Source organism: Secundilactobacillus muriivasis, from assembly GCF_054785195.1.
This window is the reverse complement of the sequence record NZ_BAABMI010000031.1, coordinates 1-86,138: the sequence shown is the minus strand read 5'-3', so window position 1 is coordinate 86,138 and position 86,138 is coordinate 1. Positions and strand designations below refer to the sequence as shown.

Here is an 86,138-nt window from a genome sequence, read left to right as displayed (position 1 = left end):
GGAGCGTTGGTGGAATGAGTTTAAATTACGGTGGATGGAACGACACCCAATGCCTAAGACCTACGAAGAACTCGTGAGGCTCGTTGAAGACGGTATTGACTACTTCAATTCTAAAAATCGTTCGGTTCAAAGAAACGGCCTCACCCCAGATGAATACTGGAACGAAGCCATTTGAGTACAAAGAAAATTTTATATTATTTCATCTGTCAACTTGACAGGGCTGTCTACACACGTTTTTTGGCGAGGCTTCAATTCGAGGCCTGAGACCGCCCTTCGGCTCAGACCGGCCCTATAGCAGGAACCTAGCCGCTGACCGGAATCGTCAGTTCACGCAAAGCGTATTTTACAAACTGAACAGCAGAATGCTTATGCTGGACAAAAAAAGAGACCACCCAAAAGTGATCTCATCAATGTACTATTCAAAATGCTTATACCGGAAATACTTATACCCAATATTTCGATCAAAGACCGCCCGTGACAGTCCTAATCGATTGGCAACACTGAGGTAAGCGCCCAAGGCCACTAGCCCGAAAACAGCAGCGTAAATCAACGCACCAAGCTTCGTCGTTGGCAAGAAGATTCGGTGTAGCCCTTCAGCAATCCCAACGACGACGATGAAGAAACCAACGTTCACGCCAATCAGTTTACTCAACTGCCCATAATGAACGTGGAACTCATGGCCGACTTTTCGAAGACACAGGAAGGCGATGAAGCCAAACGAGATCGACGTTGCTAAAATTGCGCCGAAGCCTTGCAACCAAGCCACCAACGGGTACTGCAACACGGCTTTAACCAGTAACCCAATTAACAAGTAGTTCATGGCCTTCTTGCTATAGTGCAGCGCCTGCAAAATCGTCAAACTGTTGATGGCCATCCCCAATACCAAACTCTGCAGTAAGTTCCAGAACAGGTACCGGCCGCCGAGTTGACTGAACGAGAAGAAGATACCGTTGGTTTCATAAGCTAACGCGTCTAAAATGGTCACCGCTGGCAGTAACGCAAAGGTCAACAACTTCAAGTTTTGCAATACCAGTTCACCGATTCGTTCTCGCGGCGCACCCTTACTGCTAGCCAAAATTGGCAAAGTGGTTTCTGCCATGGCAATGGCCAAAGATACCACCACCGTCGTGATTTTGGTTGGATTTGCCGAAAACAGCGTGTAGAGGTACTGAATTGCGTTGGCCGAATAATGCGTGGTTGATTGCACGATCTGTTTGAAGAACAGTTGGTCGACCAGCTGACTCAGCGTGATACCTGAACCCACGATGACGAACGGCACTGATTCGTACACGATGGTCATCAAGATGTGCTTTAAACTTTCCGGTGCTAGTGGTTCACTCTCCTGAGCCGCTTGCCGGTAAGCGCCACGCTGTTTGCGGTAATACAGTGCCAAATATAGATAGCTGGCAACTGCCCCAATGACGGCACCCAGAACACTGTAGTAAACGGCGACCACGTAACTCACGTGCCACACTTCGATGACTAAGTAGGTCATCACCAGAATGAAAATCACCCGAATGAACTGCTCCCACAGTTGTGAGATGCCAAACGGCTTGAGATCCTGATTACCTTGGAACCAACCGCGAATGATACTCATTGACGGTAGGATAATAATCGCCGGCACCAGCACTCGAATCGCATTTGTCGCGTGTTGTAGCGAAACCACGGGACTATTACGTGCAATCACTGGCGCCAATGCGTACAGTAAGATCCCGCAGACTAACCCCGATGCCAACATCACCATAAACCCGACTTTAGTTAGGCGTTTCGCATTTAAAAAGCGGTTCTCGCCGTTATAAAAGGCCACCCGCCGCGCAACTGCGGACGGAAACCCTGCTGTTCCCAGCGAGATAAATAACGCATATGGCGTATACGCCGTGTTAAACAGCGCTTGCGCCACACTCTGTTGGTGCGGATTACCAATCATGTACAACCATGGAATCAGGTATAAGATCCCCAACACCCGTGAAAAAATGCTCCCAAATGATAGCCAGAACGACCCTGACATTAGTTTTTTATTCACAAAATTTCTCCTAAATCTAACTGAACTTCAATCCATCACTTTTAGGACGCCCGTCTTGTTTCAGGCCGCCATTGACGACTCACTGACGATTTGTCCGTTAACGTTTTCTACGAACCTTAAGCATAGCACGTTTTTTAGCGCACGCCTACACCGTTTTGTTCGGAAAGCGTTGGTTAGGCGTTATAACAGCTCAATAAATCGCTACGGGGCTAGTAGATTATTGCCCAGTTTAACTGTATTAACGGTTTACCCACTCCTTTTTCATTGAAACCCAACGACTCAAATGTTATTATTCCATCTAAGATATTACTTAAAGGAGCAGTGCATGCATAAGTTATTAGTTACCATTGGGGTCTTCGTTGCTGCGGTCGGGGGAATCATTGCCGCACCAGTCAAGAGCTCAGCCGCAACATTACCAGCCGTTAAAGTCGCTCACGTTGGCTACCAAGCTGATCACAAGCAGTTAAGCTTTACAGCAACTGCGCCAAAATCAGCGAAGAAATTGGCCGTTAGTTATCATGGTCAGGTCAAAACCTATACGCTTAAGCATCAGCAAGCCAACGTTAACTATCAATTTAGCGGCTACCGTAACTTTAAAGTTTACGGCGTTAACGCCAAGGCTCATCGTGTCACGCGGATCAAGTCGCTGACATCCGCCAACTACACCACCACTGAAATCATTAACTATGACGAACAACTTACAACCAAAACTTACCAAGTGACGATTCAAACCCTGGCACCACACCGAACCGTCGCCCTTTATCACGGTACCAAGCGGCTTCAATTGAAATCAACCGGTACCGGTCAAGCCGTCACGTTTACCATGAGTGCGGCAAACTATGCCAAATACGGTGCTAACTTAAACTACACCGTTAAGGCTACTAATAAGAAAGCCTCGCTTCCTTTCGAGCTTCACTTACTGAAGAAACCGGGAAACCTGGCAGCGATTGCTTAGGTATTGCTAAATAAAAGCGCCACAAGTCGTTCCTTTTAGAGAAGGAATTACTTGTGGCGCTTTTACTGTAATTGGCATCAATTGTTGGTGCTAGATCAATTAACATTTTCAAGAGGCTGAGAAAAAGGCCATATTGGTAAGTATCGAACTAATTCTTCGCTCAAAATGAATTAAAAATTTGAGTTAAGCTCAAGACTGTTATCTAGTCGAAACGTGTTCAGCAAGCCAGAAGACTATGTGTAAGAAGGACTAGGCAACTCCCCAGACCCGGGGGCTTTACCTAGTCCTTCTTACACGCCGTCTCCTAACCGGCTCGCTTCACACTCTTCTTGGCAATAATCCGATTCAACAAAATCATTAATCCCAACGAAATCGCCGCGTACACCGCTGCGCCCCAGCTAATGTGGGCAACGCCAACGGGAGCGACCAGCATCGAAGCAGTGGCTGATCCAAGTGAAATCCCGAAGTTAAAGAAGATCGAATTTAACGATGACGCCAGGACTAACGCTTGTGGGTAGTCCTTTTCCGCCACGTTCAAGAAGTGAATTTGAGCTGGCGAGTTCAGCAACGTCACAATCAGACTCAAAATCAGCAACATCCCGTAACCCGTAAGCTTATTCATTAAGCCAAATGGCAACAGGGCTAAAATCACAATGTCCAACACGTAAAATTTTGGCATCCGCTTCAAACCGTCACGTTCCGCCAACATCCCCGAGAACCGGTTGCTGACAATGCTGATCAGCCCGATGCCAAATAACAACCAGTTCAAACTCTGGTTACTAAAGCCTAGCACCGTGGTCAACATTGGCCGGATATAGGTATAGTAGGCGTAGAACGTTGCGGCAGTGAAGAGAACCAGAATCACGGCCACGTAGATTCGCGGATCTTTCAACAACACCAACTGATTGCGAATCGATCCCTGAACCTGATCAACGTGTTTGGGTAAAATCACGACTAATAACGCAAACGTGATAATCGAGACCACGGAGACCATAAAGAAGGCGTAACGCCAACTGTAGTTCGTACTAATCGTTGTCCCAATCGGCACCCCGAAGACTGAGGCAATACTGAACCCAGCGTAGATCCAAGACACCAGACTCGCCCGCTTTTCCCGCGGCGCAATTGAGCTGGCGAAGGTCATGATCAGTGAAATAATGGCGCCGGAAACACTGGCTGAGATGATCCGCGAACCCATCATGAACCAGTAATTGGTTGCTAAGCCACTCAACGTGTTCCCAATTAAGAAGATCAACATGAGTACTAGCAGCGTTTTATACCGACTGTATTTACTCGTTAACACGGTAATGAACGGTGTGCTGATGGCATAGGTCGTGGCGAAAATGGTCACGAGGTAACCCGCCAAAGCCAATGACACGTGCAAGTGACCCGCGATGTCGGACAGAATTCCGACCACCATAAACTCGTTACACCCTAACATGAAGGCCACGAGCACAAATACGATAGCTTGTATGCGATACTTATTCAAAAAAATTCCCCTTTGCTATTTTTTCTCTCCTAACAGCCTACACCATCTCCGCACCAATTTTAAGCCGTTCGTGTCAGATTCCCGTTAAAAAGCGCTCCCAATTCAAAATTTCTCATCTAACTCACAGGTATACCAATTGTGAAAGTTGTCGCAATCACGAAGTCGGAGACGCTTAACTATCCATTACCGTTAAAATGTGCTACATTGCGGTTAATTACTTCGAAACGCGAGGTCCTCAGCATGTCCAACTCACCATCCCTCTTAGCCATGTTCAAATTTGTATTCGGTAAAGTTCTCACCCGCCGCTGGCTCCTGATTCTTAACGTGCTGGCGTTAACGGTGATCACTTTGCTGCAATTTGTCGTACCCCAAATCGAACAGTATATCATTGATAAAATCATTCCCCAGCAAAACTACACCGGGCTCCTCTGGGCCATTGGCGGCCTGTTGTTGACGGCGCTAGTATTGGGGCTATTCAACTATCTTTCTACCTATTACATGAGCGTGATGAGTCAAAACGCCATTACCGCACTGCGGAACCAGCTTTATCAGTATTTACTCAAACTCGATACGACCTTCTTTGAGTCCAGCAAAACCGGCGACCTGATGACTCGCCTGACCAGTGACATCAATAACCTCCAGAGCCTCATCTCCGCCAATATGCTCAACATGGTCGGCAACCTGTTCACCTTCGTTGGCGTACTAGCGCTCATCGTCTACATCAACTGGCAGATGGCATTGGCCGTCAGCCTCACCTTTCCACTGATGTTTCTGGTCTACCGCGTGTTCCGGTTCCGCATCCGTAGCGCCTTCCTTCACGCCCGTCAGTCACAAGCCCGAATGTCGAATCAAATGCAGCAGACGCTCACCCAAATCGATCTAATCAAGAGTTTCAACAGTGAACAAACCGAAGCCGGTCGCTTTGAGAAACTAGCTGATACGAACCGAAACGACATGATCACTGCCGGTCGCAACCAAGCCATTTTCTCGCCGTTGATCGATAGTTTGAACTATTTAGGCATCGCCATTGTCCTATTGTTGGGCGCCTACTTCATTATGAAGGGCCACCTCACCGTTGGGGCGTTAGTAGCGTATTTAAGCTACGTCGGCATGGTTCAGTCCCCGATTCAATCCTTCACCCGTTTGTTGAACCAACTGCAACAGGCCTCCGTTTCTTACGGCCGGATCCAATCGGTGTTGGACGTGACGCCAACCATCGTTAACGTTGCGGAACCAAAACCTTTCCCAACGCTTAAAACGGGCATCCAACTCGACAACGTCACCTTCACCTACCCAACGACTCGTGGCAAAGACGACCCTGCTGTCACGCTAAACGATGTTAGTTTTCAAATACCTTACGGCCAGACTACCGCACTGGTCGGCCAATCCGGTTCCGGCAAAACCACCATTACTCGCTTGATTGACCGATTCTACGATCTCGACAGCGGTCAAATCACCTTTGACGGCGTCCCGGTGACGCAAATCGACCTGTCAGACCTGCGACAACACATCGCCATCGTTTCTCAAGACATCTTCATCCTGGATGGTTCAATTCGGGATAACGTCTTGTATGGGCGGCCAGAGGCAACTGACGATGATATTTGGCAGGTCCTAACGCTTGCCGACCTCGCAGAATTTGTTCGTCAACTGCCTGATCAACTGGATACGCAGGTTGGCGAACGGGGCGTTAAACTCTCCGGTGGCCAAAAGCAACGATTGTCGATTGCGCGGGCGTTACTGAAGGATGCGCCGGTCATTATCTTAGATGAGGCCACCGCCAGCCTTGATAACCAGTCCGAAAAAGCAATTCAGCACGCCCTGAATAACCTGTTGCAGTCGCGCACCTCGTTGGTGATTGCCCACCGACTTTCGACGATTCATGATGCTGATCAGATTATCGTGATGGCGGATGGACGTGTGGTGGAACGTGGGAACCATGAGACATTGCTGGCGAAGAATGGGACTTATACGGCGTTGTATAATGCGCAGTTTGAATAATACTAAGAGAATGCACCTCAGGATTTTTTGCTGTCGCTTGTGTCCAGCGACAGCATTCTTCTGTTTAGCTTGTGAAGTGCGGTGATCTGCGTAAACTGACGATTCCGGTAGCCGGCCAGGTTCCTGCTGTGGGGCCGGCCTGAGCCAAAGAGCGGTCTCAGCCCTCGAATTAAAGCCTCGCCAAAATCCGTGCGAGTCTTTAATTCGTCCCCGATAATTGGCGGTTGTTGGAAAGTCGCCAACAACCACCAATTATCGCGACACAGCATCCACCTGGCCGGCTACCTCCATCTCACGTTGACGCAATTCGGTACGCTTAGCTGAACGACTTTCGACAGTATTACAACGACTGACGTTGAGTCGACAAACACTAAAATTGATTAACAGCTGATGTTTCATCATCATGGCGGGCAAGAAATCAATCTGTTCTGAACATTGACCTAATGCGCTTGAACCAACTGTGGACGTAATACTGTTACGTTGCTGTTCAACTTTTACTGAGTTGTTCACGATTGTCATTGTGCGACAGTTTGGCCCTTCATGATAAATTTTCGGGAGTGCGGTCCTGCTGCCGATAATCCGCAAACAAGAGGTCGGTCAGAAAATTGGGCTCAGCCGTGAAATTTCACTTAGCTGGTGAACTTCCAGCTTAGTGAAAGGCCGAATTCTGAGACGTGTTTTTCCGGCTCAGAATCGTGCCCACGGCGTTCCAGCCCAAATTTTCTGACCGATCGGTTGTGCCCACAATATCACCCATGAGTAACGCGCCAACGAAGCCAAATTTCACAAGCTCCGCACACTTACGCTGGACACAAACGATAGCAACTATCGATAAAACATATCAGAATACAAACTGATAACCCTTATACGCTAAAAAAACGTTATTGCATCAGCGCCAATTCGCTTTATGCAATAACGTTTTTGTCATTCTAAGTAAGCGCGTTTCAGTTCCCCAATCATGCTATCCGTAATGCCTACAACGGTGTGTAAATACGCCTGTACGCCCCCGTATTCTTCATTGATCAACGACATCGCCCGCTGGTAATAATCCAGCTTAACGGTCGATAAATCACACACTGAGTTAATAAACGCCGGTGACATATTCGCCTGTCGCGCCTCGGCTACCCGCCATTGAACACGTTTTACCGACAATGGATTGGTCATTAAATAATCCGCTTCAATGTACTCTGGACTAACGCCTAACGCAAACAACAATAGGATGCTACACATTCCAGTCCGATCCTTACCGGCTGAGCAGTGAAACAACACCGTTTCATCCTTTCCATGAGCCGCTAAATAGGCTAAAAAGCGATGGTAGGTCCGCTGAGCTTGCGGGTTGATCACTAAATCGCGGTAAACGTCCAGCATCCGTAAATAACCACCCTCTGGATTCGTCGCGTACACCTGCTGTAATCGTTCGCTAATTTCAGTACTTTCAGTTTCATCATCATCTAGAACGGGTAAGTGAATATAGCGGGTTCCCGTCATCATCCGATCCGGATATTGCCGAAGCTCAGCCGACGACCGTAGATCAACGTTCACCGTAATTCCGTAATCTGCTAACTTCACCTCGTCAGCAATCGTTAACTCTGCCAAGGTTCCGGCTCGGACCAGCTTATGCCACTTTGTTTGACGGCCATCTCGCGTCAAATACCCGCCGAGGTCGCGAAAGTTAACGCCACCCGTTAATGAAATTGCCTGCGTTGTCATCTCACAACCTCCCATCTTATTTAGTCGTTCAATAACCGTTGTGCCCACGTTGGTTCACTGACGATTGGAGTCGCGATCCCAATTAAATCGGCGTTGCTAGTCACAACATCTGTTTTAGTGCGGATATGGCCAGCAATCATCACTGGTACCTGACTGGTTGACTTCACAATATCCGCAACCGTCCAAGTTGCCAGTCGTGAACTCGTTTGTGGCCGTTGGTCATAGTGGTGCAACGATAAACTCAGATAATCAATGCCCAACCGTTCAAGAATTTGCATCAAAAACAGGTTGTCCTCTAGGGTTAGACCACCTGGTTCAGCCTCCTCGGGCGAGATTCGGTAACCAACCGCAAAGGGCCGATTAGCAGCGTTCGCTTCTTGGACGACTAACCGAGTCAACATCGCCGGAAACTGAATGCGATTGACTAACGGACCGCCAAATTCATCGTCACGCTGATTAGAGGCTGGTGACATAAATTGCTGGCATAAAAACGTATTGGCACCGTGAATTTCAACGCCATCAAATCCAGCCTGAATCGCTCGCCGAGTTGCGTCAACGAAGTCCTGCATGATCTGAATAATTTCATCACGCGTCAGTTCTCTTGGAATATCGACTTGACCGTGCTTCGCTTGAATCGCACTTGGCGCAACAACGTCATGTCCAGCCGTCACAAACCGATTGGTCATCCGACCAGCGTGAACTAACTGTAAGATAGCCCGACTGCCACCCGAATGAATGGCCTGAGCCAACTGACTTAACCCCTCGATGGCGTCATCCGATGCACAACTAACCGCTCCAAAGCCTGAATTGCCAGAAGGTGAGACATATCCCGACCCAATAATCGATAAGCCAACCGATTGACTCCGCTCACGATAGAATTCAACGTCCTTTTCAGTCACTCGGCCACCAGCTGATAACTGAGCATTCATTGGTGCCATCACCAAATGATTACGTAAAATGATCCCTGATTTCAGGGTATAACTCTGCCTTAACTGATCCATACGGCATTCCTCCATGGCATTTAGTTGACCCAACATCGACGTCGGGGACTCACCCATTTCTCTCAGATAAACCAATAAACCAACTGGCTTATTCGCTTATCTGAGGGGATAAACCACTGGCTTATCCCACCCAAGAATGTTAAACCACGTTACCGTGCGCGGGCTTTCGTCCTACCGACACCATTAACTATCAAATCGGTCAATGATCCCGACAATTGCAGCGTCCATCACATCAGCGTGCGGATCACCTTGAGGACTACTATTTCGAGCACCAGCCCCCCGAACATAGAGGACGTACTCACCAATCCCGGCACCTACTGTATCAGCAGCCACCTCTTCGTGACGCACCGTTTGACCATCCGCATTAATTGGTTGAATAATCATTAACTTTCGACCAACTAGTGACGGATCCTTCTGCGTTGAAACAACGCTGCCAACGACTTTTCCCATATACATGGCATCTGCCCGCTTCCTTTAACTATTCTGGTTCATGATCGTACATTGCAATACCTAGTGGTGTCACGAATTGTGGAAAATCCGGTTTATAGGCGGGTAACGTTAGCGTTTTACTGAAAGTTGGAATGAACTGTTTGAAATTGATCGCCCCACCAACAACGATAACGGGTTGCTTAACTTCCGTTGTCACTGCAGTTTTAGTGATCATGGCCATTTTTTCGACAACTGGCCGAATGACCGCAAACACTTCGCCTTCCTTGCTTTCATCACGCTTCATTAACTCCGCTTCTGCCGAATCAACGTGGTGGTAACCCGCTAACACTAAGGTCATATGGGACCCACCAGTTGCTTCATCCAGCACTTCGTTGAGGTGACCGTGCTCAAAGACACTGATCCCCGTTGTCCCACCACCAATATCAACTACGGTGCCATCCTGCATGTGCAGGAACTGCGCAGCAGCAGTTGGTTCATCAACTATTTCGCGACACTCAAACTCAGCTGATTCAATTACGTTCGTCACGATTTTAGCACTGCCATGTCCCGTTCCCGGTGGCACAGCACCACAGGCCGTGGTTAGGGTGACCCCTAACACGTCTTCCGCCTTTTGCTTCAACCGCTTTAAAATCTGCACTGATTCGATAAAGTTGACCACGATACCATCGCGGACGGCGTTATCGTATTCAAATGCACCATATAGCGGCTGATTCTGTTCATCTAATACCGTCAACACAATTGACGAGGTCCCAAGATCCACGCCGACTCGTAGCTGTTCGTCAGCCGTTACTTCCCGGATTGGGTGGTCACCGTTCACAACGGTCGCAAATGCTTGGAGTTGCTGATTGACTTGTTTAAGATCAACTTGCGTTTTAATCGTCATCATCTTTCGCCTCACTGATTGTAGTTTCCCTAGGTTCGGGTAATGGTCGAAACTGAGAAATCAAGAATATCCTGCAACTTAGTCACGACTTCGCGTAGAGCAGCATCAACTTCCGACACTTCTCCACACACGACAACGGAACCACTGAAGCGATCAATGAATCCTAGACTGACACTACTGGCCTTCGTCGCGATATCACTAGCAATAATTGACGCCTCGCTGGGCGTAATGGTTAGAATCCCCAATGCAGTGTTCGTATCACTTAACCCTAATTTTTCGAAAATATCCTTATCCGGATTAGCGATAATGTGCGCTAGGGTGATCTGTTTGCCGGGAACGTACTCTTGAATCATCCGTTCCGGTTCAGTTCGATGTTCTTGTGATGAATCTGTTACCATTATTCATACCCCCTCAACAACCTGATGCCGTCACTCACCTGCGTTAACAGTTGTCGCACCACTCGTTGGTCGCACACTACGTTAACCCCTGATTGTCACTAAGCTTGGTTTGCCCAGTCGGCAGGATAAGTGATATAGATAAACCGCGCTTCCTTTGGTGCAGAGAATTTGATTTGACTGCCCTTAGGAATCAAGATGATTTGGCCAGGTCCCGCCGTAGCAGTCCCGTTCTTTCCAATCACACTAAGTTCACCAGAAACAACGTAATCCACTTCGTCGTAGTTAAGGGTCCAATCAAAGGTACTTTCCTTCATGGTCATTAACCCGGCACCAAGACGTGGGCTTTCGTTCAGGTCAAAGAAATCCTTGGTGTAAACTTGATCACTTGGATTTCCCGTATCCATTCTGTCGGCTTCCGACACACTCCAGTTAGGCAGGTCAATGCTGATCAGCCCATCCGGGGTCGTTGTTTTATTGGTCCCTAACTTTTCCAACACAATTTTCCGAATAATGGCTTCAACCTGTTCACGCTCAATGTTCATCTGCAATCACGTCTCCTTCTTCGGCTTTCTTATCTTCTTTACCTAACACCCGGTTAGCCATAAACATTGCGACTGCAATAGCTGTAATCCCGGCAACTAACTTGCTGACGATCATTGGGAAGATCATTTCTTTGGCCACCCCAGCGGTAAACCCTAAGTGATCCCCAAAGACGAAGGCTGCAGAAACGGCAAAGGCAACGTTGATGATCTTACCGCGGTCATCCATATCCTTCATCATTTCAAACATTGGAATGTTGTTGGCCAACGTAGCAACCAAACCGGCAGCCGCCGTTTCGTTCATCCCAAGCGCCTTCCCTAAGCCCATCAATGGCTTGCGGAAGACCTTAGTAATCACGTAAACCAGCGTAAATGCACCGGCTAAGGTCATCGCGATCCCACCAACAACTTGGATACCTTCACGAACGTTCCCCATACCAGGAATAACTTTAACGCCAACCATTGATTGAATGGCACCAATGGCTAACCCTAAGGTCCCGATAATCACGATCAATTGACCGAAAATGGAGAATCCTTTGATCATGCCTTCTGGTTTGAACCAAAGCCCTAATGCAATCAAAGCGGCAAACAGGATAATTGGCACAAGGTTCTTCAAAATCATCATCAATGGCATGCCCATCAGCAGGCCACCAACGAAACAACCAATTGGAATGGTGATCATCCCTGACAACACGCCGGTTGCCAAGAAACGGTGATCCTTCTTATCAATAATCCCTAACGCAACTGGAATTGAGAACACGATGGTTGGTCCCATCATTGAGCCGAGGATAACGGCTGCGAACATCCCAGCTTGTGGATCAACGGCCATTTGTTGGGCTAATTGGAAGCCACCCATATCAAGCGCAATCAAACTCGTTGCAAACATTGATGGGTCAGCACCTAACGCCGTGTAAACTGGCACAACAACTGGTGATAAAATCTTGGCCAAGATGGGCGCCAAGATGATGATCCCGACCATGGAGAGCGCCAAAGCCCCCATGGAGTTGATCCCTTCTTCGAACTTTTCACCTAAGCCGAATTTGTTACCGAGCATCTTATCAACGGCGCCTAAAATCATGAAGAGCACCATGACATACATAATTATTTCATTAATTCCCATAATCTAAACTGCCCCCTTCCAAACACGCGTTACAAACGTTAAAATCAATAATTGCTGTTTGGCTCACCAAGCTGTCAGCCAAACAAATTCGGTTAAACTTTGAGCCGATGATCACGGGCCCATTCAGCAGCTAAGTCCGTTAACACCTCACCCTCGTTCAACAGCGGTTGCTTATTTTGCCACCGCTGTTGGAGCGTAAGTTGGGTGATAAACTGGCGTTTGATTGGTGCTGACGCCATGACTTGTGACTGCTTCGGCAATGTTTTCAGTCGTTGCGTTAGTGCGACATCATCCTTGATAAAGTGAATGTTAAACTTGGCCACTTTTTGGAGTGCCAGTTGTAATTCATGCCACACCGCGTACTTTGCCTGCTTTCGGTACGGTCCCAGTTGTGGTGCCGCTGCCAAAATCCAAACTGGCTTGCCTTTCAACAAAAAGTCGATGACCTGGGTCGTTTCTGGATCAATTGCAGTCAGACTCGCCACGGCGAGTAACTGCTGTAATGTCATCTGACTAAGACAAAGCAGGATAGCATCGCTATCCTGCTTTTGTCCAAACTCGAAATGGAAGTCAGCTGAAAGTTTTTCGACATACGGTGCAGGATACGCTTCAATTTTGTCCTGAAACAGAATACTGTCTTGGGTAACGACTTCAAGTTGCGCTAAAACCCGGTCCGTGACGATTTGAATGATTCTTTCTATTTCAGCAGACTGCATTTTTAAAACCTACTTTTTATAAAGTGTTCCCCGCGTTCCCTTGGTTAAGCCACAAGCGTTGGCTTCATCAAAGTCGATGTGCATCCGGGTAGCAAACCGATCACTCACCCGAATGACCACGTTATCAAACGTTAAACCGCGATCGCCGCCAATTTTGACGCTGACGATATCGCTATTCTTAACCCCAAATAACTGGGCGTCAGCTGGCGTCATATGAATGTGACGTTGCGCGATCATCACCCCAAGTGGAATGGTGACCTGTTGGTTATCGTGAATCAACGTGACACCTGGCGTCTGGTCAAGATGACCACTTTCGCGTAATGGTGCTTTCACACCTAACGTCATGGCATCCGTCAATGACAGTTCAACTTGTGATTGTTCCCGGGCAGGACCAAGAATCGCAACGTTCTCGATTTGGCCTGCGGGTCCCTGAATCGTTAAGCGTTCTTCACTGACGAACTGGCCCGGTTGGGATAGTGGTCGTTTAGGCGTTAATTGATAACCCTTCCCAAACAACCCATCGATTGTCGCCTGATCCAAGTGGATGTGGCGGGCCGAAGCCTCAACTTCAAACGAGGTCTTCTTACGTAATTCGGTTACAATGTCTTCAACTAATTCATTTAAATTCTGCGTTGTCTTCACCTACTCTCTATTAGTGACTGTGTCCAGTCCTGAATCATGGTTTGCCATGTAATCACTGCTTGGTAGTAAGCCGATTGTTTTAAGTCCGGCTGAACGGTTAAGTAGTTTGCTAACGTATCGGCAACCAGCCCTAAGCTGAGCTGCAGATTCGAAATACTGAAGGTTGAAACTTCAGGAAGTTTCACCTCTGCCAGTTTCAAATTATCTACCGCATACTCCTCGTTAGTGAGGATCTCTTCAAACGTCGTCGTCGTGAGTGAATTAACAAAGGTGGTAATATCGGTGACGATCGTTTGATTCAATTCCCCGGTTGTTTCGCCGAGAATCGTTAGCCATCGCAATAACTGATCTCTTAAAGCGGACTGTAAGTGAACTAACGGAGTGCCATAATAGGTTAATTGATTAAAATCAATTGGCTGATGAGTCACCTGAATCGTTTGAAGCCACGGGTTCGGTTTCGGCTTTTCAGCTTCTTGAATTCTAACCTCACTGGTTTCCGTGCCGGATAAGTTGACCTTAATCTGGTGTTCGGTCAAAAATCCGCGGGCCGCTGGGGTCAGAATAGTACCTCTTGGCAAGGTCAGTTGATCTTGGTCGGTCAATTTGTTGACCCGCATCAACTGTCTCACTGAGCTTTCAGTTAGTAATTTACCCAAGAGGCACCTCCTTTCATGGACGACTTACCGTGATCACTGATTAATCTAAGGTTTCACCAGCAGCATCGGATAAGTGAGGTAAGATCCCTTCAACTTCGTTGTGTGGACGTGGGATAACGTGGACAGAAATCAATTCGCCAACTTTTTCACTAGCAGCAGCACCGGCATCAGTAGCAGCCTTAACGGCACCAACATCACCACGAACCATAACAGTTACCAACCCTGAACCAATTTGTTCCTTACCGATCAAAGTAACGTTAGCAGCTTTAACCATGGCATCGGCAGCTTCAATTGCACCAACTAAACCTTTAGTTTCGATCATTCCGAGAGCGTTTTCGTTTGACATAATAATGTCCTCCTTTTAAATGTAAGCTATTGAATTTGAGCTAAAACCTGACGCACTAATTCATCAACCAGTTGTTTTTGATCAACTGGGGTGGTACTTGGCGCTGCAGTAACACCAGCTGGTGCTACCTCAGCAACTTCGCGCTTAACTTCTTCGATTTCCCGAACGCCGGTTGCAACGTGCTTCACATCCAGCAAGTTCAACGGGCTAACGTTTTCTGAAGTTGCGCTACCACCAACGGCCCCACAACCTAACGTTAAGGCTGGGTTGAGGTTCGTTGAGGCCCCGATACCACCCAAGGTTCCTGGTGTGTTGATCAGGATTCGAGAAGCTGGTACCTTAGCTGCGTACTGACGAATCACCTTTTGGTTCTCCGAATGTAAGATGGCCGTGTGACCGGCACCTTCATTTGTCAATAATTTGACAGTCAAATCAGCAGCTGCAGCACAATCTGCAACTTCAAAATAGGCCACGATTGGGGTCAACTTTTCACGTGAGAATGGATCTTGTGGGCCAACGTTTTCGGGTTGGTCTTCAACAATCAAGACACGTGCTTCCATTGGAACGTTCAAACCGGCTAAGTCAGCAAGTTGTTGAACGGACTTCCCAACGATTTGCGGGTTCATCGTGTTGTCACCGCGAAGGATGAACTTCGATAACTTCGCAATTTCATCAGGGTTTAAGAAGTAACCACCTTGCTTTTTCAGTTCGGCACGAACTTCAACCTTGTTGGCATCTTCAGCAATGATCGATTGTTCTGATGCGCAAATCGTCCCATTGTCAAAGGTTTCAGAATCCATGATCCGTTTAACAGCTTGGGCCACATTGGCACTCTTTTCGATAAAGGCTGAGCCGTTACCTGGGCCAACCCCCAACGCTGGGGTTCCTGATGAGTATGCGGCGTGAACCATCGCACCCCCACCAGTTGCCAAGATCAACTTGGTTTCCTTATGTTTCATCAATTCATCGGTTGCTTCTAACGTTGGGCGGGTAATGCCTGAAATCAAACCTTCAGGTGCCCCAGCCGCAGTAGCAGCGTCGGAAACGACTTTAACGGCTTCCAAAATACAGTTCTTAGCATTTGGATGTGGCGAGAAGACAATGGCGTTCCCCGCTTTAACCGCAATCAGTGCTTTATAAAACACTGATGAGGTTGGATTAGTTGATGGAATCAACCCGGCGATAACACCGACTGGCACGGCCATATCGATTGTCTTTAATTCTGGGTGTTCTTCAACGATACCGACCGTCTTTAAATCACGGTACTTTTCGTAGATTGTTTTGGAACCAAAGACGTTTTTGATCACCTTGTCTTGCCAAATCCCAAAACCAGTTTCCTTTTGTGCCATTTTGGCTAGTCGTTCACTAGCCGCAACACCTGCATCGGCAATGGCTTTGCAGACAGAGTCAACTTGTTCTTGTGAGAACCGGCCAAATTGTTGTTGTGCCTTGGTAGCAGCGTGTAACAGCGTCCGTACTTCCTGGATGGAAGCTAAATCGTTATCAACTAGATTCAAGTGTTATCCCTCCTTTGCAAATCATCTAAGATAGCCTGGACTAGCGTCTTCTTGTTGCCCATCTTAATTTGCTTTTTAGTTAAGGTCTTGATGTTCATGCGGTAAGCTTGCCGACGAAGATCGACGACCCGCATCTTTTCAAGTTCTTGTTTATCAGTTACCCAGGTCTTCTCATCACCGGTAATTGGCTTTTGAGGGGTACTGCTGGTCTGAGTAGCTGGTTGTTTGGCTTCAGGTTTTGCTGAAACCGTTGGCTTACTTACTTGTGGTTTCTCTGGTACTGCTTCGGGTTGTGCAGATGCGTTTTCAGTTTTCGGTGCGTCTGCTTGTGCGTCCGAATCAGTGACCGAACTTGGCTCATCGATTTGAGGTTCAGCTAGTGGTGCTGGTTGATCGACGACCGGTTTTGGCGCTTCCGGCTTCGGATCTGGATCATCTGGCAATGGTGGCCGCGCCATCACTGCCGTTTGATTATCCATTCGTGCGATCACGTGTTGTGAAATTAAGCAGTTGAAGTCTTCGATACTGGCAACCCCAGCATCCACACTCGCATTGACTGCAGCAACGTCTCCCGTTAATAACACGGTGACCAATCCGCCGCGCGTAATCGGCATATCACTTAACTGAACGTTTGCGGCCTTAAGTGCCGCATCGGCTGCAACGACAGCGCCAAGGAAACCCCGTACTTCAATCATGCCAAGGCTTTCCACTGCCATTTTCAGTCACATCCTTAATCGATTCCGGTTGGGTCAGCAGCAATTTGTTTAACGGCTGTGGCAAATGCGTCACAGGCTGCCTTACATGCTGATTGAGACCCCGTCAATAAGCCCCCACCAAAGTTGGTTTCCGAAGGAGGACCGTAGAGAACGCCCATTTGGACGTCGGCTGCTTTCATCGCAGCATCTAATCCGTAAATGGATTCCAATGGTGGTGCGATCAAGTAAGCAATTGCGCCACCCTCTTGAGCACCGGCAACCTCTGATAGGTAACTCCCAGTTCTTGAGATTGTGTGTGCAAAGTAGACGATACTATCGTCTTCGTTAGCGCTTACAAAATGGGCTTCTTCTTCAATCACCCGAACGCAAGCATCCAACCCGCTTCTAACTTCAGCGGGGTTAGGCCCGCCAAGAATCCCGATAACTTCACCGGCTAACTTAGTCGAGGCGTTGCCGGCACCAGCGTACATACTCTTACCGTAAACAACTTCAACGGCAGCGGTTTTCGTCGCTTCGTCCAAGGCAACGTAGGTAACATCATCACAGTCTGATGTGATGAGACCCAGACTCTTGATGTGACTTGGTAAATCTAGGGCTTTGGCCAATGCGGCATCCACGTTAGGAATCAACCGGGTACTCAGGACATTAGCTTTAAGTAAATCGTTCTTCACTTTGTAATTCCTCCTTCCGTTATCCGATAACGGGGTTAAGCACCAGCGTTTTCAGCGGTCTTCAAGTCGATTCCGGACTTCTTCAAGCGAAGCATCTTGTCTAAGAGTTCAGCAATGTAAGCCCCTGCTTCAACAGCTGGTAACCCACCGTCATGGATATTGGAAACAACGGTCCGGTTTGCTTCAGGCATGCCGACAGTTGGTTTGTAGGCAATGTAAGCACTCATTGACTTAGCGGTAACTAACCCTGGCCGTTCGCCGACGAGCATGCAGACAACGTCTGCGCCAGTTAAATCACCGATATGATCTTCGGCGCCAACCCGAGCGTATTTGACGAAGATGACGTCCTTGTTTTCAAAGCCCAGACCGTAAACTTTTAATCCTTGTTGAATGGCTGGAATAATTTCACGAACGTTAGCTTCAATTGCGGCTGAACTTAGGCCGTCACCAACAACGATTTGAATCTTAGCGTTTTGCTTAACGCCACTCTTGATCTTAGCCGCCATTTCATCAGAGAACTTCCGGCCGTGATCAGGACGAGTTAAGTATTCATCCTTTGATTCACAGGTTGTTTGGGTTTCAAGGAAGCCCATTTCCTTTGGCAATTCTGGATCAACGTCGCTGAAGACAGCGTCTTGAGCAGCGGCATGGTCAGCTCTAAAGCGAAGGACTGAAGCGGTCTTGTAACGAGACCCGGCACGCCACATCCCTAAACGAGCTGGTGTAAATGACTTGATTTTAAGATAACCATCACGATCAGCAGCATTTGGTACTAAGAATTGCTTCTTTAAGTCGATCTTGGTGATATCGTCCAATACTTCTCCGGAAACTTCCGAACTCGTATCCGTCGTTGTTGCCGTTGCTTGTGATGACGTGTTGTTGTCTGAAGTGTTACCCGCAGTTACGTCTGACAAAATGTTCTCAATCATTGCTTTTAAATCTTGTTCATTCATGTCATATCACCTTCTTTTTTAGTTTAAGAAAATTGAAGCGTCGCCGGCGCGGTCAGTTAACTTACCGTTGTGGCTAATACCCATTGATTCCATCCAGTCTTCGAATTCCTTGATTGGGTGGTAACCGAAGATATCACGAACCGTTGCGGTTTCTTGGAAGCCAGTTGATTGATAGTTCAACATGATATCATCTGCATGAGGGATACCCATGATGTAGTTGCAACCTGCGGCAGCTAACAGAACCGTTAAGTCTTCGCCGTCGTTTTGATCGGCCTTCATATGGTTGGTGTAGCAAACGTCACACCCCATTGAGATGCCTTGTAACTTGCCCATGAAGTGATCTTCAAGACCGGCACGGGTAACTTCCTTTGAATCGTAGAGGTATTCAGGTCCGATAAACCCAACCACCGTGTTGACCAAGAATGGATCGTAGCGCTTAGCTAAGCCGTAGCAACGAGATTCCATGGTTAATTCATCGGCATCGTAGTTGGCTTCGGCTGATAATTCAGAACCTTCACCAGTTTCGAAGTACATGACATTAGGACCTGGGCATTGACCTTCATGTAAGGCTAAGTCGTAAGCTTCGTCCAACATGTCAATCGTGACACCAAAAGCCGTATTCCCCTTTTCAGAACCAGCGATTGATTGGAAGATCAAGCCAGAAGGTGCACCACGACGAATGGCTTCCATTTGAGTGGTAACATGGGCTAAAACAGAACATTGAGTAGGCACGTTCCATTGGGCACGGAATTCTTCGAACTTGTTCAAAATCTTAACGACGTTATCAACGGAATCATCGTTAGGGTTCAAGCCGATAACGGCATCCCCAACCCCCATACTCAAACCTTCCATAACCGTTGCCATCACACCGTCGATGTTGTCGGTTGGGTGGTTCGGTTGAAGCCGTGAGCTAAAGGTTCCTGGACGACCAATAGTTGTGTTGGCAGTCTTTTCAACGTGAATCTTCTTAGCCGCAACGATCAAGTCCATGTTGGTCATTAACTTAGTAACGGCTGCAACCATTTCTGAGGTTAAGCCTTGGCGAATCCGACGAATTTCGTGGTCGGTGGTTGAATCTGATAATAACCATTCGCGTAGGTCTGAAACCGTCCAGTTCTTGATTTCGTTGAAAATTCGCTTGTTGATGCCATCGGTGATGATCCGAGTAACGGCATCAATGTCATATGGCACTGCTGGGTTGTTGTAAATGTCGTTTAAGGTTAATTGTGCTAAAACAATTTTGGCAGCAACTCGTTCTGTTGAATCGGCTGCGGCAACGCCGGCTAATTTATCACCAGACTTTTCTTCGTTGGCTTTTGCCATAACTTCTTTAACGGATTTAAAACTGAATAATTGATCAGATAACATTGTTTGTAAAATCATTATTGTGTTGCCTCCCTTACAGGTTAGATGGTTTACAGTTAGCCAAAGACCAAGGTTTTCACGATGACAGGTAGCACTTCGCCGCCCGCAACGGGTTCCCCAATATCGATGTAATCCCCATTTTCAACCTTCACGCTGTCAATGCAGACAAACGGATAACGGTCTGGTAACTGTGCAAACAAGCTATGACCTAGCGCTTTGGCCATATCTTCATGAACCATGATGATGAGCGGTTCATGTTTATCAATTAAAACTTGAGCACCTTTGACAATGCCGGCTGCATAACGTTGAATATCTGAGAAGGTTGGGCTGCGCTTGCCAACCAAGGCTAAAACAACGTTGTTCAGTTCATTTTGAACTTGATACCACTTAATCTTTTCGGATATCCGGGTTGCTAAATCATCCGCTTCAAGCCCCTCATCGCCCTTCGCAATCTTAAGGATCGGTAAGTTACGTAGGGGAAGGATGCCGTCAGTATAGGCAATCGTGCTCCCGGTCACGTCCGTTGTGTGTGATCCCGCACCCACGACTGTTGCACGAATCGTTTCGACGGAAGGATAGACAGTCTTTTGTTTGAAAATTTCAGACTGCGCAACGGCGTGACCCAGCAAGACGCCAATGTCACCATAGCGGAATTCATCAGCTGGTAAAATTTCATTCAGACAATCGGCAACGCCACCGGAGAAGGTAACGCCGTCAACCAAGTACTCTGGATGTAAGGCGTGGTTCGTTACGAACAGGTCGAAGTAGGGGCTCTTATTCCCTAAACCAATACTGTTTTCGAGGACTTGCGTCAACACGTCAATGATTGGTTGTAACCGTTCCTTAGTCGCCACTGTTTTTTCGTGGATATCCAAGTGAAGTTCTTGAATTAATTGCTTAACTTTAGGTGAAATATAGGTAATTTCGTGAGTCTCTGGTGTGACTTTAATCAGACGACCACCAATATCGAAACAAGCGGTATCGAGCACATCATCATCGTTGAAGAGTCCTAGGTTACTAGTTCCCCCACCGATATCCATGTTGACCACGTTCTTGCGAATCTTCTTGGCAATCACGTTGGTACCAGCACCCTTACCAGCGATGATACTTTCTAGGTCGGGGCCGGCCGTCGCAACCACGAAGTCGCCGGCGTAACCACTCAAGGCGTGGGTCACGGCACTGGAATTTTGCTTCCGCGCCGTTTCCCCCGTGATGATCACGGCACCCATTTGGATGTCTTGCTTGGAGATACCTGCTTTTTGATATTGATCAGCAACAAACTTCTTAATCGCCTCGGCGTCAATTTCAGTTTGGGTGGCCAGAGGCGTGAAGATAATATCACTCTGGAAAATAACCTCTTTCTTAGCAATATTAATTCTGGGCACTGAAAATGCTGACGCGAAGTTTTTAATCGTGAGTCGCGATAGAATCAACTGAGTTGTGGATGTCCCTAAGTCGATCCCAACACTCAGTATCGTGTCGTCTTTCATAAAACCTCCCTCCTTCCGAAAAAAAATGGGGCTCAAGGTCAAACCAGCTTCAAAACACGATCCAATTCAAAAATTGGTTCATGCTAGAAAATGGTTTGATCTTGAGCCCCATTGCTACTTCCACAACGTCAATGTTGTGGTTTTTGATCAAACGAGAAACTAACTTCAGTTCCTTGTGTTGTCGATTCAATTTTCAATTTACCCAACAACTTATCCTTAACGTAACTCCGAATGATGGTTAACCCTAAACTGCCAGGACGAGTATTATCGAGGTCAAAGCCCACGCCATTGTCTTTGATGCGCATCGTAATGATCTCATCGTTAACCTTTCCTTCAACCAACACGTTGTTAGGCGGTGTGGTTTGTTCTTCTGGAAAAGCGTGTGACACGGCGTTTTGCAATAATTCGTTAACAATTATTGAAATGGTCACGACCTGATCACTGTCCACGGTGATCTTAGGATCAATGTCAGTCGTAATATCCAACTTCCGGTTTTCATCGTTAAGCTGGACAAAGTGAGAAACTAATAGTTGAATCGTGGCTTGCAGATTCGTCTCATCACCCAACTGCTTCGACATTAATTCGTAAGTCGAGGCAATCGCCATGATGCGACTGACGCTCTCAGTTAAGACTTTTTTCGCTTCCGCACTCTTTAATCGGCGTTGTTGGATCCGTAGTAATGAGATCACCGACTGCAAGTTATTCTTAACCCGGTGATTGATCTCGCGAATCGCAACCGATTTGGAAATGATCTCAGCTTCTTTCATCTTTACATCCGTCTTATCCTGAATCAGAATGACAACTTGCTGATTCTTGCGATTCCAGAACTTTCTGGTAGTAAAGTAGTAGTTCAGATAACTAAAGTTATAAGTTAATGGCTGCTCGTCCTCTGAAACGCCTTGTAACTGTTTCAACACTGTTTTGAATTCCGACCCGTCTAACGACAAATTATCGTAAACTTGGCCAACGATGTTACCGATATAACCGACCTGTTTGTACAAGTTCAACGCTGTATGGTTGGCAAGCACTAACCGGCCGCTCTTGTCAAAACACAGAATGGCGTCTGCCAACTGGTCCGTAATCGTTGTGTCCAGACGTCCCAACATCTGAATCGTTGCTGACACGTTACTGTACTTAAGTTCGAGGTTTTGAACTTTAAAATCATCCAAAACGTCCGATTCAACGATCGTAACCCCAATCGTCCTATTATTTCGGGAGATAGGATAGATTTTCTGCTGGATCAAACGGTGTTCCTGCGTCTCTGCTAATAACCCGACGGAATCAAGCTTGGTCTCTAGCGTATGAAACACGCCAGGTTCGTTAGTTCTAAGTGCATCCTGGCCGACGACCTTCTTGCGATAAAGCGAAGGCACATTAGTAGGAGGCTTATGATAAATCACAATGGCTTGATTGTTTAATTCGTTACGCGCGTCGATAAAAACGTCAAAGTCACGATACGCTGGATTAAGTTCAATCAGCTTCGTCTCGGCCACTAAGGTTGCAATATCAGTATCCGTTAGACTCGTATACTTATGGCAAAGATCTGCTAGTTCAGTCATCAGGCATCAGTCACGATCAGTTCGGCAATGTCGTTCATTGGGCAACGCTTGGTCATACTCAGATCACGAAGCATCTTGTAAGCGGCGTTTTCGGTCATGTTGTTTTCTGCCATTAAAACACCCTTGGCGCGTTCGATCACTTTACGTTGTTCCAACTTCACTGACAATTTTTCAACCTTCTCGGCAAGCTGCCGGTTGTGCTCAACTCGCGCTAAGCCAACGTGAATGGTTGTGAGCAAGGACCGCTCTGATAATGGTTTTACTAAATACCCAACTGCCCCAATTCGCCCAGCCGTGTCCGTATCCGCCTCATCACTGTAAGCAGATAGATAAATAATCGACTGAGTCAACTGATCTTCAACAATTCGTTTACCGGCCTTTAATCCGTCTAACAACGGCATCCGGATATCCATGATGACCAGATCTGGTTTCTGTCGTTGGCACACATCGATGGCTTCAAAACCATCACCCGCTTCGCCAACAACTTCATACCCTGCCTGTTCCAAAATATCCCGAATGTCTAACCGAGTAATCGGTTCATCATCAACAATTACAATTCGTTCATTCACGATAACCACCCCTTATCGCCATAGTTAAAATCAACTTTTCAGTTACTATCAGAAGCACATGGTTAATTATTGAAGCGTTTCCATTTATTCTGCCATGTTAGCTGACATTCTTGTTCCTATCAAGTAATAAAAAAATTACAATTCATCAACATTTCTCATTTAAGCGATTTTCACAATGGCGTTAGTTTTAAGAGTAGCTTGTCTCCAAAATCTTGATCACATCATCAACGCTTGGTACCCGAGGGTTAGCAGCCGTTGTACCATCCTTGAGGGCAGCTTCAGCAATTTCGTGCTTCGTTTGTTCGAAGAGGTCATGGCTGATACCGTAGTCTTGGAAAGTTGCTGGCATGTTCAGCTTCTTGCGGAATTGGATAATGTGGTTGATCAAACTGCGAACCGCAATCTTGGGGTTGGATCCGCGAATGCCAAGGAAGAGTGCTAACTTTGCATACTTGATGGCAGCCTGGTTTGGTGTTTCCATGATACCCTTTTCCATTTCAGCGTTGAATTCAATGATATGTGGCATGAGAATTGTGTTCAATCGACCATGTGGGATATGGTACTGGGCACCAGCTGCGTGCGCGATACCGTGATTCAGTCCCAGGTTAACGAGGTTGAAGGCCATCCCAGCAATACATGACGCATCATGCATCTTCTGGCGAGCCTCCAAGTCAGAACCGTCATCGCTTACCCGTTGTAGGTATTCGAACACCATCCGGAACCCCTTTTCTGCTAACGCGTCCGAGAAATCGTTGGCGTTAATTGAAACGTAAGCTTCCAAACAGTGCGTTAGGACGTCCATCCCCGTATCAACTGTGATATGTTGCGGTGCTGAAACGACCAAATTGGCGTCTAGCAAGGCAACCTTTGGTAAAATCTCATCAGTTACCAGCGGGTATTTGATCCCCTTTTCGCTGTCGGTAATGACTGCGAAGTTGGTCACTTCCGATCCGGTCCCACTCGTTGTTGGCACCGCAATCAAGTCGAGGTCGACTTCACCGTGTGATGCTTGTTTGGCGAAATACTTCATCGCCTTCGTTGCATCAATCGCTGAACCACCGCCAACAGCAACCAACAACGTTGCTTTGAATTCCTGAAGTGCGGTAATTCCTTTGGTAATCTTGGTAATTGGCGGATCAGGTTGGATGTCTGAGAAGATCGACAACTCATTCTTAGCTTCAAGATGATCGGTAATCTTACTCAAACTGCCTGATTCAACCATAAATGGATCAGTTACAACAAAGATCCGCTGATCATGGATGTCTTCCAAGCCGGATAACGCCCCGTCACCAGACCAGATCTGTGTTTTAAACTGTATTTTCTCCAATCGCATAACCTCCTTTACACTTTCGATTAATAAATAAAAATGAAAAAAGGCGCTTTAGGCCATACTAAATAGTATGAACTAAAGCACCATCGCTTTTTTGTGTACGCCATTGTACGAATTATCAATTTTATTTACGTATTAAATATAGCGCTTACACGAATTGGTGTCAACGTTTTTTTAGTGCATTAATATATAACTCACTAAATGATTGGGAAAGCTATCACAAGCAAAATTAAAGCAATTGCCGTCACTACGCGGTTAACACCTGTTCGCTAAAAAAATGAGCCTCAGGGGCTAACCCCAGCCTCGTTTGCCAACTTTTTCAATTAAAAAAGAGCCGCATCGCTGCGACCCCACCATAAACGCCATTGTTTACGTTACCCGCACCCCATTGTGCAGGTTGAATTGACATGAAAAACATTTCGCCTTTTCCACGAGGCAAAATGTCACTTCTCATAAGTAGATTACTAAAAAGATCTGACTGATAGTAGTATACCACTACTAATCACAGTGGCGGGACCGTACCGGAATCACACCGGTTTCCGTTTAGTAAGCCTTTTCATTCAATTGTTGTTCTTAGAATACCATTTTTATACAAATCTGTCCACTAACACTATTTTGCGCTACGATTACTTTTAGTACTTCAACTGGCGTTATTTGTTGATATGATAAGTTTTGCACAATTCACTAATTTACTAAATTAATAATTGGTCTAGTTATTAATGAAAAACCTGACCACCATGTTCATAGAAAACTTCAGGTGTCCCCTGTCGATAGTTAACTACCCGCGCCAGTGCGTAAAAATAGTCGGATAATCGGTTAATAAACTTCAACATCTCGCTTGGTAAGGTTACTGACCAATTCAGTGACACAATCTGCCGTTCCGCTCGCCGCGTGATCGTCCGGCATACCTGGAACAAGGCCGATTGTTCACTCCCACCAGGCAAGATAAACCGTTGAATAGCCGGTGGCTCGTCCTGATACTGATCAATCTTACTTTCTAACCAACCAACGTACTTTGGGTTAAAGCGCATCGTGTCATCATTGAGATTCGGATTTGCAAGATCACTCCCAAAATCAAATAAACAGTGTTGCAGCTGCAGTAGTTCTGCTTGAATATCTTGTTCCTTTGAATCAAGTTTGGTGGCAGCCAACCCAATGAAGGTATTTAATTCATCAATCGTGCCGTAAGCCCACACGCGGTCTGAATCCTTGCTGACGGTCCCGCCGCCAACCAGTTTCGTGGTGCCCTTGTCGCCAACTTTCGTATAGAGTTGCATCTCAAGTCCTCCTTTACAACTAAAAAAGGGGCACCAAATAACGACTCAACCCTGAGTCATCATTTGGCGCCCTTGCCAACTTATTACCGTCAGTATAGCGCTTACATCATTACTATTCAACCATCGTTATGAACCAAGGCTGACAAATTAAGCACTTAATTATAGGAAAACAATTTTTAAATTCAAATTATTTTTCTTCAGGATGCCGCTTCACATCCAACCGATACGTGATCTCCAACACCACCAGCGCGGCCAGCGTTACCCCGGCGGCCATGACCAGCTTAGTCACCCAACTCGTCCACTGCCAGCCAACAATTCCCGCGACACCCAACGCCACCACTAATAAAACGCCAGTCGTCAACATCAGCCACAGACGACGCGTAGACCATCGATTCACCCAACGTTCCCCAGTAACCGCCTCTTGAAACCGCTGAATGCGCTGTAAGACCGCAATGTTCAGCAAGCCCATCAGCATCACCAAACCACCAGCGATACCGTGCACCGGAATGACCAATAAAATCGCAATAAAAATCAAGTCGATCACCGTTGTCAATTTCACGATGGGTTTAATTTCGTCCATCACTTCTTGTTTCTTCAAATACTCCTTCATCCCAGAGTCCTCCTTTAATAGCACATCCAACGAAATCTGGTAGGCGTCACTTAGCCGAATTAAGCTATCGATATCCGGGTAACTATTGCCCGTTTCCCAGCTCGAAATGGTTTGTCGCGAGACGTTTAGTTGGCCTGCCATTTCGCGTTGAGTTAGTTGCTGAGCCATCCGCTCTCGTTTAAGTCGTTCGCCAAATTTCATTTTTTTCTCCCCCTTGCTGATTTTAGAATACGACAGTCGACTGAATTTGCCTAGCTAAGCTTCTAAGCATGGGTGACTCCCCACATTTTTGTGGTTATTTCCCGGGTTACAGGCAACGCAAAAATGGCGTCATCACGGGAACTTTCGCCTGTAACAACACCATTCACGCTTATTTTATAATTCCGTAGATTTCGGATTTCGTTGCAACAATAATCCCGCACCAATTGCCCCAATCAGGACAATAACCGCCGCCGCAATCGTCAGTGCCGTCATGCCGTGATCGTAAGCCCGAATCACAACTTGCTGAAACGCATGCGCGAACGGTGCGTGTTGCACCCGATCGGCAAAGGCAATCGTGTGTCCCGAAAACGGTCCAGCATCGACCAACGCTTTTTTAAGGCCATCAACGGCCGCAGTTGGCATGCCGAGATGACCGAGGTGCCCGTTCAGGTAAGTTTCGTACTGGCTATCCTGAATCAAGCCCAAACCAACCACACCGACTGTTGTTCCCAACTGTCGGAAAACGTTCAGCAAGCCAGACGCCATCCCCATTTCATGCGGTTGGACGCCTTCCATACCAGCGGTATTTAGCAGCGGGTTGACCATCCCGTTGGTGATCCCCATCAGGACCATACCGGGCCACAATCCAGCGAAAGTGACTGCAGGACCGATTGCCCGGGCCATCAGAACAAACCCGATGCTCCCAATCAGCAAACTGATGGTAATCATCCACTTCTTGGAGTACCGCGCACTCAGGATCCCCACGATGGGACCTAGAATCAGCGACCAGATACTGATAGTCAGTTGTCGAACCCCAGTCTGGGTGGCTGAGTAACCAATGTAGTTTTGCATCAACGCCGTCAGAAACGTGTTGAACGAGTAGATTCCCGCACCCAACGCAAATGCTACGATAACCACCCCAACAAAGTGCGGTTTCTTGAACATTTGCAAGTTAACCATTGGCTCTTTGATGTGCGCTTCTGCCACGATAAAAATAATCAGTACCACAACACCGCCCAATAGCCAGCCACTCACACGTAAATCTAACCAGCCCCAGTGCGTATGCCCTTCTTTGACGATTAAACCGTAGATGACCGCAAACAGGCCAACGGCCGAGAGGAACATGCCCACCAAGTCAACTTTTTGATTTTTACCATAGCTTGGCGTTTCCTTCACGTAAATCACGGTCAAGATTACCGCAATGATCCCAAATGGCACGTTCACGTAGAAAATCGATGGCCAGCCGAAGTGTTCAACTAGGTAACCACCAATTAACGGCCCTGATGCTGACGACATGCCGATGATAGAGCCCAGAATACCCAGCGCTAAGCCCCGGTCACGGCCCTCAAAATTCGACGCCACTAAGGCCATTGAGAGCGACATCATCCCGGAGCCACCGACGGCTTGAACGCCTCGGCCAATATCTAGAATTAATAAATTGCTGGCCATCCCATTAACAGCTGATGCCAGCACGAATAAGATCAGTGACCCTAAGAAAATTTTCTTCCGGCCGTACATATCCCCCAGTTTTGACATGATCATCAAACTGACGGCGTAGACCAACGTGTAGGCATTTAACACCCACTGCAGGTCTGTACAAGTGGTTTTAAAATCCGTGACCATTGTTGGCAGCGCCACGTTAACGACCGTGACGTCCAGTAGGCCCATGAAGACCCCCAAGCCCATTGCGGCTAGAGCGATCCACTGCTTCGTTGATTTAGTTGTTGCCATGTTTGCCCCCTTGACTCATTTCTACTCGACACTGGTCGATCCACGCCTGCTTTGCATCACAGATGGCGATTCCTAGTTCGAGTGACCGACAGCCCCACGTTAACGCATCGTGGCGCGCATCGGATTGGTGTAACTTATCTTGCAAATGTTCCCAAACTTCTTGATAAACGTTGCGATCAGTTTGATTGCTAGCTTCGTAATCAGCTAAAATGCGTTCCTGAGTTGCCACATCAACGGCTGACATCCCCCGAAACTTGAATCGGTAAATCGATTCGCGTTTACCATCTTCGGCAACGGGTTGACGCATCAATTCCTGTACCCGGTCCATTCCCGCTTCGGTAATGTGCGCTAATCGCTTCCCCCGCGGGTCATTGGGCTGATCCACAAAGATGATGAATCCCTGTTCTGCCAGTTTTTTAAGTACTGGATACATCACACCGTTAGAAACCGGCCGCCGCGGTACTAACGCATTTTCCAGCACACACCGCAGTTTATAACCGGACATATCCCGGGACGTTAATACCCCTAAAATTAATAATTCGTACATTCGCACCTCCATAGGTCGTAACGACTGATTAAGTATAGGTCGTTTTGACCTATTGTGCAAGTTTTTTAGAGTGCGGAGCAAAACGGGTTGAGAACGGCGTGTAAGGGGACTAAGGTGAAACCCCCGGGCTTGGGGGTTTACCTTAGTCCTCTTACACATAGTTCTCAGTTTTGCGGAGCACGTTTCGGCGCAGCTGCCTAAAACAACTTCCGTCACCAAACATCACATCAAAACCGATTCTCCTAAATCGCCAATCCAAATAGCGCCGAAAATCACGTAACAGCAATGCACGTCGCCATCACCACTTAATATCGCCAGTAAAAAAAGTGATCCCAATCTAGTCCTCCAAAAGAGCACTCAACCCGAGACCACTTTTTATTAATCAACAAAATAAATCCCCGCGTGCACCGCACACCGCGGATTAAACCCATGCCCACACGCCGGACAATGCCCCACCGCATAAACCGCATACGTCATCCGCTGCCCACAGGCCCCACAAATCGCAACCTGTTCCGTTTTCGGACACGGCACAAACGCATGATCCGTTAATTCATCATGGCACTGATAGCAGGCAAAATACGTCTGACACCGCGCGCACTTCAGTCCCACAACATCCGTTTTCAAGTGATAATGCTGGCACCGACCAGCGTCATCCGTCAGCCGTCCCGCAATCAACACTGACTTAGGCACCCAGATTCACCTTGGTCACTTCACCGCTCCCATAGGCCTTCACTTGCCCAGCGTCATCGGCTAACACAAGCTGACCTTGATCATCGATAGTTTGCACGATACCGGTCACCGTTCGAGACCCGACCTTCAACGTGACCGGTTTGCCAATCACGCCAGACCACTCCCGGTAAACCGGCATCAACGCCCCAGTCATGTAAGTACCACAATCCGCTTGAATCTGACTGATCAACGCCGCTGCCAACCGATTACGATCAACTTGACCATCTGGCGCAATGCCCCGCGCTTTTTGCTTGATTTCATCCGGGAAGGACGCCGTACTTAAATTGAGTCCAACGCCAATCACAAACGCCATCGATGACGTCGATTCGAGTTCAAGGCTAGTTTCGGTTAAAATACCGCACACCTTCTGCCCCTCTAGATAGATGTCGTTAACCCATTTTAACTGAAACGGTTTTTCAGGAAAAAACTGTGACAATACGCGAACCACCGATACAGCTACGCCGGTCGTCAATAATCCCGGCTGCGGCATATCCGTGTATGGATTTGGCAAAACTAAACTCATATATAACCCAGTTTCTTTCGGCGAATAAAACGCCCGGCCACGTCGGCCATACCCTTGCGTTTGCTGTTCCGCAAAGAACGCCGTTGTGCCTAATTCAGGTGTTTCACTCAACACCTGCTTTGCCCAACTTTGAGTGGAGTTGATTTCATCCATCACTCGTAAGTCACCCGAAAAGTGACCGTCAGCGTAATGCTGAATGGCATCCGCATCCAGCCGATCACTGCCAAGATAGCGATACCCTAAACTCCGCCGACTCTCAATTTGATGTCCCTGCTTCCGAAGACCATTGATCGCCTTCCAAACACTTTCCCGGGAAATATTGGCGTCACTTGCGAGTTGATCACCAGATTGCCAGTCACCGGGATGACTTAATAATTCGGCTAAAATTTGCTGCTTGGTTGTCTGTATCATTGATTCATCCTCCGCTACTTAAGCCAATTTTAGCACTGGCCGTAATCGCCGAGCTAGTAAAACTGCAATTATCGCTTTTAAGATATCGCCCGGTAAAAAGGCGGCATTTGACAACAACGCCGTCGAAAGCGCCATGTGCGACTGTCCCGCCAGCCATAACGACCCAATCAGGTCAACCAGTCCAACGCCAATTAACAGTATGATCACCAATTCACGCCACCACCCGTGGGTTTCACGGGCGTGCCAAAGTGTCGATAAACCGCTGATCAAAGCCGGTGCCAGCAACCAGCCAATTAAATAACCACCCGTTGGACCGAAAAAGACCGCCGCACCACCACGACCACCAGAGAGGACTGGCAAACCGATGAACGCCATCAGCAATAACAACCCCACTGAAATCGTGCCAAATCGCGCACGGAGCAAGGCCCCCACTAACATGATGCCTAAATTTTGCAACACGATGGGGACTGGAATGAGTCCCAGCGGAATGCCAGGAAATAGCCCCAGTACCACTAGTAATGCCGTCATCATTGCCGTTGTCGCAAGTTGACGAACCGAAATCGTCGTTGTCATTTTTGATAACCCCCGTTAATCAGTTTGAATTAGGGTTAGTATACGCGTTAGTAACCCAATCGTCAACGTTAGGGTTACTAAGAAACATGCTGACGCTTGTGTCCAGCGTAAGTGTGCGGAGCGAGACAGGTTGAGAGCAGTGTGCAAGGCGACATCGGTGAAGGCGCCCGGGCCTGGCGGGTTTACCGATGTCGCCTTGCATGCAGCTCTCAGTCTCGCGCAGCACCATTCGGCGTGGTGGCCAGAAAGCGCGTGGTTGACAAGTTCCTGCAATGTCAGGAACCCTGGAAATGACAGTTTAAGTGGCGCCGAATTTTGTAGCCTGAACGAGCGCTTTTCAATGCGGCTTTGGCGAGCAAAGCGACGACAAACAGCCTGCACCCAAATCGCACTCAACACTTACGCTGGACACAAGCGACAATAAAAAACGGTCGACCATAACAGTCGACCGCTCAAAATTATTTATTCAATTCCAAAATCGGATCAAAGTAAGCCAACTTCGTGTAGTCCACGTTCCCACCATCAGTAATGGCAAGATCCGGAATCGCAGTAATTGGTAAGAAGGACAGGTAGAACAACGGATCAGGCAGTTCACTACCAAGTTGTTCCGCAGCCGTCTTCAATTCGATTTCCTTAGCCGCTAATTCATCCGGTGTTAAATCAGTGGTGATGCCACCAATTGGTAATTCCAGCAAGGCCACAACCTTCCCGTCAACCACGACGACTTGACCACCGCCGCATTCAATCAGAGTATTGGCCGCTAACGCCATGTCATCGGTGTTCACACCGGCAACAACCAGGTTATTATCATCCGGTGACGCCGAAGTTGCGATGGCGCCGCGTTTAATTGACCAGCCGTGTAAGAATCCGCGAGATTGATTGCCGTTAATACCGTAACGTTCGATTACCGAAACCAGTGCCGTATCCTTAGCGACGTCTGGTTGAACGACGCCGTTCTTAACTGCTAGCTCAACGTCTTGGCGTTTTCTGACAAATGGGCCAACACTATGGATGGCTTCAACGGTTGCGGTGCCGTCGGCTAAATCAACTTGGTAGTCAAAGTCAGCCGGCTTCAGTAACTCATGCTGCAACTTACCTTGAAGCGTTGCGCTCCGCTTTGGTGGTTGGAAACTAGCGACCACTTCATTATTTTCAGACACTAACTGGCCCTTACTGATGACCGTTTCAACGTTGAAGGTGCCGGGTTGGTCAACTAACAGAATGTCGGCGTCTTTGCCTGGCGCAATGGAACCCACCGTATCATCAATGTGGTAAGCTTCAGCACTGTTCAACGACGCCATTTGAATGGCAGTCATTGGTGATACGCCAGCTTTAATCGCAAGCCGAACCATGTGATCCAAATGCCCGTAATCTAAGATGTCACGGGCGTTCACGTCATCGGTACAAAAACTCGTGTGCCGGGCAACGCCAGCCGCGCCTTCAGTGATGGCCCGGATATTTTCCTTTAAGAATTTGGTTACGGATGATTCACGAATAACCACGTGAACCCCCTTACGCGCTTTTTCTAAGAATTCTTCGTGAGAATAGCTTTCGTGGTCGACGTGAACGCCACTCATGAGGAATTCGTTCAAGTCAATACCGGTTGCCATTGGTGAACAACCGAACACGGGCTTATGGTATTTTTGCGCCGTTAAAATTGCTTTTAAGGTATCTTCATCCTTCATCTGGATGGCTTCGCGCACCGTTTCCCAGACGCCGTAACAGTTTTCTTGGGGTTGGATCCGCTCATGATCCGCTGCTGAGACGTTGTAGGAAATTGTTGACGTTGGGATGGTGTACGGCGTTTTGTATGGGAGCCCCCAGAACACCTTCATGGCGCTCTGGTCGATTTCGGTAAAGAGTTCGTCTAGCCCGGCAACCCCAACAACTGAAATATACTCGTCTAGTCCAGACACGATGCTGGTCGTCCCGTGAGGCACAACGGCCTGCGCAAACCGAGTCAGGCTCAGCTTACTGCATTCCACGTGAATATGACCGTCGATCAAACCGGGTACCAAATACTTCCCGGTAGCGTCCACGTGCCGGGTTTCAGGCCCCACGTAAGCACTCACGTCAGCGTCCACTGCCACGATTTTACCTTGGTAAACCGCAACATCGGCCAAGTAATACTCTGCCGTGTTCACGTTCACCAACGTGCCGTTTTCGATCACTAAGTCTGCGGGGAGCTTGGCTGCCCCGGCATCAATGTAGCGTCCTAGTTGTTCAACTGTTGTCAATTTAAAAACCTCTCATTTCTTTTTTGTGGCGATGTCGTCACGTTAAAGTAGTGTCATCAAGGTATTTTGGGCGGCTTACCGAGCCGTATTTGAACCCAAATGAGTCGTTTGACGGCGCCTCATTCGGTTAAAAAACAAGTTATGACTTTGGAATCACGTTCAAGACGTACAGCAAGAGTACGAATACGAAGAGCATGATCCACATGATGTAGTTGACTTCCTTGCGCCGACCAGCAACGGTCATCAAGATTGGGTAAGTTAAGAACCCAAAGGCAATCCCGTAAGAAATGTTGTAGGTCAACGGCATCCCGATCACTGTCAGGAAGGCAGGCAAGGCAATTTCAAATTGGTTCCAGTGAATTTCACTTAAAGCAGAAACCATCAGCACTCCAACCACGATCAACGCTGGTGCGGTCACTTGATCCGTCACAACAGTCAACAGTGGTGAGAATAACATACTGAAGGCAAACAAGATCCCCGTCGTCAACGACGTTAAGCCAGTCCGGCCACCAACGGCGATCCCGGCAGATGATTCAACGTAAGCGGCAGTTGGCGTTGTCCCCATGACGGAGCCGGCCAACATCGAGATTGAGTCCGCCATCAAAGCGCGGCCGATCCGAGGCATCTTGTTGTTCTTCATGATGCCCGCTTGTTGGGCCAAACCGATCAACGTCCCAGCCGTATCAAAGAAGGCCACCAACAAGAAGATCAGCACAACCGCCCACATTTGCGGATCAGCGATACTTGGTAAGTTTTCGACCCCAACGCCAAAGGTTGGTTTCAAGCTAGGTGCCAGTGAAATGATGCTGCTTGGTGCTTTGATCAAGCCAGTGACTAAGCCTAAAACGGCCGTTGCCACTAACCCGATAAAGATGGAACCTGGCACTTTTTTGGCCATTAAGATGGCAATCACGAAAATCCCGAAAATGGTTAACCAAGTCGTTGGCACCGTAAATGAGCCAATCGCAACGAGGGATGACTTATCCGCAACGATTAAGCCACCGCCTTGCATCCCAACGAACGCGATAAAGATCCCGATCCCGGCAGCCATCGCCAGTTTCAAATCCTTTGGAATCGCATCGATCACGATTTCCCGAACTTTCAGGAAGGATAGAATCGTAAATAATACTGACGCAACGAACACGCCGGCCATTGCCTTTTCCCAAGGAATCCCCATCCCTAAAACAACGGAAAAGGTAAAGAACGCGTTATCGCCAAGGCCTGGTGCAATGGCGATCGGGTAGTTGGCAAGAAACGCCATCAATAAACAACCAATAATTGCTGAAAGTGCGGTGGCCGTGAAGACGGCCCCTTTGTCCATTCCGGCAGCCCCTAAGATACTTGGGTTAACGAATAAAATGTAAGCCATAGACACGAACGTGGTGAGGCCAGCTAAGAGTTCGCGACCGACCGTGGTGTTTTGTTCGGTAAGATGGAAGGTCCGGTCAAGATAACTCCCATTACCAGAAGTGCTGTTACTTAAATTTTGCATGAGCGTGATGATCCCCTTCGTCTGTTTGTTAAGTACAGTTCGTATTATGCCATATATTTTTAATTAGCACAACATCAATATTCGTGTTTTATTGGATTGACTAGTTTAATTTACGTGTTACACTGAATATGTAATTTAAAAAACGAACAATATCATTGGAGGTATTCAGTATGAGCACCGAAGTGACGCCGGCCTTTACCCAGGGATTACCAAAAGCCGAATTGCATTTACACATTGAAGGCACCCTTGAACCCGAACTTAAGTTGAAGTTAGCTAAACGCAACCACGTTGACATTGGCCAATCGACCATCGAAGACGTGCGGGCAACCTATCAATATGATGACTTAGCTTCCTTCTTAGCGGTCTATTACCCCGCAATGAACGTCCTGCAACACGAACAGGACTTCTACGACTTAGCCTTTGATTATCTAAAACGAGCCGCTAAGAACCACATCCGCCACGTCGAAATTTTCTTTGACCCACAAGCCCATACCAGCCGCGGCATTGCATTTGAAACGGTGATCAACGGCTTGTACCGCGCGACGGTGGACGCTCGGGCGCTCAACATCGATGCCACGCTGATCATGTGCTTCCTGCGCGACTTTTCTAAAGAGTCCGCACGCAAGACGCTTGAAGAAGCCCTTCCTTATAAGGATAAATTCGTGGGCATCGGTCTCGACTCTGATGAACACAACAACCCACCTCTGAAATTCGCTCGTCAGTACGAAGACGCTGCCGCAGCCGGCTTACACTTAACCGCCCACTGTGACATCGACCAAAAAGACTCCATCGAACACATCCGCCAAGCCCTTGAAATCATGGGCGTTGAACGACTCGATCACGGTACCAACATCGTTGAAGATCCAGATCTGGTCGACTTTGTTGCTAACCACAACATCGGCATGACCTCTTGCCCACTTTCTAACGCCTTTGTGTCACCCGAAATGAAGGGCAAAGAAGTCCTCGAACTCTTGGCTAAGGACGTCAAGGTTTCGATTCACTCCGATGATCCGGCCTACTTCGGCGGCTACATCAGTGATAACTACTACGCCATTGCTGATAAGTTCAACCTCACTAAGGACCAAGTTGTCCGTCTTGCTAAGAACTCGTTTGAGACTTCTTGGATCAGTGATGAAGCTAAGGCGCTTTACTTGGCTGAAATTGATGATTATGTTGCGGCGAACTAACACTAATTTAAACTAAAAACTGGCCGAGAGTGAGACAAAACTCGTTTAGGTCCCAGAATATAAGAGAACGGACCCGTGGATTCCTGATTTTGGAATCTACGGGTCCGTTCTCTTATATGGCCGAGGCCTGAGTTTTGGCGCACGTTTAGACTAGATAATAGTCTTGAAATTAATTAGAATTTTTAACTAACTTTGAGTTAAGAAAGTAGTTCGATGCTTACCAATATGAACTTCCCTCCAGCCCTGCCTGTCTTTTTCGTTAAAACTCCTATTTTTCTGTCGCCAACGCCTGCTCCAAATACTGCAGCACACCCTGCTCATTCGCAGCCGGTGCTGTATCATCGCTCACTGCTTGAACAGCTGGCACGGCGTTCGCAACCGCAATCCCGCGGCCCACTTCAGCCAACATTGGCACATCGTTACGGTCATCGCCAAACGCCCACATTTCAGCGGTGCTGATGCCTAACTTATCCCCCAACGTTTGGAGGCCAGTTGCCTTATTCACGCCGGGATAAACGAGATCAATACTCGTGTGCCCACTCGTCATCGGTGCCACCAACGGGCCTAACAGTTGCTTAACATCATCGTACAGGGCCGCTAACTCATCTGCGGGCGCATTTAGCGTGAACTTCACGATGTGATGTGCTGAGTCTTGAAGATCATCCACCAACGTCAACCGGTCGCAGAACTTGCGAGCAGTTGCCAAAACTGGTTCCGGCTCCGTTTTGCGGATAAAGGCCATTTCAGGATTACACATTGAAAAATGGTACTTCGAATCAGCCGTTAACCGCGAAATCACTTCACTAGCCACGTCATCACTAAACGTGGTCAACGCGTACGCCTGCGTTCGATCAGACACGTACGCACCATTTTCCGCCACGTAAATCAAATCCGGATAGTCCGGAAATAAATTCGTTAGGTGGTACTTCTGGTTCCCACTCGCGATCACAAATCGAATGTTTCGGTCAGCTAACTGCTGGTAAATCTTGGTGAACCGTTGATGATCGTAGTGGCCCGCATCCGTTAAGAAGGTGTGGTCAATGTCTGTCGCAATGAGTTTGGGTAGCATGGTTGAAGACTCCTTTTTTGGTCGTTGGGTTTAGTGTAACACATTGTGGGTGGTGGCTTAGGATCGATGAATGGTGTACTGTGTCGTGCGGTTCATTTGGTTATCCAGTGTATATTGATTGCAGTTATTGGTGGATTGTGGTGCTGGCGACGCGCTTTTCGACTACGTTGTTTTCGGCTTGATTTGAGCTGATAATTCTTGGGATTCTGGTTACCTAAGTGAAGTTTGGTTGCTTAACTCCCTTCTGGCCACCACGCCGAAACGCGCAAAACGAAGCTGAGCGTTGCATATAAGAAGAGCCAAGCAGTATTGCCCCAAACCCGGGCAATACTGCTTGGCTCTTCTTATACTCCACGCTCAAAGCGCTTCGTTTTGCGCTCTAGTCACTTAATTCCATAAACTTAGCCACAGTCGCTTCACAGATCGCTTGGTCTTCTTCAACCAACCCACCGCTGACACCGATTGCACCAACGATTTGTTCGCCGAATACCAATGGAATCCCACCAGCGAAGGATACTAAGTCGCCATCCAACATGGTTTCCATTGCGTACAATGGGGCGCCTGGTTGAATCTCTGAGCTAACTTCTTTGGTTGGTTGCTTCATTGAGATAGCTGACCAAGCCTTTTTAGGTGCCAATTGAACACTTACCAAGTTAGCGTTTGGTAAATGGTATGACATTTGAACCACGCGGTCGGCGTTCATAATGCAGAACGTTACCCCAACGCCAAGTTCGTTGGCCTTAGCGATTCCGGCATCGATTGCACTCAACATCTTGTGTGGTTCAAACAATTCAGTCATGGCATCATAGTGCTTCTGGGCAATTTCGGTAAAATCTTGTTTGTTCATTTTGGTCTCCTCCAAGTTCGTATTAAAGAATATGCTCATATTATCACGAGATGTTTGCTAAATCAATTAATTTTTGATTAAATTTGAACTTTGTTTCACAATAATACTTATTTGACCCCCGCTTAACCAGTCTCATATACTAGCATTAACAAAGCCCTTATACGTTGATGCATCAACATTTATGAACCCATCATTATTTCTTACTTTTTTAACAACGATTATTCGAGTAACACTAATCATCGCATCCTCACTGATTGTGATTTCAGTAACATCTATAAATCAAAAAAAGCGCCCTGTTTAAACCATCCAACGGTCTAAGTAGCGCATTTTTCAATCAAATTCGTTTAATTAAAAGCCCCGTTTTTAAACAGCACATAGATGCCCAACAACACAAAAATCAGCGGAATCAACCAGCGCCGGTAACGCTCAATTCGCACCTGCAACGCTGGCAGGCTGGCCAACCGATAACCAAAGTAACACCAAACCAAGGTCATCACGCCATAAACCGCAATGATCACTCCAAGTTCCCAGTTGCTATACTGCGTGAATAACGGCACATAGATGCCAATATTATCCGCGCCGTTTGAGATAGTAAGCAAGCAGATGCCCAGCACGTTGCCAATCATTGAATGCTGGGCAACCACCGTTTCGGGCATGTTTTCGTTATCGGATTTGCTTTGGTAGTAGTAATCGTACCAGTATTTAACCCCTAAAATAATCGGCAGAATCCCAATCCACTTCAGGATGGACGTTGCCACTAACCCTAGGCCGTAGTTGATCAGCAAGCTAATCAGCACTAAACTGCCAATCCCTAATAGCTGACCCGCTATAATATGTCCCGTTCGGTACTTCCGGCGCTGCGTAAACAGCAACGTAAACACAATAATGTCATCCAAATCCGAACTCACAAACGATAAGATTCCCGTCAAAATTACCTGCAGCACCGTCTCCACCTCTTTGTGCTAAGTGTAACTTGTGACTCTTAAAATGCAAAGTCCTCCCGCCGAGTTTGCCAAAATGACACTAAAACTGCACAAATATTCGCCGTTTTCGTCACTAATATTTGACTTGTCTATCAGCATTATTTTGACTTTTAAGCCCTTAGCTTTTCTAATAGTGCTCCCGGCTACTATTTTCGGCTCGGATTTAACTGTACCCCCTTGAGGTTCCGATTTCCTTCTAAAAACCCATATCTCAGTGCCTTCTAACTACCACGCCGAAACGCGCGGAACAAGACAGAGATCTACACATAAGCCCCTCTCACCACAAACCCCAAAAATCGGGGTTTCTGGCAAGAGGGGCTTATGCTCCGATCTCTAACCGTCTTGTTCCACGTTCTATTTGATTAACTTATCCCACAACACAACGTCACCTGTTGCTAACGACGCTGGGACATTAATGATTCGTTGATTACTGCTCCCACGGAATTGAAGCGTCAGGTCCATCTTAGCTTGTAAGAACCGACCATCAACCAAGATATCCAATAACTGCAAGAGTTCTTGTTTATCCTCAGACTCCTGCTTGAGCTCGTCCCACGTGTAGCCGGTCCAGCTCCAGATATCCTTGGTATTACCGAACTCTTTGCGAACTCGGCGACACAGTTTCAAGCAAACCTGGGTATTTAAAAACGGTTCGCCACCCAATAAAGTCAGCCCTTGGACGTAAGACTGACTCAAGTCAGCAATAATCTGATCTTCCAGTTCCTGCGTGTAGGGTTGGCCAAAGTGGAAGTTTTGCGCCACTTTGTTGTAACACCCCGGGCAGTTGAACTTGCAGCCACTCACATAAAGGCTGCACCGAACCCCTTCGCCATCCACGAAGTTAAACGGCTTATAGCTCGCAATCCGTTGGTCGCTCAACTCACTGGCCAGCCACTCCTTGGGTTCCGGATTCCGTGGTAACTTAACTGATTCCGTTGTCATCTCATCACCCCTGGTTACTGCCGGGCAATATCGTTTTGGTCATTGCCCAACGTCATGTGCTTGACCCGACTGGCAATTTCAACGTGGCGGCCGTGAACCATTGGCCGTTGGTTTGGATTGCCTAAATAGCCACAGGTCCGCTTTACAACATCACAGGTTGCGGGATCGTGATTGCCACACTGTGGGCATTCAAAGCCCCGGGCAGTTGGTTTAAATTCACCCTTAAAGCCACATTCAAAACACTGATCGATTGGCGTGTTAGTCCCAAGGTAGCCAATTCGGTCGTAGGCGTAATCCCACACGGCTTCTAGCGCCTTAGGGTTTTGTTTCAGGTTCGGGTATTCGCAGTAGTGAATGAACCCACCCGAACTGTATGGCGGATAAACCTTTTCAAAATCAATTTTTTCAAACGGCGTTGGCGCTTTCCGAACATCGTAGTGGAAACTGTTCGTATAGTATTCCTTATCCGTCACGTCTTTGATCCGACCAAACTTCTTAATATCGGCTTGGCAGAAGGTGTTCGTCAAACTTTCAGCTGGCGTTGCGTAAACGCTGAAGTGGTAATCGTACTCGTCACTCCACTGTTCACAGTTATCGTAGAGCGCTTTGACAACTGCCAACGTAAAGGCCTTTGCCTCAGCATTATGCTCCCAGTTAGGACCAAAGAACACCGTCCCGACTTCGTACAGGCCAATGTAACCCAACGAAACCGTTGCCCGTTTATTCTTGAAGAGTTCGTCAACCGACTGTTCCCGAGTCAAGCGCTTGCCAAAGGCCCCGTATTGATACAAAATCGGTGCATTTTCAGGCGTCGCTTGCTTGGCGCGGTTCACTTTAAAGACCAGCGCTTCCTTACAGATGGCCAAGCGTTCATTTAAAATTGACCAGAACCGATCCTGATTACCTTTCGATTCAAGCGCAATTCGTGGCAAATTCAGCGTCACAACGCCCAAGTTCATCCGCCCAGCGTTGACTTCGTTACCTTGTTCATCTTGCCAACCCTGTAGAAAACTCCGGCAACCCATTGGCGCTTTAAAGGAGCCGGTCAGTTCAACCAACTTGTCGTACATCAATACATCGGGGTACATCCGCTTCGTCGCGCATTCCACCGCCAACTGTTTGATGTCGTAATTGGGATCTTGAGGATCGAGGTTCAACCCCCGCTTAATTGAAAAGACCAACTTAGGGAAAATGGCTGTCCGCTTTTCTTGACCCAAGCCACCGATTCGCACCTTCAAAATCGACTTTTGAATCTCACGTTCGATCCAGTTTGAACCTAGCCCAAAACCAAGAGTAGTAAATGGCGTTTGGCCTTGAGATGAATAAAGCGTGTTGATCTCATACTCCAACGCCTGCATCGCATCGTAGATATCTTTTCTAGTCTTTTCCTTCGCAAATTCAGCTTGGCGCTCGGCACCATCGATCCATTCCTTAGCATCCGCTAAGTGTTTCTCGTAGTTCTTCATCGCAAATGGTGCCAACAATTCGTCGACCCGGTCAGCTGAACAGCCACCATACTGGCTAGAGGCAACGTTAGCGATAATTTGAGACATTTGGGCCGTAGCCGTTTGAATCGAATGTGGTGGTTCAACCTCGGCGTTGCCAATCTTGAAACCATGATTCAGCATTTCCTTAAAGTCGATCAAGCAACAGTTGGTCATTGGACTATATGGTTGGTAGTCCAAGTCGTGCCAGTGAATGTCGCCCTTTAAGTGCGCGTTGGCAACCTTTGGCGGCAACATCTTCAGCCCCATCGCCTTGGCAACCGTCCCCGCTGTCAGGTCGCGTTGCGTGTTGAACACGTTGCTGTCCTTATTGGCGTTTTCGTTGACCACCGTTGAATCCTTTTTTAATAGCTTTTGAATCGTGAAGTTGATATCGGTCGCTTGATTACGCTTTAAGTCCTTTTGCGTCCGGTAGTTAATGTAAGCTTTCGCCCAATCAAACTGTTGCCGTTCAATCAGCTCGTGCTCCACAATGTTTTGGAGTTCGTAAATCTTAACATCGGTCTGAAACCGGTTCGTTACTTCAGTTAAAACGGCCCCCAACACGTCATCAATATCGTGCTGATCATCCGGCGTCAACGCCGCGGTCGTCGACTTGGCCGCCCGTTCAATGGCCCGTTCAATTTTCGCTAAATCAAATTCCACGTGCCGACCATCGCGCTTCACAACGCTCAAAGTCGCAATTCCCCTAGTCTTTGGTTCTTGCATGGTATCCACTCCCATCTCTCATCTCAATTAACAGTTACGACCATCATAGCGACTTTTACAGTTGGGTTCAACTACATATTGTGGTCAACTCAGTCGAAATACTCGCCATAAATACAAGATGTAGAATTATTCTGGATTGAAACTAGAATTTCGTCCAGCAATCGAGTGGGTGGTATTCTGAAATTAGATGAGATTGTTGAAAATATTCTTTAGCGGCCGATATATGGGATGCCTCTTGAGTTTTGGCTGTTTGTCGACGCTTCGTTTGCCAAAGCCACATGAAAACTGGCGCGCTCAGACTACGAAATTCGGCGTCGCTTAAACTGTTATTTCCGGGGTTCCTTAAGTGACTGGAGCTTGTCAACCACGCGCTTTCTGGCCACCACGCCGAATCGTGCTGCGCGAGGCAGAAGGTTGCATATAAGGCGGCCCAAGCTAAACTACCAAAAACCGGTAGTTCAACTTGGGCCGCCTTATATTTCACCTTCTAACCGCCTCGCTCCGCACACTAACCTTCCATCATCGTCCCCTGAATCGTAATCGCATCACGACCATTTTCCTTCGAATGATAGAGGTTCTTATCCGCTCGGCGATAAATTTCCAAACAGCCTTCATCTTTAAGACTGCTATAATCACAACCAATCGAAATCGTCCAGTTGATCGTTGTTTTCGGTAGCATCAACCGCTGTTGCCGAATCTTCGTTTGAATCTGTTGACACAATCGTCGTGTCCAGAGTTCATCATCGGGTTTAACTGGTAGCAAAATCCCGAATTCTTCACCACCAACTCGATAGGCATAGGCATCCGGATCGGCTTCTTTGGCCAACTCATTAAGCGCCGTGGCAGTTTGCTTGAGGACAGAATTGCCGACCAAGTGACCATAAGTGTCATTGATGGCTTTAAAGTGGTCAATATCCATCATTACTAGAATAAATTGATTCTTGGTTTCCTTGAACTCATCGTACTGTTGACTCAAATCATTATTGAAGGCCCGAAAGTTCTTAATTCCGGTTAAATCATCAAAATTAGCTTGCTTGGTCAGCATCAGTTCGCGATTATAGTCTCGCCGCAACCGAACGTTAAAGGCGTTGACTAAAATAAACTGGCCACTAAAGATGGCGAAGTTAACGGCCCAGTCACCAAGCTGATCACCGTCAGTTGCGGTCCCAACCGCGATCCAAACAGGGATGCACATGACCACTGCACTCAAGTAAATTTGCCAAACATGCTTAAGCAACTGCTCACCAAAGTGCGAAATCACCATTGCAATGGCCAAGGCCGCAATCAATGTCGGCCATGAATACCAATACGTAAAGAAGCCCCGCTCCCAGTAAAATAGCAACCCCACGCCAATCAAGAATCCTCGACCGACACCTGATCGAACTGTGACCGCCATGAAAATGTAGAGCACCAATTGAATGTTCAAAAACGTCCAATCAAACGAATAGGCGCCCGACCCAATATTTTTAAAGGTCACGACTTCAGTGTGCAAAAAGAGCAGCATCGCAAAGAGAAAGCTTGCCAATACTGTATCCGTTAGCCACTGACGGGTGTGTTGCGATATTAACTTATCTTCCAGCCACTTTGAAAGGGCAATGACGCCCAGTATCAGGAAGAGATTACCAAATTGAAATTCATAGTACATCTCGTGTGCTCCTTAGCGGTAACGCCTATCCGGTCGTCATCCCGACTAAACCGGTCGTATATATCATGTCTACCCTTTAATATACGCTACTGATTATATATTTCAAGCGATTTCAAAAATTCGTTTAACCGTGACGTGACGCGAAATTAAGCCTAAAAAAAACACCCACCGGTTCGATAAGAATTCAGTGGGTGTTTTCAAAATAAAATCCTTAACTAGCTGTCTTAACCAATTGGTCAATAAAGTACTGGTGGAACCGGTGATCCGCCGTCAGTTCTGGGTGGAACGCGGTCACTAAGATATTACCCTGAACCGCGGCAACAATCCGACCATCCGGCAACGTTGCCAATGGTTTGGCAGCATCACCAACAGTTTCAAAGTATGGTGCTCTTATGAAAACGCCATGAAATGGTTTTGACCAACCCGCCACGTTAATGTCGGCTTCAAAACTTTCTCGTTGGCGACCAAACCCGTTGCGGATCATGGTGCCTTTAATTCCATTTAACGATTCTGGTTGGGCCAATAAAACTAGTCCGGCACAGGTCCCGAAAATCGGGAACCCCTGCTTAACGAGTTCTTGTAGTGGGGCCAACAGGTTTTCGCGCACCAGTAACTTCCGAATCGTAGTGCTTTCGCCACCTGGCAACACTAGCCCGTCTAACCCGGCCAAATCAGCCGGCGTTTTTACTGGTCGGCCCGTTACGCCACACTGTTGCAGTTGCGCCAGGTGCTCACTAACAGCGCCCTGTAACGCTAATACGCCTATTTCCATGTTGTCATCCCCTTACTAGATCCCGCGATCGGCCATCTTTTGGTCATCCGTCAACGTTGAGATTTCGATCCCCTTCATTGGGTTACCGAGATTCTCCGATACTTTCGCAATCAACGCATAATCGGTTGGGTGCGCCGTTGCGGTCACAATGGCCTTCGCAAACTTCGCTGGGTTCTCAGACTTAAAGATCCCTGACCCAACGAAGATACCATCGGCGCCCAAGTTCATCATCAACGCGGCATCCGCTGGGGTTGAAACGCCACCGGCCGCAAAGTTAACCACGGGCAACTTTCCAGTGTCATGAACTTCCTTTACCAAGTCGTAAGGCGCCCGCAAATCCCGCGCAATCGTCATCAACTGGGCATCCGTAGCCCCAACCACGTGGCTGATTTGTTGATTGACCTTTTCCATGTGCCGAACCGCTTCAATGATGTTGCCGGTCCCGGGTTCCCCCTTCGTCCGTAACATTGAGGCACCCTCACCGATTCGCCGAAGGGCTTCACCAAGGTTGCGGCAGCCGCAAACAAACGGCACCGTGTAATCGTCTTTTTTAATGTGGTACTGGTCATCGGCTGGGGTCAAAACTTCACTTTCGTCGATGTAATCAACGCCGATGGCCTCCAAGATGCGGGCTTCAGCAATGTGACCGATCCGAACCTTAGCCATCACGGGAATCGTCACAGCATCCATGATCGACTTGATCATCGCTGGATCAGACATTCTGGCAACCCCGCCAGCGGCGCGAATATCTGATGGCACCCGTTCAAGGGCCATCACGGCAACGGCGCCGGCTGCTTCCGCCACCTTGGCCTGTTCAACATTGGCAACGTCCATAATGACGCCACCCTTTTGCATTTGTGCCATACCACGTTTTACAGTTGTTGTTCCAGTTTCTGTCATAATTGAATCCCTCCAGCGCTTAAATTTTAAGTTTATGTTAGGCTGGAAGACAGATAATAAAAACCACCAATTGGTTGGTATTTTTACCACCCAATTTTAGAAAGGATGGCCGGCATGAACTGGCAATTACCCGCAACCCACCAATCACTCTACTTACGCGTCATCGCGCTGATCACCCACGCCATTGAAACCGGCGCCCTGCTTCCCGGCGAAAAGCTTCCCGCTGAACGGCAATTGGCCGAAAAACTCGTGGTGAACCGCTCAACGATTCAGCACGCCCTCAACGAACTGGTCAGTAACGGGCTCCTCGTTCGCAAGGTCGGTAGCGGCACCTGGGTCAGCACCGACAAGTGGGGCGTGCTCCCCGAAAACGTGAACTGGCAGAACTACCTATCCACGAACCGGTTCGGCGATCCCGCTAATTACCTAACTCGCTTACGGGCAATGGAAACCGAACCTGACGTCATCAATCTGGCCCACTTTAACATCTCCCCAGAGCTGGCTTTGCCAATTTCACTCAATCACGTTTCCGCTGAACAGCTGATCGACCAAGAAACCAGCGTTAATTTAAGTGGCGCAACAGTCCTCAAACAGCAACTCGTTCAGCACCTAACTCCCCTGCTCCAGCAAGCTATTCAACCCGATCAAATTCTCATCACTTCAGGCGCCCAACAAGCCTTTTACCTCATCACGCAAGGCCTCCTATCTTACGGGGACGCAATTGCGATTGAAAAGCCCTCCTACTTCTACCAACTGGCGCTCTTTCAAGTGGCCGGCATCCGGGTATTTGGCATTCCACTCCAACCAGACGGTAGCCTTGACCTCGTGGCGTTGCAAAAGGCCTACTATAAACACCACTTTCGCTTTTTATTCGTGAACCCCAATGGTCAAAATCCAACCGGGATGGCGATGCCCCTTGCTAAGCGCCGGGCACTGATCAAAGTCTGTCAGCAACTAAAACTGCCAATCGTGGAGGACGACCCCTTTGGTATTAGCAACGCGCTTAACCCAACGTCGTCGATCGTGCCACTGAAGGCGCTGGACCCTAATAATGTGCTTTACGTTGGTTCGCTATCGTCCCTTGTTGGCAGTCATACTCGGATCGGCTGGTTGCTGGCGCCTGCTTCCTTGGTAACGCGCTTAGCCGATATTCGCCAGCAAATGGAGGCCGGCATGAGTATTTTTCCTCAAATTATCGCCACTCAGTTCCTCGCCCAACCCGACCTCGCCGATCAGGTCAACCGGCAGACCGCGCAGTTGCGTCAACGCGCGCAGTGGCTCCATACAGCGCTCCAACCACTAGCCGATAATGGTCGCTTAACGTACCAGCAGCCAACCGTTGATGGCAGCAGCTTTTGGGTGCAGTTAAACGTTAATCGGTCGCTCACCGCCGCAGACTACGACCAGTTTTTAACGCACCAAGTGCTCGTTCGCCCCGACTTCTTGTTTGGGGCCCACCAGAATCACATCCGACTGGGGGTTGCCTACTTCACGAAGGCTCAAATTTCGGAACTTCGGAACCGGTTAACGCAGCTTTTGATACATTTCAACACGCAATCTGAAAATCCGCTGTGAGTTAGGACTAGTTTCTCGCTGTAATCTTTGTTATCATGTTAGCCGCATGGTCAGTTAAGGGCCTTGACGGCTACGCCCGTTTTAAGCTCACTTTAAGTTACCATTGGTAGCCTTGATAGGTTATCGTTTCAGCAATTTTTAAATCATTAACACATTATTGATAGTCAACTAAAGATCGGAGTGACACACGTTGCAAGCTCAAGCTGTTCAAGCGCAAAAAAAGAAGCGTCGACACCTTTATGAGGTCGACTTTATGCGGATCTTCTTCATTTTCGGGGTGTTATTAAACCATTCCACCACCGTTTTTCTTCACGAGATGAGTTCGACCGGCTGGGAACATCTGGCCCTGCTGTCGACCCACTTGATGTTGCACTTTACCCGAATGGGCTTCATGTTCATGACCGGCCTCGTGCTGACGTTGAGTTACTACAACCGAAACGACTGGCCAACCTTCTTCAAAAAGCGGTTCGCCGGTTCCGGTTGGCCGTACCTGTTGTGGAACTTCTTTCTATTATTAGCCATGATGGTCTTCTCTGATCCCCACTTGGCCAATATCTCGGTTTTCAGCCAAACCTACTTCGATGCCATCATCCACGGTGATCGCTTCTACCTCTACTATATCCTGATCACCCTGCAGTTATACATCATCTATCCGTTGATCGTCACGCTATTCAAACGGCTGTATAACTACCACAACTGGATTCTTGGCATTAGTTTTGCGATTCAGATGATCTTGATGTTTGTGATCAAATACGTCTATCCGCACATCGACAAAACCCACTGGCTCTGGTGGTTCCAATCCTACGGGGTCAACGTCTTCACCTACCAGTTCTTCTTCATCTTCGGGACGTACACCATGTTGCACTACAACGACATGTGGGCGTTTATCCAGCGCCACATTAAACTCATCGCCACGTTCACCATTGCGATGGGGCTGGGAACGGTGCTCTACTACACTTGGGACACCAAGGTCATGGGCTTCAGCAGCGCCGCAGCCTTATCGCCTCACCAACCCTACATGCTGGTTTACGATACGTTGATGATCATCTTCGTCTTTTGGATTGGTAAATGCTATGCGTACTGGCGTGAACACGGCATCTGGTCGTGGTTTGAAGCCTTCATCAAAACTGGCGCAACTATCAGTTTCGGGATCTACCTGGACCAAACGCTGGGGCTCAACATTTTGACCCGAATCGTCAGCCACTTCAGCCTGCCTGATTGGGGCTTTCTACTACTCATTCCCGTTGGCTACGCCTTCGCGCTAGCGATTTCGTTCCTCATCGCACTCTTCTGTTATAAAGTCCCACCATTTGGCATCTTCATTGGCCGACCACAGTGGCACGTTTTGAAGAAGAACCGGGATGCGGCGAAAGCGAGAGCGGCACGCAAAGCATTGGAATCTAAATAATTAATTGAAAAAAATGTTGAAAACCAAACATGCTTAAGAAGGAACACCTAACCCAACACCAATAAAGGCACCACGGACCGTAAACGTCCGTGGTGCCTTTATTAGTATTTAAGCTTAATTTTCGTTACTCGGTTGCCGCATCCCCCTGCGCCCGCACACAGTTACGTCCGCTCTGCTTGGCGGCGTACAGGTTACGGTCGGCCTTCTTGTACACGTCATTGGCGCTGTAATCGCCAGCCTCCACACGCGCCTGCCCAATCGAGCACGTGATGGTCAGGTTCGGATCAGCATCCGGGAATCGTACCAACGTAAGCAAATACAGAAACCGTTCACCAATCGCCATTGCCTGTTCATAGGTCAACTGCGTGTGGGCGATAATAGCAAACTCCTCGCCGCCCAGCCGGTATGCGGTCGCGGGAAACGGTAAGGTCACAGCGAATGAATCGAGTTCCAGAGCCAGTTGCCGCAAGACCACGTTCCCCGCCGGATGGCCGTACGTGTCGTTGATGTGTTTGAAGTGATCAAGGTCGCCTTCAAAAACGGAATACTGTTTACCGTCCTTTTGAAATTGAGCAAATAGTTGGTCAAGTTCCTTATTGAACGTGCCGAAGTTGTGCACGCCGGTTAGCTCGTCAATCGTACTCAGCGAGTGCAGCTTATCCGTCCGTTGCCGAGTTGCGCGCATGAGCTCATCGAAGGTCAAAGACAAAGTGCCAAGCACCACCAGTGTAACCAGTTGTTGTACCCAGAACAGCGAGTCGGTTTCAGCCACATTGAGATAACTAACCAGCACCGCCATACCAAATACAACCAGCGCAATGATAGTCACAATGAGGTGTTGCGTCATTTGCCGTGCGAACCGCTGCGTTAAAAAGAGCAGCACGACCGCAAGCACCAGACCAACCGCAGAAAAAACCGACACCCGCGCGCCGAGCCAAAGATAAAGCACCACGATCAACACTGCGTCGAACAGCGCCGGCCAACGAATCCCCTGCTGCAGATTGACCATGTACAGCGTGACGATCAACATGACCAGATATGGTCCTGCGCCCGGGTCGCGCCAAATCTGCGCGATTAGAAAGGCCAGAAACACGCACCCAGCGATGTACGTCAGCATTCGGTTATGCGCGACAACAAACGGGGTTGCCGTACTGGAATTCAACCAGTAAAGAAACGAAATTGCGCCGACCATCACCAACAAGCTGCTGCTCAGCGTCAATAAATATGTCATAATATTCCCGGTTACAACCATAAACTGCTTCACTCCAGTACATCTACAAGTCAGAATGCAGGTTTGAATTACGCCCGCACCACAGACTCCGTTTTTTCAAAAACGTTTTTCACAAACTGTCACTTATAGTTTATATATTAGCACAAAGCGCGGGGACGAGTAACTAGTCCCCACGCCGGATGTGGTATTGGTGTCAAAAGTGAAACTAACGCAAATCATTCATGGGTCATCCGGCCTAAGTCGTTGGCAACCTGCTGCAGATTACCGTCGCGGTACGCACCGCCAAGTACTGCCTTGACTATTGCCATTACAAATCAGCAAGACGCTCGAACTTTCAGGCAACGAAATTCGGCGCCACCTAAACTTATTCTTTCTAGGGTTCCTGAGGTTTCAGGTATTTGTCAACCACGTCCTTTCTGGCCACCACGCCGAATAGTGCTCCGCGAGACTGAGAGCTGCATGCAAGGCACCATTGGTAAACCCGCCAGACCCAGGCGCCTTCACCAATGGTGCCTTGCACACTGCTCTCAACCCGTCTCACTCCGCACACTACCCCGAACACCACATCACTAAAAAATGATAATCAGTAACATATTTAATATAGTACGATACACTTTTACCCATAATTAACCGTTTTCGATAGTGCTATCAACCACTTTCTCCGGTTTTAGACCTGAATTTGGCAATGTTACAAAAATTACAGGATTTTGAAATATTGTCATAGTCTGACGCACGTTCTTAAGGTCACTGACATTCGAGGGTAACACCCCGCCTGTAGACTGTGTCGTGTTGATTGATATTGATCGACACATTGAAGAGACCGATTTGGTTCTAAATAATAGGAGTGTATATTCTTGAATAAATTAGTAACGACTATCTTAGCCACTTCCGCAGCAGCTTTAGGCTTGTACTTTGCCGGCACTAGCGCAAGTGCATCTACGACCTACACTGTTAAGTCAGGCGACTCAGTTTGGGCGATTTCGCAAAACTTCAACACCACGATCAACGCTATCGAAACTGCTAACAACATCAACAACCACTTGATCATCGCTGGCGAAAAGTTGACGATTCCTGATGGCTCAACGACTAGCACAACTAGTACGACTACCGCTACTAACAATGCGGCAGCCACTACGTCATCAAACCAGGCTGCAACTTCAACTTACAGCCAACCAGCAACGTCAACGCAATCAAACACCACTAGCAACACGACCACTTCAAACAGCTCAAGCTACGGCAGCAGCTCACAAAGTGCCGTATTAAGCCAAATGGCTGCTAGAACCGGCGTTTCTGCTTCAACTTGGAACGCCATCATCACCCGTGAATCAAACTGGCAATCTGGTGTTGTGAACAGCACTAGTGGCGCCTACGGGTTATTCCAAAACATGCACATCAGCGGCGGCGATGTTCAAACTCAAATTGACGCAGCCGTTAGCTTGTACAACACTCAAGGTTTAAGCGCCTGGGGTTACTAAACAAACTTTAAATTCGACTCAAAAAAACGCCTCTCGAGTAATCGAGAAGCGTTTTTTTACGAGAGCGGACCAAAAAGCGGTTAGCCTCCAGAATATAAGCAACGTAAAGCAGGTACGACTGGTTTCTGGTCGTACCTGTTTTACGTTGCTTATATGGCCGGAGGCTGCTTTTGAGGTCGCGTTTAGGCTAGATAACAGTTTCGAAATTAAATAAAATTATCAACTAACTTTGAGTTAAAAGATTAGTTCGATACTTACCAATATGGACTTTTTCCAGCCCGTTTTTACGTCCATGTTCAATTACGACACCGTTGCCGATTGGGTCATCGTCTTAGCTAACAGCCAACCAACAACCACGCCGATAACGGCCGGCACTGTCCAACCTAAACCGATACTGAAGCCCGGTAACCACTCGCCCAGCTTCAACGTTGCCGCGACAACACCAGTGTGTAGGTTAGCCGGCAACGCATTTAGCCCATCCAACAACGCTGGAATTACTGTAAACAGCGTCACCGTTCCGAACAGCCAGCGCGATTCGCCCAGAACTGGCGTTAGTAACCCTAATAGGATCAACGTAATCGCTAACGGATAAATGAAGTACAAAATTGGCGTTGAGAACAACAATAGCCGATCTAAGCCAACATTGGCGAAGATCAACGGTACGGCGCTCGCTAACGCAATCAACACCGCGTAAGGCACCTTGGGGAAGAGTTCCTTGAAAGTATCACCGAACGCTGTAATCAGGCCGATAGCAGTCTTTAAACAGGCTAGGATGACTAACACCATCAACAGGACGTTCCCAAAACTACCAAAGTAGGCATGGGCCACGTTGGCGAGAATTGGGCCACCATTCGCTGCCCGTGAGAACGTGCCGAGCGCATTTCGCCCTAGCAGTGCTAACAGACCGTAAATAATCGCCATCAGCGCTACTGCAAGACTCCCAGCCCGAATCGTATCCTTCGCAATTTGTCCCGGTTGTGTAACGCCGAGGCCCTTAAGTGCATTGACCACGATGATACCAAATGCCAACGCGGCTAACGCATCCATCGTGGAATAACCGGCCGTAAAGCCCGCTACTAATGGCACACTGGCGTAATCGCCAACTGCCGCTTGCCCGCTACCCATCGGTTTGATGATGACCATCACCAATAAAATGGCCAGCAATACTAAGAAAGCCGGTGTGAGCACCTTACCCACGTATACCATGATTTGGCTTGGCTTCCGCGCAAACAGCCAAGCAATTAGGAAGAAAGCAACTGAATAGATCAGTAAGCTGCTACTTTGATGCGCTGAACTGATAAACGGACTCAAACCAACTTCAAACGAAATTGAAGCCAACCGGGGTAGTGCGAATAATGGCCCAATACACATATACAGCAGAATAGTAAAGCAGTAAGCGTATAGCCGCCCAACTTTCTGGGCTAACGTGAACACGCCATCCGTTTTGGTGACCCCAATGGCTGCGACTCCCAATAATGGCAGACCAACCCCAGAGACCAAAAAGCCAATCAACGCTGGCCAAAACTGGGTCCCCGCCTGTTGCCCCACGAACACCGGAAAAATCAAGTTGCCGGCGCCAAAGAACATCCCGAACAACATCATACCGATGAAGATCAGGTTTTTGGTGCTAAGTTTCTGAGTTTCCATATCACTTCTCCTTATCTCCGCCCAGCGGCACTACTGATTGCGTTTGCGTAACCCTAGTGCCAGGTGCTGGGCGTCAATTCAACGACCCGTTACATAATTCAAAAACATTATACCGGTCGGAAACGATAAAGGCGTTGGAAACGAATTAGAAATTTAGGGAAATCTCATCACAATTCTTGATTTAGACTAGTCACGACTGGGCAATGACGCTAGTAATCACTGCTTAAATAGACTAAGATAACTCTAATGAGAATTGGCTGAGAATCACTCACCCCTCCTCAACTCAAACAGAAAAGGACGTGTCGTCATGAAAGTCATCAACGTAGAATTAGCCGTTATCCCAGGTAAGCAAGCTGCTTACGAAAGCTTCATCGCAGAATTGGTCAAGGGTTCAAGAGCCGAAGCCGGTAACGTCAGCTACGACCACTTCAAGAAGGTCGATAGCGATAGCGATACCGACTACGAAATCATCGAACATTGGCGCGATGCCGATGCTGTGGAATCACACAACGGTACCGAACATTTCCAAAAATTCTTAGCCGGCGTTGGTGACTTTTTGACGCAGGATCCGGTGATTATTCGAATGGACGCATAGAGCGCGAAGCAAGGCGTTTAGAAGGTGGCGTATAAGGGCGTGTCAGCGAAACTGCTGGTTTTTGGCAGTTTTGCTGACGCGCCCTTATACATAACCTTCTGCCTTGTGCAGCGCATTTCGGCGCAGTCGCCTAAAAACACCCTGCCGCCAAACTTAGCAATTATCCCGATTATTCGGAAAATGATAGTTACAAAAAACGCCGAAATCAACATCACAGCATCGCTCGTCGCCACACCCTCTCAACAAACCAAAAAAGTCTATATTGGTAAGTATCGAACTGACTTCTTAACTCAAATTAAGTTAAAAATTTTATTGAATTTCAAGACTGTTATCTAGTCTAAACGCGGGATAAAACTCAGGTCCCGGCCATATAAGAGAACGGACGCGTAGATTTCAAAACCAGAAATCCACGCGTCCGTTCTCTTATATTCTGGGACCTAACCGAGTTTTGTCCCGCTCTCACTCCTCAACCTCCAACGCATCCACATTAAACAACTCCTGAAAGTACGCATTCATCTTGGCCTCATCCACATCCAACTGAAAATCACGCTGCCACTCAAAGAAACTAAACCCGTTATTCACCAACGTATACGACAGCAACGCTTTAGGCACATCCGACTTAAACGTCACATCCTGAAAGCACTCCATGTAGTAGTTATAAAAATACTGCCGAAACACCCACTGGAAGCTGGCATCATCCGTTTGCTTCTCGTTGATAGCCGATAGCGGTGCCTTGACCACCTTCGGAAATACCGAGAACGGCTGGCGAATCAATTCCGCTACTGAAATCTGATCACTGTCTGCCGTCAATTCTTTAAATACGTCGTACAACAGATCCGCCTTATCGTGGTAGTGCTTATAAAACGTCGCCCGATTCACCAACGCCGTTTCACAAAGCGCCTTCACCGTCACTTTCGAAAAGGGTTCTCGTAACAGTGCCGTTTGAAGCGTTTGTTGCAATACCCGCTTGGTTTTTCGTACTCGCAAGTCTTGATCATTCACTACAATCACGTCCCTAAAATAATCATCATTTATTAAATTTGTATACTTAACTAAGCAGATGCTGTTCACTGATGAGCATCTATATTGTACCGTACTCCCCCGACCTTTTATAATAAAGCTAACAGCAATTTAACTTTTAGGAGGTCATCACTATGTCAACTCGTTTATTGGATAAAGTCGCTATCATCACCGGTGCTGGTTCGGGAATGGGCAAGTCAATCGCCATCGCCTACGCCAACGAAGGCGCCAAAGTCGTGCTCGCTGACGTGAACGCCACCACCCTTGACGAGGTCGTTACTGAAATTACCGCCTCTGGTCATTCAGCTACCAGCGTGGTCGCTGATATGTCGAAGTCAGCTGATATTAAAGCACTTATCGAAACTGCCGTAAATACTTACGGGCAACTCGATATTCTAGTTAATAACGCTGGTATTATGGACAACTTTAAAACCGTGGGCAACGTGACCGATGACCTCTGGGACAAAGTGATCGCCATCAACTTAACCGGACCATTCCAAGCTTGTCGGGAAGCCATCAACGTCATGAAAGATCAGGAAAATGGTGGTATCATCATCAACAACGCCTCAGTCGGTGGCCTCTATGGCGCCCGCGGTGGCGCCGCCTATGCCGCTTCGAAGCACGGTTTGGTTGGGTTGACCAAGAACATCGCTGCTACTTACGGTACCTTTGGCAACATCCGTTGTAACGCAATTGCCCCAGGTGGCGTGGCAACCAACATTGGCAACACGATCACCGACCCGGATCCACTGGGTGGTCAAGCAATTGCGGCAGCCGGTTCAATGGATGCGCCAATGGGCCAGCCGGAGCAAATCGCATCCGTGGCGGTCTTCTTGGCCAGCGATGAATCGTCCTTCGTGAACGGCGATATTATTAAGGCCGATGGTGGGTGGACTGCCCGGTAAGTTTCAGTCAATCAATGATCATTAGCACCAAGAACGCCTTAACCAGGAATTCTTGGTGCTTTTTATTGTCCGCTAGCATCTCCCCGTCAGCGTGGTACACTGAATTTATCAAGAAAGGACCGACTATATTTTGAAGATTCAAGAAGGTTACATGCCGTTTCACGAGTACCAGACCTATTACCGTATCGTGGGGGAACCCAATCCAGACAAGGCGCCGCTACTACTGATCCATGGCGGCCCCGGTTCGTCACACAACTACTTTGAACTGATCGACGACTACGCCAAAACTGGCCGCCAGCTGATCATGTACGATCAAGTGGGCTGCGGCAAGTCCTCGCTCCCCGAAGACGAAAGCATCTACGTCAAGGAAACTTGGGCGGAAGAGCTGATTGCGTTGCGCAAATACCTCCACTTAGACCAAGTGCACATGCTGGGGCAATCCTGGGGTGGCATGCTGGAAATGTACTACCTGACGCAATTTGACCCAGAAGGCATCAAGAGTGTCATGATCGACGGTTCCCCGGCTTCCATCAAACTCTGGACGCAAGAGCAACATCGCCTGATTTCCTACCTCAGCTATGAAGACCGCGCCGCCATTGCCGAAGCAGAACGAACCGGTAATTTCAGTGGGCCAAAATATCTGGCTGCCAACGACCGCTACATGGAGCGCTACTGCTGGGACGATCCCGATGAAAACTCACCGGAACCTCTCCGTCGACCAACTAACGGTAAGCGTGCTAGTTTGATTGCTGAAGGCCCCAATGAATTTACTGAAAACGGGACGATCAGTGACTACAATGTGACCGATGACCTGCATAAAATTCACGTGCCCGTCTTAGTGACCAGCGGGACCGATGACCTTTGCACGCCACTGGTTGCCAAGTCCGTGGTTGACCACATTCCGGGTGCGAAGTGGCACCTGTTTGCGAACAGCCGGCACCTTGCGCTGTTGGATCAACATGATGAATTTATCAGCGTGTTGGATAATTGGTTGACTCAAAATGACTAATCAAAAAACGACTCACCGAAGCGTATTCGGGAGTCGTTTTTGATTAGTCACGTTCATTTAATAACTTCGCCAATTTCACCGTTGTGTTCTGATTACGGATCGACACCTGCTTGTAGAACGGCGTGCCCATAATCTTCGCAAATGCCGACTGGTGATAGTGCACCTTTTGTGGCGCACACCAGAAAATCACGTGGTCGGTGATCACCGCTTGGTCCAAGTCGGTCAAGCTACTCAAAATATCAGCGTCAAATTCAACCTGATACCCCGGTAACTTGAACAACGCGTTGTGCCGCCGGTCATCCGCCGCCTGCCACCAATCCGGCGCTTGCGCGATTTCATCCAAATAAGCCGCCTTCGTCAACACTAAGTGGTCGATTGAAAAGTCGTAATGCGCGACCAGCACATCAGCCACCAACTTAGCCGCATCGCCATCATAGCTAAAAATCAAGTTACCGCTATTAATGTAACTCACCACGGTCGTTGCACCAACCGCCGCTAACTGTGCCTTTAGCTCAGCCATCACAACCCGCCGATTACCACCCACGTTAACGCCGCGAAGCAAGAGTACGTAGTCGTCCATTTTAACCTCCAAAGTTTACCTATTCATTCGCATCAGGTTGGTCATGCCGGTGCCGGAACAGGTACCAGCCAGTTGCCACGATCAGGACCGCCGCCCCAACGCCAACTGAAACTCGAGTATCCGGGTTGATGCCCATAAAGATCACGATGACCACCAACATCACCAGCGCAAAGTAGTTTGAGGCTGGGTACAGTGGCAGTTTGAACGGATGGTCGGTCATAATCAGTGCGTTATGCCGGCGGAACCGTAATTCAGCGAGTAGGATCACGAACCACGGCACCATTCCGGGGAGCACGGAGGAACTGAACACCACCACGAAGAGGTCCGCGGTGGATTTGCCAGTGGCTGAGACCCAGATGTCCAAGATAAAGCCTAAGAGAATCCCGCCTGAAATACCCAAAATTGCGGCATCCGGCACCACCCGTTTGGACAACCGCCCGAAAATCTTGGGGGCATCGCCCTCGTGTGCTAGCTTAAACAACATCCGACTTGAAGAATAAATTCCCGAGTTCGCACCGGAAAGCGCCGCCGTCAGCACTACGAAGTTAATGATCGATGCGGCGGCCGTGATGCCAACCTTCGCAAAGGTCGATACAAACGGCGACCCCACACTGCTGAGCTGGTTCCACGGATAGATCGTCACGATCACGAAAATCGCACCCACGTAGAAAATCAGAATCCGGAAGAGCACCGACTTCACGGATTTGATAATCGCCTTTTGCGGATTGGCCACTTCACCAGCGGAGATGCCCAAGAGTTCGATGCCCTGATACGAGCCGACGATGATCGACATCGAGAAGAAGAACCCCGTCACGCCACCGGTGAAGAAGCCACCGTGCTGCCAGAGATTGCCGAAGCCCACGGGATGGCCACCATTGCCGATACCAAAGAGGATCACCAATAAACCTAGAATAATCATCGCAATGATCGTCACCACTTTGATCATCGCAAACCAGAACTCCAGCGATCCGTACGCCTTGGCACTCGCAAGGTTGGCCGCCACCAGAAAGCCGATAATGATCAACCCCACCGCAAAGTCATTCAGATGTGGCCACCAGTAGTGCAGGTAAGCAGTCGCTGCCACCACTTCTGACATGCCAACCACGATATACTCAAACACGTTCGCCCATTTCGCCAAATACCCGGCTAACGGATGCACGTACTCGGTCGCATAATCCGCAAACGACCCGGTTCCCGGATTCACGTAAATCATTTCCCCCAACGCCCGCATGACAATGTAGAGGATCAACCCCACAAACATGTAGGCCAACAAGACGGAGGGACCCGTCCACTTAATGGTCGAGGTGGCCCCCATAAAGAGCCCCACGCCAATCGCGCCACCCAAGGAAATCATTTCCATCTGCCCGGCCGTCATCGACCGCTGCAGCTTAGGGGCACCGTTTGGTTTTGTTTTCATTTCTCTTACGCCTCCAAATAACTTAACCAAAGTGATTCTTCACAGTCTGAAACGTTGTCTAACCATGCAAAAATCAAAATTAAGTTTACCATACCATTGTGAAAAACGGTGTCAACAGAACATGGTTGATCAATTCAAAAAAACGCGCACTGATTATCTCAGTGCGCGTTTTTTGAATTAGGCTGGCAACGTCATCAACGTCTCCGGTTTCGGCAACGCGACCTCCGGCTTACTCAGCACGTAGGTCACGAGCGCTTCAAACGTTAGGTCGTAGCGTTCAAGTTCTTCAAGGTTACGTTCAATAACGTTAAAGACCGTCGAATGTGGATAATCTTCGCCATACCAGCGGTCCTTGCCTTCAAATTCGCCAAGGTTGCCGGCGTCGTCAACGCAAATTTTATGAATATTAAACGTGCCGATCTTTCGACGTTCGACGCGTTCAATGAACATATCGGCACGAAAGGCAGTCCGCACCAACCAGTCGGTCAATTGGCGGTCGGCTTGGGCAACGTCATCGTATTGGCTGTGGTAGGTTCGGTTCAACGTGGTCAGTAAGTCTTCATTCAAGATGGCGTTGCTAATTGGGCCATATGCTTCATTGTTAACTTCATGGTGAAATTGAAAATAGGTCGTCACGTGCGCATCGTCTTTAACGACTGGCAAGTGGGCCATTAAGTGAAGGTCAGACACGGTCGTCACTTCACGTTCAGCAGAGCAATAGTCTTCGTGGTAGATTAGGGCAGCAGTTTCGACTTCTTCAGCGGAAAGTCGTGGCCATAATAGCAAGCGCGCAATCGTTTCAGGGCGCATGCTTAACAGCAGGCACAACAAGACGGCTCCTAGACTAGCGAGCGGAATGGCAGTTAAGACAGCGTGACCGTTTGCATCACGGACGTCATAGAAGTCTTCTTCGTAGATCATGCGACGAACTTCACTCGGTTCGTAACGCGTCATGACGGGATGATCGCCAAGGTCGACCATCACTGTTTCGGTCGTCGGATTGGCCGCCTCGCCCGGCTCAATCTGAATGAGTTGATCATAATCAACGGTGCGTTGCTTTCGCAATGCGCGTTTCAAATGCTCTTCGTCAGTCACTTCCCAAGTAGCAAGCTGTTCATGACGAGCGCCGTAAACCTTAAAACCTTGCTGGTTAACGGCTTGAACGAGTTTGATGATCACATCAAGGTTCGGCACATCGTACGACCAATGTTCGACAGCATCAAGATCAACGCCCTTCTCCAAAGCAGCTTGAAACTCAGGCAAGGCCACGCCATCGACCGTGCAAACGCCGTAGATATCATAAAGTTGATATCGATTTTGACGTCTCGTTAGTCGGCGACGTTCTGACGATAACAACGTCACAGCTTGACCCGTTTGTAGTAAATCAGGTCGGCTTTCGCTGTAGCTAATGATCGATGATTCTAAGTCGTGGTCAGCCATAAAGTTTTGGATCGCATCTTCAGTTAAAGTCATTAATCGAATCCCTCCATTTGGGTAGTTGACGGGTGAATGGTATCACCACTGTTCTAACAATGACCCTATTATAGAAAACGGCTGCGACACTTGATGTCGCGTCACGTGTCGTAAATTGAAAAAATTTGCTGATTTAACTTATTATTTCAACCGGTATTTTTTATGCTAAACTAACTTTAAACTTGACCAGACGACGTTTAATGTCGTGCTGATTTGTTAGACTTGACCCGTTAAGACCAGCCACATGCCTAGGAGGACTCACCCATGACCGAAAAAGACTTACACGAAGATGGCACCCCGAAAACAGCTGAAGAAATCGCGGCCGAAAAAGAACGTCGACGCCAACGCGCACAGACTCGTCGCGTGATCGACATCTATAAGCGACTTTGGACGGACGCGCCGGTTAACTTGAAGGACCTCGCCGAGAATGTTTACCACGTGAGCGTTAAAACTGTTCAGCGTGACATGGATAATATTCGCTCCTTTTTTAGTGAGTATCACAAAGGCATCAGCATTGAGCACCGGATGCAAGACAGAAAGCGTTACTACTACCTTGAACGCGTCAACAACGACCTGTCCAAACGCACCATGTTGATTTTGCTAAAAATCCTATTGTCCAGCCGCGTCCTCAACAAAAAAGAACTCTCCGCCACTGTCGAATCACTGCTCGCCCTCCTCGCAAAGCGTGACGCGGATGAAATCAATGCATTGATTCAATCCGAATATCGACTCTACGAAGGGCCTAGTCACAATCAGGATCTACTGCAGTGGGTCTGGGAGCTCAGTAACTACATCACCAAAAAGCAAACCGTTAAGTTAACCTACCAGGGCATGGTCGGTAAAAAAACGAGCCGACTCGTGCTCCCGGAAGCGCTGGTTACCGATGCGCACTATTTCTACCTCGTGTCCTACTCTGATAAAGACCAGGCGGAACGCTTCTTCCGCGTCGATCGCATCCTCGATGTGAAAAAAAGCCGTAAGGTCATCAAACTACCACGTGAGGAACAATTTAGCGCCGGTAGCGAGGAAAAATTGATTCACTACATGCATTCAGGAACCCGAAGCGAGACATTCACAGTAAACTACCGTGGCCTGTTTGAGACCGTTAAGGACCAATTTCCCAGCGCTCGGGAAACCAAAATCGTTAAGGCTAATGAAAGTCCGTTTGAGACCGTTCGGGAGATTAAGTTTGAGGCTTATGAACGTGGGACTCTGATGTGGTTGTTGAGTCAGGGGGAACGGGTTGAGTTGGTGAAACCGACTGAGGCACGGCGGCGGTTGAAGGAACAGGTGGAACGGATGTTGGCGCAGTACAATTCATAATCAAAAACGTGAGAGTGGGCAAAAACTCGTTTAGGTCCCAGAATATAAGAGGACCGGTCCGTGGATTCCTGGTTTTGGAATCTACGGGCCGGTTCTCTTATATGGCCGGGACCTGAGTTTTGGCGCACGTTTAGACTAGATAACAGTCTTGAGATAAAGTGAAATTTTTAACTCACTTCGAGTTAAGAAATTAGTTCGATGCTTACCAATATGGACTTTTCCCCAGCCTCACGTTTTAAGGCTGTTTCTCATCTTGCTCATAAATGGCTAACGCCCGTTTCATCTCGGTTCGAACTGCATCAACCAAACTCTGGGGTTGTTCGACTTTGATGTTAGCGCCTTGACTCAGCACCCATAATAATGCGCCCCGAGAACCTAAATGGTCACCTTCAATCGTCACACTCCCATCTTGGTTATGGTGCGTAATTCGTGAATTAGGCAGCTTATCCAAGGCCTTCTGTGGCACATCCCAGTAACGAAAACGGAAACTAATGTCCGTGCCACCGGGTAATAGGTAAGTTGAATTGCGAAGCACGCCAACGTCAATTTTTTTCTCACGTGGCAGCTTAATTTTTGTAGTGCGGACGGTATGAATATTTTCCAAATCGTCCATTCGATAAACGGCCGCGTTGTCATCTTCGACCAGATACATGACCACGTAAAAGTAATAGTCGGCGAAGAAGAGATTCAATGGAATGCCGACCCCTTCCCGAACTAACGTCACTTTCGGTTCACTATGGTAGCTAAACCGAATCGCAGTTTGATTCACGATCAACTCCGAAAAATACTTGATTTGCGTCAACACGTCCGCATTCGCCTGCACCGGTACGTACTTCGCCCAAACATCCGTAATCAACCGCTTTGCATCCGATTGCCGTTGGTCAGATAACGTTGCCAGCAAATGGTTCAATATCGGTGTCAGTTTCTCCTTACTAAACGCCCGAGAACCAATAATCACTTTAAGTAGCGCCAACACCTCTTCAAAGGACCATTCATCATGCTTAACGAGTTGGTAGGCTTTGAGTTCGCGCTGATATGTAAGCTGGTCTTCCATTGTATTTTCAGCCAGCGCCCCCCGAATCACGTCAATATCCCGCTGTAGCGTTCGGAGCGTAATTTGATACTCGGCTAGCGCGGCTGTGACAACGATTTTTTCACCTAGTAGTAGCTTCATTAACAGGTCCGTTACTCGCGCTTGTCCTGTCATATGTTGTTTCGTGCTTAGTTCTTCTGAATCCATTTTCAAACCTCCCAACTTACATTCATTCAATTCACGTAATCAACAATTCTTAGGATACACAATCTGGCCGACAACCTTTGTCGCCTATCTCGACAAAATTTAAAAAATAAGTAATTCGGTGTTCAAAGTCAATGACTCACCAGACTCATACAATTCGCTTATCATCACGAATAAATTACCTTCATCTTTACGCCAAACACTCGCTGCATCATCGCGCATCACTGATCATTTCCACAAATTATCAGTTTTATCAAAATTTTGATTGCTGTTTTACTTTAACCAATGCGGTTTAATAACATTTGCTACTATTAGTATTATTAAAATTTTATCATAATCAACCATCTATGCCCATATCGATCTGTTTATAGTCGCTTTTTTTAACGCAGATTAAGTCTTTTATTATCGTTTTAGGTATAACCATCGAGGGTCTAATCATAGGACAATAGGTATCCGTATCAGCAACCACTTATTAGAACTACCGGTAGAGCTGTGGAAGTTGAAGTAGCACCAATCAAAAAAAGACAGTTTGGGCAATTGAGCCCAAACTGTCTTTTGCTGTACGCATCAAAAATTTTTTCTAGCCTCGGGTAATTTCCAAGATTTGCTGATGAACACCTTCAGCATTCCAACGATTTTCCCCCGCACCAGAGTTAGCGCCAGAATAATGTGGAATGCCTTTAACTGGCCGTTTCGCAAACTTCGATAATAACTCAAAACTAGGTTTACCTAATGCAACCAACGTCGCACTAGCTGGTACCCCTAATTCATCAAGATGCCGTTCCAAATCAGCAACATCACTTTCAGTAAGCTTAACTTTGCCACTATCACTTTCAATTGTATGCGACAAATCGGTCATAAACGCACCCCATAAATCGGTGCCATAGGTTGCGGCAGCTAAGCGATAATCCATACTGCGTTTCTGACCGTGAAAGTTAAGAAACTGTTTATCAGCAGGATGGTCAACAACCGCATTACCAGGATTCATACCAATCAAAACATAGCGCGTCTGCTGAAGCTTAGTTGCAACATCGTCACCAAGTTGTTCTAGCGGAAACGTTTCTGGCTTGTAATCGGCACCAAATGCTTGTTGCTTAGCCTCTGGATCACTAGGAACGTTAGCAGGAACTGACCAGTATGCCCAACTATCAAAAGCGTTGAATTGTAATGCTGTCATATTGAAGACCACCTTTTTAAGTATATTGCGGTAGCAGTAATTAAGGTTTTAACGCCATCGCAATTGAATAACCATATTGTACAGAATGTGGGCGACATTAAACGTCGCTTGGAATAACTTGTTTATATTTTTTTAGAGATAACGACAATTATTACTCGTTAATTTTACATCAGTAAATAAATTGATTCAGCTGAATTCGAATTAATTGTCTTTTTGAAACTTACCATTATTTTCTAATGCTTGAATTCTGCCGGTTATAGTCGACTTTTTGACAGGGATATTACTGCTGAACCTGATTGGGATAATGTCCCAGTATTGGAAGATGATCGTGTTGATGGTCGAGAAATTATGAAACGTAATCGAAAGAAATAACCTAGCGTATTAGATATGATAACGTGGTCGTCAATTAACCGAAAACGTTTATCAATGATTTGTTTAGGCGTTAATTGTTTAAATTCATTATCAGTATTTGTTGTTTTCTTGTTAGCATGTGTTTTTTGTTCATTATAAGGGTTTCGAAAAATTAAAAAATTCCATAGGATCACCTTCTAGACTTTAGTTTAAATATATTATGCCTAATCTTAATTTAAATATTGATACTAAAAAGGCGCCCATTAAATGATAGGCGCCTTTTAGTTAACATGAAAATTGAATTCAGTTAACTTAGTTTACTTATATAACGCGGCGAGATTGTGTAAATCTGTTTTTGTGATGGAATTCACAAATGAATAATGAACGTTCATAATACTTGAACTAGAATCAGATTCTTTATTAAGTCCCAAAGTTAGTCCTAATGAATGTTCAGCAATGCTAGTTTTTTCTTTTAATGTTAAATCTTTTACAGTAGCACGTACAACATGAGCGGTTCTATTTCCTAATCCGTCATAACTAGTTCTATTAGCATAACCATGCTTAACGTCGGATTGTGTTCCTTTTTCTGTCGATAACGTCAACTTCGGATTATCATTTTTAGCAACCTCTTTAAATTTTAAAGTACCATTTTTACTCCAAGCTTTAACAGCATTTGCCCACATTCCATGATAATAATTTGAAGTGCTATTAATATGATAAGTAACAGTATGATTAGATGTGTTAAATTTTGAAAAATCGCTTGCCGCACTCGCACTAGTAGGTTGGCTTACAAGCGCACCGACACCTAAAGTAGTTGCAACAACAAATGACATCGCCAAAGTTTTTAAAGTAGTTTTTTTCATAATGAACAATCTCCTTCGGTGGATTGATTAGTTGGATTCATTTTCAATTGATTATTCTCAGTTACTTTTGAGCCTGCCCCTTATACATCCACTGTGAATAGCTCTTCATCGTTCCAAAAGGCAACTTAGTTTTGTGACCCTTTTTATCCAAAACTAAGTAGGTGCGGTATCGCAATTTCTTACCGCTTAATTGAAATTTATCATAAACCGTTACCCACTTGTTATCGGATGGATATGAACCTTTGACATAGTAATTCTTGGTTCCTTTAGTATGGTGATAGTACGGCTTGATTAATGTGTCTGGGTTATCTATTGGTACAACCATGCTTCCAATACCAGTCTTATCGATATAACTGAACTGCTGGTAATGTTCTTTAAACCCCGTTATCAACGAAGTCCCATTCAGTAACTTCTTAGCCCGCCAAGTTCCTCGAAGCGCAGTTGGCGTATTTTTAGTCCACTTCGTCTTCGCACTAGCATTCTGTGGTGCACTAAACAGCCCACCAAGCGCCAATGATAACGTCACGGTTCCAAGCGCCATTGCCATTGAATGTTTTCTAAAGTTTGTCATAATGAATCCTCCCCTAACAATGATTTACGCCTATAAATTTATCATTTTGCCACGACATTAACTGTCGCATTACTTGTAATTATTATTTTTTCATTCGTAAAAACTAAAAGTGCTTATTTAATGATTATGTTTTATTTATTTTTAACTTATGAAGCGACAAATGTTGACGCCCCTTTATGCTAAATTAGTCCTATCATAATTTGTTGGGAGGACTCGTCATGAAGTCAACTATAATTCAGGGATTAGCTGTATCTGCACTAAGTTTAACGACCTTCGCACTCATTGCGCCTAGTCAGGCTAGTGCAAAAACAACGTTGCGTTATTACCAAGATATCAAAAACGCCACGTATACTGTGACCAATAAAAATGCCACAGTTTATACTACCGGTACTTTAAAGCATAAGAAGGGCACTATGGCATCGTTTGGCACTAAGGTGACTGGATACTACGCTGCTCACCTTACCAAAAATGGTAAATCATCGGTTTACTATAAATTTAAAGTGGGCAACAAAACTGGTTGGGTTTGGCACGGTTATTTATCTAAAAAAGCAGCGAATAAACCTGTAGCTAAAACTGAAACTTTTGATGAAGCTAAAGTAGATGCCCACTTACTAGATTTAGTAAACGAGCAACGAGTTAAAAACGGCACTCAGCCTGTAACCGTTGATCAAAATTTATTTAATACCGTTACAATGGTCCGTGCTAAACAAATTGAAACTAGCTTTGAACACGAAGATGAAAATGGTAATTTTATTGCTGACGATCTTGCAACCGCAAATAATATTGATCACTCATATTTCAGCGAAAATATTGCAAACTATTATTTTGATGAAACTAATATTAAAACAGCAGATAACATCTTCTATGGTTACTTCTATGACGATGCTGAGTCTGATTGGGGACACAAGGAAAATATCCTTTCGCCAGAAGTAACTCGCGTTGCCATCGCCACCATTTCACACGCAGGTAGACTCTATAACGTTATGAACTTCTACTATCCTTCTAACGATAGCAATGTTACTTACGAATAATTCAATTATTTCAATAACTCGGAGGTAGTCATTTTATGAAAAAATGGGCAACTAAGTTACTAACTTCTTTATTCATTGCAGCAACTGCTTTAAGTATCGGAATAATGATCAATAATCACCCTACAGCGGCCCAAGCAGCTTCACTTAACCAAATTGCAACCGCACGCTGGAAGTCTAAGACCATTACCTATCGAACTAATAGTACCTCCCCATATTACAAAAAGTTGTGGGCAAAAGCAGCTAAGGCTTGGAGTGCTACGAAATCAGTGAAACTTGTCGAATCTAAAAAATCAAACCTATACCTCACAACCTCGGCAAAGCCGGCACCAGGCTTTTCTGGGACTCGGTATTCTGAAAAGGTAAATGGCATGTTTACCTTGATCAAGGCGCATGCTAATATCAACCGAAAAGTTAAAGCACCTAAAGGACTCACTACGAACCAATTTCGTTTAATTCAATGCGAACAGGCAATTGGGCTATCTTTAGGGTTCAACTACAATAAGGATAAAACTAGCGTTATGTACGACAATATTCCTACACATACTATCTCTAAAGCAGACAAAATTAATCTTGCAAGAGTTTATAAATAGTAAAAATTATTACACTATTAACTATAGATTCCACTAAATAAACGAAAGTGGTAGTCACGATTGCGACTACCACTTCCGTTTATTTAGCATTAATTATTTCTATAAGGTTGTTAATTCTCAACTAACATCAATTGATAATTAATTTTATTTCAATCCGGTATCCTTATTAACCTTGTAGTAGTAAGTACTCTTACTAAACGATGTCGTGTACGATACCTTGATCCGCTTTTTACTGTAAGTATGCACGTATAACGTCTTATGCTTTCCAGTAAACGGCGTCCCCTTAAGCTTATAAAGATTGCTCTTAACCTTTTCGTACTTAACTGATTCAGCTAACCCACCAGCTGGAGCGCCATACTTAAACTTAGTTTTGGGTTGATACATACGCGCTTCTCTTGCGGCATAGCTTTTAGTAAATACATAACGATAAGCCAACCAACCTGAATTGCCATTTGCCTTTAACTTCGTTTGGTAACTTCCTCTTAAAGCCGCTGGTGTACCTGAATGCCAAGTAGCTGCAGAAGCCTGTTCGTTAAAACTAGCAAATTCCATGCCGGCTAATATGGCAGCTGCTCCTAAACCTAGTTTCAAAAAAATCTTATTCATAATTGCAGTCCTCTGGTATTTGATAGTAGCTTTCATTTATGTTGCTAAATCACGGTTACTCACAGTACTAAGACGCACGATAAAATTCCATTACGTTTTGATAATAACTTTCCTTTTGCGAAGCTGTTGCTATAGCAATGCCGGTAGCATCCGCATCGAGAATAGCTTCCTTATCACCAGCATGATCCCAATAATCGTAAAAAATATTATCTGCCACTTTATTACTAGTATTAGAAAACATATTAACATCATCCGCCTGAATACCGCCATTATCAGCATTACGATAGATAATTTCATGCAACCATGCAAAATTGAAATTATTATCCCTAGCTAATTTAAGCGCCAAAAAATGTCCATCCTTATCTTGAAACGCAAAATTAGTTTGAAGTTGCTTAGCTCGAACTAATGCCACTTTATCAAATAAAGTTTTATTAGCCTTAAGTGGTGCAATTCCTGCTTTTGAACGCCTTTGATTAACTAACGTCAGCAATCGTGCATCCACCCGGGCTTCATCAAATTTTTCTCTCAGATAACCATTCCAGATCCAACCAGTTTTCTTTCCTACTTTAAATTTATAAAAAACGTAGGGGTACCCATCTCTAATAACGTGTGCGGCATAGTAAGCCTTAACCTTTGTACCATAAGATCGAATGGTTCCCTTTTTATGAGTTAATTTCCCAGTCGTGTAAACTGGGGCGTACTTATACGTTACTGAACAAGTTGTGTCTTTAATATTTTGATAGTACTTAAAAGTAGTTTTCGCCTTTGCTGAAGGAATAAACAGAATCATCGCCATTACTAAACCAGTAACTATTAATGCAATGTTTTTAGGCACTTTTATCATTATTAACCCCCTATGGTCTATCGATGTTTATATATTTAAACACCAAGTTCAAAGGCAAAAAACTACTTCCAATTAGGTTTAGGTAATGACTTGCTCTTGTACATCCATAACCCCCAGCTGTTATTGCGTTTGGTTACTTTGCCATTATCTTCTGCAATTCCATACAACCGAGCTTTAATCTTATTACCTGATTTTCGAAATTCCGTATAAAGTTCCAAACCATATCCTGCATTGCCTTTAACATAGTAATACTGGCTACCAGATTTATGATGATAGTACATCTTTTTCTGATCAAAGAAATTACCAGCTTCCGTATTTACGATATCTGAGAACGAGTCCTTCGTTAATTTACAGTATTCGTATCCCATAAAACCGTAAAAATTCCCCTTTGATTTAGATACCCAATTACCTCTCAAAGCAGTTGGCGTATACCGTGTCCACTTCGTCTTCGCACTAGCACTCTGCGGCGCACTAAACAGTCCACCAAGTGCCAACGATAACGTCACCGTCCCAAGCGCCATTGCCATTGAATGTTTTCTAAAGTTTGTCATAATGAATCCTCCCCTAATAATGTTTTACGCCAATAACTTTATCATTTTGGCATGACAGCCAATGTCGCATTACTTGTAATTATTATTTTTTCATTCGTAATAGCTAAATATTTTTAGTGAACTTATTGTGTAATGAGCGACTTTAAATCGTATCCAACAATCCTATTCAAGTTAATCCACCTTGGCGGCAGCAAAGTAATCGAATCGTGGCCACCAAAGACCATGATTCACCCCATTAAAAACGGGCAACGCTCAGATATGCCCGGCATCAAGCGCCCATTTATCTCATTAACGACACGAAAAGGGCACCTCATCCGAAACGATGAGGTGCCCTTTTGCGTTCATACTATTAATTTTCGTTCAAATACCGACTAAACCAAGCCACATAGAGCTTCGAGAAATCAAGGTACATCTGCTTTCCAACGTACTCGTTAACTTGATGGACCGTCAAACTCCCCGGGCCGAAAATAGCTAACGGATAATCCAATCCTTTCCCGTAAACCATATTAGACGCATCCGTCACCGCCGTAATCGCGTTCGTTGGCACGTCCTCACCAGCGTACTGCGCGCCAATTTCTTGCCCCAACGTCACTAAGGTTGACTTTCCGCTGGTCTCGATGGATGGTTGCGACATGTAGATATCCATCGCAATATCAGCGCCCTTAGCATTTTGTTCATCAACTAACGCCGTCATCTTTTCAGCAACCTCATCGTTGTTGAACTCCGGCACCGTCCGAATATTGATTTCAGCCGTTGCTTTTTCGGGAATCGAATTAACTTGGTTACCGCCGTTAAAAATGGTGGTGTTAAACAGCAACTTTCCCATCAGTTCACTGTGGCGATCCGTATCCCGAAAGGTGTGGTTCGCCTTGCCCAGTAGATCAATCAGCGGATCAATGGCGTTGTAGCCCTGTTCTGGCATGGAACTATGCGCGGCTTTACCAGTCGAAGTGAGTCGAATATCAATCGACCCCTTATGCGCATAACCAATCGCATAGCCGGAAGGTTCGCCAATCACTAACGCATCGACGTCATCCATGTAGCCGTCATCCGCGAACTTCTTGGAGCCAAGTTCACCGACTTCTTCACCCATCGTCGCCATTAACCGCAAAGTCCCCTGCTTCAACAGGTAATTCTGTTTAATTTCAATCATCGCAATCACCATCGCGGCCAATCCGGACTTCATATCCGCTGCGCCACGGCCGTACAGCTTCCCATCACGCTCAGTCAACGTGTAAGGGTCACTCGTCCACTGACTTTCATCGCCGGCGGACACCACGTCCATGTGACCGGAGATGCCCAGCACTGGCTGACCGCTCCCAATTTCGGCTACTAAATCAGCCCGATTGCCTTCAACGGGCAAAATCTGCGCCGAGATATCGTATTTCGCTAACAATTTTTGCAAATACTGCGCAACCGTTACTTCGTTATCGTTAACTGATTTAATTGCAATTAAATCCGCTAATAGCTGAACCTTTTCTGCATCTGTGAACTGAAATTTCTGTGTCATGGCTGAGACCTCCTACGTCACTGCGTTTTGATAACTTTATTATAGGCTTGTTGTTAGCTGAGCGTAATCTTAATGACGGCAAAAAGCCCCAACCATCTGCGGTTAGGACTTTCTGTTTTGGTTGCTTCGTTAATTCCGCCGTTGTTTCTTAATACCAAAGCCCAACAAACTAGCAGCTGACAATAAAACCGCACCAATCAGTGCGCCAATCGCACCGGTTGATTCACTGGTTTGTGGTAACTTAGCGGTTGCTGAAGTGGCAGTCACCTTCGTGGCAGTCGTCTTCGAACTCGTCGATACCGCCGCGGTATTTGCCGAACTCACGTTAATCGATGCAACTGAGGCAATCGTCTTACCGTTGTCGGTTGTGGTAACTGGCTTTTCACCGCTATCGGTCGTTGCTTGAGCCGCACTTTCATCCGTCACGACCGCCTCTGGCTCGGCCGTTGTCGGCGTCACGTTGGCGTTAGCTTCAGACGTTGAGGTTGTTGCGGTCGTTGGTGTGGTGACGACTTGTGCTGGTGTGGTCGAGATTGTCGTTGTCGCCGGTGCAGTGGTGTCATCGCCAGTTGTATCTGTACCAGTAGTTGCTGGAATTGCTTTGTAGACCAGCGTCAACGCCATTGCGTTACCAGCGTAAGTGCCATCAACCGTTGCTTGATTTGGATCAACTAACGTGTAACCCGAAATCGTTGGGGCGGTCACGGTAAATGGCGTGCCGATAGTGCCCTTCTGCGCAACACTTGGCGTCACTGAATTGCCATTTTGATCAACATAGTGGACCGTTAACGTACTTGGCGTTTGGGATTCATCCGGCAACTTGCTGATGGCTGGAATGACGCTCACTTCCAGCGGTGTCACATTATCCGCGGTTAACGTGTACGCAATCGCCGTTGCTTGACCGGAGGCTAAGGCATAGCCCGCTGGTGCGGTCACAGTGTAGGTGCCACTCTCGTCCGTTACGCCGTTGATGGTGTCGCTTGCAACTTGGGTGTTGTCGAGTTTGTTGATGTAGTTTAAGGTGCGGGTTTGCGCAGTTGGGGAGATGGTGTAGGCGATGGATTCGATGGCGTATGGTAGGTATTGACCAACTAATTTATCAAACCCAATCGTCACTTGATTGCCATTCCACTTCAACAAATTGTCTAACCCCTGCTTATTATTAGCGGCAAGTGTTGTCCCTTGCTGTTCAGCCAGCGGCGCCCAATCCATCACCGTTTTTTCCCCTGTATCTGAATTAATGCTCGTTGTCGTCATTGTCGCATCTTGAGTCCGGTAATTGTAATACATCGCAACTACGGTTCCTGTAGGTCCCGTCAATGAAACGTGGACGGCACTCACTTCATACCCATCCGGAATGGTATCCGTGATTGAAGCGTTTTTGGCAACGTCATTTTCGTAAGTCGTTGAATTAACTGCTTCAATTTTACTTGCGACAATGCCGAGTGATGTCGTTGGCTTATCAAGCACAAGATCATAGGTCGTTTTGCCACTAGTCGTTGCGATTACTGTTCCATCATCTTTAGTCACTGAAGACTGGTACGTTTGCACATAGGTTTCATTCATAACCGCTCTAAGCACGATCGTATGCGCAAAATTATTATCTGTGCTAAACACATAATCTATTTCATCCGATGCAGGGTTATTATAGGCGATGATGTAACCATCTGGGACAACAACTTTGTAGACGCCTCTAGTCCCTATTTTGCCGGTAAATTTATCCATTTTAAGAATCTCGCCAGTGTTCGTATCCATGTATTCAAAGGCAACTGTATTCGTTGCGTTTAACACATACGTGTCCGCATCTGCGGGATCGCCACTGTAGGTCGTATCCACCAAGTGAAGCCCTTGAGGATCTTGAACCGTCCCTGCACCAACACCAATCCAATTCGAAACGTAGGTGATGTTCGCCTTTCCCGTTGTCGTTGGCGTATTTTCATCATTAATCATAACCGTTGGCATGTCCGGCTTAATGGTAAATCCGGTACCAAAGGTAATCTGCGTTAAGTCTCCGATTTCAGAAAACATTCCACCGTAAGATTTACCGCTAGTTGTCACCCAATTAGTTAAATCTAACGAATTTATACCAGCGTATGCAAACATATACGAGAAGTTCGTCACATTAGAAACGTCCCACGTGCTGAGATTCAATGAATACAGGTCAATATCCATTAAAAACATCCCACCAAGGTTTGTGGCCGATGAGGTATCCAGGTCCTCTGTTTTTAAATTCGTCAGTCGATTGTTTTCAGCAAACATATCAGTAAAATTTTGAGTTTTTGACGTATCTAGATTGTCTAACCCATTGATAGTAGTTAAATTTTCTAAATGATCAAATAGATAACTTACATCTACCGGCGCAATTACCCCTTCTTCAATATCGATTGTTTTAATGTTATCTTGAAAAGCGGTCCAATTGCTACTTGCCCAGCGACGGGTGCCATCGGAATTAATCAACGTTCCGTGACTCGTGCCCAATTCACCCGCACCAATATGCAAAACCTTATCATCAGACACGCGCCACTGACTGGTACCAAAAGTGCCGTCAGCAATATCCGTACCAGTTGGCGCGGTATTAACAGTAAAGTCCGCGCCAGTTGTTACTGATTCGCCATTCGCAAGAGTATAAACCGCACTATCTGCCATCCGCACGATCTTCTGCGCCGTTCCCAGTGTCTTATAATTTTCACTAGCAACCTTCTTGGCCGCTTCAAAAGCAGCATCACCAGCCGTCTTTAAGTTCGTGACGGTTTCGCTACCCTGAATTGACGTTGGCGTTTCAACTGAAGCGCTTGTCGCTGTTTCCTGATTGGCAGTATTAGCGGTGTCGTCAGTTGTAACGGTTACTGGTGTTGATTCACTATTAGTTGATCCAGACTTTGTCGCTGTTGTCGTATCAGGTGTTGTAGCAGTAGTTCTATCATCACTCGCCGTTGCCTTAGCAACAGTTGTCGACGCACTCTCATCTGCTTCGGTTACCGTCTTGTCAGTGTCAGTAGTCGATGCTGCTGCCGTCGTTGGTGCTTGCTTACTTGTCGCAGCAGTCGTCGAACTAGTTGCTGCTTGCGCCGTTCCAGTCGACTCTGCCTGGCTAGTATTCCCCGTCTTTAACGCGACTTCCTGATCATCAGTCGTAACGGTACTGACGGCCGTTGTATCAGCATCCGTGGTCGCCGTATCCGCCTTAGCAGTCTGGGGTCCAAACCCAACCACACTTAGACCGAAACTCGTCATGGCAACCCCTGCTACCATCCAGTTACGGCCTTTTTTATACATTTTAAAATGAGTCTTAGTTTCACCTAGACTACGCCCATGCTTATTCATAATAAAATCCCCCTCCAAAGGTGACCGCATCGATTCTAACCGTCAGCCATTCTCCAGGTGGCTGACTAAATCGATCCGTTTTCAAATTAATAATATCACAATTCTAATCAATTGATTAACCGTTTTTAGAACTTTTCTATTATAGTGAAATCACTTGAATCTAGCGGTCCAAAAAGGTCTCGCAAGATCCTCAATCTGAGGACCTACGAGACCTTTTCACATTATTCAACTAATTCTTAAAACTAACAGTTACTTCTCACCATCCGCCATAACTTCCTCAATGGCTTCAGCCAAGCGCTTCACGCCATCTTCGATCTTATCTTCCGGCGTGTTCGAATAGTTCATTCTAAACGTCCCAGGAATCGTTTGGTTCCCGAAGAACGGATCACCAGGCACGATGGCCACGTTGCGTTTGAGGGCTGCGTCAAACAACTTCTGTGAGTCCTCAACGCCGGGGACCATGACCCAGAGGAACATGCCACCTTCAGGGTTACTGTGGGTGACGCCCGCTGGGAAGTATTTATCAACAGCATTCACCATGATCTGTTCACGCTTGTGGTAGAGCGCGGTGATGGCTGCAATGTGTTCGTTGATGTCGTTTTCGGCAAAATACTCAGCCGCAACGTACTGGGCAAAACTGTCCGTGTGTAAGTCGGCGGACTGCTTCATCATCGTATACTTTTTGATCAACTTCGGATCAGCGACGACCCAACCTAACCGTAAGCCGGGGGCGAAGATCTTCGACATCGTCCCCATGTAGATGACGTGGTTACTCTTGTCGAGAGACTTCAGGGCTGGCAAGTTCTCGCCCTCCCAACGAATGGCGCCGTATGGGTTATCTTCGAGGATCATGACATCGTATTTTTCAGCTAATTCGACTAACTTTTTCCGCCGTGCCAAGGTCATTGTCCGACCAGTTGGGTTTTGGAACGTTGGCACCGTGTAGATGAGACGGGTATCTGGGTTAGCCTTTAGGGCTTCTTCCAGCGAATCCATCCGCATCCCATCTTCGTCCATATCAACGCCAACGAACCGTGCGCCGTATGAACGGAACACGTCAATCGCGGTCAGGTAAGTTGGATCTTCAACGATAACAGTGCTGCCCTCATCGATGAACATTTTCCCGGTCAAGTCGATCGACTGTTGTGATCCGGTTGCGACCATCACGTGGTCCGTATCGGTATCGATGCCTTCAACTTTAAGCCGCTTTAAAATCACGTCCCGTAATTCTGGCACGCCTTGTGAAGAACCGTACTGCAACGCTGATTGACCCTTTTCATCTAAGACCTTGTCGGCCGCCTTCTTAACTTGTTCAACTGGGAACAATTCTGGTGCAGGCAAGCCACCCGCAAACGACATGACTTTTGGATCACCAGCAACTTTTAAGATATCGCCAACAGCATCAGTGTCGGATTGTGGAACGCGCTTTGAAAATTTGTAGGTCATATGAAACACCCCTTAGTTATGTAGTGAACTGCTATGAACTTAATTATGTGTGACACCCTTTGTTTATTTTACTGGGTATGTGCATAGTATAACACACTTAATGGCAATTAAATGAGAAAATTAGATTTTTCCGGTGACGGCTGTTGTGGTGCTACTTACTGTATCAATTTGGCTGAGGGTTAGCGCTGTTTGACGCTGGGATAATCTGAAAAGCCCGCTAACTGCCAATCACAGGTTAGTGGGCTTTTCCGCCATCTGGTTAATAACGCTGTTCGTCGCTACCCTTTCATCCGTCGGTCATCGTTCCGCTCAATCAACCATGCTAACAGCAGGATCATCCAAGTTAACATCCGGGTGACGATAATCAACCCAACCAAGATTGCATCAACCACTAACAGCACCCAAAAGCCCACAACTAGTCCGTGGGTTAGCTAATCTACCTGCATTAATAAATCTAAATCAGATTCCATGAAATACCACCTTTATATCAATCAAATTCACATCTTGCTTTAGTTGACGATGTCATGTTCTAAATGCTAAACTAACTTATGTAAGCAAGTGGTGCTGGAACACCACCCGTTGTAGTGCCGTTAATGACGGCTGGCTTAATTATTTAGTCAAAAAAGACCGCAAACTTGGCCAAAAGTTTATGTGCGGTCTTTTTTGATGATTATCACTAATATTTGCACTACAATCGTCAGTCCAATCAGTTCGATGACCCACAATCTCAAATGATGAGTTGCGCGTCTTAGACCAATCAAAAATGGAATGAGTACAAAAAACAACCAAATGATGGCTGCCACCAAGGCGTTCCTTTCCATCGGGATAAAAACAAGTGCTACGGTGTTCCATAAGCACCAACTCCTTTGTTTGGGATCGCCAACCCTCACTAACTTTCCTACATCCTTGATTTTATCATGTATCATCAGTGTGGTCTATGCCATTTATAAGTTCGGGCAAAGTCTCTAAAGTGCCGCCATCGCCTGATAATTAGCGGACCTACTATGCCAAAATTAACTTAGATTAACAAATAACTCAATAAAAGCCACTGCAGCTAAGATGAGCCTGCAGTGGCTTTTATGACGTTTTTTATGTGCACGTGATTATTCATTTACGCTGGGTGTCTGTCATCAGGTAATTCCCCACGCACCTTCTTTATAACGCCCCTTCTTCTAAAATCAAATACTACTGATCATCACGCCGCCGTTTCTTCTTACCAAGACCGAACAGCCCTAACAGGCTCAACAACCCGATGCCAGTGGCTACCGCTGCCGCATTAGCATCCTCGTCAGTTTGTGGTAATACTGTACTTGAGTCGCTGGTATTGGTGGTATTCAGTTGATCCTGGCCTTTAACCATACCTGCTTGTTCACCTGCGGCTTCACCACTCGCATTAAGGTTGGCTGCGTTAACCGTTTGATGCGTTTGTGAGTCTGCTTGTTGGCCATTTGATGTTGTGACGGTAGAACTATTCTGAGTATTTGGTGACTGCCGTTGTTCTTGATGATCCGCATCGGTACCATTGATGTTTGAATTAGCTTCTGGCAGCATCGTTGTTGCTGGCCCAGAAACTGGTGCTTGCTCAGTTGATGACGCTTGCTCATCAGTCGTTGCGTTTGCCGTTGTCGCTGCTTCAGCAGTCGCCGCTGCAGCTGCTTGATTGGCAGCCTCGATTGCATCACTCAGCTGACTGGTAGCCGTTTGAATGTCAGCCGTCTTGGCGTTATCTGCCGCGGCCTCGGTTTGAAGATTTTGTAACGTCTCAACCAACTTCGTGATAGTTGGATTCTGGGCGTTGCCGTTAGTCTTAGTCGCTGTTACTGCGGCGTTTGCGGCATCGTTGGCTGCTTGCCGTGCGTCTTTGGCGGCCGTGACTGCATCTTCTAACGCCGTTGTTGCTGCCGTAACGGTCGCTGGCGTTGCCTTTGGATCTTGCAGTAACGTTTGAAGCGTGTCCTTCGCCGTTGCGACTGCCGTTTCATTAGAGAATGGTGCGGTATCACCCAATGCGCTGTTAGCACCATTGACCGCCGTCATCGTCGTCTTCAGTGCTTCGGCCGCTGCTTCAATGGTTGCGGTGGTAGCATCACCCGTAGTTGCTTTGTCTTGAACATCCTGTAACTGTTTAACGGCCTGTGCAACTAGTGGATTAGTGGCCGCTGAGGTCGACATTGCGTCATCAGTGGCCTTGACCGTCTCATCCGCTGTTTGATTAACAACGTCACGCGCAGTCTTAGCGTTATCGATGGCTGTCGTTAACGCCGCCGTTAACCGTTCAAGGGTTGGGGTATCCGTTGATGGGTTATCAAGTGCCCGACTGAGATCTTGGCCGGCCTTCGCAACCGCCGCCTCTAGTTTAACCGGACTGATTTGAATGTGAAGGGCCAGTCCAGCAGCCGTTTTAACCTTAGTTGCCGACCGAATTGCATCCGCTACTCGGTAAATCGCCTTAGTAATTTGCTGACTCGTTGCAGCATCGGAACCGGCCTGTTGTTGCACGTCTTTGAGGTCAGCAATCGCCGCAGCAACCGTGGCATTTTGCGCCACCGCGTCATCACCAGCTTGTTTTACCACGTCAGCGGCATCGTCGTTAGTATCATCACGAGTCGTATTGGCCGCTTTAAGCGCCTGATCTAGTGCCGTTGTTAATTTCGTCAACGTTTCACTCGTTGTCGCTGGATCGGCCAAAGCCGTCTGCAAGGCCTGCTTAGCGCTTTGAACGTCAGGTTCCAAACTAACCGGTGCGGTGGTCGTGGTGACCAAATCCTGCGCCGTTTTAATGGTCGACTTGATTGTTGTAATCACGTCTTTAAGTGCCTGAGTCTTATCTAAAATATCTTGCGTGGTATTGGCATCGTTATCAGCCGTCGTTTGGGCCGTTTTCAGGGTCGCAATAGCTGCCGCAACTGCCGGATTAGCCTTTACGGGTTCAGCATCAGTAATCGCCGTATCGGCAGCCGTCTGAGCTTGCGTCCGATCACCTTGCGCTGTCTCGATTGCTTCATTTAACTTACTCGTGAGCTCACTCTGCGTCTTCGGCGTAGCGTTCGTCGCAATCGCCTGATTCAACGTATCCTTTGCCGTTGCAACCGCTGATTCCAAACTGTACGGTGCAGTTGCACTGATAGCGTGCGTTGCCGCCTGTCCGATTGCCGTGTTGACCTGCTTCGTTGCGGTTAAAACATCGTCAGTTGTCGCAGCACCCTTCCCCGCGTTAGTCAGCGTCTTCTGTAACGTTGAAATGGCTTGCGCAACGCCGTCATCGGTCTTAACGTCATTAGCATCATTGATTGCAGTTGTTGCGGCCGTTGTCGCCTGATCTCGATCGGTCGCGGCCGCTTCTAAAGCAGTTGCGAGATCCGTAGTTAGGTCGTTAAGTTCGGCAGGCGTTGTGGTAGCCGTCTTCAGCGCGTCATCTAACGCCGTCTTGGCGGTGGCAACGTCGGTTTCGTTCGTGAGTGGGTCAGTGGCACCGCTCACCGCTTTAGCGAGATCCGTAATCGCTTGATTGATAGCTGCCGTGGTGCCTTGACCAGCGTTAGCTTGAGTCGTCGCCGTCTTCAAAGCGGTGACGGCGGTTTGAACGGCAGTATTTTTCGATAATACCGGGCTCTGATCAACCGTTTCTGTGGCCGTTGTTGCATCCGCATTTGCGCCATCACGGACCGTTTTCGCCGCTTCAATTGCTTGCGTCAAAGTGGTTGTTAATTGATTGAGTTCGGCAGGCGTCTTGACTGGATTGGCACCTAACGCTCCGTCTAATGCCGTTTTGGCATCGTTAACTGCTTGTTCAGTGCCATATGGTGCCGTTGAGTCGCTAATAGCATTCGCAAGTGCCGTGATTGCATCATTGATTTGGGCTGTCGTGCCTTTATCATCGCTTGCATTTTGAACTGCCGTCGTTAACTGTTCAACCGCTGTTGAGACTGCTGGCACGGACTTCAGGCTTTCGGTCACGTTTCCTAATGCGGTGTTCGCATCACCGTTGGCCGTATCTCTTAGCGTTTTGGCCTTGGCCGTTGCTGCGGTTAAGGCGGCCGTATTATCAGCAATCGTCTTCGTATCAGTTCCGTTTCCGATTGCGGTGGTCAACGCCGCTTTAGCAGCCGCTACTGCTGGTTCAAGGCTGTATGGCTTTGTTGCATTAGCTGCGGTATTAGCAGCGGTCGTAGTTGCGGCCGTTAACTTATCAATCGCCTGCTGAATATCAGCCGTGGTCTGAGTGCCCTTATCAGCACCATCTAACGTGGTTTGCAAGTCTGTAATGGCCTGCTTTACCGTTGGCTCATCCTTCACACCGGTAGCAGCCGTAATTGCGGTAGCTGCATCAGTTGCAGCTTGATTACGGACCGCCTCAGCGGTATTTAGTGCCGTGGTTAGGTCAGTGGTCAATGTTGCAATCTTATCAGGTGTTGTCGCATCGGTATTCAACGCCTTGTCTAGCGCCGCTTTCGCATCGCCAACCGCCTGCTCATTCGTTAATGGTGCGGTGGCGTTGCTGACTGCGGCTGCTAAATCCGTGATGGCCTGCGTGATGCTTGCTGTGTTGCCGGTACCATTATTCGCATCCGTAATTGCGGTGGTTAAAGCGGTGGTAGCAGTTTTAACGGCTTCGTTAGCTTTTAGAGCTGGACTTTGAGCCACCGTATCAACTACTTCTTGACCCTTAGATACCGCTTCATCTCGTGGCGTTTTGGCGTTATCTAAAGCGGTTGTTAGTGCCGTGGTTAAAGTCGTTAAAGTTTCTGGCGTTGCATTTCCACCTTTCAGTGCATTATCTAACGCATTTTTGGCTTTCTCAACTTCTGGTTCATTCGTCAGTGGATCAGTTGCACCACTCACTGCAGTTGCTAAATCCGTAATAGCCTGCGTAATACTTGCTGTGTCGCCGGTACCATTGTCCGCATCCGTAATTGCATTGGCTAAATCATTTTTGGCATCTTGAACAGCTTCGTTATCCTTTAAAGTCGTACTCTGGTCAACCTTCGACTCAATCGTTGAAGCCGTTGATTCAGCACCATCACGTAACGTTTTTGCTTGATCAATGGCCTGCGTTAAATCAGTGGTTGCTTGGTTAATCGTTGCAATATCAACAGGACTAGCAGCAAGTGCCTGATCTAGCGCCTTTTTAGCATCTTGAACGGCTACTTCATTACTGTATGGCGAGGTGGCACCGCTAATGGCAGTTGCGAGCGCTGTAATTGCATCGTTGATTGCAGCGGTTGTCCCGTTATCATCGCCAGCCATTTGAACTGCCGTCTTCAACTTTTTCACGGCTTCTGTCACAGTTGGGTTTGAACTCACCGTTGCCGTGACCGTCTTTAACGCATCCGTTGCAGCATCATCTGCATTGTCCCGTAACGTTTTAGCGGTCGCAATAGCCGTGGTTAAACCAACCGTTTTAGCCGCAATCGTTTTGGCGTCTGCGTGCTTATCAATTTCCGTTTGAAGTGCCGTTTTGGCATCATTGACTGCGTCTTCCTTACTGTACGGTTTCGTTGCATCGATTGCAGCAGTTGCAGCGCCATCAACCGCAATTGTCACCTGATCGATTGCTGCTTGAATATTGGCGGTTGTCACCGTTCCTTTATCAACATTGTCCAGTTCAGTTTGTAAATCATTAATGGCTGACCCTACCGCTGAATCCTTAACACCAGCCGTATCCGTAATGACCGTTGTTGCTTCCTGAATCACGTTATCCCGTGCTGTCTTCGCACTATCTAGGGCATCAGTTAATGCGCTAATTTCGGCTGTTGTGACCGTTTCAGTCTTTAGGGCATTATCTAGCGCTGTTTTGGCTTTCTCAACTTCTGATTCATTTGTCAGTGGGTCAGTTGCACCACTCACTGCGGTTGCCAAATCCGTGATAGCCTGCGTGATGCTGGCTGTGTTGCCAGTTCCATCGTTCGCATCCGTAATTGCTTTGGTTAAAGCATTTTTGGCATTTTGAACGGCCTCGTTATCTTTTAAAGCTGTACTTTGATCCACCGTATCAACGAATGCTTGACCCTTAGATACCGCTTCGTCCCGTGGTGTTTTGGCGTTATCTAAAGCGGTTGTTAGTGCCGTGGTTAAAGTCGTTAAAGTTTCTGGGGTTGCAGTACCATCTTTCAGCGCATTATCTAACGCATTTTTGGCGTTCTCAACTTCTGGTTCATTTGTCAGTGGGTCAGTTGCACCACTCACTGCGGTTGCCAAATCCGTGATAGCCTGCGTGATGCTTGCTGTGTTGCCAGTTCCATCGTTCGCATCCGTAATTGCTTTGGTTAAAGCATTTTTGGCATTTTGAACGGCTTCGTTATCTTTTAAAGCTGTACTTTGATCCACCGTATCAACGACTGTTTGACCCTTAGATACCGCTTCGTCCCGTGGTGTTTTGGCGTCATCTAAAGCGGTCGTTAACGCTGTTGTTAAAGCCGTTAAAGTTTCTGGGGTTGCAGTACCATCTTTCAGCGCATTATCTAACGCATTTTTGGCTTTCTCAACTTCTGGTTCATTCGTTAATGGATCAGTTGCACCACTCACTGCGGTTGCCAAATCCGTGATGGCCTGTGTGATACTTGCTGTATCGCCGGTACCATTATCCGCACCCGTAATTGCATTAGTTAAAGCATTTTTGGCATTTTGAACAGCTTCGTTATCCTTTAAAGTCGTACTCTGGTCAACCGTCGACTCAATCGTTGAAGCCGTTGATTCAGCACCATCCCGTAATGTTTTCGCTTGATCAATGGCCTGCGTTAAATCAGTGGTTGCGTTGTTAATCGCCGCAATATCAGCAGGGCTAGCAGCAAGTGCCTGATCTAGCACCGTTTTAGCACCCTGAACGGCTACTTCATTACTGTATGGTGAGGTGGCACCGCTAATGGCAGTTGCTACCGCCACAATGGCAGCGTTAATGTCGCTCGTTCCCGTTGTCCCATCGGTATCGTTGCCAGCCTTGGTTACAGTTGTTTTAAGTTTTTCAACTACTGCCGCCACATCCGGATTGGCCGCAACGATTGCTTCTGTCGCAGTACCCTCAATTGTTGTCGCCGCATCATTAGCTGTTGCCCGATCCGTAGTAGCGGTTTTAAGTGCCGTTGTTAAAGCTGTCGTTAAATCAGTTAATTGTGCGGTACTGGTTGCTGAGTCCGCCAAAGCATTCTTAAGATCGGTTGCTGGGGTCGAAACATCTTTTCCGTATTGGTCAACGTTGCCAAGTGCTGTGTTGGCGTTACCAACGGCAGTAACCAGATTCTTCAAAGTATCGGTCGCCGTTGTGATTTGGGCAGTCGTACCTGTGTTACCTTCCGCGTTATCTAAAGCCGTATTTAGCTGCTTGATTGCATCGCTGACCGCTGGAGTAGTCGCAACGGCCGTCGTAGCAGGATCCGTCATCGTATTTTCGGCGTTTTTTTCCGCAATTGAACGGTTATCTTTAGCACCGTCAATAGCCGCTTGCAGCGCCACGATTTGGGTACTCAAAGCCGCATAATCGGTTGGTGCAGTCTCGTCTAGTGCCGTTGCGGCATCGCCAAGCGTTGTCCCATCCGTTGTATCAGGCATCGGTTCTTGTGCGTACGGTGCTACATTCATTGTCGTTTGTAAGTGTTGAATGCCATTTTGTAGTGCGGTGGTTGCTGTCTCGACAGCCGTCGTCAAACTAACTGGCGTGACGCCGGATGGTAAATCCGTTGCAGTTTTATATATCTGACCATCGCTACCATAAATGTCATCCGTTGTCGTATCGTTAACGAGGCTGGTTAAATTATCGTATAGCGTTTGAAGCGTTTTACCATCGGTACCAACTGACTGGTTGGTTGCTAATGGTTTAGCAGCGGTAATTAAGTTATTGGCGCCGTCTACTGCCGTCCTTCGTGATGATTGAGCAGCATCCTGTGCCTTTTTCAAAGCCGTTGCTGCCGCGGTGATTGCCGCGCCATCCAAAGGCTGATCGCCAGAAATCAACTTCGTTAAATTAGTCGCTGCTGTTGAAACATCGGGTTCATTAGTGACATTAGCAGCCGTGATTTTATAGATCGTAATATTAAAATTCTGAACCTCGCTATCCGGCCCACTTGCGCCATTTGCGGTGTTATCATAAGTACCTTCTGCCGCTAACGCTGCTGAGAGTGAACTGTATACACTGCCGGATGGTGCCGTTACTGTGTATGTTTCTCCGGCTTGTTGAATGCTACTATCGGTGATCGCAAACTTAATCGAGTCACCCGTTTTTCCTGACGTTGCCGAATTAGGATCAACTGTCCCATCCATTGACAATTGCGCAGTTTGTGAATCAGCTGCGTAGGTTACTGTAATTATATTGGGGTTCGATCCGTTATCATTCAGTTGAGCAACCAGATTATCAACGTTACCTGAAAGTGGGCTGGTTAAACCCGTAACAGAATCAACGTGATACCCACTGACGATTGGCGCAATATAGGTACCTGAGCCTGCGGTAGTTGCATCACCGGTGACCAGTATTTCGTCACCCACGTTGGCATAGATGGTGGATTCCTTCAGTACGATATTATCGGGTAGACCCTTGTAGTAGACAGTGACACCGGCTGTTTTTAGGGCGGCGGAAATTTTGGTGACTTGAGCGGTGGTTGGGCGTTGACCGGCATTACCAGTTGTAACTCCTGATGGACTTGATGCTGCAACTAAACCCACTGTTGCGTTTATTGGTGCATCATAAGTGGTACTAATTTTAAAGTTGGCATCGGCTGTACCGTCTCCATCGGAATCATAAGTTGATGGAAAAAGAATCGTATTTCCTGTCATATACAACGTTAACGTCCCTGTAATTTTATCGTTTACAACCGTACCAGTAGGTGTCCAGACAACGGTAAAGTAATCTTTCCATGGATAATTTGTACCAATACTAGGATTTTTCTTATTCGCATCCGTAACCATCTGATTTCCGGAACCCGGTGCATACGCAGTCGTATCAGTACTACTTACAACGCTCCCATCACTGTTAGTTGTCATAAATTTCAACGCCGATTCTGCCGTCTGGCTGTTAACTGCTAATCCACCAGCAGACATACTTGAATCATCTTTATTAATTAAAACGCCATCACCATTTAAAGGTCCTGGATTACCACCCGGATTAGTAGTTCCTTCAATTATTTCATCTTTCGTAACAGTGTAATCAACTGTCGTGTTAGTCTCAGGATTCGTATAGGTGCCATTAGTGACGGTAGGATTGTTATACATATCCAGACTAGCAATGATAGTATCCGGAATACCGCCAATTCCCAATGAAGCATCACCGTTTCCGGCAGCCAATTCTGCCGCAGTTGCGCCAGAAATAATAATTCCTGCACCATTCGCAAAACTCCAACCGTTTTTCCCTGCATTCCAAGTATCCGCAAAGTTAAAGTAACCAGACAACGACCATTCTTTAGTCATGTCCAGATTATTATTAAAAATATATTGCGCAACCTCATTTTTACTCTTAACTGGCAGTAATGTTACCGTCCCATCAGTTCCCATTGTTGCTACGCCGCCAGCCGTAAACGATTCGCTAGCAGTCTTCGCATCAGTCGCAGCAACCTTACCATAACCAACCTCGTCATTCTTGACCGTGTTCCACTCATCCTCTTTACCAGACAATTGAATCGCACCCGTATCAGCCGCGGCAGCGTTAATTTCAACCGAACCGGCGATACCGCTAGCCGAAACAACTTGTTTGGCAGCGTCTAAATCACTGTTAGCTGGTAACTGAATAACCGTTTTTCCTTGGTTTGTCGTTACCTTACTCCCAGCAGGCAATTGTGACGTTAAATCCGTAACCGGTGTGCTACTGGTGTCGTTAGCCGCGCTTGTAGTCGTCGCATTAGCACCATCAGTGTTTTGGACCTCACCAGTCGCACTGGGCGTTGCCGCCGTTGATTCACTAGTTTCCGGTTTTTGAACTGATTGAACATCAGTCGCTGCTGTCGTTGTCGAATCAACCGAACTTGAATCACTCGTTGTCGCCGTAGACTGCTCAGGTGTCTGCGCAGTTTCCGAACTAGGCGTGTTGGTTGCCAAATCCGATTTATCCAGTGTTGTAGCTGTCTCTTGTTGCGCTTGACTACCGTCTGCATCCGCCGTTGCACTTGTCGTTAGCGTATAGGTGTCCCCTGATTGCGGTGTTGCCGCGGTCACCTTAGCCGTTGTGATCGTCGATTGACTGGTATTTGTCGTATCAGCTTTAACGGTCCCACCAAACAAAAATTGACTTAACGCAATAATTGAAGCGCTTGCAAAAAACCAATCACGCCCAACTTTATACATCTTATAGTGCACGTTCTTGGTATTACACTTAGCTAGTTTCTGCTTAAAATTATTCATAATCCTGAATTATTCATACCTTTCAAAAAAGTCGTCAGTTTTCATGTTTTTCAAAAACTGACGGCTTTTGATCTTGCTTA

At 47.1% G+C, this 86,138-nt stretch carries 69 protein-coding genes and 1 riboswitch; of the genes, 13 read left to right on the top strand and 56 right to left on the bottom strand.

Annotated features, from left to right (window positions below):
* Positions 1–415: 415 nt before the first annotated feature.
* A complete protein-coding gene (locus tag ACYVR3_RS08315; protein WP_057152369.1) occupies positions 416–2,023 on the bottom strand; it encodes a putative polysaccharide biosynthesis protein in 1,608 nt (535 codons plus the stop codon).
* 325 nt (positions 2,024–2,348) lie between these two features.
* Between ACYVR3_RS08315 and ACYVR3_RS08310 the strand changes: the two genes are divergently transcribed.
* A complete protein-coding gene (locus tag ACYVR3_RS08310) occupies positions 2,349–2,978 on the top strand; it encodes a hypothetical protein (protein ID WP_461243870.1) in 630 nt (209 codons plus the stop codon).
* 304 nt (positions 2,979–3,282) lie between these two features.
* Here the strand turns inward: ACYVR3_RS08310 and ACYVR3_RS08305 are convergent, their stop codons facing one another.
* Positions 3,283–4,464, bottom strand: coding sequence for an MFS transporter (locus tag ACYVR3_RS08305; protein WP_461243869.1), 1,182 nt, complete (start codon positions 4,462–4,464; stop codon positions 3,283–3,285).
* Positions 4,465–4,704: 240 nt separating this feature from the next.
* On the opposite strand from ACYVR3_RS08305, the gene ACYVR3_RS08300 reads away from it, so the two are divergent.
* Positions 4,705–6,462, top strand: a complete 1,758-nt coding sequence (locus ACYVR3_RS08300) for an ABC transporter ATP-binding protein (protein WP_461243868.1) — start codon at positions 4,705–4,707, stop codon at positions 6,460–6,462.
* A 924-nt stretch (positions 6,463–7,386) separates the two neighbouring features.
* Here ACYVR3_RS08300 and ACYVR3_RS08295 read toward each other — a convergent pair.
* From ACYVR3_RS08295 to ACYVR3_RS08155, 29 genes are all read right to left on the bottom strand, one after another.
* Positions 7,387–8,172 carry a tyrosine-protein phosphatase gene (locus ACYVR3_RS08295; protein WP_461243867.1) on the bottom strand — a complete coding sequence of 262 codons (786 nt, stop codon included), beginning with the start codon at positions 8,170–8,172 and terminating at the stop codon, positions 7,387–7,389.
* Positions 8,173–8,192: 20 nt separating this feature from the next.
* Positions 8,193–9,173 carry an oxidoreductase gene (locus ACYVR3_RS08290; RefSeq protein ID WP_461243866.1) on the bottom strand — a complete coding sequence of 327 codons (981 nt, stop codon included), beginning with the start codon at positions 9,171–9,173 and terminating at the stop codon, positions 8,193–8,195.
* A 183-nt stretch (positions 9,174–9,356) separates the two neighbouring features.
* The gene (locus ACYVR3_RS08285; protein WP_054732736.1) at positions 9,357–9,629 is read right to left on the bottom strand and encodes a EutN/CcmL family microcompartment protein; all 273 of its coding nucleotides are present in this window, start codon (positions 9,627–9,629) and stop codon (positions 9,357–9,359) included.
* A 22-nt stretch (positions 9,630–9,651) separates the two neighbouring features.
* Positions 9,652–10,509 (bottom strand): ethanolamine utilization protein EutJ, encoded by an 858-nt coding sequence (gene eutJ / locus ACYVR3_RS08280; protein ID WP_461243865.1) that lies wholly within the window; start codon positions 10,507–10,509, stop codon positions 9,652–9,654.
* A gap of 26 nt (positions 10,510–10,535) precedes the next feature.
* A complete protein-coding gene (locus ACYVR3_RS08275) occupies positions 10,536–10,904 on the bottom strand; it encodes a BMC domain-containing protein (RefSeq protein ID WP_054732731.1) in 369 nt (122 codons plus the stop codon).
* Positions 10,905–11,002: 98 nt separating this feature from the next.
* Positions 11,003–11,446 carry a cupin domain-containing protein gene (locus ACYVR3_RS08270; protein ID WP_461243864.1) on the bottom strand — a complete coding sequence of 148 codons (444 nt, stop codon included), beginning with the start codon at positions 11,444–11,446 and terminating at the stop codon, positions 11,003–11,005.
* Positions 11,436–12,563, bottom strand: coding sequence for an ethanolamine utilization protein EutH (gene eutH / locus ACYVR3_RS08265; protein WP_461243863.1), 1,128 nt, complete (start codon positions 12,561–12,563; stop codon positions 11,436–11,438). The genes ACYVR3_RS08270 and eutH overlap by 11 nt, the downstream gene beginning before the upstream one ends.
* 92 nt (positions 12,564–12,655) lie before the next feature.
* Positions 12,656–13,279: a hypothetical protein gene (locus ACYVR3_RS08260; RefSeq protein WP_054732725.1), complete on the bottom strand. Its 624-nt coding sequence runs from the start codon at positions 13,277–13,279 to the stop codon at positions 12,656–12,658.
* A gap of 9 nt (positions 13,280–13,288) precedes the next feature.
* Complete coding sequence (gene pduL, locus ACYVR3_RS08255; protein WP_300563119.1) at positions 13,289–13,921, bottom strand: phosphate propanoyltransferase; 633 nt, start codon at positions 13,919–13,921, stop codon at positions 13,289–13,291.
* Positions 13,918–14,577 (bottom strand): hypothetical protein, encoded by a 660-nt coding sequence (locus ACYVR3_RS08250; protein WP_461243862.1) that lies wholly within the window; start codon positions 14,575–14,577, stop codon positions 13,918–13,920. The genes pduL and ACYVR3_RS08250 overlap by 4 nt, the downstream gene beginning before the upstream one ends.
* 40 nt (positions 14,578–14,617) lie before the next feature.
* The gene (locus tag ACYVR3_RS08245) at positions 14,618–14,923 is read right to left on the bottom strand and encodes a BMC domain-containing protein (RefSeq protein WP_057151663.1); all 306 of its coding nucleotides are present in this window, start codon (positions 14,921–14,923) and stop codon (positions 14,618–14,620) included.
* A gap of 26 nt (positions 14,924–14,949) precedes the next feature.
* Positions 14,950–16,440, bottom strand: coding sequence for an acetaldehyde dehydrogenase (acetylating) (locus ACYVR3_RS08240; RefSeq protein ID WP_300563111.1), 1,491 nt, complete (start codon positions 16,438–16,440; stop codon positions 14,950–14,952).
* Positions 16,437–17,156 (bottom strand): BMC domain-containing protein, encoded by a 720-nt coding sequence (locus tag ACYVR3_RS08235; RefSeq protein WP_461243861.1) that lies wholly within the window; start codon positions 17,154–17,156, stop codon positions 16,437–16,439. Before ACYVR3_RS08235 ends, ACYVR3_RS08240 begins: the two co-directional genes overlap by 4 nt.
* A gap of 14 nt (positions 17,157–17,170) precedes the next feature.
* Positions 17,171–17,827 (bottom strand): ethanolamine utilization microcompartment protein EutL, encoded by a 657-nt coding sequence (gene eutL, locus ACYVR3_RS08230; protein WP_054732708.1) that lies wholly within the window; start codon positions 17,825–17,827, stop codon positions 17,171–17,173.
* A 35-nt stretch (positions 17,828–17,862) separates the two neighbouring features.
* Positions 17,863–18,780 (bottom strand): ethanolamine ammonia-lyase subunit EutC, encoded by a 918-nt coding sequence (gene eutC, locus ACYVR3_RS08225; protein WP_300563105.1) that lies wholly within the window; start codon positions 18,778–18,780, stop codon positions 17,863–17,865.
* 18 nt (positions 18,781–18,798) lie between these two features.
* Positions 18,799–20,163 (bottom strand): ethanolamine ammonia-lyase subunit EutB, encoded by a 1,365-nt coding sequence (locus ACYVR3_RS08220; RefSeq protein WP_300563103.1) that lies wholly within the window; start codon positions 20,161–20,163, stop codon positions 18,799–18,801.
* A gap of 38 nt (positions 20,164–20,201) precedes the next feature.
* Positions 20,202–21,635, bottom strand: a complete 1,434-nt coding sequence (gene eutA / locus ACYVR3_RS08215) for an ethanolamine ammonia-lyase reactivating factor EutA (RefSeq protein WP_300563101.1) — start codon at positions 21,633–21,635, stop codon at positions 20,202–20,204.
* Positions 21,636–21,763: 128 nt separating this feature from the next.
* Entirely contained in the window at positions 21,764–23,194 is a 1,431-nt protein-coding gene (locus ACYVR3_RS08210; RefSeq protein WP_461243860.1) for a sensor histidine kinase, read from the bottom strand.
* Positions 23,194–23,763, bottom strand: a complete 570-nt coding sequence (locus ACYVR3_RS08205; protein ID WP_300563097.1) for an ANTAR domain-containing response regulator — start codon at positions 23,761–23,763, stop codon at positions 23,194–23,196. The genes ACYVR3_RS08210 and ACYVR3_RS08205 overlap by 1 nt, the downstream gene beginning before the upstream one ends.
* A 187-nt stretch (positions 23,764–23,950) precedes the next feature.
* Positions 23,951–25,090: a 1-propanol dehydrogenase PduQ gene (locus tag ACYVR3_RS08200; RefSeq protein ID WP_461243859.1), complete on the bottom strand. Its 1,140-nt coding sequence runs from the start codon at positions 25,088–25,090 to the stop codon at positions 23,951–23,953.
* 412 nt (positions 25,091–25,502) lie between these two features.
* Positions 25,503–25,661: riboswitch (adenosylcobalamin (AdoCbl) riboswitch) on the bottom strand.
* Between the two features lie 148 nt (positions 25,662–25,809).
* Entirely contained in the window at positions 25,810–26,370 is a 561-nt protein-coding gene (locus ACYVR3_RS08195) for a cob(I)yrinic acid a,c-diamide adenosyltransferase (RefSeq protein WP_461243858.1), read from the bottom strand.
* Positions 26,371–26,557: 187 nt separating this feature from the next.
* Positions 26,558–27,181 carry a helix-turn-helix domain-containing protein gene (locus ACYVR3_RS08190; RefSeq protein ID WP_461243857.1) on the bottom strand — a complete coding sequence of 208 codons (624 nt, stop codon included), beginning with the start codon at positions 27,179–27,181 and terminating at the stop codon, positions 26,558–26,560.
* A gap of 174 nt (positions 27,182–27,355) precedes the next feature.
* Entirely contained in the window at positions 27,356–28,912 is a 1,557-nt protein-coding gene (locus tag ACYVR3_RS08185; RefSeq protein ID WP_461243856.1) for an MFS transporter, read from the bottom strand.
* Positions 28,899–29,459, bottom strand: coding sequence for a PadR family transcriptional regulator (locus ACYVR3_RS08180; RefSeq protein ID WP_461243855.1), 561 nt, complete (start codon positions 29,457–29,459; stop codon positions 28,899–28,901). The genes ACYVR3_RS08185 and ACYVR3_RS08180 overlap by 14 nt, the downstream gene beginning before the upstream one ends.
* Before the next feature lie 378 nt (positions 29,460–29,837).
* Positions 29,838–30,149, bottom strand: coding sequence for a CHY zinc finger protein (locus tag ACYVR3_RS08175; protein ID WP_461243854.1), 312 nt, complete (start codon positions 30,147–30,149; stop codon positions 29,838–29,840).
* On the bottom strand, positions 30,142–31,122 hold the full coding sequence (locus ACYVR3_RS08170) for a biotin--[acetyl-CoA-carboxylase] ligase (RefSeq protein ID WP_461243853.1): 981 nt from the start codon (positions 31,120–31,122) through the stop codon (positions 30,142–30,144). Before ACYVR3_RS08170 ends, ACYVR3_RS08175 begins: the two co-directional genes overlap by 8 nt.
* Positions 31,123–31,140: 18 nt before the next feature.
* Positions 31,141–31,695 carry a biotin transporter BioY gene (locus tag ACYVR3_RS08165; RefSeq protein ID WP_461243852.1) on the bottom strand — a complete coding sequence of 185 codons (555 nt, stop codon included), beginning with the start codon at positions 31,693–31,695 and terminating at the stop codon, positions 31,141–31,143.
* Positions 31,696–32,153: 458 nt separating this feature from the next.
* A complete protein-coding gene (locus ACYVR3_RS08160) occupies positions 32,154–33,932 on the bottom strand; it encodes an adenine deaminase C-terminal domain-containing protein (protein WP_461243851.1) in 1,779 nt (592 codons plus the stop codon).
* 139 nt (positions 33,933–34,071) lie between these two features.
* On the bottom strand, positions 34,072–35,424 hold the full coding sequence (locus ACYVR3_RS08155; protein ID WP_461243850.1) for an NCS2 family permease: 1,353 nt from the start codon (positions 35,422–35,424) through the stop codon (positions 34,072–34,074).
* Positions 35,425–35,594: 170 nt separating this feature from the next.
* Between ACYVR3_RS08155 and add the strand changes: the two genes are divergently transcribed.
* On the top strand, positions 35,595–36,611 hold the full coding sequence (add, locus tag ACYVR3_RS08150; protein ID WP_461243849.1) for an adenosine deaminase: 1,017 nt from the start codon (positions 35,595–35,597) through the stop codon (positions 36,609–36,611).
* A 268-nt stretch (positions 36,612–36,879) separates the two neighbouring features.
* On the opposite strand, the gene ACYVR3_RS08145 is transcribed toward add, so the two are convergent.
* The 8 genes from ACYVR3_RS08145 to pdxS form a co-directional block, all read right to left on the bottom strand.
* Positions 36,880–37,680, bottom strand: coding sequence for a Cof-type HAD-IIB family hydrolase (locus ACYVR3_RS08145; RefSeq protein WP_461243848.1), 801 nt, complete (start codon positions 37,678–37,680; stop codon positions 36,880–36,882).
* A gap of 379 nt (positions 37,681–38,059) precedes the next feature.
* Entirely contained in the window at positions 38,060–38,527 is a 468-nt protein-coding gene (locus tag ACYVR3_RS08140) for a GlcG/HbpS family heme-binding protein (protein ID WP_054732671.1), read from the bottom strand.
* A 344-nt stretch (positions 38,528–38,871) separates the two neighbouring features.
* Positions 38,872–39,471: a cadmium resistance transporter gene (locus ACYVR3_RS08135; protein WP_461243847.1), complete on the bottom strand. Its 600-nt coding sequence runs from the start codon at positions 39,469–39,471 to the stop codon at positions 38,872–38,874.
* Between the two features lie 393 nt (positions 39,472–39,864).
* Positions 39,865–40,449, bottom strand: coding sequence for an anaerobic ribonucleoside-triphosphate reductase activating protein (nrdG, locus tag ACYVR3_RS08130; RefSeq protein WP_461243846.1), 585 nt, complete (start codon positions 40,447–40,449; stop codon positions 39,865–39,867).
* A 14-nt stretch (positions 40,450–40,463) separates the two neighbouring features.
* Complete coding sequence (gene nrdD, locus ACYVR3_RS08125) at positions 40,464–42,662, bottom strand: anaerobic ribonucleoside-triphosphate reductase (RefSeq protein WP_461243845.1); 2,199 nt, start codon at positions 42,660–42,662, stop codon at positions 40,464–40,466.
* Between the two features lie 508 nt (positions 42,663–43,170).
* Positions 43,171–44,307 (bottom strand): GGDEF domain-containing protein, encoded by a 1,137-nt coding sequence (locus ACYVR3_RS08120; RefSeq protein ID WP_461243844.1) that lies wholly within the window; start codon positions 44,305–44,307, stop codon positions 43,171–43,173.
* A gap of 211 nt (positions 44,308–44,518) precedes the next feature.
* The gene (gene pdxT, locus ACYVR3_RS08115) at positions 44,519–45,079 is read right to left on the bottom strand and encodes a pyridoxal 5'-phosphate synthase glutaminase subunit PdxT (protein ID WP_461243843.1); all 561 of its coding nucleotides are present in this window, start codon (positions 45,077–45,079) and stop codon (positions 44,519–44,521) included.
* 15 nt (positions 45,080–45,094) lie between these two features.
* On the bottom strand, positions 45,095–45,979 hold the full coding sequence (gene pdxS / locus ACYVR3_RS08110) for a pyridoxal 5'-phosphate synthase lyase subunit PdxS (RefSeq protein WP_461243842.1): 885 nt from the start codon (positions 45,977–45,979) through the stop codon (positions 45,095–45,097).
* Positions 45,980–46,093: 114 nt separating this feature from the next.
* On the opposite strand from pdxS, the gene ACYVR3_RS08105 reads away from it, so the two are divergent.
* On the top strand, positions 46,094–47,554 hold the full coding sequence (locus ACYVR3_RS08105; protein WP_461243841.1) for an aminotransferase-like domain-containing protein: 1,461 nt from the start codon (positions 46,094–46,096) through the stop codon (positions 47,552–47,554).
* A 190-nt stretch (positions 47,555–47,744) separates the two neighbouring features.
* Entirely contained in the window at positions 47,745–48,962 is a 1,218-nt protein-coding gene (locus ACYVR3_RS08100) for an acyltransferase (protein WP_461243840.1), read from the top strand.
* A 124-nt stretch (positions 48,963–49,086) separates the two neighbouring features.
* On the opposite strand, the gene ACYVR3_RS08095 is transcribed toward ACYVR3_RS08100, so the two are convergent.
* Positions 49,087–50,214, bottom strand: a complete 1,128-nt coding sequence (locus ACYVR3_RS08095; protein ID WP_461243839.1) for a GGDEF domain-containing protein — start codon at positions 50,212–50,214, stop codon at positions 49,087–49,089.
* Positions 50,215–51,047: 833 nt separating this feature from the next.
* Here ACYVR3_RS08095 and ACYVR3_RS08090 point away from each other — a divergent pair.
* Positions 51,048–51,668 carry a LysM peptidoglycan-binding domain-containing protein gene (locus ACYVR3_RS08090; protein WP_461243838.1) on the top strand — a complete coding sequence of 207 codons (621 nt, stop codon included), beginning with the start codon at positions 51,048–51,050 and terminating at the stop codon, positions 51,666–51,668.
* 300 nt (positions 51,669–51,968) lie between these two features.
* Here the strand turns inward: ACYVR3_RS08090 and brnQ are convergent, their stop codons facing one another.
* Complete coding sequence (gene brnQ, locus ACYVR3_RS08085; RefSeq protein WP_461243837.1) at positions 51,969–53,315, bottom strand: branched-chain amino acid transport system II carrier protein; 1,347 nt, start codon at positions 53,313–53,315, stop codon at positions 51,969–51,971.
* 307 nt (positions 53,316–53,622) lie between these two features.
* On the opposite strand from brnQ, the gene ACYVR3_RS08080 reads away from it, so the two are divergent.
* Together ACYVR3_RS08080 and ACYVR3_RS08075 are read left to right on the top strand one after the other, a co-directional pair.
* Complete coding sequence (locus ACYVR3_RS08080) at positions 53,623–53,910, top strand: putative quinol monooxygenase (RefSeq protein WP_461243836.1); 288 nt, start codon at positions 53,623–53,625, stop codon at positions 53,908–53,910.
* A 39-nt stretch (positions 53,911–53,949) separates the two neighbouring features.
* The gene (locus ACYVR3_RS08075) at positions 53,950–54,246 is read left to right on the top strand and encodes a hypothetical protein (protein WP_461243835.1); all 297 of its coding nucleotides are present in this window, start codon (positions 53,950–53,952) and stop codon (positions 54,244–54,246) included.
* A gap of 123 nt (positions 54,247–54,369) precedes the next feature.
* On the opposite strand, the gene ACYVR3_RS08070 is transcribed toward ACYVR3_RS08075, so the two are convergent.
* The gene (locus ACYVR3_RS08070) at positions 54,370–54,912 is read right to left on the bottom strand and encodes a TetR/AcrR family transcriptional regulator (RefSeq protein ID WP_461243834.1); all 543 of its coding nucleotides are present in this window, start codon (positions 54,910–54,912) and stop codon (positions 54,370–54,372) included.
* A 152-nt stretch (positions 54,913–55,064) separates the two neighbouring features.
* On the opposite strand from ACYVR3_RS08070, the gene ACYVR3_RS08065 reads away from it, so the two are divergent.
* Both ACYVR3_RS08065 and pepI read left to right on the top strand, forming a co-directional pair.
* Entirely contained in the window at positions 55,065–55,835 is a 771-nt protein-coding gene (locus ACYVR3_RS08065) for an SDR family oxidoreductase (protein ID WP_461243833.1), read from the top strand.
* Between the two features lie 130 nt (positions 55,836–55,965).
* Positions 55,966–56,844, top strand: a complete 879-nt coding sequence (gene pepI / locus ACYVR3_RS08060) for a proline iminopeptidase (protein WP_461243832.1) — start codon at positions 55,966–55,968, stop codon at positions 56,842–56,844.
* Between the two features lie 43 nt (positions 56,845–56,887).
* On the opposite strand, the gene ACYVR3_RS08055 is transcribed toward pepI, so the two are convergent.
* From ACYVR3_RS08055 to ACYVR3_RS08045, 3 genes are all read right to left on the bottom strand, one after another.
* Entirely contained in the window at positions 56,888–57,424 is a 537-nt protein-coding gene (locus tag ACYVR3_RS08055) for a DUF1697 domain-containing protein (RefSeq protein ID WP_461243831.1), read from the bottom strand.
* A gap of 19 nt (positions 57,425–57,443) precedes the next feature.
* Positions 57,444–58,841 carry an amino acid permease gene (locus ACYVR3_RS08050; protein ID WP_461243830.1) on the bottom strand — a complete coding sequence of 466 codons (1,398 nt, stop codon included), beginning with the start codon at positions 58,839–58,841 and terminating at the stop codon, positions 57,444–57,446.
* A gap of 177 nt (positions 58,842–59,018) precedes the next feature.
* Positions 59,019–60,314 (bottom strand): hypothetical protein, encoded by a 1,296-nt coding sequence (locus ACYVR3_RS08045; protein ID WP_461243829.1) that lies wholly within the window; start codon positions 60,312–60,314, stop codon positions 59,019–59,021.
* A 264-nt stretch (positions 60,315–60,578) separates the two neighbouring features.
* Here ACYVR3_RS08045 and ACYVR3_RS08040 point away from each other — a divergent pair, with 264 nt between their 5' ends.
* Entirely contained in the window at positions 60,579–61,637 is a 1,059-nt protein-coding gene (locus ACYVR3_RS08040) for a helix-turn-helix transcriptional regulator (protein ID WP_461243828.1), read from the top strand.
* Between the two features lie 235 nt (positions 61,638–61,872).
* On the opposite strand, the gene ACYVR3_RS08035 is transcribed toward ACYVR3_RS08040, so the two are convergent.
* The 4 genes from ACYVR3_RS08035 to ACYVR3_RS08020 form a co-directional block, all read right to left on the bottom strand.
* The gene (locus tag ACYVR3_RS08035) at positions 61,873–62,877 is read right to left on the bottom strand and encodes a helix-turn-helix transcriptional regulator (RefSeq protein ID WP_461243827.1); all 1,005 of its coding nucleotides are present in this window, start codon (positions 62,875–62,877) and stop codon (positions 61,873–61,875) included.
* Positions 62,878–63,454: 577 nt separating this feature from the next.
* Entirely contained in the window at positions 63,455–64,051 is a 597-nt protein-coding gene (locus ACYVR3_RS08030; protein ID WP_461243826.1) for a hypothetical protein, read from the bottom strand.
* Between the two features lie 668 nt (positions 64,052–64,719).
* Entirely contained in the window at positions 64,720–65,265 is a 546-nt protein-coding gene (locus ACYVR3_RS08025; protein WP_461243825.1) for a zinc metalloprotease, read from the bottom strand.
* A 61-nt stretch (positions 65,266–65,326) separates the two neighbouring features.
* A complete protein-coding gene (locus tag ACYVR3_RS08020) occupies positions 65,327–65,836 on the bottom strand; it encodes a hypothetical protein (RefSeq protein ID WP_461243824.1) in 510 nt (169 codons plus the stop codon).
* A 218-nt stretch (positions 65,837–66,054) separates the two neighbouring features.
* On the opposite strand from ACYVR3_RS08020, the gene ACYVR3_RS08015 reads away from it, so the two are divergent.
* Positions 66,055–66,867: a CAP domain-containing protein gene (locus ACYVR3_RS08015; RefSeq protein WP_461243823.1), complete on the top strand. Its 813-nt coding sequence runs from the start codon at positions 66,055–66,057 to the stop codon at positions 66,865–66,867.
* A 35-nt stretch (positions 66,868–66,902) separates the two neighbouring features.
* Complete coding sequence (locus tag ACYVR3_RS08010) at positions 66,903–67,457, top strand: hypothetical protein (RefSeq protein ID WP_461243822.1); 555 nt, start codon at positions 66,903–66,905, stop codon at positions 67,455–67,457.
* A gap of 144 nt (positions 67,458–67,601) precedes the next feature.
* On the opposite strand, the gene ACYVR3_RS08005 is transcribed toward ACYVR3_RS08010, so the two are convergent.
* The 7 genes from ACYVR3_RS08005 to ACYVR3_RS07975 form a co-directional block, all read right to left on the bottom strand.
* Positions 67,602–68,063: a hypothetical protein gene (locus tag ACYVR3_RS08005; RefSeq protein WP_461243821.1), complete on the bottom strand. Its 462-nt coding sequence runs from the start codon at positions 68,061–68,063 to the stop codon at positions 67,602–67,604.
* 67 nt (positions 68,064–68,130) lie between these two features.
* Complete coding sequence (locus tag ACYVR3_RS08000; RefSeq protein ID WP_461243820.1) at positions 68,131–68,907, bottom strand: CAP domain-containing protein; 777 nt, start codon at positions 68,905–68,907, stop codon at positions 68,131–68,133.
* A gap of 62 nt (positions 68,908–68,969) precedes the next feature.
* On the bottom strand, positions 68,970–69,458 hold the full coding sequence (locus tag ACYVR3_RS07995) for a hypothetical protein (protein ID WP_461243819.1): 489 nt from the start codon (positions 69,456–69,458) through the stop codon (positions 68,970–68,972).
* Positions 69,459–69,807: 349 nt separating this feature from the next.
* A complete protein-coding gene (locus ACYVR3_RS07990; RefSeq protein ID WP_461243818.1) occupies positions 69,808–70,968 on the bottom strand; it encodes an ArgE/DapE family deacylase in 1,161 nt (386 codons plus the stop codon).
* Positions 70,969–71,097: 129 nt separating this feature from the next.
* Positions 71,098–74,292: a BspA family leucine-rich repeat surface protein gene (locus ACYVR3_RS07985; protein WP_461243817.1), complete on the bottom strand. Its 3,195-nt coding sequence runs from the start codon at positions 74,290–74,292 to the stop codon at positions 71,098–71,100.
* 249 nt (positions 74,293–74,541) lie between these two features.
* Positions 74,542–75,738: an aminotransferase-like domain-containing protein gene (locus ACYVR3_RS07980; RefSeq protein WP_461243816.1), complete on the bottom strand. Its 1,197-nt coding sequence runs from the start codon at positions 75,736–75,738 to the stop codon at positions 74,542–74,544.
* A 1,185-nt stretch (positions 75,739–76,923) separates the two neighbouring features.
* Complete coding sequence (locus tag ACYVR3_RS07975) at positions 76,924–86,058, bottom strand: KxYKxGKxW signal peptide domain-containing protein (RefSeq protein ID WP_461243815.1); 9,135 nt, start codon at positions 86,056–86,058, stop codon at positions 76,924–76,926.
* Positions 86,059–86,138: the final 80 nt, after the last annotated feature.

Bases quoted from the DNA above. Each gene is read 5' to 3' on its own strand.
- ACYVR3_RS08105 (WP_461243841.1), top strand. From the start codon at position 46,094: ATGAACTGGCAATTACCCGCAACCCACCAATCACTCTACTTACGCGTC.
- ACYVR3_RS08095 (WP_461243839.1), bottom strand. From the start codon at position 50,214: ATGGTTGTAACCGGGAATATTATGACATATTTATTGACGCTGAGCAGC.
- ACYVR3_RS07985 (WP_461243817.1), bottom strand. From the start codon at position 74,292: ATGAATAAGCATGGGCGTAGTCTAGGTGAAACTAAGACTCATTTTAAA.
- ACYVR3_RS08165 (WP_461243852.1), bottom strand. From the start codon at position 31,695: ATGACAACGACGATTTCGGTTCGTCAACTTGCGACAACGGCAATGATG.
- ACYVR3_RS08020 (WP_461243824.1), bottom strand. From the start codon at position 65,836: ATGACAAACTTTAGAAAACATTCAATGGCAATGGCGCTTGGAACCGTG.
- ACYVR3_RS08290 (WP_461243866.1), bottom strand. From the start codon at position 9,173: ATGGATCAGTTAAGGCAGAGTTATACCCTGAAATCAGGGATCATTTTA.
- ACYVR3_RS08005 (WP_461243821.1), bottom strand. From the start codon at position 68,063: ATGAATAAGATTTTTTTGAAACTAGGTTTAGGAGCAGCTGCCATATTA.
- ACYVR3_RS07980 (WP_461243816.1), bottom strand. From the start codon at position 75,738: ATGACCTACAAATTTTCAAAGCGCGTTCCACAATCCGACACTGATGCT.
- ACYVR3_RS08080 (WP_461243836.1), top strand. From the start codon at position 53,623: ATGAAAGTCATCAACGTAGAATTAGCCGTTATCCCAGGTAAGCAAGCT.
- ACYVR3_RS08285 (WP_054732736.1), bottom strand. From the start codon at position 9,629: ATGTATATGGGAAAAGTCGTTGGCAGCGTTGTTTCAACGCAGAAGGAT.
- ACYVR3_RS07995 (WP_461243819.1), bottom strand. From the start codon at position 69,458: ATGACAAACTTTAGAAAACATTCAATGGCAATGGCGCTTGGGACGGTG.
- ACYVR3_RS08310 (WP_461243870.1), top strand. From the start codon at position 2,349: ATGCATAAGTTATTAGTTACCATTGGGGTCTTCGTTGCTGCGGTCGGG.
- ACYVR3_RS08155 (WP_461243850.1), bottom strand. From the start codon at position 35,424: ATGCAAAATTTAAGTAACAGCACTTCTGGTAATGGGAGTTATCTTGAC.
- eutJ (WP_461243865.1), bottom strand. From the start codon at position 10,509: ATGATGACGATTAAAACGCAAGTTGATCTTAAACAAGTCAATCAGCAA.
- ACYVR3_RS08180 (WP_461243855.1), bottom strand. From the start codon at position 29,459: ATGTACGAATTATTAATTTTAGGGGTATTAACGTCCCGGGATATGTCC.
- ACYVR3_RS08300 (WP_461243868.1), top strand. From the start codon at position 4,705: ATGTCCAACTCACCATCCCTCTTAGCCATGTTCAAATTTGTATTCGGT.
- ACYVR3_RS07990 (WP_461243818.1), bottom strand. From the start codon at position 70,968: ATGACACAGAAATTTCAGTTCACAGATGCAGAAAAGGTTCAGCTATTA.
- ACYVR3_RS08050 (WP_461243830.1), bottom strand. From the start codon at position 58,841: ATGAAAACAAAACCAAACGGTGCCCCTAAGCTGCAGCGGTCGATGACG.
- eutH (WP_461243863.1), bottom strand. From the start codon at position 12,563: ATGGGAATTAATGAAATAATTATGTATGTCATGGTGCTCTTCATGATT.
- ACYVR3_RS08145 (WP_461243848.1), bottom strand. From the start codon at position 37,680: ATGCTACCCAAACTCATTGCGACAGACATTGACCACACCTTCTTAACG.
- ACYVR3_RS08275 (WP_054732731.1), bottom strand. From the start codon at position 10,904: ATGGTAACAGATTCATCACAAGAACATCGAACTGAACCGGAACGGATG.
- brnQ (WP_461243837.1), bottom strand. From the start codon at position 53,315: ATGGAAACTCAGAAACTTAGCACCAAAAACCTGATCTTCATCGGTATG.
- ACYVR3_RS08040 (WP_461243828.1), top strand. From the start codon at position 60,579: ATGACCGAAAAAGACTTACACGAAGATGGCACCCCGAAAACAGCTGAA.
- nrdD (WP_461243845.1), bottom strand. From the start codon at position 42,662: ATGCAAGAACCAAAGACTAGGGGAATTGCGACTTTGAGCGTTGTGAAG.
- eutC (WP_300563105.1), bottom strand. From the start codon at position 18,780: ATGAATGAACAAGATTTAAAAGCAATGATTGAGAACATTTTGTCAGAC.
- ACYVR3_RS08260 (WP_054732725.1), bottom strand. From the start codon at position 13,279: ATGCAGTCTGCTGAAATAGAAAGAATCATTCAAATCGTCACGGACCGG.
- ACYVR3_RS08235 (WP_461243861.1), bottom strand. From the start codon at position 17,156: ATGGCAGTGGAAAGCCTTGGCATGATTGAAGTACGGGGTTTCCTTGGC.
- ACYVR3_RS08045 (WP_461243829.1), bottom strand. From the start codon at position 60,314: ATGACTTTAACTGAAGATGCGATCCAAAACTTTATGGCTGACCACGAC.
- ACYVR3_RS08030 (WP_461243826.1), bottom strand. From the start codon at position 64,051: ATGACAGCATTACAATTCAACGCTTTTGATAGTTGGGCATACTGGTCA.
- pdxS (WP_461243842.1), bottom strand. From the start codon at position 45,979: ATGACAGAAACTGGAACAACAACTGTAAAACGTGGTATGGCACAAATG.
- ACYVR3_RS08000 (WP_461243820.1), bottom strand. From the start codon at position 68,907: ATGATAAAAGTGCCTAAAAACATTGCATTAATAGTTACTGGTTTAGTA.
- ACYVR3_RS08015 (WP_461243823.1), top strand. From the start codon at position 66,055: ATGAAGTCAACTATAATTCAGGGATTAGCTGTATCTGCACTAAGTTTA.
- ACYVR3_RS08140 (WP_054732671.1), bottom strand. From the start codon at position 38,527: ATGAACAAACAAGATTTTACCGAAATTGCCCAGAAGCACTATGATGCC.
- ACYVR3_RS08190 (WP_461243857.1), bottom strand. From the start codon at position 27,181: ATGAAATTTGGCGAACGACTTAAACGAGAGCGGATGGCTCAGCAACTA.
- ACYVR3_RS08025 (WP_461243825.1), bottom strand. From the start codon at position 65,265: ATGAAAAAAACTACTTTAAAAACTTTGGCGATGTCATTTGTTGTTGCA.
- ACYVR3_RS08185 (WP_461243856.1), bottom strand. From the start codon at position 28,912: ATGGCAACAACTAAATCAACGAAGCAGTGGATCGCTCTAGCCGCAATG.
- ACYVR3_RS08245 (WP_057151663.1), bottom strand. From the start codon at position 14,923: ATGTCAAACGAAAACGCTCTCGGAATGATCGAAACTAAAGGTTTAGTT.
- eutA (WP_300563101.1), bottom strand. From the start codon at position 21,635: ATGAAAGACGACACGATACTGAGTGTTGGGATCGACTTAGGGACATCC.
- pdxT (WP_461243843.1), bottom strand. From the start codon at position 45,079: ATGGAAATAGGCGTATTAGCGTTACAGGGCGCTGTTAGTGAGCACCTG.
- nrdG (WP_461243846.1), bottom strand. From the start codon at position 40,449: ATGACAACGGAATCAGTTAAGTTACCACGGAATCCGGAACCCAAGGAG.
- ACYVR3_RS08295 (WP_461243867.1), bottom strand. From the start codon at position 8,172: ATGACAACGCAGGCAATTTCATTAACGGGTGGCGTTAACTTTCGCGAC.
- ACYVR3_RS08170 (WP_461243853.1), bottom strand. From the start codon at position 31,122: ATGATACAGACAACCAAGCAGCAAATTTTAGCCGAATTATTAAGTCAT.
- ACYVR3_RS08270 (WP_461243864.1), bottom strand. From the start codon at position 11,446: ATGAACATTGAGCGTGAACAGGTTGAAGCCATTATTCGGAAAATTGTG.
- add (WP_461243849.1), top strand. From the start codon at position 35,595: ATGAGCACCGAAGTGACGCCGGCCTTTACCCAGGGATTACCAAAAGCC.
- ACYVR3_RS08195 (WP_461243858.1), bottom strand. From the start codon at position 26,370: ATGCAACTCTATACGAAAGTTGGCGACAAGGGCACCACGAAACTGGTT.
- ACYVR3_RS08065 (WP_461243833.1), top strand. From the start codon at position 55,065: ATGTCAACTCGTTTATTGGATAAAGTCGCTATCATCACCGGTGCTGGT.
- ACYVR3_RS08220 (WP_300563103.1), bottom strand. From the start codon at position 20,163: ATGATTTTACAAACAATGTTATCTGATCAATTATTCAGTTTTAAATCC.
- ACYVR3_RS08010 (WP_461243822.1), top strand. From the start codon at position 66,903: ATGAAAAAATGGGCAACTAAGTTACTAACTTCTTTATTCATTGCAGCA.
- ACYVR3_RS08120 (WP_461243844.1), bottom strand. From the start codon at position 44,307: ATGTACTATGAATTTCAATTTGGTAATCTCTTCCTGATACTGGGCGTC.
- ACYVR3_RS08035 (WP_461243827.1), bottom strand. From the start codon at position 62,877: ATGGATTCAGAAGAACTAAGCACGAAACAACATATGACAGGACAAGCG.
- ACYVR3_RS08055 (WP_461243831.1), bottom strand. From the start codon at position 57,424: ATGGACGACTACGTACTCTTGCTTCGCGGCGTTAACGTGGGTGGTAAT.
- ACYVR3_RS07975 (WP_461243815.1), bottom strand. From the start codon at position 86,058: ATGAATAATTTTAAGCAGAAACTAGCTAAGTGTAATACCAAGAACGTG.
- ACYVR3_RS08210 (WP_461243860.1), bottom strand. From the start codon at position 23,194: ATGACTGAACTAGCAGATCTTTGCCATAAGTATACGAGTCTAACGGAT.